The 115,343-nt window shown below is 41.7% G+C and carries 89 protein-coding genes and 12 pseudogenes (2 of these 101 running past the window's edge); 21 read left to right on the top strand and 80 right to left on the bottom strand.

The genetic code is table 11. The features are described 5' to 3' along the window. Positions 1 to 135, bottom strand: the beginning of a protein-coding gene (locus tag K6969_RS10520; protein WP_171942705.1) for a metal-sulfur cluster assembly factor. 213 nt of this gene lie to the left of the window's left edge; 135 of the gene's 348 nt are visible here — the first part of the coding sequence; it begins with the start codon at positions 133 to 135; its stop codon lies beyond the left edge, outside the window. 99 nt (positions 136 to 234) lie between these two features. Next, positions 235 to 684, bottom strand: coding sequence for a pyridoxamine 5'-phosphate oxidase family protein (locus K6969_RS10525; RefSeq protein WP_002942240.1), 450 nt, complete (start codon positions 682 to 684; stop codon positions 235 to 237). Positions 685 to 1,317: 633 nt separating this feature from the next. Between K6969_RS10525 and K6969_RS10530 the strand changes: the two genes are divergently transcribed. Further along, positions 1,318 to 1,539 (top strand): AbrB/MazE/SpoVT family DNA-binding domain-containing protein, encoded by a 222-nt coding sequence (locus tag K6969_RS10530; protein ID WP_029173896.1) that lies wholly within the window; start codon positions 1,318 to 1,320, stop codon positions 1,537 to 1,539. Continuing rightward, positions 1,536 to 1,943, top strand: coding sequence for a type II toxin-antitoxin system death-on-curing family toxin (locus K6969_RS10535; protein ID WP_171942706.1), 408 nt, complete (start codon positions 1,536 to 1,538; stop codon positions 1,941 to 1,943). The genes K6969_RS10530 and K6969_RS10535 overlap by 4 nt, the downstream gene beginning before the upstream one ends. Before the next feature lie 251 nt (positions 1,944 to 2,194). Here K6969_RS10535 and K6969_RS10540 read toward each other — a convergent pair whose 3' ends face one another. The 12 genes and pseudogenes from K6969_RS10540 to rlmB form a co-directional block, all read right to left on the bottom strand. Then, positions 2,195 to 3,646, bottom strand: coding sequence for an ATP-binding protein (locus K6969_RS10540; RefSeq protein WP_171942707.1), 1,452 nt, complete (start codon positions 3,644 to 3,646; stop codon positions 2,195 to 2,197). A gap of 15 nt (positions 3,647 to 3,661) precedes the next feature. Further along, on the bottom strand, positions 3,662 to 3,820 hold the full coding sequence (locus K6969_RS10545; RefSeq protein ID WP_171942708.1) for a hypothetical protein: 159 nt from the start codon (positions 3,818 to 3,820) through the stop codon (positions 3,662 to 3,664). Between the two features lie 72 nt (positions 3,821 to 3,892). Then, positions 3,893 to 4,751: pseudogene (locus K6969_RS10550) on the bottom strand (IS630 family transposase); the annotation flags it as partial. A gap of 2,595 nt (positions 4,752 to 7,346) precedes the next feature. Further along, a pseudogene (locus K6969_RS12410) lies at positions 7,347 to 8,522 on the bottom strand (DNA-binding protein); the annotation flags it as partial. 25 nt (positions 8,523 to 8,547) lie between these two features. Next, positions 8,548 to 12,915: an Eco57I restriction-modification methylase domain-containing protein gene (locus tag K6969_RS10555; protein ID WP_171942975.1), complete on the bottom strand. Its 4,368-nt coding sequence runs from the start codon at positions 12,913 to 12,915 to the stop codon at positions 8,548 to 8,550. 3 nt (positions 12,916 to 12,918) lie between these two features. Next, entirely contained in the window at positions 12,919 to 13,614 is a 696-nt protein-coding gene (locus K6969_RS10560; RefSeq protein WP_002942225.1) for a hypothetical protein, read from the bottom strand. A 208-nt stretch (positions 13,615 to 13,822) separates the two neighbouring features. Beyond that, positions 13,823 to 14,215, bottom strand: coding sequence for a 30S ribosomal protein S9 (gene rpsI / locus K6969_RS10565; RefSeq protein WP_002942223.1), 393 nt, complete (start codon positions 14,213 to 14,215; stop codon positions 13,823 to 13,825). Between the two features lie 19 nt (positions 14,216 to 14,234). Further along, positions 14,235 to 14,681: a 50S ribosomal protein L13 gene (gene rplM / locus K6969_RS10570; protein WP_024381069.1), complete on the bottom strand. Its 447-nt coding sequence runs from the start codon at positions 14,679 to 14,681 to the stop codon at positions 14,235 to 14,237. A 226-nt stretch (positions 14,682 to 14,907) separates the two neighbouring features. Beyond that, positions 14,908 to 15,801 (bottom strand): haloacid dehalogenase-like hydrolase, encoded by an 894-nt coding sequence (locus K6969_RS10575; protein ID WP_171942974.1) that lies wholly within the window; start codon positions 15,799 to 15,801, stop codon positions 14,908 to 14,910. A 62-nt stretch (positions 15,802 to 15,863) separates the two neighbouring features. After that, positions 15,864 to 16,724, bottom strand: a complete 861-nt coding sequence (locus K6969_RS10580) for a DegV family protein (RefSeq protein ID WP_029175110.1) — start codon at positions 16,722 to 16,724, stop codon at positions 15,864 to 15,866. After that, positions 16,721 to 17,231 (bottom strand): annotated as a pseudogene (locus K6969_RS10585) (NYN domain-containing protein). Before K6969_RS10585 ends, K6969_RS10580 begins: the two are co-directional and overlap by 4 nt. After that, positions 17,232 to 17,960, bottom strand: coding sequence for a 23S rRNA (guanosine(2251)-2'-O)-methyltransferase RlmB (gene rlmB, locus K6969_RS10590; protein ID WP_105100549.1), 729 nt, complete (start codon positions 17,958 to 17,960; stop codon positions 17,232 to 17,234). Positions 17,961 to 18,097: 137 nt separating this feature from the next. On the opposite strand from rlmB, the gene K6969_RS10595 reads away from it, so the two are divergent. Both K6969_RS10595 and K6969_RS10600 read left to right on the top strand, forming a co-directional pair. Beyond that, the gene (locus tag K6969_RS10595; RefSeq protein ID WP_171942973.1) at positions 18,098 to 18,487 is read left to right on the top strand and encodes a DUF1761 domain-containing protein; all 390 of its coding nucleotides are present in this window, start codon (positions 18,098 to 18,100) and stop codon (positions 18,485 to 18,487) included. Between the two features lie 69 nt (positions 18,488 to 18,556). After that, on the top strand, positions 18,557 to 19,525 hold the full coding sequence (locus tag K6969_RS10600) for an aromatic acid exporter family protein (protein WP_171942972.1): 969 nt from the start codon (positions 18,557 to 18,559) through the stop codon (positions 19,523 to 19,525). On the opposite strand, the gene K6969_RS10605 is transcribed toward K6969_RS10600, so the two are convergent. The 19 genes from K6969_RS10605 to K6969_RS10695 all read right to left on the bottom strand — a co-directional run bounded on the left by K6969_RS10605 (position 19,522) and on the right by K6969_RS10695 (position 39,276). Next, the gene (locus K6969_RS10605) at positions 19,522 to 19,740 is read right to left on the bottom strand and encodes a hypothetical protein (RefSeq protein ID WP_024375727.1); all 219 of its coding nucleotides are present in this window, start codon (positions 19,738 to 19,740) and stop codon (positions 19,522 to 19,524) included. The two genes, K6969_RS10600 and K6969_RS10605, sit on opposite strands and share 4 nt — an antisense overlap. Before the next feature lie 138 nt (positions 19,741 to 19,878). Beyond that, on the bottom strand, positions 19,879 to 21,009 hold the full coding sequence (locus tag K6969_RS10610; RefSeq protein WP_171942971.1) for an ABC transporter ATP-binding protein: 1,131 nt from the start codon (positions 21,007 to 21,009) through the stop codon (positions 19,879 to 19,881). 109 nt (positions 21,010 to 21,118) lie between these two features. Next, on the bottom strand, positions 21,119 to 21,973 hold the full coding sequence (locus K6969_RS10615; RefSeq protein WP_171942970.1) for a helix-turn-helix domain-containing protein: 855 nt from the start codon (positions 21,971 to 21,973) through the stop codon (positions 21,119 to 21,121). A gap of 1 nt (position 21,974) precedes the next feature. Further along, positions 21,975 to 22,373 carry a Mini-ribonuclease 3 gene (locus K6969_RS10620; protein ID WP_171942969.1) on the bottom strand — a complete coding sequence of 133 codons (399 nt, stop codon included), beginning with the start codon at positions 22,371 to 22,373 and terminating at the stop codon, positions 21,975 to 21,977. Next, the gene (cysS, locus tag K6969_RS10625; protein WP_171942968.1) at positions 22,366 to 23,709 is read right to left on the bottom strand and encodes a cysteine--tRNA ligase; all 1,344 of its coding nucleotides are present in this window, start codon (positions 23,707 to 23,709) and stop codon (positions 22,366 to 22,368) included. Before cysS ends, K6969_RS10620 begins: the two co-directional genes overlap by 8 nt. A 10-nt stretch (positions 23,710 to 23,719) precedes the next feature. Next, positions 23,720 to 23,905 (bottom strand): hypothetical protein, encoded by a 186-nt coding sequence (locus K6969_RS10630; protein WP_024418656.1) that lies wholly within the window; start codon positions 23,903 to 23,905, stop codon positions 23,720 to 23,722. Further along, positions 23,899 to 24,672, bottom strand: a complete 774-nt coding sequence (locus K6969_RS10635) for a nucleoside phosphorylase (protein WP_171942967.1) — start codon at positions 24,670 to 24,672, stop codon at positions 23,899 to 23,901. Before K6969_RS10635 ends, K6969_RS10630 begins: the two co-directional genes overlap by 7 nt. Position 24,673: 1 nt before the next feature. Further along, positions 24,674 to 25,534 (bottom strand): GNAT family N-acetyltransferase, encoded by an 861-nt coding sequence (locus tag K6969_RS10640; protein WP_171942966.1) that lies wholly within the window; start codon positions 25,532 to 25,534, stop codon positions 24,674 to 24,676. A 55-nt stretch (positions 25,535 to 25,589) separates the two neighbouring features. After that, a complete protein-coding gene (cysE, locus tag K6969_RS10645; RefSeq protein WP_171942965.1) occupies positions 25,590 to 26,207 on the bottom strand; it encodes a serine O-acetyltransferase in 618 nt (205 codons plus the stop codon). Between the two features lie 53 nt (positions 26,208 to 26,260). Then, positions 26,261 to 28,480: a polyribonucleotide nucleotidyltransferase gene (gene pnp / locus K6969_RS10650; protein WP_171942964.1), complete on the bottom strand. Its 2,220-nt coding sequence runs from the start codon at positions 28,478 to 28,480 to the stop codon at positions 26,261 to 26,263. Positions 28,481 to 28,887: 407 nt separating this feature from the next. Next, positions 28,888 to 29,769, bottom strand: coding sequence for a helix-turn-helix domain-containing protein (locus tag K6969_RS10655; protein ID WP_171943242.1), 882 nt, complete (start codon positions 29,767 to 29,769; stop codon positions 28,888 to 28,890). A 15-nt stretch (positions 29,770 to 29,784) separates the two neighbouring features. Next, on the bottom strand, positions 29,785 to 31,431 hold the full coding sequence (locus K6969_RS10660) for an ATP-binding cassette domain-containing protein (RefSeq protein ID WP_321537405.1): 1,647 nt from the start codon (positions 31,429 to 31,431) through the stop codon (positions 29,785 to 29,787). Positions 31,432 to 32,090: 659 nt separating this feature from the next. Beyond that, positions 32,091 to 32,360 carry a 30S ribosomal protein S15 gene (gene rpsO / locus K6969_RS10665; protein WP_002938849.1) on the bottom strand — a complete coding sequence of 90 codons (270 nt, stop codon included), beginning with the start codon at positions 32,358 to 32,360 and terminating at the stop codon, positions 32,091 to 32,093. A 203-nt stretch (positions 32,361 to 32,563) separates the two neighbouring features. Then, a complete protein-coding gene (locus tag K6969_RS10670) occupies positions 32,564 to 33,841 on the bottom strand; it encodes a uracil-xanthine permease family protein (RefSeq protein WP_029173789.1) in 1,278 nt (425 codons plus the stop codon). Positions 33,842 to 34,038: 197 nt separating this feature from the next. Then, on the bottom strand, positions 34,039 to 35,934 hold the full coding sequence (locus tag K6969_RS10675; protein WP_029173790.1) for a GmrSD restriction endonuclease domain-containing protein: 1,896 nt from the start codon (positions 35,932 to 35,934) through the stop codon (positions 34,039 to 34,041). Continuing rightward, complete coding sequence (locus K6969_RS10680) at positions 35,931 to 37,220, bottom strand: DUF262 domain-containing protein (RefSeq protein ID WP_029173791.1); 1,290 nt, start codon at positions 37,218 to 37,220, stop codon at positions 35,931 to 35,933. The genes K6969_RS10675 and K6969_RS10680 overlap by 4 nt, the downstream gene beginning before the upstream one ends. Before the next feature lie 216 nt (positions 37,221 to 37,436). Then, positions 37,437 to 38,387: a helix-turn-helix transcriptional regulator gene (locus tag K6969_RS10685; RefSeq protein WP_171943217.1), complete on the bottom strand. Its 951-nt coding sequence runs from the start codon at positions 38,385 to 38,387 to the stop codon at positions 37,437 to 37,439. A gap of 33 nt (positions 38,388 to 38,420) precedes the next feature. Then, positions 38,421 to 38,951 (bottom strand): hypothetical protein, encoded by a 531-nt coding sequence (locus tag K6969_RS10690; protein WP_024398711.1) that lies wholly within the window; start codon positions 38,949 to 38,951, stop codon positions 38,421 to 38,423. Positions 38,952 to 38,967: 16 nt separating this feature from the next. Next, complete coding sequence (locus tag K6969_RS10695) at positions 38,968 to 39,276, bottom strand: hypothetical protein (RefSeq protein ID WP_253911847.1); 309 nt, start codon at positions 39,274 to 39,276, stop codon at positions 38,968 to 38,970. 205 nt (positions 39,277 to 39,481) lie between these two features. Between K6969_RS10695 and K6969_RS10700 the strand changes: the two are divergent. Further along, positions 39,482 to 40,340, top strand: a pseudogene (locus tag K6969_RS10700) (IS630 family transposase); the annotation flags it as partial. Positions 40,341 to 40,396: 56 nt separating this feature from the next. On the opposite strand, the gene K6969_RS10705 reads toward K6969_RS10700, so the two are convergent. After that, complete coding sequence (locus tag K6969_RS10705) at positions 40,397 to 41,053, bottom strand: transposase (protein WP_171943238.1); 657 nt, start codon at positions 41,051 to 41,053, stop codon at positions 40,397 to 40,399. Positions 41,054 to 41,139: 86 nt separating this feature from the next. After that, on the bottom strand, positions 41,140 to 41,685 hold the full coding sequence (locus K6969_RS10710) for a hypothetical protein (RefSeq protein ID WP_321537406.1): 546 nt from the start codon (positions 41,683 to 41,685) through the stop codon (positions 41,140 to 41,142). 217 nt (positions 41,686 to 41,902) lie between these two features. Between K6969_RS10710 and pezA the strand changes: the two genes are divergently transcribed. Genes pezA through K6969_RS10725 form a run of 3 tightly spaced genes read left to right on the top strand, consistent with a single transcriptional unit; the run spans position 41,903 to position 43,545 of the window. Then, positions 41,903 to 42,379, top strand: a complete 477-nt coding sequence (gene pezA / locus K6969_RS10715) for a type II toxin-antitoxin system antitoxin PezA (protein ID WP_029173913.1) — start codon at positions 41,903 to 41,905, stop codon at positions 42,377 to 42,379. After that, positions 42,379 to 43,152, top strand: a complete 774-nt coding sequence (gene pezT / locus K6969_RS10720) for a type II toxin-antitoxin system toxin PezT (RefSeq protein ID WP_029173912.1) — start codon at positions 42,379 to 42,381, stop codon at positions 43,150 to 43,152. The genes pezA and pezT overlap by 1 nt, the downstream gene beginning before the upstream one ends. A 24-nt stretch (positions 43,153 to 43,176) precedes the next feature. Beyond that, positions 43,177 to 43,545, top strand: coding sequence for an AAA family ATPase (locus K6969_RS10725; protein ID WP_321537407.1), 369 nt, complete (start codon positions 43,177 to 43,179; stop codon positions 43,543 to 43,545). On the opposite strand, the pseudogene K6969_RS10730 reads toward K6969_RS10725, so the two are convergent. The 9 genes and pseudogenes from K6969_RS10730 to K6969_RS10770 all read right to left on the bottom strand — a co-directional run bounded on the left by K6969_RS10730 (position 43,470) and on the right by K6969_RS10770 (position 53,621). Then, positions 43,470 to 44,607: pseudogene (locus tag K6969_RS10730) on the bottom strand (IS630 family transposase). The gene K6969_RS10725 and the pseudogene K6969_RS10730 sit on opposite strands and share 76 nt — an antisense overlap. Beyond that, positions 44,607 to 44,802, bottom strand: a pseudogene (locus K6969_RS10735) (transcriptional regulator); the annotation flags it as partial. The pseudogenes K6969_RS10735 and K6969_RS10730, both read right to left, overlap by 1 nt. Beyond that, positions 44,800 to 45,174, bottom strand: a pseudogene (locus tag K6969_RS10740) (IS66 family transposase zinc-finger binding domain-containing protein); the annotation flags it as partial. The pseudogenes K6969_RS10740 and K6969_RS10735, both read right to left, overlap by 3 nt. Continuing rightward, positions 45,131 to 45,301 carry a hypothetical protein gene (locus K6969_RS10745; RefSeq protein ID WP_171943275.1) on the bottom strand — a complete coding sequence of 57 codons (171 nt, stop codon included), beginning with the start codon at positions 45,299 to 45,301 and terminating at the stop codon, positions 45,131 to 45,133. The pseudogene K6969_RS10740 and the gene K6969_RS10745, both read right to left, overlap by 44 nt. 40 nt (positions 45,302 to 45,341) lie before the next feature. Then, positions 45,342 to 46,694, bottom strand: a complete 1,353-nt coding sequence (locus K6969_RS10750) for an IS66-like element short variant transposase (protein ID WP_029943010.1) — start codon at positions 46,692 to 46,694, stop codon at positions 45,342 to 45,344. After that, positions 46,648 to 46,854 carry a transposase gene (locus K6969_RS10755; protein WP_029178852.1) on the bottom strand — a complete coding sequence of 69 codons (207 nt, stop codon included), beginning with the start codon at positions 46,852 to 46,854 and terminating at the stop codon, positions 46,648 to 46,650. The genes K6969_RS10750 and K6969_RS10755 overlap by 47 nt, the downstream gene beginning before the upstream one ends. A gap of 50 nt (positions 46,855 to 46,904) precedes the next feature. Next, positions 46,905 to 47,255, bottom strand: a complete 351-nt coding sequence (tnpB, locus tag K6969_RS10760; protein WP_029188189.1) for an IS66 family insertion sequence element accessory protein TnpB — start codon at positions 47,253 to 47,255, stop codon at positions 46,905 to 46,907. Continuing rightward, positions 47,236 to 47,421, bottom strand: coding sequence for a hypothetical protein (locus tag K6969_RS10765; protein ID WP_029188188.1), 186 nt, complete (start codon positions 47,419 to 47,421; stop codon positions 47,236 to 47,238). The genes tnpB and K6969_RS10765 overlap by 20 nt, the downstream gene beginning before the upstream one ends. A gap of 386 nt (positions 47,422 to 47,807) precedes the next feature. Next, on the bottom strand, positions 47,808 to 53,621 hold the full coding sequence (locus K6969_RS10770) for a DUF1542 domain-containing protein (RefSeq protein WP_321537409.1): 5,814 nt from the start codon (positions 53,619 to 53,621) through the stop codon (positions 47,808 to 47,810). A gap of 174 nt (positions 53,622 to 53,795) precedes the next feature. On the opposite strand from K6969_RS10770, the gene K6969_RS10775 reads away from it, so the two are divergent. Both K6969_RS10775 and K6969_RS10780 read left to right on the top strand, forming a co-directional pair. Next, positions 53,796 to 54,125, top strand: coding sequence for an IS630 transposase-related protein (locus K6969_RS10775; protein ID WP_171943048.1), 330 nt, complete (start codon positions 53,796 to 53,798; stop codon positions 54,123 to 54,125). Positions 54,126 to 54,213: 88 nt separating this feature from the next. Then, positions 54,214 to 54,645, top strand: coding sequence for a transposase (locus K6969_RS10780; protein ID WP_414820588.1), 432 nt, complete (start codon positions 54,214 to 54,216; stop codon positions 54,643 to 54,645). A gap of 641 nt (positions 54,646 to 55,286) precedes the next feature. Here the strand turns inward: K6969_RS10780 and K6969_RS10785 are convergent. The 4 genes and pseudogenes from K6969_RS10785 to gla form a co-directional block, all read right to left on the bottom strand. Then, positions 55,287 to 60,908: a ZmpA/ZmpB/ZmpC family metallo-endopeptidase gene (locus K6969_RS10785; protein ID WP_171943047.1), complete on the bottom strand. Its 5,622-nt coding sequence runs from the start codon at positions 60,906 to 60,908 to the stop codon at positions 55,287 to 55,289. Positions 60,909 to 61,713: 805 nt separating this feature from the next. Beyond that, positions 61,714 to 62,328: pseudogene (locus K6969_RS10790) on the bottom strand (NUDIX hydrolase). Between the two features lie 112 nt (positions 62,329 to 62,440). After that, positions 62,441 to 62,611: pseudogene (locus tag K6969_RS10795) on the bottom strand (DUF853 domain-containing protein); the annotation flags it as partial. A 103-nt stretch (positions 62,612 to 62,714) separates the two neighbouring features. Beyond that, the gene (gene gla / locus K6969_RS10800) at positions 62,715 to 63,560 is read right to left on the bottom strand and encodes an aquaglyceroporin Gla (RefSeq protein WP_171943046.1); all 846 of its coding nucleotides are present in this window, start codon (positions 63,558 to 63,560) and stop codon (positions 62,715 to 62,717) included. 139 nt (positions 63,561 to 63,699) lie between these two features. Between gla and K6969_RS10805 the strand changes: the two genes are divergently transcribed. Then, the gene (locus K6969_RS10805; RefSeq protein WP_029173921.1) at positions 63,700 to 64,500 is read left to right on the top strand and encodes a formate/nitrite transporter family protein; all 801 of its coding nucleotides are present in this window, start codon (positions 63,700 to 63,702) and stop codon (positions 64,498 to 64,500) included. Between the two features lie 33 nt (positions 64,501 to 64,533). On the opposite strand, the pseudogene K6969_RS10810 reads toward K6969_RS10805, so the two are convergent. Further along, a pseudogene (locus K6969_RS10810) lies at positions 64,534 to 65,043 on the bottom strand (LrgB family protein); the annotation flags it as partial. Between the two features lie 145 nt (positions 65,044 to 65,188). Between K6969_RS10810 and K6969_RS10815 the strand changes: the two are divergent. Continuing rightward, positions 65,189 to 66,047: pseudogene (locus K6969_RS10815) on the top strand (IS630 family transposase); the annotation flags it as partial. Here K6969_RS10815 and K6969_RS10820 read toward each other — a convergent pair. The 3 genes from K6969_RS10820 to K6969_RS10830 form a co-directional block, all read right to left on the bottom strand. After that, a complete protein-coding gene (locus K6969_RS10820; protein WP_321537410.1) occupies positions 65,972 to 67,618 on the bottom strand; it encodes an AAA family ATPase in 1,647 nt (548 codons plus the stop codon). The pseudogene K6969_RS10815 and the gene K6969_RS10820 overlap by 76 nt on opposite strands. Before the next feature lie 280 nt (positions 67,619 to 67,898). Next, complete coding sequence (locus K6969_RS10825; protein ID WP_002942154.1) at positions 67,899 to 68,408, bottom strand: hypothetical protein; 510 nt, start codon at positions 68,406 to 68,408, stop codon at positions 67,899 to 67,901. Positions 68,409 to 68,829: 421 nt separating this feature from the next. Then, the gene (locus K6969_RS10830) at positions 68,830 to 70,140 is read right to left on the bottom strand and encodes a nucleobase:cation symporter-2 family protein (RefSeq protein ID WP_029173128.1); all 1,311 of its coding nucleotides are present in this window, start codon (positions 70,138 to 70,140) and stop codon (positions 68,830 to 68,832) included. Between the two features lie 215 nt (positions 70,141 to 70,355). Between K6969_RS10830 and K6969_RS10835 the strand changes: the two genes are divergently transcribed. Both K6969_RS10835 and tnpA read left to right on the top strand, forming a co-directional pair. Then, complete coding sequence (locus K6969_RS10835; protein ID WP_029173127.1) at positions 70,356 to 70,937, top strand: xanthine phosphoribosyltransferase; 582 nt, start codon at positions 70,356 to 70,358, stop codon at positions 70,935 to 70,937. A 187-nt stretch (positions 70,938 to 71,124) separates the two neighbouring features. Then, a pseudogene (tnpA, locus tag K6969_RS10840) lies at positions 71,125 to 71,587 on the top strand (IS200/IS605 family transposase). 145 nt (positions 71,588 to 71,732) lie between these two features. Here tnpA and K6969_RS10845 read toward each other — a convergent pair. The 3 genes from K6969_RS10845 to K6969_RS10855 are packed head-to-tail and all read right to left on the bottom strand — an operon-like array spanning position 71,733 to position 74,278. Then, positions 71,733 to 72,461 carry a pseudouridine synthase gene (locus K6969_RS10845; protein ID WP_024398520.1) on the bottom strand — a complete coding sequence of 243 codons (729 nt, stop codon included), beginning with the start codon at positions 72,459 to 72,461 and terminating at the stop codon, positions 71,733 to 71,735. After that, entirely contained in the window at positions 72,452 to 73,078 is a 627-nt protein-coding gene (locus K6969_RS10850; RefSeq protein ID WP_228381534.1) for a GNAT family N-acetyltransferase, read from the bottom strand. The genes K6969_RS10845 and K6969_RS10850 overlap by 10 nt, the downstream gene beginning before the upstream one ends. Positions 73,079 to 73,114: 36 nt before the next feature. After that, the gene (locus K6969_RS10855) at positions 73,115 to 74,278 is read right to left on the bottom strand and encodes an MFS transporter (protein WP_171942654.1); all 1,164 of its coding nucleotides are present in this window, start codon (positions 74,276 to 74,278) and stop codon (positions 73,115 to 73,117) included. Between the two features lie 129 nt (positions 74,279 to 74,407). On the opposite strand from K6969_RS10855, the gene def reads away from it, so the two are divergent. Then, complete coding sequence (gene def / locus K6969_RS10860) at positions 74,408 to 75,022, top strand: peptide deformylase (protein ID WP_029173125.1); 615 nt, start codon at positions 74,408 to 74,410, stop codon at positions 75,020 to 75,022. Positions 75,023 to 75,066: 44 nt separating this feature from the next. Here the strand turns inward: def and K6969_RS10865 are convergent, their stop codons facing one another. The 9 genes from K6969_RS10865 to K6969_RS10905 form a co-directional block, all read right to left on the bottom strand. Beyond that, complete coding sequence (locus tag K6969_RS10865) at positions 75,067 to 77,409, bottom strand: hypothetical protein (protein ID WP_171942655.1); 2,343 nt, start codon at positions 77,407 to 77,409, stop codon at positions 75,067 to 75,069. Beyond that, a complete protein-coding gene (locus K6969_RS10870; protein ID WP_171942656.1) occupies positions 77,406 to 77,681 on the bottom strand; it encodes a hypothetical protein in 276 nt (91 codons plus the stop codon). Before K6969_RS10870 ends, K6969_RS10865 begins: the two co-directional genes overlap by 4 nt. A gap of 24 nt (positions 77,682 to 77,705) precedes the next feature. Continuing rightward, a complete protein-coding gene (locus tag K6969_RS10875; protein WP_171942657.1) occupies positions 77,706 to 78,290 on the bottom strand; it encodes an ABC transporter ATP-binding protein in 585 nt (194 codons plus the stop codon). Between the two features lie 66 nt (positions 78,291 to 78,356). Continuing rightward, a complete protein-coding gene (locus K6969_RS10880) occupies positions 78,357 to 78,569 on the bottom strand; it encodes a hypothetical protein (protein WP_024398515.1) in 213 nt (70 codons plus the stop codon). A 194-nt stretch (positions 78,570 to 78,763) separates the two neighbouring features. Continuing rightward, on the bottom strand, positions 78,764 to 79,396 hold the full coding sequence (locus K6969_RS10885; protein ID WP_171942658.1) for a putative bacteriocin export ABC transporter: 633 nt from the start codon (positions 79,394 to 79,396) through the stop codon (positions 78,764 to 78,766). Between the two features lies 1 nt (position 79,397). Further along, the gene (locus tag K6969_RS10890) at positions 79,398 to 80,309 is read right to left on the bottom strand and encodes a DUF1430 domain-containing protein (RefSeq protein WP_321537411.1); all 912 of its coding nucleotides are present in this window, start codon (positions 80,307 to 80,309) and stop codon (positions 79,398 to 79,400) included. Positions 80,310 to 80,750: 441 nt separating this feature from the next. Then, a complete protein-coding gene (locus K6969_RS10895) occupies positions 80,751 to 81,872 on the bottom strand; it encodes an IS110 family transposase (protein ID WP_321537345.1) in 1,122 nt (373 codons plus the stop codon). An 83-nt stretch (positions 81,873 to 81,955) separates the two neighbouring features. Further along, positions 81,956 to 83,026: a hypothetical protein gene (locus K6969_RS10900; protein ID WP_321537412.1), complete on the bottom strand. Its 1,071-nt coding sequence runs from the start codon at positions 83,024 to 83,026 to the stop codon at positions 81,956 to 81,958. A gap of 68 nt (positions 83,027 to 83,094) precedes the next feature. Next, the gene (locus K6969_RS10905; RefSeq protein ID WP_029173121.1) at positions 83,095 to 83,382 is read right to left on the bottom strand and encodes a lactococcin 972 family bacteriocin; all 288 of its coding nucleotides are present in this window, start codon (positions 83,380 to 83,382) and stop codon (positions 83,095 to 83,097) included. 363 nt (positions 83,383 to 83,745) lie between these two features. Here K6969_RS10905 and K6969_RS10910 point away from each other — a divergent pair, with 363 nt between their 5' ends. Beyond that, entirely contained in the window at positions 83,746 to 84,606 is an 861-nt protein-coding gene (locus K6969_RS10910; protein ID WP_029173120.1) for a helix-turn-helix domain-containing protein, read from the top strand. Between the two features lie 64 nt (positions 84,607 to 84,670). Here the strand turns inward: K6969_RS10910 and K6969_RS10915 are convergent, their stop codons facing one another. The 9 genes from K6969_RS10915 to K6969_RS10955 form a co-directional block, all read right to left on the bottom strand. Then, positions 84,671 to 85,456: an L-threonylcarbamoyladenylate synthase gene (locus K6969_RS10915; RefSeq protein ID WP_014638675.1), complete on the bottom strand. Its 786-nt coding sequence runs from the start codon at positions 85,454 to 85,456 to the stop codon at positions 84,671 to 84,673. Between the two features lie 339 nt (positions 85,457 to 85,795). After that, positions 85,796 to 86,389: a 3-isopropylmalate dehydratase small subunit gene (gene leuD, locus K6969_RS10920; RefSeq protein WP_029173119.1), complete on the bottom strand. Its 594-nt coding sequence runs from the start codon at positions 86,387 to 86,389 to the stop codon at positions 85,796 to 85,798. Beyond that, the gene (leuC, locus tag K6969_RS10925) at positions 86,389 to 87,780 is read right to left on the bottom strand and encodes a 3-isopropylmalate dehydratase large subunit (RefSeq protein WP_024378842.1); all 1,392 of its coding nucleotides are present in this window, start codon (positions 87,778 to 87,780) and stop codon (positions 86,389 to 86,391) included. The genes leuD and leuC overlap by 1 nt, the downstream gene beginning before the upstream one ends. Next, the gene (gene leuB, locus K6969_RS10930; protein WP_029173118.1) at positions 87,777 to 88,829 is read right to left on the bottom strand and encodes a 3-isopropylmalate dehydrogenase; all 1,053 of its coding nucleotides are present in this window, start codon (positions 88,827 to 88,829) and stop codon (positions 87,777 to 87,779) included. Before leuB ends, leuC begins: the two co-directional genes overlap by 4 nt. Positions 88,830 to 88,837: 8 nt before the next feature. Then, complete coding sequence (locus K6969_RS10935; RefSeq protein WP_024398507.1) at positions 88,838 to 90,400, bottom strand: 2-isopropylmalate synthase; 1,563 nt, start codon at positions 90,398 to 90,400, stop codon at positions 88,838 to 88,840. Positions 90,401 to 90,910: 510 nt separating this feature from the next. Further along, positions 90,911 to 91,144, bottom strand: a complete 234-nt coding sequence (locus tag K6969_RS10940; RefSeq protein WP_029173117.1) for a GlsB/YeaQ/YmgE family stress response membrane protein — start codon at positions 91,142 to 91,144, stop codon at positions 90,911 to 90,913. A gap of 377 nt (positions 91,145 to 91,521) precedes the next feature. Beyond that, the gene (locus tag K6969_RS10945) at positions 91,522 to 92,763 is read right to left on the bottom strand and encodes an aminopeptidase (RefSeq protein ID WP_029173116.1); all 1,242 of its coding nucleotides are present in this window, start codon (positions 92,761 to 92,763) and stop codon (positions 91,522 to 91,524) included. A gap of 598 nt (positions 92,764 to 93,361) precedes the next feature. After that, positions 93,362 to 93,964: a nitroreductase family protein gene (locus K6969_RS10950; RefSeq protein ID WP_029173115.1), complete on the bottom strand. Its 603-nt coding sequence runs from the start codon at positions 93,962 to 93,964 to the stop codon at positions 93,362 to 93,364. Positions 93,965 to 94,107: 143 nt separating this feature from the next. Next, the gene (locus K6969_RS10955; protein WP_029173114.1) at positions 94,108 to 98,499 is read right to left on the bottom strand and encodes a PolC-type DNA polymerase III; all 4,392 of its coding nucleotides are present in this window, start codon (positions 98,497 to 98,499) and stop codon (positions 94,108 to 94,110) included. 168 nt (positions 98,500 to 98,667) lie between these two features. On the opposite strand from K6969_RS10955, the gene sohB reads away from it, so the two are divergent. Further along, positions 98,668 to 99,678 (top strand): protease SohB, encoded by a 1,011-nt coding sequence (gene sohB / locus K6969_RS10960; RefSeq protein ID WP_029173113.1) that lies wholly within the window; start codon positions 98,668 to 98,670, stop codon positions 99,676 to 99,678. Between the two features lie 86 nt (positions 99,679 to 99,764). Here the strand turns inward: sohB and K6969_RS10965 are convergent, their stop codons facing one another. The 6 genes from K6969_RS10965 to K6969_RS10990 form a co-directional block, all read right to left on the bottom strand. Further along, the gene (locus tag K6969_RS10965; protein WP_029173112.1) at positions 99,765 to 101,624 is read right to left on the bottom strand and encodes a proline--tRNA ligase; all 1,860 of its coding nucleotides are present in this window, start codon (positions 101,622 to 101,624) and stop codon (positions 99,765 to 99,767) included. 627 nt (positions 101,625 to 102,251) lie between these two features. Continuing rightward, a complete protein-coding gene (gene rseP, locus K6969_RS10970) occupies positions 102,252 to 103,511 on the bottom strand; it encodes an RIP metalloprotease RseP (RefSeq protein ID WP_029173111.1) in 1,260 nt (419 codons plus the stop codon). A gap of 9 nt (positions 103,512 to 103,520) precedes the next feature. Continuing rightward, positions 103,521 to 104,327 carry a phosphatidate cytidylyltransferase gene (locus K6969_RS10975; RefSeq protein ID WP_029173110.1) on the bottom strand — a complete coding sequence of 269 codons (807 nt, stop codon included), beginning with the start codon at positions 104,325 to 104,327 and terminating at the stop codon, positions 103,521 to 103,523. Between the two features lie 9 nt (positions 104,328 to 104,336). Continuing rightward, complete coding sequence (locus K6969_RS10980) at positions 104,337 to 105,092, bottom strand: isoprenyl transferase (protein WP_013730586.1); 756 nt, start codon at positions 105,090 to 105,092, stop codon at positions 104,337 to 104,339. Between the two features lie 113 nt (positions 105,093 to 105,205). Continuing rightward, on the bottom strand, positions 105,206 to 105,529 hold the full coding sequence (gene yajC, locus K6969_RS10985; RefSeq protein ID WP_024377336.1) for a preprotein translocase subunit YajC: 324 nt from the start codon (positions 105,527 to 105,529) through the stop codon (positions 105,206 to 105,208). 109 nt (positions 105,530 to 105,638) lie between these two features. Next, entirely contained in the window at positions 105,639 to 106,931 is a 1,293-nt protein-coding gene (locus K6969_RS10990; RefSeq protein ID WP_024377335.1) for an adenylosuccinate synthase, read from the bottom strand. A gap of 362 nt (positions 106,932 to 107,293) precedes the next feature. Between K6969_RS10990 and gshAB the strand changes: the two genes are divergently transcribed. From gshAB to dusB, 4 genes are all read left to right on the top strand, one after another. Continuing rightward, the gene (gene gshAB, locus K6969_RS10995; RefSeq protein WP_171942660.1) at positions 107,294 to 109,525 is read left to right on the top strand and encodes a bifunctional glutamate--cysteine ligase GshA/glutathione synthetase GshB; all 2,232 of its coding nucleotides are present in this window, start codon (positions 107,294 to 107,296) and stop codon (positions 109,523 to 109,525) included. Between the two features lie 532 nt (positions 109,526 to 110,057). Next, positions 110,058 to 113,177, top strand: coding sequence for a DUF6359 domain-containing protein (locus K6969_RS11000; protein WP_029173242.1), 3,120 nt, complete (start codon positions 110,058 to 110,060; stop codon positions 113,175 to 113,177). Positions 113,178 to 113,256: 79 nt separating this feature from the next. Then, complete coding sequence (gene hslO, locus K6969_RS11005; protein ID WP_029173243.1) at positions 113,257 to 114,123, top strand: Hsp33 family molecular chaperone HslO; 867 nt, start codon at positions 113,257 to 113,259, stop codon at positions 114,121 to 114,123. Then, positions 114,116 to 115,120, top strand: a complete 1,005-nt coding sequence (gene dusB, locus K6969_RS11010; RefSeq protein ID WP_029173244.1) for a tRNA dihydrouridine synthase DusB — start codon at positions 114,116 to 114,118, stop codon at positions 115,118 to 115,120. Before hslO ends, dusB begins: the two co-directional genes overlap by 8 nt. Before the next feature lie 95 nt (positions 115,121 to 115,215). Here dusB and K6969_RS11015 read toward each other — a convergent pair whose 3' ends face one another. Continuing rightward, a protein-coding gene (locus tag K6969_RS11015; RefSeq protein ID WP_029173245.1) for an adenylyltransferase/cytidyltransferase family protein crosses the window boundary here: on the bottom strand, positions 115,216 to 115,343 show its final stretch. The gene runs 364 nt beyond the window's last position; only the last 128 of its 492 coding nucleotides appear in the window; the start codon falls outside the window, past its right edge — the gene reads right to left on this strand; the stop codon is at positions 115,216 to 115,218.

Here is a 115,343-nt window from a genome sequence, read left to right on the forward strand (position 1 = left end):
AATATTTATCTCGTAGACCAAGCCCAAATTATAAATATCCAATTCAATTTCCGGATCGTAAATAGATTCCAAAACCTCTACCAACTGTTCTGACAAAACAAGGGCTCGCTCATTGATCTGAATATCTTCTCTCATTTATCCAAACACTCCTAAAACATTTATAAAAAGTATTGTATCATAATTATTTGAAATATACTTGTCTTATCAGATGTCTTCATCTAGTTTTCAAAGTTTTCAAAGTGTACGAACCTCTGAATTCTCGCCTTGACCAATAGAAAAGATATACTTATGACCTTGAGTCAAGCTATGATAGAAGCCATGACCAGCATAAATCTGAAATACTTGCATTGTATCACTAGACTCATCTTTATAGATATGTTGATAATAAGGATTATCCGCAAAAACTGTCTTTAGATAGTCGTTCTCCACAGGTCTGGCAGTCCCTTCTACACGCACTACCTGGATAAGGTACCCTTCCTCAGAAATAGCAGTCATCGCAACTCTTTGATCCCCCATCAATTGATCATAGAAATGCGTTTCTGGGCTTGTCATAAAGAAAATCCCTTCTTCGTTTGCTGCAGTGATATGAGCATGACGAGCATGTGGATTTCCATACTCATCCAGAGTTGCAAAAACTCCAACCTTCATATCTTCCAAAATATGCATAATATCTTTTAGTTCCATGGTATCACCCCTTGAAAACACCTATTTTCTAAAGTATATCAAAAACAAGCGAAAATGTTAAGTGGGATATTGATAGAAATGGTGAAAGTGTTTCAAAAGTGTTTCATGAACAACTCCCTACTGACAGAACCATTAAAGAAGGTAGCTATGTTTGCTTCATTTTCAACCTTCAAAAGTTCCTCAATCCTTTTGATTTCCAATTGGTATAGATTTGACTCTGAACCGATTATGACATCAATCAAAATCCGTTGTAACTATAAAAACTACCTAATTATAAAAAAGCGACTCTTGAGTGCTTTGAACCGTTGATATATCGAGGTATGTAAACGTTTAGAGAATTGACTAACATTACGTGCTTTCTTAAGACCTGGTTTGAAAGATTTTTAGTTGAATAAATTTCAAAATCCTTTAAAATCAACGTTTTCACGGATTTCCAAAACTCAAAATTTCATCCAATTTCAACTAGCCTCATCAAAATAAGGTAAATTTTCAAGCAAAATAAGCAAAATCGGACCAGAAAATATAAAAGTTTCCCTTATCATGATTCTAGAAAATGAGGAAAATTAATGTATTCACTTTTGTTTTTTGTATATATCATGTATAATGTATTTACAAATACAGGAGGTATATCCGATGAATGTTTTATTACGCAAAACAGGTAACAGCACTGTTATCACTATCCCAAATGCTATTAAAGAAGCGCTTGGTGCAGAAATTGGTGAAGAAATCGAATTCGTCACTTCAGGAAATAATATCATCATCCGTAAAGCTGAGCCAACATTTGACTTTGACAAAGAGTTAGAAAAAGCTATGAACCAATACGATGAATTATTGAAAGAGCTGGTAGATAAATGAAATACCTAACTGCCGAAGACATTATCAAAATCAATGTCATGGTTATTGGAAAATATTCCCCGAAGGAACCTGTTGGGATAACTAATCCAAACAGCCTTCAAATGATTATTGAGCAGCCAAAACAAGAAATTTTTGGAAAAATACTCTATCCCGACATTTATAGTAAAGCTGCCATTATCTGGATAAACCTAATCAAGAAGCACCCATTCAAAAACGCCAACAAGCGAACTGCTGTACTTGCTTTACACATGTTTCTAGCACTGAATGGATATCAATCCAATCTTTCCTTCAACGATGGACTGGAAAAAACGATTGATATTGCTACGTTTCAAGGTGACTTCGAAGAATTAAAAGATAGGATTACCCAATTCTTAAAAGAAGAAAATCGAGTATATAAAAAATAGAAAAGTGGTTATCGACCGAAGTTGATAGCCACTTTTCTATATTCTACTGTATTCTACTGTATTCTACTGTATTCTACTGTATTCTACTGTATTCTACTGTATTCTACTGTATTCTACTGTATTCTACTGTATTCTACTGTATTCTACTGTATTCTACTGTATTCTACTGTATTCTACTGTATTCTACTGTATTCTACTGTATTCTACTGTATTCTACTGTATTCTTATTACTAATAGTATCCTGACTGCAATCATTTATCAACTAAAAGATAATACTGATTGCGGTCATTTTTACTTGAACCAAACCAAGTAATGATTTCTAGGTCACGAAGATTATGAAGTAATTTAACAACAAATGATCGACTCCTGCCTGTAAGCTCAATGGCTTTTGCGGTTGTCATTTTATTACCTGAGTTATACATATAGTGGATAATAGCCTGCTCGTCTGAGTTTAGGTTATCAAAATCAGAGAACTGTTTTTCCAAGCTGTCTCTTGTACGGAGATGTCGGCTGACAATGTTGTTCTCAAGCGTCAGGACAACCTTATTCCCAGGTTCTGAGAATTTAGGTTCATGGAGAAATGCAGATTCCATCTCCGAGTAGATACGTTTAACACCTTCATTCATCTCACGTACCCAACCGAACTCGGTCAGAGTTCGAGCAATACGTGGATTTCTCGAAAAGCGTTCATGCTTGATATTTTCAACTGTTACAATATTAGGTAACTTCCCTGGGCTATGAATCTCTAGTCGATCATCAAACATAAGCACACGAATGTGATCACCATAGACAGAATAATCACGGTGAGTTACAGCATTGACAACACCTTCAAACCAGGCAAATTCAGGATACTCAGGCAAAATTTGGAATTGCCCATTGTCATCCAAATACTGAAATTCACGAAGCTGAGTACGAATAAAATCTCGAACCTTGATAATCAAAGTTGGGAGAGCATCATCAAAAGTCACTTCCTTAATAACATTAAAACTACTACCTGTTCCCATATCCGTACCATCAAATCGCTGAAAACGAACACGAGCTTGGGGAAAGAAAGCTGACGGATACTTTCCAAAAAGTAAAATGGCGGCTTTAGTCAATTTTCCATTAACCAAAAAACGTCTAGCTTTGAGAATTTCCTCTGTGGAGCGCTCTGATAAATCAAAGTGACTTTTGAAATCCTGTACGATAGTTTCATCAATATCTTCCAGACTAGCATCAGGGACGAACTCATCTTCAAAGAAGCGTTGTCCTTTATCATAACTGAGTTGAGTCCGTTGCTCATAACTCAACTTGACAGATTCATCTCCTTGACGAAGATAAACGTCATCATTTGGTGCTGCAATCACACGATTTGATGACAATTCCACAGTGATAACTAAAATGAAATCTTCTTCACCCTTATGATTGATTACAGGGATTTCCTCAAAAGATAAATCCAAAGGAGTCTCACGCATCTCACGGTCAATCTTTTTAAAATCGTCTATGGGATAAGCCCTGCCGTCCTTGAAACCAGTGATAATATTATCCTGTTTCTCGTCCTCAATACCAATAACCAGTTGACCGCCATCCGCATTGGCAAAAGCAATCAAGTGTTTGAGAAGTTCAGACGGTTTCTTTCTGGCTGATTTTCGATCTAGGTATTGGTTTTCTGGTGAGAATTGGTAGTGGGATAGTTTACAAAATAATTCATCCTTATCTTTCAATATAAAAGCACCTCCTTACCTATGTTTCCGACTATAAATTCTATAGCTATCTCCTTCTTGATGATAGGAGGCAATTTTTTTGTTTGTCTTAAGGTATTCAAGAATCAATTCATTATAGCCGGTTATTTCTACTTTCGGTTTTTTATTATCTGTTAAAGAGGTAATAATTTCCATTAGTCTGACACTATTCAATAAAGTTAAAAGTTCAGGATAACTAATACTCAACAAAAATCAAAAACAAACCAATCAAGTGTTTTTTAACCATCGTCTACTAACAATTGGTTTTAAAATAGACCAATCTAACTCTCGTATCACTTCTTGAAGCTTGTTTATCACATCATCTAGTGTTTTAAAAGCTTTATTCTTAAACCCTCTCTTTCGAATCTCAGCCCAAACTTGTTCAATTGGATTCATTTCAGGAGTATAGGGAGGAATAAACTCAAAACCAATATTATGTGGTTTCTCTAAGGTACTTGATTTATGCCAAACGGCATTGTCCATCACTAATAAAATATAATCGTCAGGATAAGCTTCAGATAGTTGTTTGAGAAAAACATTCATCCAATCTGTATTGCAACCCCCAGCGATAATGAAGAAGGACTCTCCTGTATGGGCATCAATAGCACCATAGCAATAGCGATACTCACGAATATAGTGGCTATGTACATGCGGTCTCACCCCTTTTGGTGCCCAGGCCTTTCCAATTTTACTAATCCGACCGAAACCCGCCTCATCTTGATACATTAGTCTGACTTTATGATAGCGACGACTATTCTTGAAGCGCTTTCCTATTTTCGTGAATGAAGATTTTATTTTTAGACGCTAGAATCGTTTCGGCGTCTGCTTTTTTAGGGTGTTCTGGTCTTGGCGTCACTTTGCGCCAACCATGGCGTTTCAGAAGGGCATAGAATCCTTCCTTGGTCGTAGGGTGTCCAACCCGTTTCTGATAAGTTTCGTAGAGAGAGTTTATGGTCACAAATTCGCCATTTAGTGAAGCTGTTAACTGTTCTTTTAGAAATGCTTCCTCTTCTTGAAGGGTTAAATATTGACGGTTCCGTCCACCTCGCGTTTCTCTTACTAGAGCTGAAATCCCACCAAGCTCATACTTGCCTTGTAAGGACCAGATTGTATACTTTGAATAGCCGATAAGGTTAGTGATTTCCTTATAACTAAGCCCTTCTGCTCTGAATAGGATTACTTGAAGTCGTCTATGAAATGGGGAATAGGTTTTATCTTTCAAATAAGTTTTTAATTCGTTTGTTTGTTCGATAGTAAGTTTCATAAATCTATTATACGTTAGTTTTTGTTTTTTGAACAGTATAAAATCATCAATATAGTTCGCCAATACAAGTCGACGGTGTTCAATATCTATGGCTGTATCCTCGATGACTTCATAGAGCAAACTTTTATCAACTGAATCGATTTCATTTAAAAACTCAGAAATATAATCAGCAAATATTTTTCTAAATATTGATTTCGTACTAATCGATAAAATTTTATAATTAGAGATAAAAAATTTCAAATCTTCTTCATCAAATTTATTTTGCAAGATATAGTCAATCACCGCTGTAGAATAGTTCTTATCCGATAGGGATATGCTACTAGGAAATTTATCAATAACTTTAAATTTATCTTCATCAGTTAGCACTTCATCAAGAAGACTTATCATTTCACTTTCGTGATAAACATCCGTATCACCCTCATTTTCTAAAAGGTATCCCTCAATATATTCTATCAAATATTCAATAACATGATTTTGATAATTATCTCTGAGGAAATTCAATGTGTCTACTGAAAATTTATCCGATATACATCTTGTCCCAATTAGAATAGACATTTTTTCATCTGCAATATTTTCCAATTCAAATTCAGTGTAATGCCATCCTAATTTAGAAATAATCTCTCTGTATTTATCATTATCCAGCTGATTGCATTTAACTGTTTCTTGAAAAAATTCTTCTTGAAGTTCATCTGAAAATCCCTTGAACTCTGTTTGTAAAAAATCCAAGTGCTCCCCGTTATTTACAAATTCAATCAATCGATCATTCCAACTATGATATTCACAGAAGTAATCTAGAATATTTTTCGTACTAAATCTTGCTTTATTGAATGCAATAGCTGCGTCCTTGATTATAGCATCATCCAATTGTTCAAAATCCAAAATATTATTTTGGACTCTCTTCAAGTACTCTATTCTATTATCACTGGTTACTTCGTTATGATTAAGTAAATAATACATATCTAGCCACTTATCACATAAATTATCGCTCATATAGGGTATAAACTCTGTTACAAATCGGTCAATATTTTTTTCAATATAACTAAAGAGCTTATCAAACTTTCTAACAGTCGTAATTGGTTGTTTTATCAAACTGTCTTGTTTAAAATTATCATCCAAATAAAAAGCTAAACTTCGAACGTTTTTAACATTAACATCATAAAGATTATTGTCATAAACAAAATCACTCATCACTTTATGGCTATCTTCAAAACTTAAATCTTTAATTTTAACTTCCATAAACTTCAAATTATCTTGAATCTGAGTATTATTGAGGAGCTCGTTAAAATTATCAATAATTTCTTGGATATCTGACCAGTTACTATTTACAAAAGAGTTTATTACCTCTTGTAGTTCTTCTTGCCAACCGACTTTAGAAAAGTCAATAAATGATAACAGTAAAACAATTATCTGAATTTTTTCTTTTTCAAGAATGTCATCAGATGTCAAAAGTAATTTTAATGTTTCCTGATTTAAATCAGTTAAGTAGAGCAGGACAGAAATTTTTGCTGCAAGAGGTCGTGAGTTTTGTTGTAAAAACTTGTTAACAAATTTTACATTAGTCTCTGATAAATAACTTTCCAATCTTTTCTTACTTTCTCTCTGTAAAAGATATTCAAACAGATCAAAATTTAAGGCATAAATTCTCGTAAAATCGGAGTCATCAAGTCTTTCATTGACTTCTGCAACTTCTATCAAAGAATAATCCCAGTCGAGTTCAATCTCTCCTTGCACCGCATTTAAAAACTCTTTATCCTGCTTCTTCAGGCTATTAGGGTAAAAATAAGTAATATAGTCTGGAAAACTCTCATCTATATAGCCATTTCTCAATAAATGCATGATTAGAGAGTTTTTCTCTTTCTTTAAGTAGGAATATTCTTCCATTATAGTATCGAAAAAATGACGGTTAATGAGTACAGATAACTTTTCTGATTTAATATTTTCATACTCTTCGCGTAATTTTTCTAAATTAGAATTCAACTCATTAAGATGATTTTGATTATCTAAAGCACTCAACCGCTCTTGAAAACTAATATCATTCATCGGGAATATATCTTCTAATTCTTCTTTTCGACCATTTAGCTGAGAATAATAATCTGCTTTAACTGATTCAATTTCAGCATCTTCCGATAGAATTTCACGTATAAAATCTAGCCTATTAGGAAATTGACTCTCGGTTTTACCATTTACTCGAATAGCTACCCTTCCCTCAGGAACCTTCAGATACGTTGAATAAAGTTCAAGTTTATTCCTAGAAAATTCTTGTTCAGAAGAAATTATCTTTTCTTCTATTTTCTCAATTTCTGCTGATTTTTTATCTAGATTACGCTGTCTCAAATTATCAATCTTACTAAAAAGTTGATGAACAAATCCTGAGTCTTTCTGGAGTAATGAAAAATCTTTAGGAAAAATATTTTTATAAACAATGATTGCAAAAATTTTATCTGATGAAAGATTCAGCTTATTATTATCATTTTCTTTCTGACTAAATAAGTTATTCTTATATAAAACAAACTCATTACAGATATTATACGCCAGTCTCATATCATCAATGTAAATCGCCACTTGTTTTAACATTGTTTTACTAACACTGTGTGCTTCACCTAAATTTGTTAGTATTTCTCCTAGTTTTTCACCTGAATTAGATGAGGTAATTACTGGAATAATTGGAATGATGAAATCAAAAAATTTAGTTCTATCTTGCGAAGTAAACATATCATCTTTGATAAGATAGATGAATAAAAGTTTCTTTCCATCTTTTCTCTTATTATTAACAAGCGTATTTATTTCTCTTAGTTTCTCAAAGATTAGGTTTGTTTCAAATCGATCAATATCTTCAAAGATGACAATATCACTCTGACAGTTATCAAAGAGATATAAAACATCATCTAAATATTTATCAAAATAGGAGTCTTCTTCACTTTGAAATACTTCAATATCTCCAGAAATATTTGCCCCACGAAAAGAAAGATTTTTGATTAATCGTCTTTTTAACTGTAATTCAGATAATTTATATACTGCATAAATCATATTGCACGTTAAAATTAGATAAGCTAACAAACGAATAATACTCCCAAGGTGAGGAAAGTTTGGAAATCCTTCTCTAACTAAAATGGCTAATTGAGTATAATTCCATAGAAACATAATCGGCAATAAGAATAGTAGGAATGCAGTAGATAGTTTAAGAATTTCGGAAAATAATGGGTTTTTCTTAGACTTGAAAATAGTCATCGGGATATACTTTGCATCAATCTGATGTAACAATTGATTAATTATTTTCCCCTCAATGATATTAATTTGCTCCAGCGAATCACTATTTTCAATCTGCCCTTGAAATATTTCCAATTGAGCATTGCTCCCATTTTCAAGGTGATTCAGAGAAGAAAAGTGTGCCAACGAGATATGTAATGGTTTAAAACTTCCATTTTTACTTTTATAAGTCTCTATAAAACTACTTTTACCTGAACCATAATTTCCAGATATCGCTACATTCTTAATACCTTTATCTTCTAGTGCATAATTCATCGCTGCTTCATGCGACGCATCGATATCAACATCGTTTAATGGTGTTAACTTATTAAATTTAAATTCTGTCATCTACACCTCTGTTTTCAAATTTTCCTTACTCCATCTCCTTCACTTTACTTTCTATAAAGTCAATTTCTTCTTGAGAAAGTCCATATTTTCGGTAGAGTTGCACGTCTAACTCAGCGATTGATTGTGACCAATCAATGTCCGAGTTAGACGTAAAGTCTTGGAGTGGGACTTTCGCCCATTTATCTCTTGTAGTAGCTTGCGTAATCTTCAAAACTCCCAACATGGCTCGAGCAAACTTCGTTTTGATATACTTCAAACAAGCCTCTGCTTCCTCTTTGGTTTCAAAACCACCAATAGACAAAAAAGTCTCAGTAGCCCCGATTAGGGGTGCCCCGATTAGGGGTGTTGAAATTACTTCACCAATAGCTCCACTTCCGTTAGCTTGTGGGAAGAACACCTTGTATTTTCTAAAACTTTCTGGTGGATTTAGATAATCTTGGTTAATCCATCTGTATGTCCGATTCAAATTTTCCAATCCAAGTATTTGCACATCATTGTCAGATTGCTTTTTATCAAAATAGAGGATATCAGACAAAATCTTAAACGCACCAGAACCAACATCAAATTTGTGCCCTTTTGATTGGATATCTTCGATTTCGGGATGGTCAATGAGAGCTTTTTCTGATAATTTGTACACCCCACGTCCACTAATAATACTATCTAGGGTAGCTTTAGTCAGCGGAGCAACCTTATGTAGAATATTATTTAGGGCATCAAACGCAGTAAATGTTTCAATAGCACCAAAGTTTACATTAGCATCACGAAAAGTGACAGCAACTCCACCTTTGATATCGGTATTCGGGAAAATATTTGCTGAATTTTGTTCAAAGTAAATCACTTTGAGATGTTCATCTTCTAGCATTTTCTTATTCCATGCCTTAGGTGTACTTCCTGCATTGAACAAAAAGCGAGCTGGAGTAATCAGAACTGCTTTATCTGCCACCTCATAAGATAAGTCCATAAATTTATGATAAATAGGTGGAGCAAATGTAGAATTCTCCCCGATTGTCTCTTCCTGATACGGAGGATTTCCTATCACTACATCAAATTTCACCTTGTTAAATGCCTCCTCAACTAGTTTCTTACCTTGTTCACCATCTGTTTTTAGGGTATCTGTCAGGCTTTCTATATAAGTCACATTGGTTTTGTACTTCCGATAGCCTGTCAGTGTACGTTCAGTAATGGTTTTTGCCATTGGTGTTTTGGCAATAGCGTAGATATTATTCGCTAAAATCTCTTGATAGACTTGGTCAGCTTCAAAATGGTTGTCATCATTTTCTGCCACTCTTTGATAATACAAGCTAATGGCGCTATGAAGAGGGTAGAGACCTGTCTTCGAGTTAATGTCTAAGATTTTCGTATCTCGTTGATAGATTGATGAAGTCACTTCATTAGACACCCAGTGAAGATTTGACCTCGCACCATCTGTCGCCGACTCAAAATTATCATCATAGAAGTTCAAACCACCGACAGACTTAGATACTTGTAGATTGACCACGCGCCACGGTGTCAGTACCGTTTCCTTGTCAGGGTTTTTAAAGGTCCCAAACAACTCCGCAATCTGCTCCGCCCGCTCGATGAAGTCCAGGTCATCAAAGGATTTGGCACGCTGACGAATGATACGACCCGCTTCGATAAAGACCTCAGCATCATAATACTTGGTAATCTCACTAAACATTCCCTTGGTGAAACCTTTTGGCATGAACTCTTTCCACGATTCATCATCCACCTGCTTGATAAAGTCTTGAATGGTGATATCTTTTGATAAATCGACCGCCATGCCGTAAATCATCATTGGAATACGGATAGAAACCCCGCGTAAAATAGAAATCATATTTTTCCGCTGTTTCTTCGCTTCTTTTTGTTTTTCGATAACCTCTAGATCTTCTGCTGTTCGTTTAGCTTTTGGTTTCTTTTTAGCTTTTTCAGCTTGCTCATGCTCTTCAGTTGTCAATCCATTTTCATTAATTACAACTTTCTTAGGCGTTTTTTGACTCTGTTTCTTACCAACGATAGCATTTAGTTTGGTAAACATGCTTGCATCATCAGCGGTTAAAGTCAGAAGATTATCATTATAGAGACTGTCATCTTCGAAACCTGACCGCACTGCCTTTTCAGCATAAACTTTCTTGAGCTGTGTCAGCATTCTATCCACATCGTAGGTCTTCATTCCATTGTCTGAAGCCCCTAAGATTGGCATAAAGTTTAGAAGACGAGCCATAGCTTGCTTTTGTGCTTGCGTATTTTTCTTCCCTACACCTGAGTTAATCTGGGCACTCTCCGCCATGACAGTCAAGGCTCTATCAGGGGCAAAATCAAAAACATAACAATTCGTCTTCATTCCCAATTTCTCATGAGAAAAAGGCGTCTGGGCACGAAAGGCAGCTTGTAGGTAGTTCATGGCACTATTGGTATTTGACAAAAACAAGACGGCTGTCCACTCTGGGATATTAACACCTGTAGTTAGTTTACGAACCGTCAAGGTAATGGTTTTTGTCTGCGAAGGGTCTTTACCAATAGCAGAACGAACTTTCTCTATGTCCGCATCGTTAGCAATTCCATCATCGCTACTTGCTCCTCGAACAACGTTAACAATTTTATATTCTTTCCCGAAAATAGGGTGTTCTTTAAGCAAGCCCTCAAAAGCATTAGCTTCCTTAACACCTGGCATAAGCCAAAGCGTATGACGCAACTCTTCACGATAAGACTTCGTTGAAAAAGGGTAGTTCGTACGACTATCTGGATGTGTGATATTATCTAAGAATTGGCGAACCTCTTGCTTATAAACAAGTTGACCATCCTCAGCCACACGGAAAAATTCCCTAAAGTTGAACGATTTACTCTCATCAGAAAAACGTTCCTTATGCTTCATTTCAAAAGTGTACATCGATACTTTTGGCAAAGTTTCATAAGGATTTGGCTCACTTGGACGTTCTAATTCCCACTTCTTCTTAGCCTGTTGTTCCATGACATAGTCCCAAGTATAGACTTGCTCCTCATCAAATTGCTCCAAAAGATTGAAAGGTGTCCCAGATAGTTCAAGTATCTTTGTATGCTCTTTGACCAATTCTTTCATTACCGAATCACTAAGCTCTGTCTGAGTCCCCTCATGCGCTTCATCAATGATGATCAAATCCCAATCCACATCTGCAAAATCTTTCAGATTGGTTTGTCCGCCATTGTACCGAAGCAATTGGATTGAAGCGAAATACACAAAAGGTTTCTCACCTCGCTTCAGGTTTTCAAGCGTTTCTCCTTGATTGACTGAGCCATAATCATACCCATCAGCGCTCATCTTCATTTTCTTGAAATCATCAAACCAAGAATCCGCCACAACAGGACGATGAGTCATGATGAGCACTCTTTGAAAGGCTTCATTCTTGACCAATTGCAAGGACGTCAAGGTTTTACCAAAACGCATTTTAGCATTCCAGAGCATTCGGTCTTTTTTCTTAAAGACTTTTTGCGTCTGCTCGACCGCTGCCTCTTGTTCTGGACGAAGGGTGATAACTGGTTCTTCAATAAATGATTCTTTGGCAGTAATATTTAGATAATTTCTACCTTCTTTAACAGCTTTAATAGCAGCCTTAGCTGTCTCTAAATCCGTCTTGAACCACTCTGTTCCTTCCAGTTGTTCAGCCTGTTTAATCCCTGAACGCTTCAAGACATTATGCACATCATAATCATGAAACCAGGACTTGGTCGCCTTTTTGTAAGCAAGCTCTACCCAACCAAGCGTGTAAGGCAGACCAGATGTTTTCATGTATTGATTAATACGTTTTGGGGCAACAGTACGTAAAAAGTCACTATTTGGCGACCAATCTGTCTCAATATCATCCGAAGAAATGCTACCCTCACCAATTTTTTGAGTCCCTTCGAAGGCATTAAATAGTCCACTTTCATTGTTAACTGTTTGAATATAGATAAACTTCCGCTCAGCCGTAGTGTACATTTCTTGTGCTCTCGGTTCTAAAAAATGACCAATTGCACTGGCTTTAATATCCGGTTCAATATAGGTCAGCATGACCCAAGCTAGTATGTCAAAGACTTGTTTTAGTGATTTTAATGCATTTTCTTTTGTCGCATCTTCTGGATTAAGGACATGGGCAGAATTATTCCCTTTTCCCTTGATATCATAAAAGTGATCGACGATTGTTTTATTGGGAATAAAGTCTCTTATCTCTCTTAGTACGTCATTAAAGGTGGCGCGCTCACTAATATCTAAATATTCTCTATCGGCAACCAACCTCGCTGTATTCTCAGCAACTTTTCTCACCTTAGTCAGCGTGCCTTCATAGTCCCCATGTGTATAATTTTCTTCAGCCATATTTATGGTTCTAAAAAGCTCGGCTGTATCTATATCAATTGCCAAAAAATCAAAATTTGAAATCATAGCCTAATCTCCTAGTAAATACACTTTTTGAATGGTTATCTCTTTTATCGTATCTGCTTTTTTAACAGATTCATTCTCAATCATAAATTCATCATCTATATCAAAAAAACTCAGTTGTCCTTCCACGACTGTCCGATCGTCTTCTACTTCCTTACCCAAAAGTTCTGAAAGTGCAAAAGGAATTTTTCTTACCAAACTTGGATGACCTTTGACCAGTTGCCACTCATTGAACCTGATAGGCTCCCCTGTAACTGGATGCTGCTGAGTCAAAGTATTTCCTCTCACAATATTTTTATGAATAAGATAGTGTGCTGATTGATAGATATCATTTTTACTATTTAGTCTAGTTCCAAAAGCTTGCTCGTACCAGTCTAAATAACAAAGAAACATCCGTGAACGTGCCACTTCCAAATTATCTTCTAAAAACTCTATGCCATAGATGGACGAGAGAGCAACTAAAGACTTTGTTTTCCAATTTCGTTTGTCATACTGTCTGACCACAGCCTCTAGCTTTCTCTCTAAAATTGCTTGCAAAAAATTTCCATCGCCTGCAGATGGCTCTAAAAAGGTCTTATATACACTTTCACAAGCTTCTTTCACTCCAGGAGTATCCAGCATTTTCTGAACCATCCAAGCAGGTGTAAAGACTTCTCCATGTTTTTGAACACGTTGTTTTGATTTAATTAAGCTCTCTTCCAAAACCTACTCCTTGAAAACGTTTATATCTCCACCTATTATACCATTTTCCAACGAACACTACTAGATTTCATTAGCGCCTTATCCAAAGAAAACCTCAAATAAAATTGGTGTACAATTTTTGAAAAAATACTTTTCAAAAATTACACGAAAAAAGCACCCGTAGGGAAAACCCTGCGAGCGCTTTGAAACGTTGATATATCGCGGTATATTAACGTTTACTGAATTGTGATGCTTTACGTGCTTTCTTAAGACCTGGTTTCTTACGTTCAACCATACGAGCGTCACGTGTAAGAAGGCCTGCGCGTTTCAATGAATCGCGGAAGTCTGGGTCTACTTGAAGCAATGCACGCGCGATACCGTGACGGATCGCACCTGATTGACCACCGTAACCACCACCGTTCACGTTAACGAAAACGTCGTATGAACCTTGTGTTGAAGTTACTGCGAATGGTTGGTTGATAACCAAACGAAGGTCAGCGTGTGGGATGTACTCTTCTACATCTTTTTTGTTTACTGTGATTTTACCAGTACCTGGGACCAAACGTACGCGTGCAACCGCGTTTTTACGACGACCAGTACCTGTGTATTGTGCTTGTGCCATTTAGATTACGTCCTTTCCCTTAGATAAGACCTGAAATATCAAGTACTTCTGGTTGTTGTGCAGCGTGAGTGTGCTCGCCACCCACAAACACTTTCAATTTCATGCCTTGTGCACGACCAAGTGTGTTGTGTGGAAGCATACCTTTAACTGATTTTTCAATCAAACGAACAGCGTTTTTAGAACGCAATTCACCAGCTGTGATTGATTTCAAACCACCTGGGTGCAATGAGTGAGTGTAGTACACTTTATCAGTTGCTTTTTTACCAGTCAATTTCACTTTCTCAGCGTTGATGACGATAACAAAGTCACCAGTATCAGTGTGAGGTGTGAAAGTTGGTTTGTTTTTACCACGAAGAACGCTAGCAACTACTGCTGAAAGGCGTCCAAGAGGTACATCAGTAGCGTCTACTACATACCATTTACGTTCAACTTGGCCTGGTTTAGCCATAAATGTTGTTTTGTTCATGATTTCTCCTATACGAATCGTTTTTGTTTACTAGGCGGATGTTCCGTTCCGCGGGTATTTGGAAGGTTCCGGGGCCTTTCAAATGGGGTAAACAATACCGTATACCATTCTATCAAAACTACTGTTCTCCGTCAAGCTATTTTACTTTACTTTTTTTATTTTTTCTCCAGGCTAAAGCAAGGATAGAAAAAGCGAACAGTTACAGCAGAAAAATGACACCAAATCCCTATCTTCTTACCGATTGCCCCATTTTGAAATAGGTATGCCGCTTGCCTCTAACCGCCAAGGACAGAGCCAAGATATTTTCAGGGTCAGGCATACGACCGTAGCCCCCGTCTCCGATATGGTGGATGTCCGAGCCCACCCGCTTGTTGCTGAGCCCAAACTCCCGCACCGTCTGACTGTCCGCACTCTCCTGACTAGTCCCGATAGTCGAAATAACCAAAGCCCCACGCGCCTTGACCTGACTGACGATCGGTGCCACGATTTCCTCCCGCACACCCGGCACCGTGCCGACCGCAGGAATGAGGACACCGTCTGCCCCCAAGTCCACAAAATCTAGCAGGGCTTGACTATCCACGACCGACTCTCCCAGACCTGCACCGTGCATTTTCCCCGCAAAGATGAGGCCCTCAAAGTATTCTTTGGCAAGGCCAATAGCAGAGCGGATTGCAGCCATAGACACACCCGTAGCAGGATTGCCTGTCAGCATGATGAAGTCCACGCCAAGAACTTGGGCCTGTCGCAGACTTTCTGAACTGACCTGACGACCTGGTTTTAGAAAAACCTGCTGGTCTTGGACTTCCTGACTAGTATCCACAGGCTCCAAGTTTATCCCGACCAATCGACCCGTCAACCGCTTGATTTCAGCGATAGGATTGTCGCAGTCGTAAAAGTCAACAATCTCCGGATGAAACACATCTAATTCGTTGAGCACCAAGAGGTCGCAACCAAAAGCAGCCATCATCTCCGCATTGGTCACCCCTGCAATCAAGGGAGCCACTGTCACCACCGTTTCCCCCATGAGAATCCGACCCTCACTGGATAAAATGGACTGCTTGAGTTCCTCCTTAGTCGCTCCCACGATATCACTAGCATAGCATGACAATAACCGTTTCATAAGAACCTCCAAATTGACATTAGTTTGTAATCGTTTTCTTTTGTGTGAATAAAGAATAGAGATTATCTCTCTTTCTTATTGATGGATAGGATAGCTAGTACCCCTGTTCCTGTATGGGTGGCAATGATCGGACCCAACTCAGTCAAAAGAACATCACTGACACGGCTGTCTTCCAACAAGGTTGCTTTGATGGCTTTCGCAGCTTCCAAATCACCTGTATAGGCCACCATAACCGTAGAATGATCCAAATTATCCAAGGTCAGGTTCAGCATTTCCTTGATTCCTTTTTTACGACCACGGATTTTGGCAATGGCTTCTAACTTCCCTTCCGCATTGAGTGCAAGGAGAGGTTTGATATTGACCAATCCACCGATGAGGGCTGCCGATTTAGACAAGCGTCCACCTCGCACCAAATGATTAAGGTCATCGACCAAGAGGTAGGTCCGTAGGCGTGGGACCAAGTCCTCGATGAGCGCCTTGGTTTCAGCTAATGACTTACCCGCTGCACGTGCTTGCGCAGCTTTCATGACTAAGTAGCCTTCTCCAATGGTCGCTGCCTTTGTATCAACGATGGTGATGACTGCATCTGGATATTGGTCCATTACCATCTCTCGTGCAATGACTGCACTCTGGTAGGTCCCTGAAAGAGCTGCTGAGAAAGCGAGATAAAGCACCTCCTGACCTTCCTTGGCTGCCGCTTCAAAAACTTCTTCAAACTGACCAACATTGACCTGACTGGTCGTAGGTTGGCTGCCAGAAGCCATTTTCTCCAGTAAATCTGCTGAGGTCAAGCGGTTTTCACCGACTGTTTCATAAGTCACGCCGTCTAGGTTAATGGTCAAACCAAGCACGGTCACATCGTTTTCTTGGACCCAGCTGATTGGCAAATCCGATGTCGAATCGGTTACGATTGTAAATGTCACTCTTTCATTTCCTCCATCATTTCTTTTAAGGCTTGAAAATTCCCATCTGACCAGGGATTGAGCCGTGGGGTGTAGAGCTCTACCTGGTCCACAAACTTGTCCAAGTCCTTTTTGATGCCCCCGGTTCTCTCCTCTAACTCACGCGCCGAAACCCGTAAGGCCCCTTGTGAAAAGACCACCCATTGTTCGTTGAGGTCGCTGGTTGCGACGGAAACCTGCTTGCGACGGTCACTATTGAGCTGGGCACTAAGCCGTTCTATGTAGCTCTTCCTCCTCTGTAAAAATGACCGATACCTTGAATTCGTCATACTGCTGGCGAAGACCTGGTACATGGTGAGCATCAAAGACACAAATTACCTCAATCTGTTCAAAGGCTGCGTAGTGAGACAGGGTTCGAAGCAAGGTTGTTCTGGCCGCATCCAAGTCCCCCTTTTTAAAATCTTGCTTGGTTGCCTGCCAAAAGGCAATCATGTTGTAGCCATCTACGATGAGAACTTTTTCTTTCATTTAGATTTTCTTCCGAAATACTTCGTACATGAGTACAGCAGCTGCTACGCTGGCGTTGAGAGATTGGACATGGCCCTTCATAGGAATAGTGATCATCTCATCCACCTGCTTTTTGATATTGCTGGAGATGCCCTTGCCTTCGTTGCCAATAATAAGGGCTAGCTTGCCAGTCGTATTCCACTTGTGGCTTGGGGTTCCGTTCATATCGGTACCAAATACCCAGAAACCAGCCTCCTTGAGCTTATCAAGGGTTTGGCTGAGATTGGTTACTCGGGCGATTGGGACATGGACCACCGCACCTGTTGAGGTCTTTGCCACAACGGGCGTCACGCCAACTGCTCGGTGCTTGGGAATGATGATGCCAGCCACCTGAGTGGCATCTGCGGTCCGTAAAATCGAGCCAAAGTTGTGGGGGTCTGTCAGACCGTCCAAGATGAGAATGAGGGGATTATCTTCCTGCTCTGCCTTTTCCAAAATCACCGACAGGTCCGCATAGGCGAACTCAGAGACCCGCAGGACAAAGCCTTGGTGAACGGCACCTTCTGTCATGTCAGACAGGGTCTTCTTGGGCGTCCAAGAAATCGACACCTTCTTCTCTGCCGCCAGGGCCTTGATTTTTTCTACATTTTTTCCGCGTAAATCATCCTGGATGTAGAGCTTGTTGCCGGTGTTGGCCTCCAAACTCTCTACCACAGCATGCACGCCATATACGATATCATTTTGTTCCATGGTTTTATTATAGCATAGGTTGACTGAAAATAGGCGCTCACTATGTTCCAGCTGAAAAACTTGACCGCCTATACAATCTATGTTATCCTTAGTTCTATCAATTTGTCCGGACAAACGGAATCGAAAAAGGAGAACTTATGACACTTATTTTTGGAATCGTAGCAGGTCTGATTGCCTTTGCTATTGGTGGTTTGTGGTATGGTTTGATTTTCCGCGATACTTGGATCAAGGCTTCAGGCATTGACATGGCTAAGGTAGAAGCAGACCGTCCGGCTGGAAAAAATGGCCAGAAGGAAATGGTGATTTCCCTTGTCATTGAAGTGCTGACTGCTATCATTACTATTTTCTTCATCAAGACCCTCGGTGTTTCACCACTTCACGCGGCTGGTGGCATGGGCGTGATTGCGGTCCTTGCTTCATTGAAAAACTACGTCTTTGAGCAACGCCCTATCAACCTCATCCTCATCAACGAAAGCTACAAACTAGTCTGCTACCTGGTAGTCGGTATTATTGCTTTGTTTGCATAAAATCAACCCTCCTAGCTTTAGGAGGGTTTTGTGGTACAATAGAAACAGATTAAGACCAAAGGAGCCACCATGTCCCTCTCCCTCCGCACTATCAAACTGATTTTCGCAACCATCCTAGCCATTTACCTAGCGACCGCCCTAGGCTTGTCTTATGCGACAGCGGCTGGCATCATCGCCATTCTCAGCGTCCTCGATACCCGCAAGTCCAGCTTCAAAATGGCTCGCAACCGCCTCTTCTCCACCCTGCTAGCCCTGACCATAGCCGTCCTGACCTTCGCCCTCTTTGGCTTTGGTATCTGGACCCTGGGCATCTACCTAGCCCTCTATGTCCCTCTGGCCTACCGTTTTAACTGGGAGGCTGGCATTGCCCCCTCGACTGTCCTCGTTACCCATCTCTTGCTGGAGCAGGATATTTCGCTGATTTTTTTGGGAAATGAGCTGGCGCTTTTTCTGATTGGGGCAGGACTGGCACTCTTGTTTAACCTCTATATGCCCTCGCAAGAAAAGAAAATCGAGGTCTATCACGACCAAGTCGAAGACCTGCTCAAGCAGATTCTGCTCCGCTTTGAAGCCTTTCTGCTCAACGGCGACGGACGAAACGAGGCAGAATTGATTACGCAGCTGGATAAGACCTTGGATGAAGCCCTGAAAGTCGTCTATCTAGACCGCCACAACCAGCTCTTCCAGCAGACCAATTACCAGGTCCATTACTTTGAAATGCGGGCAGCACAAAACAAAATCCTGCGGACCATGGCAGGAAATATCAACAAATGTTTACTGAAAGGCAGAGAAAATGTCATCCTGTCCAGCCTCTTCGAACGAACAGCCCAGCAACTAAGCCGAGAAAATTCTGCCAAAGAACTGCTCCTGGACATCGAACTCTTCCATGCCACCTTCCGCGAGCGACCTCTGCCGCAAACCAGAGAAGAATTTGAAACTCGGGCCACCCTCTTCCAACTCCTACACGACATGGAGGTCTTTATTCGCCTCAAGGTTGATTTTTACGAAGTCTATAAAGACCAAGAACCGTCAGTTTAAGCCGACGGTTCTTCTACTTTTCCATGAAATTCATCTGATACTTGGTTGTGCAAATGCACGAAAGATAGGCCCATCATGACCGCATTCCCTGCAACTGCAATCATAAATTCTTCCTTAGAAGATACCTTTCCTAGCCAAATGGAGAGGATTAAAATGAGATTATAAAGCAAAATATAAAGAGCCGTTATACGAATTTTTTTCAGTAGTGTCTTCATAGGAACCTCCTGTAAGTGTTTTCTATATTTATTATATAGAATTTAATAAAAAAATCAAGTATTCATGCGTTCTCAACCCAAAAAAACCGCCAGATTTTCATCCGACGGTCAGGTGTTTTATGAACAATTTTAGAAAGGTTAGACAATCGCCTTGCTTGTTTCATCATCAAAGAAGTGTGCTTTGTTGAGGTTGAAGGTCAAGCGAACTTTGTCTCCTGGGTTGTGGTAGTCACGCGCATCGACACGAGACACAAACTCTGTGCTACCTACTTTAGAGTAGAGCATGGTTTCTGCACCGAGAAGCTCAGATACCACCACTTCTGCTTCTACGATGGAAGATGGATAAGTGTCCAATTCCAACTGAGAAGCCTTGATGTCTTCTGGACGGATACCGAGGGTAAATGATTTGCCATTGTAACCTTTTTCTTCCAAGTGCTTGCGGCGTCCTTCTGGAAGAGCTACCTTGAAGCCATCTCCAACAAGTTCACCATCTTGAAGCGTCACTGTGAAGAAGTTCATAGCTGGGCTACCGATGAAGCTGGCAACAAATTTGTTTACAGGTTTATTGTAAAGCTCTTCTGGGCTACCAATTTGTTCGATACGACCAATTGTACCTGTACCTGCTTCATTCTTAGTCGCAGACATGATAACAATACGATCAGCCAAGGTCATGGCTTCTGTTTGGTCGTGCGTTACATAGATCGTTGTTGCACCAATACGACGGTGGATTTTAGCAATCTCTGTACGCATGGACACACGCAATTTAGCATCCAAGTTTGACAAAGGCTCATCCATCAGGAATACTTTGGCATCACGGACAATGGCACGACCCATGGCAACACGTTGGCGTTGACCACCAGAAAGGTCTGCCGGCTTACGTTGTAAGAATTCTGTCAATCCAAGGATTTGTGCTGCTTCTTCCACACGTTTTTTGATTTCATCCTTGCTGTACTTACGCAATTTCAAACCAAATGCCATGTTGTCAAATACAGTCATATGAGGGTAAAGCGCGTAGTTCTGGAATACCATGGCAATGTCACGATCTTTTGGTGCCACATCGTTCATCAACACACCGTCGATGTAAGCTTCACCTTCTGTAATATCTTCCAATCCGGCAATCATACGAAGAGTAGTTGATTTACCGCATCCTGACGGACCTACGAAAACAATAAACTCTTTATCTTTAATATCTAGATTAAAGTTTTCAACGGAATAATGCTCGCTATTTGGATATTTTTTATAAATATTTTTTAAATTAAGTTGAACCATGTTCAATCCTCGCTTTCTTTGATGCCTCTATTGTAAATGAAAACGCTTTATTTTTCCATGTCAATCTGAACAAAAATATAAAAATCTTTTGTACAAGTTGCACAAAAGACTAGTAAATTCTATCTAATAAAATTTGATAACAGAAACTCAAGTCGGTCAGGTCTTTGAGCTGGAGCCCGGTCATATCCTGCCACTTGTCCAAACGGTATTGGAGAGTATTGCGGTGGATATAGAGGACTTGAGCGGCCTTGGTAACCACAGCTCCTTCTGTCCATAGGGCTAGAATGATAGCCTGCATATCCTGCTGATCAATCAGCTCCAGCATACTGGCTTTTATCAGGCTAAATTCTAAGCCTGCTCTGCCTTGTCCCCAAAGAAAGAGTTGACTAAAGGAGAGGACGGCTGACTGCTGGTAGCGTGCCCGCCAGTGAGCAAAGAGTTGAGCTTCTGCTTGATAGAGTCTAGGCCAGTGGTCTGCGATGTGTTTGGGCCAGACCTGTCCGACCAAAAGGGTCAACCGCAAGCCGAAGTCAAACTCCAAGGCCGACAGGGTATCTGCTAGAAGGGTTTGATAGTCTGTCCAAGTGCCTTGCTCCAGGATAAAGAGGTAGTCCTGAGCCGTCAGTTGCACCTGAGCTACCTGGCTGGGAAGGAGGTCGGTCATCATGGCCTGCCAAGCATCCAGCTGGGCTTCTTTTTGTGACCAAAGGTGGATATGGATAAATTGAATGGCCTCAACTGTCTGAGGAAGCCTTCCCTGATCGTGTAGATAGGACTGCCAGGGACTTGACTGGACCTGCTTTCGAGGATGTGATAGCAAGGACAAAAGGTAGCCTTCCCGATCCGTCAAGTCTGCATCAGACAAGTCCAGATAAGATCCGTCGCCCAATTGAAGTGAGCATTCACCCTCTACTTGTGACAACTTTGCCTGCGGAAACCAGCTTACAAGTTCCTTTTCGTCCATCTTATCCCCTTTCTATTTTGTCAACACACCAAGCGACCAACTCCTCTAGTCGTTCAATCTGCTCGGTCATGTGCAAATAGCCCAAAACCGCCTCAAAGCCTGTGGACATCCGATAGGTGACCACGTCCGCATTCTTGGCCTTGGTGTGGCTATTGGTATTGCGGCCCCGCTTGTAGATCTCTTCCTCTTTTTCGGTCAATAGCTGAGCTTCTAAGAGGGCAGAGATCAGACTTGCCTGAGCCTTGGCCGAGACATATTTGTTGGCCTCTCCATGCAATTTGTTAGGCTTGGTCAGCCCCTTGAAAATCAAGTGCCGTCTGACATACATGGAATAGACCGCATCCCCTTCAAAAGCCAGGGCAATTCCATTGATGAGATTAACATCTACTGCCTTAGTCACGTGTCCACCTCACACCATCCTTGGTATCTAAGAGCTTGATGCCCTGAGCTGCCAATTGATCCCGAATCCGGTCAGCCGTCACAAAGTCCCGATTGGCACGCGCTGCTTGACGTTCTGCTATCAAGGCTTCAATCTCGCTGTCCAAGACTTCTTCTTCAAAGACAATACCAAAGACGGCGAGCATCTTGCCAAAGGCTTCTTTTACAGTTTCATCATAGTTGCCTGAGTTGATCCACTTGGCAAAGTCAAAGATAGCCGTAATGCCGTTTGCTGCGTTGAAATCATCATCCATGGCTGCTTCAAAGGCCGCCAAATGCAATTCAAGACCTGACTTATCCACAAAGTTTTGCACAGGTTGTGTATAAGTATTTTTCAGATATTTGAGATTGATTTCCGCATCTGAAATAGCCTTCTCAGTGTAGTTGAGCGGACGGCGGTAGTGCTGGGTAGATAGGAAGAATCGCAAGACCTGACCGTCAATCTGTTCCAACATATCATGTGCTGTCAGGAAATTGCCCAAGGACTTGGACATCTTCTCATCGTTGATGTTTAGCATGGCATTGTGCATCCAATAATTCGCAAAGGTTTGACCCGTTCTACACTCAGACTGGGCGATTTCATTGGTATGGTGAGGGAATTCCAAATCCGCACCACCACCGTGAATATCAATGGTAGCTCCCAAAATCTCTGTCGCCATAACCGAACACTCGATATGCCAACCTGGACGACCTGCTCCCCAAGGACTTTCCCAAGAAACTTCGCCTGGCTTGGCAGTTTTCCACAGGGCAAAGTCGAAAGGATGTTCTTTCAGTTGACCTTCTCCCTCAACCCGACCAGAAGCCCCAGCCTCTAAGTCAGACAGGGTTTTGTTGGCCAAACGAGCATAGTTTTCAGCCTTTTCCACACGGAAATAAACATCCCCAGCCGCCTCGTAGGCATAGCCCTTGTCAATCAAGACCTGTACAAAATCAATGATTTCATCTATGTAGTCAATGACACGAGGATTTTTGGTAGCAGGCTTGACACCCAACTTTGCCACATCTTCCTTGAAAGCTGCGATAAATTTATCAGACAGTTCCTTGGTTGACATGCCAGCTTCATTGGCAGCTTTGATAATCTTGTCATCCACATCCGTAAAGTTTGAAATGTAAGCTACATCAAAGCCACGGTATTCAAAATAGCGACGGATGGTATCAAAAGCCACAACGCTACGGGCATTACCGATATGGATATAGTTGTAAACCGTTGGTCCGCAGACATACATCTTGACCTTGCCCTCTTCCAAGGGCACAAAGTCACGCAAACTGCGAGTCATGGTATCGTAAATTTTAATCATAGTTTCTCCATTACTTCTGAGTATTCTTTAGGACTTGATACTTTTGATACAATTTTACTAGCCAATAAGCTGTTGCAGCCAACCAAATCATCCCTAACTGCCAGTTTCCTTGGGAAAATTTAAGGATAAATAGAATTGTTCCACCGATGGCGGTCAACACATAAGGCCAGTTTTGTCTTACTAATTTTTTTAACATGATCTACTTTCTAATGTTCTTGCAATCGCCATGGCTACCTCAAAGAAGGTCATACTGTCAGCCGTTCGTTCTTCCCGACGGGTATCCCACTCGTTCTTGTGGTGGTCCACATAGTCTGCCGTGTAGAAAAATTGATAGACCTTGGCCTGACGATAATTGGCCCAAGCCATGATAGCAGAAGCCTCCATATCGACCACCATAGCACCAGCCGCTAGGCGGCGTTTGACTTTGGCAGCCGTTTCCCGAAAGAAAGCGTCCGTGGTCCAGGTCTTGGCCCGCACGTGCTCGATTCCCACTTGGTCCAAGGCCTTTTCCATGGTCAATAGCAAAGCAGGGTCATAGCTGATTTCATCGCTGGCAGGAGCGTAGTGGTAACTAGTTCCCTCGTCCCGAAGAGCAGAGCTAGGAAGGATAATCTTATCCGCAGCAAGCGACTTATCCAGCACCCCACAAGAACCCAGAACGATAAAATTCTCAAAGCCACAGGCTTTCAGTTCCTCCAAGTGACCAACCGACATGGGAGCACCGATTACTGCCAATATGACCGCAACCTGCAGGCCATCTCTTTCCAAAATATACCAAGGATGGCGACCGTTTAGGGTCTGTAAATGACCACCTTCTCTGCTCTCAGGTAGCTGACGGACACGATCTACAATTTCCCCATTGAAGGAGAAAATCATGGTCTCACATACCTCACCGCCACCACGAATGGCCTTGTCCGTCGGTTCAATAACTGCAGAGGTGTTTTCAAATTCTTCTAATAGCATATCAACCTTCTTTCGGGTCTAAGTAGACCACTTGTGTCTGCTTTATAAAACCGATATTTTCATACAGCCGCTTAGCGATGAGGTTATCATCTTCGACGGCGATTTGAAAAGGTTTGTCATTTTTCCTGATAAGGTCATTGATGACAGCTTTGACTAAGTAGGTGCCGTAACCTTTTTGTTGCTGGTCTGGTGCGATAGCTAAACCGTAAAGATAGTTATCATCGGTCGATATATCTACTGTGCATGAACCGATAACCGCTCCGCTATGTTCCAAAAGGTAAAGCAAGCTGTCCGCATCAGCGATAGCCTCACGTGCGTAACGAAGAGCCACCTCATAGTCGCTATCAAAGACCTTTGTTTGGAAACGTGCAATGTCGTCTGCATGGTGAGCCTGTGCCAAACTCACTGTGAGTTCAGCCTGTTGTGAGAGCTGATAAGGCACTCGTTCACGACCCAGCCATGTCTCCGTATCCGTAACTTCTACCAAGTTCCATGCTGTCGCAAGGTCTGGGTGCCTGTCAAGAAAGACACGTTCGGTCTGAAAGGTCACACTAGCGATAGGATAGTTAGCCGTCTTCGTCTGGTAGCAATCATAGAGCTTGCGTGCCAGACCCTGTCTACGGTAGTCTGGGTGCACGAGAATTGCAAGCTCCACATCCTCATCATCGGCATACACAGTCAAGAGCCCCACCAACTGTTCGCCTTGATAGGCCAAGAAAAAAGCTGGCATTTCAGGGTCAAAGTTGAGCATATTTGACAGGTAAGGGGCACGATAGGTCCCGTCATGGGATTGTACAGTGCTTATCAGGGTTTTTGCTGCAGACAACTGCTGGGGATTTAGGACATTAGTGGCTAGTATCATGCTTATTTTTCCTTTCTATGGCTAACTCACTTAGGACTTACTATATGTGGCTTTCCTACAAATGCGACGAATGGTGGCTAGCTTCTCGTAATTCCGCAAGCTTAGTCGTGTAGTGTTCACGGCCACCTTCCATGTCATGAATGACTTTTTCATCTTTTTGACCATGAACACGTACGATTTTAGCCGGCATACCGACCACTGTCACATCTGCTGGAACATCGGCTAGGACAACGGCAGCAGCACCCACTTTAGCATTTTCCCCAATCTCAATGGGACCAATGACCTGTGCATGTGCAGAAACCAGAGCTCCTCTTCGTACAGTTGGATGGCGTTTGCCACAATCCTTACCCGTACCACCAAGCGTTACCCCGTGGTAAAGCATGACACCAGACTCAATAATGGCCGTCTCACCAATAACCAAACCATCTCCGTGGTCAATGAAGACACCTGAAGCAATCTCAGCACCTGGATGAATTTCAATATTAGTCCAAAAACGCCAAAATTGGCTGTGCATCCGAGCTAGTAATTTAAAACCTTTTTTCCACATCCAGTGGGACAAACGGTGGGCAGCCAAGGCCTTGACACCTGGGTAGGTCAAAAGAACTTCCAAGGTCGTCCGTGCTGCCGGATCTTTTTCTTTTACAATCTCAATGGTGTCCTTCCACCAACCCATAGTCACTCCTTCTAGCGAGAAGACAAGCCCGCTACCGAACTTGTCTACTCAGCTTATTTCTTTTCAACCTTGTGGAATTTGAATTCGCCAAAGTTGTTTTCTTTTTTCTCTTTGTAGTCTCTTGGACGGCGAGGTTTGTCTGAACGCTCGCGTTTTTCTGGCTCCACATAACCTTCTGGTTTTGGAAGAAGAGCCTTCATAGAAGCGTCAATACGTCCTTTATCATCAATCTTGATAACTTTGACATCAACAATATCGCCGATTTCAACTAGGTCTTCTGGTTTATTGACACGAGTCCAAGCCATTTCAGAAACGTGGACCAGGGCATCTGTCTTGTCGAAAAGGTTGACAAAGGCACCGAATTTCTCCAAACGAACCACTTTTGCTTGGAAGACCTCGTCCACTTTTGCCTCGCGAACAAGACCTGCGATGATTTCCTTGGTCCGCTCAATCGCATCGCGATCTGGTGAGAAGATAGCCACAAGACCGTCTTCGTCAATATCGATTTTCACGCCAGTTTCTGCAATAATCTTATCGATGGTTTCGCCACCCTTACCGATGACAATCTTAATCTTATCCACATCAATCTTGATAGTGTCAATCTTCGGTGCAGTTGGTGCCAAGTCAGGACGAACTTCTGGGATAGTTGCTTCAATCACATCGAGGATTTCAAAGCGAGCTTTCTTAGCCTGTGCCAAGGCTTCTTCTAAGATTTGCGGTGTGATACCGTCAATCTTGATGTCCATTTGAAGGGCTGTGATACCGTCACGAGTACCAGCTACCTTGAAGTCCATGTCGCCGAAGTGGTCCTCAAGACCTTGAATATCGGTCAAGACGGTATAATTGGTACCGTCTGAGATCAGACCCATGGCAATCCCTGCAACGGGTGCCTTGATTGGCACACCACCTGCCATGAGGGCAAGGGTACCAGCTGTGATAGAAGCCTGTGATGAAGAACCGTTTGACTCCAAGACTTCTGCCACCAAGCGGATAGCGTAAGGGAAGTCTTCCAAGCTAGGCAGAACTTGCTCGAGAGCACGCTCACCAAGGGCTCCGTGACCAATTTCACGACGACCAGGTGCTCCGTAACGACCTGTTGATCCCACTGAATATTGTGGGAAGTTGTAGTGGTGTAAGAAGCGTTTCTTATACTCATCATCCAAACCGTCGATGATTTGGGTTTCACCCATTGGTGCCAAGGTCAAGACAGAAAGGGCTTGCGTTTGACCACGGGTAAAGAGACCTGAACCGTGAACATTTGGCAAGAAATCTACTTCTGCATCCAATGGACGAATCTCATCCACACGGCGTCCATCTGGGCGGACCTTGTCTTCTGTAATCAAACGACGAACTTCTGCGTGCTCCATGAGCTCCAAGATTTCATGAACGTCACGCATGATGCGGTCGAATTCTTCGTGTTCAGCGTATTTTTCTTCGTAGGCTGCGATGACCGTCTCACGCACGGCATTGGTTGCATCTTCACGGGCCAACTTTTCTTCAACCTGCACCGCTTTTTTCAAATCGTCATTGTAAGCTGCAACAATCTCAGCCTGCAATTCTGGGTCCACTTGAAGGAGCTCCACATCTGCTTTTTCCTTGCCGACTGCTGCTACAATTTGATTTTGGAAGTCAAGGAGTTCTTGAATGGCCGCATGACCTTTCAAGAGGGCTTCCAACATGATGTCTTCTGACAATTCTTTGGCACCAGACTCAACCATGTTGATGGCGTCCTTGTTACCAGCCACTGTCAAGTCCAGAAGGGACTCTTCCATTTGTGCCTTGTCAGGGTTGATGACGAGTTCACCATTGACATAGCCGACCTGTACCCCTGCGATTGGGCCGTTGAATGGGATGTCTGAGATTGCCAATGCCAATGAAGAACCAAACATAGCTGCCATTGGAGCAGAAGCATCTGGATCGTAAGAAAGGACCGTGTTGATGACTTGGACTTCGTTGCGGAAGCCTTCCGCAAACATTGGACGAATCGGACGGTCAATCAAACGAGCTATCAAGGTCGCATCAGTTGACGGACGGCCTTCACGCTTCATCCAGCCACCTGGGAATTTCCCAGCAGCGTACATTTTCTCTTCATAGTTGACTTGGAGGGGGAAGAAATCTCCCGTCGCCATTTTTTTGGACATAACCGCCGCAGTCAAGACTGTGGAGTCACCATAGCGAACGACCACCGCACCGTTGGCTTGTTTGGCAACTTGACCTGTTTCAACGACCAATTTCTTGCCAGCAAAAACCGTTTCAAATACTTGTTTTGACATGAATTGTCTCCTATTTTTTCTGAAGTTTTTCTTGCGTGTTTTCTACAAAAGACAATCAAACAGACTTGTTTCACTCTCTTTTGCACAAAACCACGCATACTTCTTATTTTATCATATTTGATGGAAAATGTGGGGAATTGAGGAAGGAATTTCTGATAGAAACCGTGGAAAAACAAATAAAGAACTGCCCATCGTAAAACCGACTCTAAAATCAACTATCTATAAAATATGAAAAGTTGTAACCCATGTACTTCTCATCTTTTTACACCAATCAAAAACACCTAATTCCGACTTATTCTGAGGAATTTAGGTGTTTTATCATCATCTATACTGATTCCCAATTTTAACTTAGTATTACTGGTGGAATCTTATCTCCAAATAATATTACATATGTAAGCAATAATACACTAAATTTCATTAATTTCTTTTTCGTCTTGCGACTCCTGTTCCAATAAATCTATAAGGAGTGACTGAGCTAAATTTTTTAAGAGCTCGTCGCCTTCTAAGTCATAAACAACTATTGATTTTTTGACCATATCAATTGCTTCTGAAATAATGGAGCGTTTTGCTAATATGTTGGCTCTCATTAACAAAGTATTGCCTAACATAAATAAAGTATTTCGACTCTTTAATATTTCTAGTGATTCTGCATTATAAACCAAGGCTTTTTCAAAGTTGTTACACAGGTACAAAATTCTAGAATATCCGTATTGAAATAATACTTTCAACTCCCAATCATTCGACTCATGATAGTGATGAATGAGACTTTCATATTGGTTCAATGATGTTGCATACTCTTCTAACTCCGAATATATTCCCGCAATGGCAATCCCAACTCGTAAAAATAGATTAGCATTTTCAACCAAAGTAGGCAGCAACCCTTCCAAAATCTCTAAAGCTTCATTTGACTTTTTGTATTTCCCAAATAACAATACCCCATTAAGGTATTGTATATATGGCATTTGAATCGGAGATACAGAATCTTTTGAAATAAACTGCAAAAAATATTCCAATGTATCATACTCTCTTCGGTAAAGAATGGACTTCAATTCATCCGTAAGAATCGATTCTTCTGTACTCTTCTTTAGTTGAAACAATTCCAATATCACACTAGAATCAATGTCTAATTTTTTGACAAGTTTAAAAAATAATTCGACTGATGGAGAAACCTCAGCTTTTTCAATTTTGCTAATAACTGCTTGAGCACAAATACCCTCAGACAGTTCTTTTTGACTAAATCCTTTCTCCAAACGCGTCCGCTTAATAAGACTAGCAATTTTTTCTTTCACAATTCACATTCCAATTCATAGTATTTTCTCTATTGTACCACTATTCGGATGAATTTCCCATATCTCATCGTATAGGCCAAGATCCGACTCTGAATAGTGATGAGCAACCTCAAAGATTGTAATTGGTAAATTGGCAAGTTTTTTACGAATGAGGGCTGAGGATTGTTTATCAATTGCCGATGTCCCCTCATCAACTAACAAGATTTTCTTATTATGAAGGAGGGCTCTGGCAATCTCAATACGTTGTTTTTGTCCTCCTGATAACTGCGCCCCATTTTCACCATAATATTTCTCTAAACAATCTTCACCCAGCTCTTCTACCAACCCCAGCTCTGAAAGCAAGGTTAACAACTCCTCCTCACGAACTGATTCAAGTGCCATTAGGAGATTCTCTTTTAAGTTTGCCTCAAAATAGTAGGGCGATTGTTGGATTCTTGCCATTTGATTGCTAGGATTACTTATTTTTTTCTGATGATTTAATACAGATATTTCCCCTTCCAACGGTTGCAGTACACCCTGTATGCTATCTAGCAAGGTCGTCTTTCCACTTCCTGAAGCTCCTCTAATCAGCACTTTACGACCATATGGGACTGTAGCATTAAAATTTTTGATAATTGCTGTTCCATGTCCAATGGCTACTCCTGAAAAATGAATCTCAGGCTTCAATATTGATTCATCAATATGATTTTCAAACACTTCCTGTTGCTGAGAATCCTGTAACATTTTCTCTAATTTTTTTCGAGTTGGCTCCGTTGATTGTATCATTCGTAAATAGTTCGAAACATTTCTAAATGGATAGATAACACGGTCACTGGCTAAAAATAAAGCGATAACAATACTAGCATCTAGTTTCCCTTGGGTTACAAATACTAGAGCTACAGTTATTGGAACAATATAACTTAACCACGACAGCATGGAAGAAACAAGATTAACTATGCTGTGTTTATTATTTAATGCCTCATTACTATTTTCTAAGTCATTGACAACTGTCTCAGCCATCCCTAAAAACTTACGATTCGCACCATATGTCCATAGAACCGAAAAACCTTGAAAAATATCTTTTATGCTACGAATAAATTTCTCATTCGACTTAGTAAAATTCTCTGTTGCAGTTCCTAGATATTTGCTAAATAGTATTGCTGGCAACATTGGAAGAAATGAGAAAATAATAAATAATACAGAAATTGCAGGACTTAGATAGACAAGATATATCAATGAAACCGCCCCTAAAAGACTGTAGTATAAGCAATCAAAAAGAACGGAAAAATATTTATCTTCTACTAATTTTAAATCTACTGTTAATACCGCAAGAGACCCTGTAACATCTAATGCATTCTCCTTATTTCCAAGATAGTTTAACAGTTCCATCTTATACCTTTTATGCAGATTTTTTAGTAAGTCGTTTTTTATTATTGAAACAAATAAATCTGATAATTGAATCAATAAATAGAACAATATACTGCAACCGGCGAATAGTAAAACATCTTTTACAGTTGATTCCGAGCTAAATTGACTAACTCTCGAAATAACCTGAGACATAATAATCCCGTCAAAGCTTGCTCCTATCAATGCAAGCAAGAGTAAGCATATTTTAAACTTAGGCAATATTCTCCATACCTGTTTTAATTTCATAACCCGTTCTCCATTTTCTAAAGATTTCATCAAGTAAATATAAAGCAAACTCTGAGGGTGCTGTTTGTATGCCTTGCTTATATTTGACGTATCTATATAAGACGAGTATAAAATACTTTTTTAAAAAAATCAATCATTTTATTATATTTTATATAATTTTTTTGTTATTTATAAACATTATTTTGATTTGATGTTCAAAAACATGGACTTTTAGCCCAAAATCTCTATCCACTATCAAAGATTCATATTGCGCTTGAATAAGACAAACAAAAAGAACCTGAAATCAGGTTCTATCTGAATTGTTGAAACGAACTAGTTCGTTTCATTTCCAGCCTCCAACAGACTGTTGGAGCGAGCTAAAAGTCTGGCATTCAGCTTGTATGCTAAAGCACACTGCGATGAATTCCTATTTTTGCTGGACTTTCTTAACGCTCTAACATCTTGATTAGTCGAACACAGCCTAAAAACTCGGAAAAAAGAGAATGGAAAAATAAAGAAGAAGCTGGGACAAAAGTCCTGGCCTCTCTCTGAATTGAACTCGAACGAAAATCCTAGTGAAAAAGATAGATTGCCTTGCGACAAGTCGCTGTGACAATCTCCTTTTCGCTTTTGAGTTTCAAGGCTCAAACCTTTTACAGTCCACTGGACTGTAAAACTCATACGGATTTTTTTGCGTTCTCGTATCTTGATTAACGACGGAGTCCGAGTGAGTGAATCAATTCACGGTAACGGTTTACGTCTGTGCGGCGTAGGTATGCCAACAAGTTACGACGGCGACCGATTTTTTTCATCAAACCACGGTAAGTTGCGTGGTCTTTTTTGTGTTGTTTGATGTGGTCGTTAAGGTGGTTGATTTCCCAAGTAAGTACTGCTACTTGTACTTCAACTGAACCTGTGTCGCCTTCATGACGAGCATATTGTGCCATGATTTCATTTTTTTTCTCTTTTGAGATTGCCATGATATGTTCTCCTTTGTATTTGAGCCTAATCCGAGTGACAGGTTGGCGACCTGTAACCAAGAAAAAGCTAGATTTGTCCTTTTGGACCTCATTTATTCTATCAAGGATTGTCTTTTTTGTCAACTGATTTGAAGACTAGCTGAGTAGCTCTGCTATTTTCAAAAAAAGCCAGCCGAAGCTAACTTTCTGCTTGTATATCACATTTACTCTGCCTTTTCTGCTTTTGGCAAGATGAGGTTGAGGATAATACCTACAATGGCTGAGAGGGCTGTTCCTGAGAGGGTAATGGCACCGATGTTGAGAACTGCTCCACCAAGACCCAATACCAGCATTGAGCTTGCAATAATCAGGTTGCGGACTTGACCGAAGTCAACACGGCTTTCAATCAAAACTTTCAAACCGTTTGAGGCGATAACACCGTAGAGCAAGATAGACATACCACCGAGTACAGCACTTGGAATGGTTGAGATAAGGGCTGTAAATTTACCCAAGAATGAGAAGGCAATGGCAATCAAGGCTGCATTACGGATAACGGATACTGATGCGATGCGGGTCATGCCGATAACCCCTGTGTTTTCACCGTAGGTCGTGTTAGCAGGTCCACCGATAAAGGCTGATACGGCAGTCGCCACACCATCACCAATCAAGGTACGGCTGAGACCTGGATCTTTCAAGAACTGGCGGCCACAGATTTGACTGAGAACCGTGTGGTCTCCGATATGCTCAGCTACTGTTACAACAGCAATTGGTAAGATAGCAATCATTTCTGGACCGAAGTAGAAATTGTAGGCCTTGAAGACACCTGTTTCAAATGGTAGGTAGAAACCTGGCAATTCAAACCAAGCTGCTTCCAGAACAAGTGTGAAGTCAACCAAACCAAGACAGAGGGCAATCACGTAACCACCGATGATGGCAATCAAGAATGGAACAATCTTGGCGAAGCCTTTCCCTTTGGTATTGACAAAAGCAGCAATCAAGAAGGTTGCGATCGCCACAACGACGTTTTTCCAGTCACCGTCTGCGACAAAGCCTGCCGAAGTCACGGCAGAGTTGGCAAGACCCAGACCAATAACGATAATCATAGGGCCGATAACAATCGGTGGCAAGAGGGTATCAATCCACTTAGTACCGATAACTTTGACCAGAGCCGCAGTCAAGACGTAAATCAAGCCGACGAAGAGAATACCTGTCTGCGCAGCTGATACATCACCGCCCATTTCTTTGATGGCAAGCGCCATAGCAGAAATGTAGGCAAAGGATGAACCCAAGTAAACTGGAACTTTAAACTGGGTTGCCACTTGGTAAATCAAGGTTCCGACACCTGATGCAAAGAGAGCCACGGAAACTGGCATACCGAGAATCAGTGGCACCAAGATTGTCGCTCCGAACATGGCGAACACGTGCTGGAAACTCAACAAAATCCCTTGAAGCGGTGCTGGTTTCTCATGGACATCAAACAAAAGATTGGCTTTTGTACTCATAAATCTCCCATTCTGGGTACACAAAAAAGACCCAGACTTTCTAAATATACATAGTCATAGGCCCTTAATAATTTTTCCTGTTGTCTTTCTCACCTCACGGGATGAGTTTAAAAACCTACGCTTTTGGTATTGTAACACAAAAGTTCGGATTTTGGCAAGGAATTTTTTTCTGATATATACTAAAAGTTTGAAAAAAATCAAATGTTTTTCGTACTTTCAATAAATTCCTTAACTAACGTTAAAATCTTGTCCTCATGCCCCCTGATTACCTCACCATTCCAATTGTCATCCGAATTTCCAGTAAGTTTAGCCATCCATTGCAGTTTTAGACTTTGGTTCCCAAATATCTTTTCCCATTGGCTATACTTGGCCTGAGGTCTAGAGTTCCCAAACTTCGAATTTTGACTGTCCGTGATAATACAAAGGTTTCCGAAAGAATGAAGCAGACTATCAGACATTCTTAACATCCCACTATCTTCAAAATTTGGATTCTGAGGATACCAATGTTCAACGGAACGACGATAAGTAAATCTAAAATTCCTTGAATCAAAAAAGTACTCCTGTAGATTATTTTGATTTTTCCATAAGACATAATCAATAAAATTGAAAGCATAGATAGGCATATTAGGGTAGCGTCTAAATTCTTGACCATCTTCTGTAAATAACCGGTCATCAGCATATCGAACTGCCAACGCTTCGAGAAAAATTACAAACTGGTGTCCAAATACTTCATCTTGCAAATGCTCAACATTCTCGAATAGATAGACCAAAGTCTCATATAGCCAACGACTATCTCGATTTGATGTAAAGGTCACTGCAAACATAGACTGGAGCATAATAATGGTATCATTCACTGCTTTATCTGGAAAAGTATTATTCTCGAAATGTTCTTCTACAAAGTAATCTGTATTTTTCCGATTGTCTCTTTGATACTCATAGTAAGTACCTTTGCTAAGAAACCAGTCGTTTTTTGACCGCCTTGATGTATCTTCGCTTGCGTTTCTAATGACATAGTTATCAAATAGGTGTCTGATGCTTAATAAAGTTTCCGAGAAGTAAATGACCCAATCCCTTCCTTTTTCACTTACCATAAAAACATCAAGTAGTTTCTTATCATCTAATTGAACATCTTGTGGGGGAATATTTTCAATAATAGAAACAGTATACAAGAGTAGTGTTTCAAAGTTAATAACGGTTGTATATTTTCCAATCTCTTTGTCGTCTACGATGTCATCAAATACCAATGAACTTGAATCTTCTAGGGTATCTAATATACTTTTTTTTGAACTATTTGTGTTATCAATAAATCGATAGATATTGGCTAATTTATAATTTGAAAAATGCCAACCAAAAATGTTTTCTCTTTCTTTAAACGTTTCCTTTCTTTTCTTTCTCATTTGAAATGATTTAACTACCGGCTTCTCGAAGTCTGCACAGGCATCCCAGATTTTAGCAAACTTAGCAGCTTCTTCATCATCAAGCTTCGCCATCAACTGAGCCTTAATAATTTCATGAGATTCCAATTGCTCCCCTCTTGAATTAAACCGCTCAAAATAAAGATTCAAATCTAAGTCAGTAGGTAGCATATTTCTAAAAATAATAACGTGTTGAAAGAGGTACTCAGCATATACTGTCACTTCCATTTTAAACTGTTCGGACAGAATTTTATTGAGTGCTAATTTTGTGTTTTGGTAACCTCTAATAATCTCATCCATATTCTCAAATTCAGCACTGCTATTCTCAAATAACTGCTGCAAAGAAGCATTGGACTGCTTACGCGCTTCAAAATTTAAGAGCTTCAAGTCAGGGAACTGAATGTGATACTCATTTCTCAAAACCAATGCCAACAAAGTCAAAGCTGTTGTTCTCTGTTGTCCATCAATAATGTGGTACATATTTCCTTTTTGATGAACAACCAGTGTTCCGATATAATAATCAGGACGATTTTCACGTTCGTTGTAGGCATCTGCTATGTCAATAAGCAATTGCTCAATCTCATCATATGTCCATGAAAAATTTCGCTGATAAAGAGGAACAATGTATTCATCTTCAGTCAGAAGTTTTGTAACTGTCAAAGTAGCTGTCTTAGTCATTTATTAAGCTCCTCTTCCTCAAGAATTTTCTCCAAGGTAAAATGTTCAAATTGATCACGATTGATTTTCTGCAAAAAATCGCTTGGTGTACTAGCATGATGTAATAGCTGAAATAATTTTTGAACTGTACGCCGTTGAAAAATTCCACCCGCAGCATAATTGGCTAAAGTGCTATCATAAATGGCACGCGCTTTTATACGTGGATAATAGGCCCATATAAAAATTGTTTCAACAATATCTTTATCTAAAGCTCCCTGACCAAACCTATCCACAAAAAGCAATACTAGATTATCGAATAAATTACGATTCCGGTTATAACGTTGTTTAGTAGAATGTAAAATCTTTAGCATTTTGGAGTCTAGACTGAGACTTTCAAACCAAGTTTCTCTATTTTGAATCATTTTATGTGACTGATTAATGTAAGAGAAAAAGTACTCTCCATCAATAATTGGCATCGTTAAAGAAATAGGATAATCAATATTTTGTTCTTTTAATAGTCTAAAAAGATTCAGATAAGGGTAATCATTATGATGTAAACCGACACCTTTAAAATCATCGATAAAATCTTCTGTAAAGCGAAGGTATGAACCTTGACGACGCTTAGTCAACCCAGTTTCACCAATTGACCACCGTCGTACTCTAAAAAGATATTGGTTAAATAAGTCTTTTAAATTGACCTTTTCGTCTGTAACAATTTTTTCCCAATTTTCGATCAAATCTTCACTGATTTCAGAGGTATTTCTCAAATGATAGGCTTTAAGCAGGTCGTGTGGCTCTAAAGCTTTTCCCCGATTATTTTGAGAATCAAAAAGTTGGAAAGCTTCAGATAATCGATTATGTGGCATTGTAATAACAGCAATTTCACAATTTTTAAGAAGAAAGTCACAAACTTTTTGCGCCTTTTCATCATCTAGGTCAATCAGTATTTTCCACTCTTCAAAATTTTCCTTAGCATGTTGACACGAAACCACGTCAAATTTTTGATTCAGTAACTGCTGAGCACCGATGTAGTCATTCAACTTTCCTAAAGCCTGTAAAAATAATGCAACGGAGATAGTCCGCTGTTGTCCATCAACAATATCTAAAGTTTGTTTTTTATCATGTAAAATAAGAGAACCAACTTGATAAATGTCCTTTTTAGAGTCTATAACTTCTTTGACATCATAGAATAAGTGGCGAATGTGTTTACGTTGCCATTTATAAGGGCGTTGATAATTTGGGATATGGAGCCTATTGTCCTTCAAAAGTTCCTCTAACGTCATATGCCTCAAAGTAATATCAGTCATTCTACTTATTCTCCTATTTTTTCTCTACACTTGCATTCGGAATCATTTTCGCATGCATTTCCGCAGCTGTTTTATCGTAAAACGGTCCTGCAATCGTATTTCCAAATTGATCTACCACAATCCATTCTTGCATATACTTCCCTCCTTTCAATCAAGAGTTATAGTACTGATACAACCATTCTAATACACAGAGTGGACAAATAGTGTCCCATATATCTAATTTTTATAGTTTTCTTGCATATTTTTGAGAAAATGTTTCATATCTTCTACAAGTGAACTAGGAGAAAGTACAGTGAGGGCATCAGCCTGACTCAGCAACCAAGGTTTTAAGCCTGGTGTATCTTGACTTACAAATTCAATGATGTTGCCTTCGGAGTTGATTTCGATAATCTTTGCTGTCGGAAATTGATCCAAGACAATGGTCGGATCATAGCTAAATCTAACTCTTATGGTCAGTTCCCGTCCCATAAAAGAATCCAGGCGCTTATTCCGCACTTCGCCATCTCGAAACTTTTTGCCATAAGAAATAGCTGGCTTCTTCTCAGTCGAAAGTTTCCAGTCTAAAATCCTATCTAACTTTAAAGTCATATAGGATGAATGTTTTAGATTATAAGCTACAAGGTAAAAGTAATGACTATCGTAGTAGAGTGACACAGGAAAAACTGTGTGTTTCTTTTCTACATTGTAGGGAGATTGGTAGCGAATATCTAATACCAATTCCTTACGAATGGCCTCTGACCATTCCCAAATCTTATCAATTCTGTTTTGAGTATCTGAAAGCGGGGCATAGTTTAATAGTTCACTAGCGATGATGGTAGAAATTTCTTTCTGCTCATCTTTCGATACCAGAGCAAACAAGCTATCTAAAACAGCCTTATTTTCTTCCTTATTCAAAGCACGATTTTCTAGCAAAATCTTAGAAATGGTTAGAATTTCCTTTTTGTTAAAAAGAGACTTCCCTTTTAAAAAGCGAGTATGGTGCTTAGAATCATAGGTTAACTCTGCTGCAATCATCGGCTGACTTTCGATAAATCCTCCTAGTAGAGCAAAATCTCTCTGAATTGTCTTCTCACTAACTCCAAATTCATCTGCCAACTGTGACTTTTTCAGATATGATCCTGATTGCAAACGTAAAAATATGATTAGTAGTCTTTCTTGGTCGTTCATATAAGCCTCAATTCTAACAAGATTATACCACTCTTAACAAGTCAAATTCAATAAATTTCCTTGGTAGAGAATCTTGCTTAATGAGTCGTTTGAATTATCAAACTCGCAACCAGTTACCAGTAATTTTCCGCCTGTTTCTAGATAACTTTCCAAAATTCTTGCCAACTTCTTCTGAATCGCATCGGTACTATTATAAAATTCTTCAATATTTTCAATCATCACAACATCAAATTCTTCTAGAAAATGAACATTTTGTACTATTTCTATAGCCAGACTGACTCCGACTACTCTTTTCACTTTCCTATTCATCTCTCGATAGTAAAATTCTATGTGGTCAACAAAGCTCTTTCTGATGTGATCAACATCTGAAATAATGTATAAAAGTTGTCCGATATAGCTCTTTTGTGGGATTCCAAAAAAATCACTCACTTCCCGATTGATACTGTCAAAAGAGCTTCTCACCTTGGTATCCGAGTCCAAATTTCTGTATAGCAAATCGATAAATATTTCTAAAATTTCCATATCATTAAACACAGCGTTTTCGTTCAAACCATTGTTATTCATGTGCAATTCCTTTCTTCTATCCCTGTAATCCAAAACCTATTAACCGTTGAGTTGATTCCAACTCTGATAATTCTTGAATGGCGTCCTTAATATCAGCTTCTATTACGACATTCATCTCTGTTTCATCCAAATCCCTCTTACCTATCCTTTCCATTACCCGAGTCGCCTGTTGATACAAGATAGCTTCTATTAATTTACGAACATAGCGTCCATTACCAAAATATTCGGTTGTTCCAACTTTTGAAAAATGCGAACGCAATACCCTCTCACAACTAGATTCAATAGAATAGTCTTTTTTACTCAACATCATTCTAATACTGTTCAAAAAACAAAAACTAACGTATAATAGATTTATGAAACTTACTATCGAACAAACAAACGAATTAAAAACTTATTTGAAAGATAAAACCTATTCCCCATTTCATAGACGACTTCAAGTAATCCTGTTCAGAGCCGAAGGTCTCAGTTATAGAGAAATCACTAACCTTATCGGCTATTCAAAGTATACAATCTGGTCCTTACAAGGCAAGTATGAGCTTGGTGGGATTTCAGCTCTAGTAAGAGAAACGCGAGGTGGACGGAACCGTCAATATTTAACCCTTCAAGAAGAGGAAGCATTTCTAAAAGAACAGTTAACAGCTTCACTAAATGGCGAATTTGTGACCATAAACTCTCTCTACGAAACTTATCAGAAACGGGTTGGACACCCTACGACCAAGGAAGGATTCTATGCCCTTCTGAAACGCCATGGTTGGCGCAAAGTGACGCCAAGACCAGAACACCCTAAAAAAGCAGACGCCGAAACGATTCTAGCGTCTAAAAATAAAATCTTCATTCACGAAAATAGGAAAGCGCTTCAAGAATAGTCGTCGCTATCATAAAGTCAGACTAATGTATCAAGATGAGGCGGGTTTCGGTCGGATTAGTAAAATTGGAAAGGCCTGGGCACCAAAAGGGGTGAGACCGCATGTACATAGCCACTATATTCGTGAGTATCGCTATTGCTATGGTGCTATTGATGCCCATACAGGAGAGTCCTTCTTCATTATCGCTGGGGGTTGCAATACAGATTGGATGAATGTTTTTCTCAAACAACTATCTGAAGCTTATCCTGACGATTATATTTTATTAGTGATGGACAATGCCGTTTGGCATAAATCAAGTACCTTAGAGAAACCACATAATATTGGTTTTGAGTTTATTCCTCCCTATACTCCTGAAATGAATCCAATTGAACAAGTTTGGGCTGAGATTCGAAAGAGAGGGTTTAAGAATAAAGCTTTTAAAACACTAGATGATGTGATAAACAAGCTTCAAGAAGTGATACGAGAGTTAGATTGGTCTATTTTAAAACCAATTGTTAGTAGACGATGGTTAAAAAACACTTGATTGGTTTGTTTTTTGATTTTTGTTTAGTATTGTTTTTTGTATTCATTTGCTCGATATTATGCTATTCTATAAGTGAAATCTACAAGTGTTTGATATCGAACCTTCCTCCTCGCCTGTCTATCGGGTCGAATTGGACAGAGGTGGGATTGGATGTAGATTTCAACTTGCTTGGAAGGTATTTGATGACGGAAAAATAGACGACAAATATAACAGGCATCCGAAAAGCTGATTTTGTATCTATACTTTGTTTTTCGCTCTGGAATGATGACCTTAGAAGTGGTCATTTTGACGGCATTGTGAAAAGTGAGACGAGCGAATATTTCCTGAAGAATACCTTCCAGCTTTTTAGCGTGAAAACTCACCAATCCAAGTGCATATTTCAAGTGACGAAAAGCGGTCTCTATGCCCCATCTACGGGCATAGAGGCTTTTTATATAGTCTACAGGCTTATCGCAATTGGTCACGATAGTCTCGTATTTATCAGGGGCTATTTCAAATCGAACCATGCGAAAAGAAAGGGAGTAAAACTCTGCTTCAGCTCCCCTTTCCCATTCTTTAGATAGAAAATCAAAGGTTTGATTACTGGGAATAAACTTGTATTGATTCCTATCTTTCAGGAGTTCTCTGGTCTCCTTATTGTGTCGGCGGGTTAATTTCAAGGTAAAGGATTCGGCGAAGGTTTCCGTAGAAGGCAGATCCAAACTTTGCTTCATACTGCTTTTCCCATCTCGAATCCGAAATTAGATAGAACCAGCCTTTTTCTTGACAATGTGCCATCAGATTATAAGATTCGTACCCCCTATCGGCCACAATGAGTGCTTGTTCGAAAGGGAGAATTCTCCATCATATCAATCAGAGCCTTCCGTTCATCAACATCTCGTCTCTTTTGAACCAAGGCATCACAATAGAGCTCGCTTTCCAAGTCGAAGAGGGCATTTAAGTGCAGGAGATTATAGGCTTTTTCACCTGATTTTGAAGGAAAATGAGAGGTTGTGTCCTCAGGAATGACTGGAATATGGATATCTGATCCATCTACAGCCAGAATAGGGCATTCTGTTTTTGGAAGAACAGCCTGTGTAAAATTTTTGAAGAGATCTTGAAAGGCTTGGTGCTTAATTTTATACCGATTTTGAACAAAAGCAACTTTAGAAATTGGAAAATTTTGATTGATGAGTTCTTTTGATAGCGTTTGACCGCCCATGTTTAGTATAGCGGAAACCATTTGTTGGAAGGAACTTTTTCTGGAACGGGTAAAGTCTTTATCTGGTTCGACGACATAAGAAGAACTGTCGGATGAGAGTTGTGAGATGCAAGATTCTAGGACTGTTTGAATAGACTGAACCATAGGAAAACTCCTTTTTGATTTTAGTCTATCACTTTATCGAAAAATAAAAAGACCCTATCCAATAAAAATTGGAGCAGGAGTCTTAGCTTAATGACATTGTCTCCGCGGGGTCTTGCAGACGGCTAAGCCAAAAATAAGAAAACAAATAACGCACCAAAAATGGTGCGTCGTTCGTTTTTGTGTTATAATGAAAGCAAATATGAGGAGGTCTTTATCTATGATTGGAGACAATATAAAATCACTACGCCAGACACACGATTTAACACAACCAGAATTTGCTAAAATGGTCGGGATTTCACGCAATAGCCTGAGTCGTTATGAAAATGGAACCAGCACCGTTTCAACAGAACTCATTGATCGCATTTGTCAGAAATTTAACGTTTCTTATGTCGATATTGTAGGGGAGGATAAGATGCTAACACCTGTTGAAGATTACCAATTGACTTTAAAAGTAGAAGTGATTAAAGAACGTGGAGCAGCCATTTTATCACAGCTTTATAGATACCAGGATAGTCAGGATATTGCTTTTGATGATGAATCCAACCCTTGGATTCTCATGAGTGATGATTTGGCTGAATTGATCAATACGAAAATTTACCTTGTCGATACTTTCGATGAGATCGAGCGTTACAATGGCTACTTAGACGGTATCGAGCGGATGTTGGACATGGTGTATCATCGGGTGGTGGCTTAATGAGGTTGGAAGAATTTAGTGAGGTTGCATTTCAGAAGGCCTTGCAGCGAACCATTCGGGCTTTAACCCGAGGAAAGACGATTTCAAATCAACCGAAAGCCATTTTACTTGGTGGACAAAGCGGAGCTGGTAAGACGACTATTCATCGTATCAAGCAAAAAGAATTTCAAGGTAATATCATTATCATCGATGGTGACAGCTACCGTTCTCAGCATCCCAATTACTTAGCCCTGCAAGAAAAGTATGGCAAGGACAGCGTGGACTATACCAAGGGATTTGCAGGAAAAATGGTAGAGCATCTGGTTGACGAACTCAGCACGCGGGGTTATCATTTGCTGATTGAGGGAACCTTACGAACCACTCAAGTTCCTCGTCAGACTGCTCAATTATTAGCTTCTAAAGGTTACCAAGTTTCTTTAGCTGTTATTGGTACCAAACCAGAACTGTCCTATCTCAGCACCTTAATTCGTTACGAAGAACTTTATGCCATCGATCCCAATCAGGCCAGGGCAACACCAAAAGAACACCATGATGGGATTGTTGAGAACTTGGTTGATAACCTAAGTGAGTTAGAAAGAGAGCAACTCTTTGACCAGATTCAGATTTATCTGAGAGATCGAACTTGTATCTACGATTCTGAAACCGATAAAGGTTCCGCTGCAGAAGTGTTACAAGAATGCCTCTTTGGAAAATGGAGTAAAGTCGAGGAAGAGATGTGGAAGATGGGACAAGAGCGGTTAAGAGAGATTTCAGTAATAAAAGAAAATTTGTAGGAGATATGATATGTATTTAAAAGTTTGTCAATAAAAAATTATAGAAAATATAGCGAAGACGTTCAGACTATTAACTTTGCTCATAGTAAATGGCCAGATAGGTCAGGTACTGAAACGGAAACAGAGTCGGAAAAGATAAGTATAACAGAAAAATATATATCAAAAAGTTCATCATTAATCGTAGGAAAAAATAATTCTGGTAAAAGTACAATTGTCAAATTATTAAACACACTACAAAATACCAAGTCAGGTAGTAGAAATGTTTTCAAGTATACAGATTTTAATTTAATACTCAACAAAAATCAAAATCAAACCAATCAAGTGTTTTTTAACCATCGTCTACTAACAATTGGTTTTAAAATAGACCAATCTAACTCTCGTATCACTTCTTGAAGCTTGTTTATCACATCATCTAGTGTTTTAAAAGCTTTATTCTTAAACCCTCTCTTTCGAATCTCAGCCCAAACTTGTTCAATTGGATTCATTTCAGGAGTATAGGGAGGAATAAACTCAAAACCAATATTATGTGGTTTCTCTAAGGTACTTGATTTATGCCAAACGGCATTGTCCATCACTAATAAAATATAATCGTCAGGATAAGCTTCAGATAGTTGTTTGAGAAAAACATTCATCCAATCTGTATTGCAACCCCCAGCGATAATGAAGAAGGACTCTCCTGTATGGGCATCAATAGCACCATAGCAATAGCGATACTCACGAATATAGTGGCTATGTACATGCGGTCTCACCCCTTTTGGTGCCCAGGCCTTTCCAATTTTACTAATCCGACCGAAACCCGCCTCATCTTGATACATTAGTCTGACTTTATGATAGCGACGACTATTCTTGAAGCGCTTTCCTATTTTCGTGAATGAAGATTTTATTTTTAGACGCTAGAATCGTTTCGGCGTCTGCTTTTTTAGGGTGTTCTGGTCTTGGCGTCACTTTGCGCCAACCATGGCGTTTCAGAAGGGCATAGAATCCTTCCTTGGTCGTAGGGTGTCCAACCCGTTTCTGATAAGTTTCGTAGAGAGAGTTTATGGTCACAAATTCGCCATTTAGTGAAGCTGTTAACTGTTCTTTTAGAAATGCTTCCTCTTCTTGAAGGGTTAAATATTGACGGTTCCGTCCACCTCGCGTTTCTCTTACTAGAGCTGAAATCCCACCAAGCTCATACTTGCCTTGTAAGGACCAGATTGTATACTTTGAATAGCCGATAAGGTTAGCGATTTCTCTATAACTGAGACCTTCGGCTCTGAACAGGATTACTTGAAGTCGTCTATGAAATGGGGAATAGGTTTTATCTTTCAAATAAGTTTTTAATTCGTTTGTTTGTTCGATAGTAAGTTTCATAAATCTATTATACGTTAGTTTTTGTTTTTTGAACAGTATTAACACAGTCAAAATCTCTACATTTTGTAAATCGAACAGAAGTCCGGACATTTCTTGTTTCATTACGACACCTTCCGATGATGAACCATGTCTAACATCCGCTCAATACCGTCTAAGTAGCCATTGTAACGCTCGATCTCATCGAAAGTATCGGCAAGGTAGATTTTCTAATTCAGCCAAATTATCACTCATCAGCATCCAAGGATTGGATTCATCATCAAAAGCAATATCTTGACTATCCTGGTATCTATAAATGTGGGCGATGATAGAGGCTGAACCCCAGCTGTGTACCAAAGGTGCCTTAGGAACGGGGGCCTTGATAATCTTATCGCTCAGATTCTTCTGACTACATGCCTGACACTTGTATGCGTGTTGAACATGGTCAATCCGCTTTAATTGTGCGGGAATGAAGACCAACTCTTGTCGTTGAACAGTTGAGCCAATCTCCTTCAACTGACCATGACAGTCTGGACAGGTACAATCTTCGCCCTGCAATTCGTGATGAACAATCTCTGGAGTGAACTGACTAAAAATAGCCTGACGAACTCCCTTAGCTTTCTTGCGTTTATAGGTGATGGTCTCTGTTTCAACTGGGTAAGTCAGCTTCTTCTTCAGGGAGACTTGCCTCACTAAATAAGCTCAGCTGACCTGGTTGATACACAACTTTCTCTGATGATTTTCCGTAGAGTTTCTGTCTCAGATAATCAACCTGCTCACGAAGGAGGGTTAGCTGTAAGCGCCCAATAACAAGGTATATTGAAAAGGCTCCAAAGTCCTGTCGACTCTGGAACCTTTTTCTATTTACAAGCTCTCTTAATATTTTTATCCCATGGCAAATAGGCTTCTAAAACCTCCTTTTTTGCGAGCGACTCCTCATTAGGTAAGTGTTCTAGAAGATAGGTCATATATTTTTCTGCATCAAGTCCGTGTCGCTTAGCTGTTTCTAAAAGACTCAAAATGACAGCTGTCGACTTGGCTCCCTCAAAGCTCTGAGAAAAAAGCCAATTTTTTCTGCCCATCACCAAGGTCTTCATAGCCCTCTCAGCCATATTGTTGGACAGGACTAGGTCACCGTCCGAGAGAACGGCTCGGAAGGTGGTTTCGTATTTGAGGCTATACTCTATTGCAGTACCCAATTTGGAAGCTGGCAAGACAGCCTGTTCACGGCACCAATCAAAGAACTCGTCCATCAAGGGAGTTAACTCTGTCTGCCGTTTATGTAGCCGTTCCTCAGTAGACAGGTCAGCCCAGTCACTCTCCAAGGCAAACAGGCGGTCGCAATAGGCTAATCCCTTGGCTCCTAAAGAAGTATTATCTGTCTTCTTAGGAGTCGCCTCAAAAAATTTTCGTCTAACATGAGCCCAACAGCCAACGAGCTGAGCCTTGTCTAATTGACGATAAGCACTCCACATGTCACAATGAACGTAGCCCGCATAGTCCCCAAGAAACTCCTCCACAACTAAGCCGCTCCGTCGTTTGTCATGATGATAGAGGGTAATTCCATTTTTCTCATGTTTCCCAGACAAGAAAGTCCAGTAGTAGGTCAACTGGCTATCATTTTCTAAGACCTTGTAGGAAGTCTCATCCGCATGAAGAATAGGCTGCTCCAACAATTTCTCGTGCAACAGGTTATAAATCGGCTCGAAATAATACTGACTAGACTTGATGTGCCAGTTGGCTATTTCCTTCCGACTGATGGGCAGGCCAAGTTTATGCCAGTCCTCTTCCTGACGGTAATTGGGTACCTTCAGATTGAATTTCTGGTGAATGGTGTGAGCGATGATAGAGGCTGAACCCAAGCTGTGTGCCAAAGGTGCCTTAGGAACAGGAGCCTTGATAATCTTATCGCTTAGATTCTTCTGACTACATGCCTGACACTTGTATGCGTGTTGAACATGGTCAATCCGCTTTAATTGTGCAGGAATGAAGACCAACTCTTGTCGTTGAACAGTTGAGCCAATCTCTTTCAGCTGACCATGACAGTCTGGACAAGTGCAGTCTTCGCCCTGCAATTCGTGATGCACAATCTCTGGAGTGAACTGGCTGAAAATAGCCTGACGAACTCCCTTAGCTTTCTTGCGTTTATAGGTGATGGTCTCCGTTTCAACTGGGTAAGTCAGCTTCTTCTTCAGGGAGACTTTCCTCCCCAAACAAGCTCAGCTGACCTGGTTGATATACGACCTTCTCTGATGATTTTCCGTAGAGTTTCTGTCTCAGATAGTCAACCTGTTCTCGAAGGAGAGTGAGTTCATTAGCCATCATCTCTATCGTTTTTGACTGTGTTTCAATAATTTTTTCTAGTGATGACATAACCAATCTCCTTCTTTTTATCTCATTATACACAAAGAAAAGCCATGATTTCAATAGAAATCACGACTTTTTGAAACATTTATTTTTGGAATGATAGAAAATCCTTTCATGAGCCAGTCGACTTGCTCGGAAGTTAGAGCCTTGACCTCTTCTTCATTGTTTGGCCAGGTCAATTTCCCATTTTCAAAACGTTTATACAATAACCAAAATCCCTGTCCATCCCAATAAAGAGCTTTGAACCGGTCTTTTCGACCTCCGCAGAAGAGATAGACCTGACCGGAGAAGGGATCCAGGTTGAACTGACTTTTGATAAGATAGGCCAGGGAATCAATTCCCTGACGCATATCTGTTTTTCCACAGACCAAGTAAACTTGACCTAAATCACTGAGTTGGATGGTCATAGAACAGTACCTTATCTAAGATTGTTTCTAGTGTTTCTTGATTGATAGTGTGAAAGACTGTGAGCTCCACTTTTCCGAGACGAATTTTCATCATAATATCGTTTCTGCCTCGCTTCTCAAAGCGGCGAGATTGGGGAACAGTCAATGGAATGATGGGGTGTGACATAATAAATCCTCCAGTTTTGTTTTTCTAACAGTATACTGGAGGAGGGAGTGGGTGGATAGATACCTTGTTATTGGGCGGTTACAACGAAATCACTCGTTTTCTAAAATCTAAATCGTATGCCATAACTTTAGTATACCATAATTACTGATTTAAAACTGATTAACTATATAACAGTATACAGGAGGAGGGAGTGATTAGATAGATACCCTGTTATGGGGCGGTTACGGTAAACGACCAATGCTCTTTGATAAAGAAAGAGAGAACGAAGTCCGTCCTCTCTAGGCGTTAGCTTTTCATCTACCCACTACAGTTGACAAAGAGCCTACTTTTTGTCTCTCCCAACAGAGATTTCCTCACCACTAATCTTAGTATGCTTTGGAAAATAGTTAATTTTCTCTTTTTTTACGAATCGCGATTCCTAATAAGGCTAGGCCAGACACACCCAAGATGCTAGATAAACCAATATTGTCACCAGTGTTAGGAAGAACTGATTTTTTCTTAGCTGCTGCTTTCTCAGCACTTGTAGTTGTGTTGATTGCGGCAATCGCTGATTTGCCAGCTTCAAGAGTTTTGGCTACACCTGAAGCATCTGTTGCGGCGGCAATAGCCTTATCTGCATCAGCTTTGGCTTTATCCAATTCTGCTTGTTTCGCTGCTTTTTCGTCAGCTGTAAGGACAGAATTTTCAATTTCTGCTTTCTTAGCATTGTAAGCATCTTCCAAGTCTTGCTTAGCAGCTGCTTTCTCAGCACTAGCTGTTGTGTCAATAGCTGCAATGGCTGTTTTGCCTGCTTCAAGTGCTGTATCTACACCTGCATTATCTGCTGCTGTGTCAATAGCATTTTCAGCAGCTTCTTTAGCTTTATCCAGTTCTGCTAGTTTGGTTGCTTTTTCTTCTCCAGTTAGGGATGAGCTTGTAATCTCAGTTTCCTTAGCAGAGTATGCCTCTTCAAGCTGTTGTCTAGCAGCAATCTTCTTATCACTTATAATCGTTCCAATCGCTTCGATATCCGCTTTACCCTCATTAAGTGCTGTATCTACACCTGAATCATCTGTTGCGGCGTCGATGGATTTAGTGGCATCCTCTTTAGCTTTATCCAATTCTGCTTGTTTAGCAGCCTTTTCTTCAGCTGTCAAACCTGAATTGGTAATGGCATCTTTCTTAGCGTTGTAGGCTTCTTCCAAGTCTTGCTTAGCGGCGGCTTTCTTAGGACTCACAGAAGTGTCAATAGCTGCGATGGCTGTTTTGCCTGCTTCAAGAGCTTTGGCTACACCTGCATTATCTGTTGCGGCATCAATAGCTTTATCTGCATCCTCTTTGGCTTTATCCAATTCTGCTTGTTTTGCGGCTTTTTCTTCAGCTGTAAGGGCAGAATTTTCAATTTCTGCTTTCTTAGCGTTGTAGGCTTCTTCAAGAGCTTGCTTAGCGGCTACTTTCTCAGCACTTGTAGTTGTATTGATTGCGTCAATCGCTGATTTGCCAGCTTCAAGAGCTTTAGCTACGCCTGCATCATCAGTTGCTGCATCAATAGCCTTATCTGCGTCAGCTTTAGCTTTATCCAATTCTGCTTGTTTTGCGGCTTTTTCTTCAGCTGTAAGGGCAGGATTTTCAATTTCTGCTTTCTTAGCGTTGTAGGCTTCTTCAAGAGCTTCCTTAGCGGCTACTTTCTCAGCACTTGTAGTTGTATTGATTGCGTCAATCGCTGATTTGCCAGCTTCAAGAGCTTCCTTAGCGGCTGCTTTCTCAGCACTTGTAGTTGTATTGATTGCGTCAATCGCTGATTTACCAGCTTCAAGAGCTTTAGCTACGCCTGCATCATCAGTTGCGGCATCAATAGCCTTATCTGCGTCAGCTTTAGCTTTATCCAATTCTGCTTGTTTTGTGGCTTTTTCTTCAGCTGTAAGGGCAGAATTTTCAATTTCTGCTTTCTTAGCGTTGTAGGCTTCTTCAAGAGCTTCCTTAGCGGCTGCTTTCTCAGCACTTGTAGTTGTATTGATTGCGTCAATCGCTGATTTACCAGCTTCAAGAGCTTTAGCTACGCCTGCATTATCTGTTGCGGCGTCAATCGCTTTATCTGCGTCAGCTTTGGCTTTATCCAATTCTGCTTGTTTAGCAGCCTTTTCTTCAGCTGTCAAACCTGAATTGGTAATGGCAGCTTTCTTAGCGTTGTAAGCTGCTTCCAAGTCTTGCTTAGCGGCGGCTTTCTTAGGACTCACAGAAGTGTCAATAGCTGCGATGGCTGTTTTGCCTGCTTCAAGAGCTTTGGCTACACCTGAAGCATCTGTTGCGGCGTCGATGGATTTAGTGGCATCCTCTTTAGCTTTATCCAATTCTGCTTGTTTAGCAGCCTTTTCTTCAGCTGTCAAACCTGAATTGGTAATGGCAGCTTTCTTAGCGTTGTAAGCTGCTTCCAAGTCTTGCTTAGCGGCGGCTTTCTTAGGACTCACAGAAGTGTCAATAGCTGCGATGGCTGTTTTGCCTGCTTCAAGAGCTTTGGCTACACCTGAAGCATCTGTTGCGGCGTCAATAGCCTTATCTGCATCTTCTTTGGCTTTATCCAATTCTGCTTGTTTAGTAGCCTTTTCTTCAGCTGTCAAACCTGAATTGGTAATGGCAGCTTTCTTAGCGTTGTAAGCTTCTTCTAAGTCTTTCTTAGCATCTGCTTTCTTAGCACTTGCAGTAGTGTCGATGGCTCCAATAGTTGCCTTACCGTCTGCAAGAGCTGTATCTACGCCTGCTTTATCTGTCGCAGCGTCGATAGCTTTATCTGCGTCTGCTTTAGCTTTATCCAATCCAGCTTGTTTCGCTGCTTTTTCTTCAGCTGTAAGTGCAGAATTTTCGATTTCAGCTTTCTTAGCGTTGTAAGCTTCTTCTAAGTCTTTCTTAGCATCTGCTTTAGCAGTACTACTTGTAGTGTCAATGGAATCAATTGCTGACTTACCGTCTTCAAGAGCCTTGTCTACACCGGCATTATTTGTTGCAGTGTCGATAGCATTTTCAGCGGCTGCTTTGGCTTTATCCAACTCAGCTAGTTTAGCGGCTTTTTCTTCTCCAGTTAATGATGAATTTGTAATCTCAGCTTCCTTAGCAGCGTACGCCTCATCAAGCTGTTGTCTAGCATCAGTCTTCTTCTCACTTATAAGCGTTTCAATCGCTTCAATATCAGCTTTACCTTTATTTAATGCTGTATCTACATCTGCATCTGTTGTTGCTGCATCAATTGCATTGATGGCATCTTCCTTGACTTTATCCAATTCAGCTTGTTTTACTACTTTTTCTTCAGCAGTAAGAGCTGAATTGTCAATTTCAGCTTTCTTAGCATTGTAAGTTTCTTCTAAGTCCTTCTTAGCCACTTCCTTCTTAGCACTTGTAGTTGCATCAATACCTGCAATAGCTACTTTACCGTCAGTTACCGCTTTGGCTAGTTCATCGTTAGTAGTAGCAGCGTCAATAGCTGTGCGGGCTGCAGTTTTAGCTTCTTCTACTTTTTGTATTTTCTCAGCTTTTTCCTCAGCTGTAAGGTTTGACGCATTGATTTCAGCAACCTTCTCTGTTGCCACTTTATCAATATCGGCTTTGGCAAGGTTTCTAACAGCGTCTTTATCTTCAGAGATAAGTTCTGTAGCTGGAACTGTCACAACAGTGCCGTCGTTGTAAGTCACTGTAGCTTCACCTGCGTCAGACACCGTAATGCTCTGAATGAGGTTAGCACTATCTGGATTTGCATTGGAAATCGCTTGTTTTAAACTATCCTTCTCGGTCTCTGTTAGTTTATTAGTGTCAAAGACGGCGGTCTTGTCTGTTGGATGTGCAAGATATAATGCATTGTATGTTTCTTCGGTTGTAATAGAGCCACTCTTAGGTAGGGCTGTGCCAGCAGTTGTCTGCCAACGAACAAAGGTATTCCCCGCAAGAGTTGCAGTTTCAATCTTCTCTGTAAATTTTTTATTATTAAAATCAATAGAGTAAAGATTGTTACTTACAGCAACCATTTTCGAAGTTTTTTTGCTTTTGATGAGTTGACCTTGACCTGCATCAAAGGTGATAAAAACCCATTTATCTTGTTCATCTGCTCCATATTGTGCGAGATAACTTGCTTTAGTCCCATCGCCTCTTACATCTTCAACTTCATAAACTACATTTGGATACAAGTTTATATCAGAGACCAAGCTGTCTTTGTATTTCTCACGAGAAAAAGCGACATTTGCTTTATATTCACCACTATTCACGGCCCAACCAACAACAGTATCACCTTCATCTGTTTTTACAGTAGGCCATTGCCAAGCAGGGTCATTTAGAAGTGTTTCCCATGTTACATCATTTTTAGCAAAAATTCTTACTGAATCGCCACTTTGACTTCCTAATGTTAAGCCCTTAGCCCACTGTGATTTATTAAATGTTATAGTCACATACCCCTGTGGAGCAGTATCACTTACAGAACTTGGATTTTTAATAATCGCTGTGTATGTAGACTCAATAGCCGCTTTACCATTTTTAAGAGCCCCTTCAACAGCCGAATCTGTTTTTGCATCATCAACTGCTTTTATAGCATTTTCCTTAGCAGTAGTCAAGTCAGCTTGTTTAATAGCCTTTTCTTCAGCTGTAAGTGCAGAATTTTCAATTTCTGCTTTCTCAGCATTGTAGGCTTCTTCAAGTGCTTGCTTAGCTTTTGTTTTTATAGTATTAGTTGTGCTAACTGCTTTAATCGCTGCTGTACCATCCGAAATAGCCTTAGTTAAGTCTTCAGTAGTAGCAGCTTTATCAATTGCATTATTAGCTCGGTCGTTTGCATCTCGAACTTCCGTCAGTCTGGCTATTTTCTCTTCTTCAGTGAGATTTGAGGCCTCGATGTCATCACTCTTTTCCGTTGCCTCTTTTTCAATTTCTGCTTTGGCATTGCTTCTAGCAGTATCCTTGTCTTCGTTGGTGAGAGTTGCGGATGGAACTTTAACTACGGTATCATCATTAAATGTTACAGTAGCTTCACCTGTATCGGATATGTCAATCGCTTTGATGACTTGCGGAACCCCTGTACTTAAATCAGGGTTTGCATCTAATATATTTTTCTTGACCTGTTCTTTCTCGGAATCTGTTAACTTTTTACTATCAAATACAGCTACCTGGTTTTGTGGATGCGCAAGATACAGTGCCTCATAGGTTGTGTCAGTTGTGATTGGACCACTCTTAGGTAACACTACCCCATCCCGTGTTTGCCAACGCACAAAGGTATGCCCCGCAAGAGTAGGCGACTCAACTTTTTCTTTAAACTTTGCATTACTAAAATCAATAGAATAGAGATTCTTGCTCACAGCTACCATTTTAGATGTTTTTGATCCACTGAGTTGACCTTGACCAGCATCAAACTTGATAAAAATCCATTTTTCTTGCTCATCTGGACCATACTGTGTTAGATAGTCTTCTTTAGTCCCTTTTCCTCCTACAGGTTCAACTTCAAAAACTACGTTTGGAGACAAGTTTGTATTTTTGACAACAGTATCCTTATAATTTTCAAGTGAAAAAGCATTTCCTGAGTTATATGGTTTCCCGTAACCGATATTCACAGCCCAACCAACAACCGTGTCGCCTGCATTTGTAATTACAGTAGGCCACTGCCAAGATGAATCTTTTAGAAGTGTTCCCCATGTTACATTATTCTTGACAAATATTCTTACCGAGTTGCCACTTTGATTACCTAATTTTAACCCATTATCCCACGGCGTTTTATTAAATGTTACAGTTACGTAGCCCGAAGGTGCTGGTTCCGACGCAGAACTTGGGATTATCATAATTGGCTCGGCAACGGGTTGGCTAGTCGAACCATCTCCTTGTGTTCCAGTATCTACTGAACGTGAGATTCCTACTGGTTGGCCACTTGCTGAACTTGTATCATTTGCAGACTGGTCATTCGCAGTTGAGTTTGTTGTATTACCAGTCTGAACTCCTGAGCTATTGACTCCTTGATTATCCCCTTGTGGCTGCATTGTTGAAGTTGTGCCATCGGAAGTTCCATCATTATTTACAATTTGCCCGTTTGAAGCTCCATCTCCATTGACTCCTGTTTCAGCGCTTACAATCGTTCCTGCACTAAGAACCAAGGTCGTACCTAACAGAACACTTGCAGCACCAATATGATATTTACGGATAGAGAAACGCTGGCGCACTCCATACCAATCAAATGATTTCTTTTTCGAACGATTCATATCGTCACTCCTTTTGAATAAATATTACCAGAGAAAAAATGAAGCGTTCAAAAAATCAGTTTTCCCTAGTTTCAAGCCACCAAGACTCTGAGTTAATTATACCCCACCCCCCCCCGATTTTTCAAGTATTTTATAGTTCTTTAGTTTCTATGCAGTATGTGCTATACTATACTTATGAAAAGTTACGGAATAGATTTTAGAAAACGAGTTATTGATTATGTAGAGGCTGGTCATTCCAAAAAAGAAACGTGTCAGTTATTTGGGATTAGCACTAATACACTGTATCTTTGGGAGAAACAACTCAAAGAACTTGGTCATTTGGAGCGTCAAAAAAGGAAACCAAGCCCTCGCAAATTGCCATTGGATAAGTTAGAAGCCTTTGTTAACCAACATCCAGATGCTTTTTTAAGGGAAATAACAGAGCATTTTGACTGTAGTATTCCCTCCGTTTGGGCAGCCTTAAAAAAACTGAACATTACTTTAAAAAAAGACGACAACCTATAAAGAACAAGCCAGCGACAAGGTTAGATGCTACTTAGATGTTCTAGAGTGTTTTCCTAATACCCCAATTGTCTATATTGATGAGACTGGCATTGACACCTATCTTTATCGTCACAAAGCTAGAGCTGTACGCGGTCAAAAAGTCTATGACAAGGTTAGTGGACGTCGCTTTGAAAGGCTCTCTGTTGTCGCAGGGCAAATTGGTTCCCAAATTGTAGCACCATTGTTGTATCACGGAACAATGACAGCACATCTTTTTATGACATGGTTTCAAAAGGAACTATTACTGTGCTTATCAGAGCCACATCTGATTATTATGGATAATGCCACCTTTCATCCTAAAAAGCACCTTGATGAGTGTTCCATAGCTAGCGGGCATTACTTTCTTCCCTTACCACCTTATTCTCCTGAACTCAATCCCATCGAACAGTTTTGGGCTACTCTAAAAAGAAAGGTGACTGAATTGTTAAGAACAGGTCGTTCTGTTCAGTCTGCCTTAGAATACTATTTAAAAACTAAATAACTATAGTACAATTCTTCACGCCATACGCATAAAAAAATTCGACCCTTCTTTGTAGTTGTAGCAAATAATCCTAAAGAGGAAAGCAAACCTTATTATATACATATATAAGAGGATTCTGAATGGACAATGACTATATCACAATAAGTGCGGGAAAATAAAAAGCTATCGGTAGCACAACCGATAACCTCTGAGGAATACTTATACTCAATGAAAATAAAAAAAGAGGAGGACTGACGCATCAGACCCTCCCAGACGTGACTAGCACAGCCAACACGATACAACAATAACACCACTAATTTCATATTTCGTCAATAAAAATAAAGAAGAGGCTGGGCAAAAAGTCCAGCCACGCTTCCAGAGTTCGTGTCAACATCTCAGCGCAGTGGTTGATTGGGTTTAACAGTCTGGTGGAGTGAAACAGTTCGGGGAACTGTTTCAGCTGGTCACCTTAAAACTAGAAAGTGACCATAGAAGCCGAGCCAACTGCTTGGAAGTGAGACGAGCTCTTTTTAACCTAATCGAATTCTTTCCCACTCCCTAGATGTTAGCTGACATCAACCCACTACAGTTGACAAAGAGCCAACAAAAGCCGCTAGAAATCAACTTTCTAACGACTTTTTCTAACTAACTTCTGTCTCATTTTAAGGATTGAAGATAGAAGTTCTGAAATCATCTGTTGAACGCAAGTAGGCACTATATACCTTTTGTTTCAACTTATGTACCCAACTATTATTTACATTAGAAGTGGACTGTGCCAAGCGTTTCGAATCTTCTTCAATAGCAGCAGCCATCAATCTTTCCAAATCTTGATAAGATGCAATGGTGACTGTCTTGGTTGAATTTGATTTGCCCAATTCATACTCGATGGTAATAGGCTTCAACTTCGGTAATTGATCGATACGCTCTTGGTACATAGCTTGTTTAAAGTGATTCCATGTTGTATAAGTACCGCCAAAAACTTCTTGTAACACTAGCGTATCAGAAACAACCTTTCCTGGTCCTTTTGACGCCAATTGGTTAGATACATAAGGAATAAATCCTTTATCATACCCTTTGGCTGCCCATAGCTCATAAGCCATGCGTTTGAACATAATATCTCCAGGAGCACCATTTGGATTGTCAAGTGCTGAATAGATTGGAGATAGCATGCTCACTGTATCATAATAATTACGTTTGAAGTTTCCAGAATCCATATAGGATCGACGATTGATAATACTTTCTGTTATTAAACTATCAAAGGTAGTCAATCGAGCTACTTCTTCATCTGTTAAGTGACGGACACTATTTCCAGCATGAACACCTTCATAATAGTTTTCTATCTTTCTAAACCATGCTTTCTTGACATTTTTGTTTTGTTTAACAAGAGCATTGCCTTCTAGGTAATCAAGAACATAGATCAGATCCAACATCCCTTTGACGTAGCCATCAATGCTCTCTTTATCTGTGAAACGTTGCACAGGATTATTTGTGTGCAGACGAATATTAGAATCTGCTTCTGTAAATTGAGTATTCAAGCCAAGAACTGTAGATTTACTGTCTCCTACGTTTTCCAACAAACCACGAGCAAAGAATTCAGCTCCCAAACCAGTACGACGTCCATGCCCGTAGAAATAGGCACTAGAATCCAAGTTATGAACCATTTCATGAGTATAAAGAGCAGCACCATACTGACTTAGGAGATTGACGGTTACAAAACTAGTCTCTTTACCAGTCGCATAAGCACCTAGCCCATTATTTCTGAACCATTTGTGTACCGGACCAAAGAAGTCCTGAATAGCCGCAGCTTGATCAGCTAATGATTTCCAACTCCACTGACCATCATCACCCTTCATTCCAAAACCATCTGTATTCATGACAGAGCGGAACATTTTCTCCTTGTGTTCAGCGCTAAGGTTCTTATACCAGAAATCCATATGATCACGCTGCCAAATAGCCGCTTGTTCAACTCTTTCACGCACCTTCTCTCTTAGTTCAGGATGATTTACGACATCTTCGTAGCGTGAGAAGGCACCGAATGAAATGGTATTCATGTTCGAGATGATATAGATTGTTTGCTCTGGCAAGGTCAATAATGGTAAGAGCATTTGCTGATAAGACCACGACGGATTCGTAATTTTATCATAGACTCCAACTGCATACTTGCTATGTTTGGTAGCAGTATTCTGTTTCTCAAGAACTTCTGGAATCAGAGACTTGCTTTCAACGATATAGGCTTTTGTATTATTCTTGAACCATTCATTATCAGAAACAGTTGGCAAGAACCGTTGGCGATAAGCCTCGACAAAATTGAAGACGGTTGACTGTCCAGTTTGCTTAGCAAGAATCGCAGCATAGGTTCTATGATTATTCTTTGGTCGTAGGGATTCATAACCAGACTTACCTAGTTCAATGATGATGTCTAAACTTGACGCATTGACATTTCCAAAGAAATCTTGCTTGTAGAGGGTTAAGTCTTTGGTGTTTAAGCTATCATAATTGATATTATACCAGCGATCGAGATAGGACAAACCAAGTAAGAAAGCTTCTTTATTTTCTTGAATCTTCTGCTCAAAGTGTTGTTCTACTCCTACACCTTGACCATTCAACGAAGAAGTCAATACCTTACGCAAATACGATGACAAGTCATTTTTTATAGCAGAAAAACTTGATTTGATATACAGGTCATTTATATCATTGGTAGTCTGCCAAGTAGCTTTAGCAGGAGGATTTAACACTTTGCGTAATTCTTCTGAATCGTAAGCAATAGGGCTCAGCACATCAACCAAACGATTGATCATGGATTCCCGTGCATTCAAGAAAACTTCTGGAGTATAAATCAAATCCAGCCCTGCAATAGTATATTCAGCAATATGATTATTCTCGAAATCACCTTTATAAGAAATAGTCTTATAGTCAATACTTCCATCTTCGTAATGGAGCATTAGTTTATTGATGCCCGTTTTTTCAGTAGGAAGATCCGCTACAATTGCAGTATCTTTCATAGGTACTACATCAACTAAACGCTTTGTATTCAATTTATCAGTTGCTGAAAGCTTGTTTCCATAATAAACAAGAAGTTCCTTATTATAAAATGGCAGGATTTTCTCCATGTTGGCATAGGCTATCGCATAGTCAGCTTTAGCATTCGGTACTTTTTGGTAATCAATGGAATAATGATTTAAGGTTTGAAGATTGGAGTCTTTTACAGTAGCTGTTACTCCTAGGGCTTCCGCCTTAACCTTAGCTTCACTTTCTGAAATTTGAACAGCCTTAGCGTCCGTTCCTGTACTATAAGCCTCTTTCAGCGCAACATTGGCGCTATGCAAGGAACCAACAACAGCTAAACTGCCATCTACATCTCCAATTACATTGTTGATACGACCATCAACCCAACCCTTTTGGTTTGTTCCGGCAATACTTCCTAATTGGGTCGTCGTTCCCTCATTGATAATGGAACCTGTTGCATAGGCATTCTGAAGATTGATTCCTCTCTCATTTTGGCCTCCAGTAATGCGACCTACTATACCACCTGCAACCTGATTGTTTTCCCCTTTAATTGTAATAGCAACCTCTGATTTAACCTTATCGATATACGAACCTGTACTAAATCCAGAAATTCCACCGACATAAGACTCACCTGTTCCATAAGAGGTAATTGTCCCTTTAAAGCTTGCGTTTGTTAATCGAGACTGACCATCCAACTTATAGACGATACCACCATAATTTCGCTGTCCTTTAATACTTCCTTCGACCGCAATATCTGTTAGTGTAGATTTCACTGCCTCATTCACTAACACACCTAAATCTGTATGCACAGCTGAATCAATTTGAGCATTTTTCACATCTAAGGAAGTGATGGTTGCCCCATCTGTTTTCTGGAATAATGCCGCTTTTTGATTGTAAATAGCAAATTTAGAACCATTATATTCACCTGTCAAGCTACCTTTGAAGGTCTCTGTGATATAAGCACGAACATCACCTACTGGCAACTCATCCGCATACAAATCCGTTCCGAGTTTGAAAGTACCTGATGGATTTGTCTTGATAGCATTTACCAAATCTGTGAAAGTGAAATAGGTATCGATTTCTTTGGTTGTTTTTGGAATGTAAAAGACTTTGTTATCGACATATTGTGAGCCATTATCTTCGACCAATTGTTCAAGAGAAGTCGTCACTTTATAAACAGCTTGCCCATCTTTTACATCATCACGAATAGCAGAAACAGGTAAATAAACTTCCTTAAATCGATCAGAAGTCACTTTGATAAATAATTCTGTCGGTTCTGCCGGCAATTCATCTAATGTTCTTGTTCCGATATACTTGCCATCTTTACGACGGTAAACAGTCACCGCATCAACATCCTTGATTTCGATTTTCTTATACTCCAAGACAAATGGACGAATGCTTTCTTGAATTGTTTCTTGATTTTGACCAGCTAACAAATAGTAAACTTTCGTTTTCAAGGTGTAATCTGTATAATAATCCAAGCCGGCGAGTGTCGTACTTGCATTCGGATCAGCAATCGCTATTTCCCGAACCAGTTCCTCTCCGCGATAAAGCTGTGCAACTGCACGATCGAAGTTTTGACTTGGATTTGTAAGTTGATAGCGTGCAGTGATCGATTTGTTTTCTATAGATTTTGTAAAATCAATAATTTCTATGGTTGGAGCAAGTTCTTCAACAGATTTCTTCGATCCACGTGCAATCACTTCATTAACTGGTTGCCGTGTAATTTCTTCTGTGTCTTCCTTAGCTTGCGCCTTCTTAGCACTTGTGCTTGTGTCGATTCCAGCAATGGCTGTTTTGCCGTCTGTTAGTGCTTTGTTTAGTTCATCAGAAGCATTAGCTTGGTCGATTGCGCTATCGGCTGCTGCCTGCGCATTATTTACTTCCTCTAACTTAGCTCTTTTCTCTTCTTCAGTGAGATTTGAGGCATTGATGGCATCTCTCTTTTCCGTTGCCTCTTTTTCAATATCAGCTTTGGCAAGACTTCTGGCCGTATTTTTATCTTCTTCAATGAGATTTGATGCTGGAACAGTAACTTCTGTGCCTCCAGTGTAATTTACAGTAGCTACACCAGTATCAGACACAGTAATACTCTCAATCAATCCAGTGCTATCTGGATTTGCATCGTAAATCGCTTGTTTTAAACGCTCCTTCTCAGTCTCAGTTAATTTCTGTTGATTAAACACAACGGTCTTCTGTTCGAGATGCGCAAGATACAGTGCCTCATAGGTTGTTTCAGTTGTGATTGTCCCACTCTTAGGTAAAACTACCCCATCCTGTGTTTGCCAACGCACAAAGGTATGCCCCGCAAGAGTAGGCGCTTCCACTTTCCCTTTAAACAAGTTATTACTAAAATCAATAGAGTAGAGACTATTGCTCACAGCTACCATTTTAGATTTTTTTGATCCTTTGAGTTGACCTTTACCAGCATTAAACGTGATAAATATCCATTTATCTTGTTCATCTGGACCATATTGTGCTAGATAGCCTTCTTTAGTCCCGTTTCCTCCTACATCTTCAACTTCATAAACTACGTTTGGATACAATTTTGTATTATTGACAGCAGTATTCCTATACTTTTCACGTGCAAAAGCATTTCCTGCGTTATATGCTTGCCCGTTACGGATATTTACAGCCCAACCAACAACCGTGTCGCCTGAAGCTGTTGTTACAGTCGGCCATTTCCAATCAGGGTCATTTAACAATGTTCCCCATGTCACATTCTCTTTGACAAATACTTTTACCGAATTGCCATTTTGAGTACCTAATGTAAAACCTTTAGTATATTGATTTCCTGCAAATGTTACAGTTACGTAGCCCTGAGGTGCTTTTTCCGACGCAGAACTTGGGATTTTAATAATTGGCTCGGCAACGGGTTGGCTAGTCGCACCATCTCCTTGTGTTCCAGTATCTGCTGAACGTGAGGTTCCTATTTGTAGCCCACTTGCTGAACCTGTATCACTTGCAGACTGGTCATTCGCAGTTGAGTTTGTTGTATTATCAGTCTGAACTCCTGAGCTATTGACTCCTTGATTATCCGCTTGTGGCTGCATTGTTGAATTCGTGCCATCGGATGTTCCAGCATCATTTACAGGTAAAATTTGCCCGTTTGAAGTTCCATCCCCATTGACTCCTGTTTCAGCGCTTACAATCGTTCCTGCACTAAGAACCAAGGTCATACCGAGCAAAACACTTGCAGCTCCAAAATGGTACTTACGAATAGAGAACTGCTGACGCATTCCATACCAATTAAATGATTTCTTTTTCGAACGATTCATATCGTTACTCCTTTTGAATAAATATTACCAGAGAAAAAATGAAGCGTTCAAAAAATCAGTTTTCCCTAGTTTCAAGTCACCAAGACTCTGAGTTAATTATACCCCACCCCCACCCGATTTTTCAAGTATTTTAGTACAATTCTTCACGCCATACGCATGAAAAGATTCTTCTCCACTTTTGTACCTGTAAATAACTGCTTTAAACTTGGTATCTACCTTTGTGCAACCACCTTATCCGCGATTTCCAAATAATTGTGGCAAATAATCCTACAGAGGAAAGCAAAATTTATTGTATACATATATAATAAATTTCTGAATGGACAATGACTATATCACAATATGTGCGGGAAAAGAAAAAGCTATCGGTAGCACAACCGATAACCTCCGAGGAATACTTATACTCAATGAAAATAAAAAAAGAGGAGGACTGACGGTAACCGCCCAATAACAAGGTATATTGAAAAAGGCTCCAACGTCCTGTCGACTCTGGAACCTTTTTCTATTTACACGCTCTCTTAATTTTTTCCTTCCATGGCAAATAAGCCTCCAGAACTTCTTTTTTGCGAGCGTCTCCTCATTTACTTCATGGTTGATAGATTGGAAGAATGCAACTTCCGCCTTTCCGAGACGAATTTTCATCAGAATATCGTTTCTGCCTTTCTTCTCAACGCGGCAAGATTAGGGAACAGCCAATGGTACGATGGGGGTGACGTAATAAATCCTCCAGTTTTGTTTTTCTAACAGTATACAGGAGGAGGGAGTGATTTGATAGGTACCTTGTTATTGGGCGGTTACAAAACTTCGCTCATCTGGGCGAAGTTTTTTGATTTATGATTTCCACAAACCGATGGGTAAATTGAGCAGTCATTCCCCAGATATTTCCTGGTAGATTTTCATAAAAGGGAACGGAGCGTTTGTGATGACTGAAAGGATAGTCAACCCCACCTCTCAAACGTTCAAAGGGAAAGTCACAATCTGGGACAATCTGTGAATCCAGTTGATAATAGACAGGAGCCGTTTTCAGCAAGGTTTCTAGTGGAACTGTAAAGAATCGAGCCACTTCATCATTGGGTTGAAGAGTCTGCCAGTCCAAGTGAAGTCGACCGACAAAACAGCGAATCGTCGAGCGGCCAAAAACTAGATAATCGATTTCCCCCAGCAACTCAATTTGTTCCTGTTGAATGTCAAGTTCTTCGATAACCTCACGAATGGCAGCTTCTTCTGCTGTCTCGCCTTCATCAATTCCGCCACCTGGGAAGGAAACTTCTCCTGGTTGAGAAATGGACTCGCTCCGAATCTCATATAAGACCTGCCACTGATTGTCTGACCAGACTAAGGGCAAGAAGACTGCTTAAGAACGTTTTTCACCCAATGGCTGGGGCTGATAGTCTTTCAATAGTGCCTGCAATTGATCAGTCATGGTAACTCCCTACTAACTAGTGATTTATGTTTATTTTAACGAATTTTGTGGCATCTGGCAAGAACTTTGTCTAGATAAAAAAACTGAGAAGTTTCCTTCCCAGTTCCTCATCTTATTTTCCTTTTAACATGCCCATAATGCCACGAGTCACCACGCGCCCAACTTCCCGTCCGACCTGGCTCATCAGGTTCTTGGTAAAGCGATCCATCATAGAGTCTGTTTTGCGACTGGCTGGCTGACTGGCTTTTTGTGCAGCTTTAGCCGACTCTTTTCCGATTTTTTCTAGCTTTATTGTAGCATAACTTTTAGGAAAATAGCAGAGCAGACAACTTTATATTGGATATGCCAAGAGAAAAAGAAAAACCCGGCGAAACGGGTTCTCTATATTATAGATACAAGAATTTGAATAGTGCAACAGCGGCGATTGATGCGATGATTGGAGCACATACACCAACCCAAGCATACCACCATTTAGAATCTGATTTGTTTTCACCTAGGACTGATTTTGGCAAGAGATGGTGAACGATACGTGGACCAAGGTCACGCGCTGGGTTCAGACCAGGACCTGTTGGACCACCGACTGCAGCAACAAGTGCCATAACAAGGAAACCAATGCCTAAGTGAGCAACTGCAATTGAACCTGAAGTATATGGAGCAGTCATTGTCTCAGCGACTGTTTTATCATAGCCTTGTTCAATCAATTTACCAACCAACTCTGAACCAAAGAAATGTTTGGTCAAAGCAAGGGCACCGAAGAACAATACAAATGAACCAGCGAACTCATTTAAGAAGCCATTAATAGTTGCAGCTTTACGACTTTCTTTTGTACCATTGTCAAGCGCGCTGATTGTTGAGAACGAACCAAGGATGTGATTTGGATTTTCAGTTTTCAAGAAGTAAGGTTTGTATACTGCTATAACCACTAACTGACCAAACATTGCACCTAACAATTGCGCAACAATGTATTGAGCAACGTGAGCCCAAGGGAAGAGACCTGAAACAGCCAAACCAAGTGTAAAGGCTGGGTTGATATGGTTACCAGAAACGTTACCAAACATCAATGCTGGCATCATAACTGCCAAACCATAGCCAATCGCAATGAGAATCCAACCAGAGTTGTTTCCTTTTGTGCCTTTTAAATCAACGTTTGCAACTGTACCATTACCAATGATAATAAGGAGTGCAGTCGCTAAAAATTCAGTGATATATTTCACTGTCCATGTAACATCCATATTTTTCTTATATTTCCTTTCAAAAGTTAAATTTTTTTGGACAACAACCATTTTATCAAGTATAATAAACAAAGTAAAGCCATTCGACAAAAAGAAAACGTTTACTCAAAAAAGTAGTAAATTCAGTAAGGAGATTAGGATGGGAGCTGACCAAGAGACATTAATGTATACACTTGAAAAGAGTATACAGAAAAAAGCAGATTTGTTTGAACACAGTTTTTCTGCCTACGCTGTACGATCGATACTAGCCAGTCTTTATTTAGGATTGGGGATTGTCATTTCTCTTTATACAGCAGACAAACTCAACCATGTCGCAGAAGGACTCGGGAAATTTAGCTATGGGTTGATGTTTGGTTGGGGGCTACTCATGATTTTATATATGAATGCCGAACTTGGAACATCCAACATGATGTATATGACAGTAGCCAGCCATCGAAAAACGATTCCTACTAAAACAGCCCTCAAGATGTTGGCAACCTGTATCCTTTTCAATTTTGTCGGTGCTGTCCTTGTTTGTTACTTGGTTTCATTGACACTGCCTTATCAGCACGTTGATGCTCACAGCTACCTATTTGAAGCAACGGTGGCCAAGCTTTCAAAGACACCTTTGACTCAATTTATTGAAGGAATTTTTGCTAATATTGTCGTGAATATCGGCGTATTTACCTTCTTACGCATCAAAGATGACGCTGGGCGTCTCATTTCCGTTATTTTCGTCATCTTTATTTTTGCTTTCTTGGGATATGAGCACGTCATTGCGAACTTTTCACTCTTCTCCCTGGCCTTTTTTGCAAATGGTGGACCAGTTGAGGGAATGACTCTATTAAGTGTATTAAGCAATTTCTTCTTTTCTGGATTAGGAAACTACGTGGGTGGCGGTCTCTTTATCGGACTTCTTTATAGTTGGTTGAATAATCAATCCAAACTTTATGTAGACTAACAAAACTACGGTTGGAATTCCAATCGTAGTTTTTTATTGTAAGATAATCTGCGCAACTATTGGACTAATCACCACATACATGATGCCTGTAATCCCAATAGCCAAACCAGCCATCGCTCCTTGCGTATGTCCATATTTTATCGCTGTACCCGTTCCAATGGCATGCCCTGTTCCTCCCAAAGCAAGACCAACAGCTACCGGGTCTTCAATTTTTAGTAGCTTTAAAAAGACTGGGCCAAGAACACTTGTCAGAATCCCTGTTGCAACAACGACTACAAGAGTAACTGTTGCTATTCCTTGCATTTTATCAGTAATACCAACAGCCATAGCAGTGGTGACAGATTTTGGAAAAAGAGAGATTGCTAGAAAAAAATCCATTCCAAACCATTTTGCAATTAGGGCAGTAAAGACAGTATTGACAATACAGGCAAGAAAAATTCCCAAAAGAATACTTCGAATGTGATGTTTCATTATACTGTTCAAAAAACAAAAACTAACGTATAATAGATTTATGAAACTTACTATCGAACAAACAAACGAATTAAAAACTTATTTGAAAGATAAAACCTATTCCCCATTTCATAGACGACTTCAAGTAATCCTGTTCAGAGCCGAAGGTCTCAGTTATAGAGAAATCACTAACCTTATCGGCTATTCAAAGTATACAATCTGGTCCTTACAAGGCAAGTATGAGCTTGGTGGGATTTCAGCTCTAGTAAGAGAAACGCGAGGTGGACGGAACCGTCAATATTTAACCCTTCAAGAAGAGGAAGCATTTCTAAAAGAACAGTTAACAGCTTCACTAAATGGCGAATTTGTGACCATAAACTCTCTCTACGAAACTTATCAGAAACGGGTTGGACACCCTACGACCAAGGAAGGATTCTATGCCCTTCTGAAACGCCATGGTTGGCGCAAAGTGACGCCAAGACCAGAACACCCTAAAAAAGCAGACGCCGAAACGATTCTAGCGTCTAAAAATAAAATCTTCATTCACGAAAATAGGAAAGCGCTTCAAGAATAGTCGTCGCTATCATAAAGTCAGACTAATGTATCAAGATGAGGCGGGTTTCGGTCGGATTAGTAAAATTGGAAAGGCCTGGGCACCAAAAGGGGTGAGACCGCATGTACATAGCCACTATATTCGTGAGTATCGCTATTGCTATGGTGCTATTGATGCCCATACAGGAGAGTCCTTCTTCATTATCGCTGGGGGTTGCAATACAGATTGGATGAATGTTTTTCTCAAACAACTATCTGAAGCTTATCCTGACGATTATATTTTATTAGTGATGGACAATGCCGTTTGGCATAAATCAAGTACCTTAGAGAAACCACATAATATTGGTTTTGAGTTTATTCCTCCCTATACTCCTGAAATGAATCCAATTGAACAAGTTTGGGCTGAGATTCGAAAGAGAGGGTTTAAGAATAAAGCTTTTAAAACACTAGATGATGTGATAAACAAGCTTCAAGAAGTGATACGAGAGTTAGATTGGTCTATTTTAAAACCAATTGTTAGTAGACGATGGTTAAAAAACACTTGATTGGTTTGATTTTGATTTTTGTTGAGTATAAAAATTTCATAGAGTTCATCCACGGAATAATCTTCAAAATGAATGATTTTTGAAATTCTAGATAGTAATCCCGGATTCGTATCTATAAAATTGTGCATCAAATCTTTATAACCGGCAAAAATAACAACTATCTCATTGCGACGATTTTCCATTTCTTGAATAATGGTGGGTATAGCTTCATTGGCAAAATCTCTTTCACTCTGTGGAATCAGACTGTAAGCTTCATCGATAAACAGTACACCACCACTTGCACTATCAAACACCTTTTTTATTTTTGGTGCTGTTTGGCCAACATATTCCCCAATAAGGTCTGCTCTTCCAACCTCTACTATCTTATTTTCTGCAATCAAGCCATGTTCATGCAGGATTTCTGTATAAAGGCGAGCTACCTCTGTCTTGCCCGTCCCTGGATTACCTGTGAATAACAAGTGCCCATTACTTTCCTCGACATGATAACCTCTTTCTTTCCTAAGTTTCGATAGTTGTTCAAAAGCAACTTGTTGTCTGATTAATTTTTTTACAGAATGAAGACCAATCATTTGATTCAGCCTCTTCTCAGCTTGGCCACATTTGCTTTTAGATTGTTCCTTTTGCAAACTAAAGTGGCCTAGATCCAGCAATCCATTTTCTTGACAATAATTGGTTGCCACCGCATATTCATGGATTCTCTGAACCATTCGTCGAATATCTTTTGCGTTGACTATACTTGAAGACTTATCTATATACTCCTCGACCATTTCCTTGTCTATGCGGATTTGTCTTTGAGCTAATAGTTGAATAGCAATTTCAATCAGTTCGCCATTTGTATAAGGAGGAAACTCGATTCTATTTACATTATAGTATTCCTCCTGTAATTCCATTTCTATTTTTTTAGCTTCTTCAGTCGATTGAGCAATTAGAATACAAATATTATTCTCCTTCTTTGTATTGATATTAGCGAAAAGTTCTAATTTAGGGCGAGCCCTTGCTTTAAAATAGTCATAAATCACTGGAAATTGCTTTTCATCAGTCTTGGGAAGAAAGTATTCGCTACAATGAGTATCAACTGCTTGCAAGTCGAACAAGCGTTCTAAATATTGAAGAGCATATTTTCGTCCACTGCCTTTTTGACCATTGAAAATTAAGAAAAACGGCTCTTTCGTATGCAATTCTAAATAGTTTGATTGATAGTCTAAATAGTTTATAAGATGCTGAATGTTATTTTTAAAGTCGCTGAGTCCAATCATATTTTCTGACAATACATCTGCATTCGGAGTAAGACCTTGCTTATTTCCCTTTGATTGCTTCAATAAGAAATAACCAAATTCTCCCAACTGTTCACGTCCAACTTTGTCAATAAAATCATCCTCAGTTATTGAAGAATAGTCATCTAAATAGACATCTACTTCCCAAAGTGACTGAACTTTTTTTGCTATTTCTCGTTTTGTATTTGCAGCTCCCGTTACAATAAATAAATCTTCTTTTTCCTTCAAAAAATACATCCAATTATTTTCTTGTGCGAAAGATTCACTCGGTCGCTCTAGTTGCTGTACATCTCCCATTAGTTTTATGTGATAATAGTTCATCATTACCCCTCTATTCTGATATTCTCAAGAAGAAGTATATAAAAATAGATGGACAAAATATGTCCATCTTCGCTTATTATTAAACTTAAGTGTTACTCCACCATACTTTATTTTCAGTGTAGCTTGTCTCAAGGGCAATACCACTGCTTAGAATTCCTTCAGTAAGACACAGACAGCACACTGTTCCGTTCATTCTCTCAATAGAAGAAGACCTGCATTAGATTTTCAAAAAATAAATATACCCAAACAACTCTCCCTACTCCACACTCTTAATCCGTTTCTTAATCTTCTGGCTAAACTCAATCATTCTCCGCTTTTCCTCCGGCCAGATTTTGGTCACGCGGTCAACAGCAATTATGAAGATGATTACCGCAGCATAGTCCTTGGCTTTTTCAATCAGACCAACACTTTCAGCAACTACTAAAAGTAGATAGAATGTGAATAAAATAGTTCGTTTGGGTAACGCCATCAAAAACTCAATCCCTGCCTTATAGCCCAGATAAATCTGCCGATTAAGCCCTTTGGCCTTTTCCAAACGACGATTGAGAAAGGCACGAATCCGCTTGTAAAACCAATCCGAAGTCAGAAAAAGTGATTGGGCACCAATTACAATCAAAGAAACATTATTAGCATGTTCTTCCTTAAGCCCTAGCGCTCTAGTCACAACGTAGGTCCAATCACCATTATCAATACAGATAAAAATAGTAAAGTAAACAACCGCTCCCGCTACTATAACAAGGGGAAGTGCACGGATATATTTCAACATATAATAACCTCTCTTGGACAAATCTTAGAACCTATATTCATAAACAAAGTGTTCTTATGCAAGAAATCGTTTTTGCTCATCAAGGCAATTTTTTGAAGGAATACTTGACTCTATCATCATTTAGTTTCACTTTATTGCTTCGACGAGTAAAAAGCTCCTGTGGCAGTTTTCGCCTACCACCTAATTGGTCAGGAATCTCCTTTCCTTATCTCCACCTTCAAACACTCCAATGGAAGCGATGAACTGTGAACACAGGTTCTTATATATATTGTAATATGTTATACCAAGTACGGTCAAGCAGGGGCTAGAATTTCAGATACGACAACTGTACACCCTTAGCATTTTTTACCTACCCCAAAAAGAAGAAGACCACAGATGGATCTTCTTCTCTTTTCATCTAAGCAAACTAATAAAATAAATCTTATTTTTCCTCTTTTAACACCAGATTTAACACCAAGGCAGCCAAGGTCCCTGTTGAAATACCTGATGAGAAGATCATTTGAAGAGCTGATGGAAGATGACTCAATAATTCTGGACGAACGGTCACTCCAATACCAAGCGCAAAGGCAATGGAAATAATCAAGAGCTCACGGTCACCAATTTTTACAGTTGCAAGAGTCTTAATCCCTTGGGCTGCAACCAAACCGAACATGATAATCCCAACACCACCAAGAACAGGCTGCGGCATGATGGAAATCAAGGCAGATAATTTTGGAAAGACACCAAGGAGGGTCAAGATAATACCTGCTAAAATCATGACATGACGACTAGCAACTTTTGTCAAAGTAATGAGGCCAACGTTTTGCGAGAAGGCTGTATTTGGACCAGCCCCAAACACACCGGCAATCAAGGAACCAACACCATCGGCTAGCACACCATTTGCTGCCCGCTCAGAAGAAATTTGTTGATTTGAGGCTTCTCCAATGGCCATCATAATTCCCACCGTACCAATCAAAGATACGACATAGGCTGGAATGAAGGCTAGAATAGAAGATAGGTCAAATTTTACACCGTAATGGAAAATTTTAGGAAGAGCAAACCAGGCCGCATCTCCTACAGCTGACAAATCAACTTTCCCAAGAAAAATACACAAGATGTAACCAAAAACCATCCCAAAGAAGACAGAGGCTGTTTTCAGCATTCCTTTACCATAATGATTTAAAGCCAAGGTGAAGACCAAGACGATAAAGGCAATACTGATATTTTCAACTGAAGCATAGTCTGAAGCGCCAGCTCCACCAGCTGCCCAGTCCATACTTACTGGCATGAGGGTAATACCGATGAGGGATACAACAGTCCCCGTAATCAATGGCGGAAAGAAGCGCATCAAGGGTTTGACAAAACGACTGAGAACAATCTCTACAAATGAACCAGCAATGGTTGCACCCACGATACCAGCAATTCCCAACTGACTACCAACACTGATAGCTGGATTGGCAAAGGTAAAGTCCGTCCCCATCATACCAGAGACACGTGAACCTACTGGGCCAACACCTTTAGATTGCAAAATGGTGGCAATACCAGCAACAAAAATAGAGGCTGATACCATAATTGAAGTATCTTCGACTGACAATCCTAAGGCACTTGCAACGACAAGAGGCACTGCGATGATTCCTGCAAAAGCTGCTAAAATATGCTGAAAAGCAAGCAAAACAGCCATCCCTTTTGGTGGTTGTTCATCAATTCCGTAAAGCATATCCGAAGAATGTTCATTTGTTGTTTCCTGAGACATGATTTCTCCTTCTTTATTCCTAAATAATGTATTAGTCTATCAGAAAACAAAATCATTTTCAATACATTTCAATCCAATAAGCACAGAACATTCGTATTTTTCAATGAATTTTGTCGATATATACAATATGTCAATACAAAAATTCGTTTATTGTTTTGATTTTAGCAAAAAAATGCTATAATACACAAAAGTATCATTTGGAGGAGAAGATAAACATGAAAGCATTAGAGGAACGCATTTTAAAAGATGGTCAGGTATTAGGAGAAAACATCTTAAAAGTTGACTCATTTTTGACCCATCAGGTTGATTTTCGCTTGATGAAAGAAATGGGGCAGGTCTTGGCAGATGCCTATCGCTCTAAAGAAATTACTAAGGTTGTCACAATCGAAGCCTCGGGTATTGCACCAGCCGTCTATGTTGCAGAAAGCCTAGATGTGCCAATGATTTTTGCTAAAAAACATAAAAATATTACCATGACCGAAGGCATTTTGACATCTGAAGTCTACTCCTTCACCAAGCAAGTCACCAGCACCGTTTCTATTGCTAGTAAGTTTTTGTCACCTGAGGACCGTGTTCTAATCGTTGATGATTTTTTGGCCAATGGACAAGCTGCTAAAGGCTTGATTGACATTATCCAACAGGCCGGAGCTCAAGTAATTGGTGTTGGTATCGTCATCGAGAAGTCCTTCCAAGACGGCCGCCAGCTCTTACTGGATGCAGGTGTCCCTGTTACTTCACTCGCTCGTATTGAAAAATTTCAAGATGGACAGGTTGTTTTTGCAGCTGCGGATATTTAAAAGGACTTGCTTCCAATCGGGAGCAAGTCTCTTCTATTTATGTGACTTTTAGTCCGTCACGCTCCGTAAGGTGCGTGACAAATAAACCACCCGCTATGCGGGTGCGCGACGAAGGTTATACCAAAAAAACTCCAAACGCGATACAATAAAGGTGTTCAAGCCTATTGTAAAGCGAAAGGAGAAAAATATGGCGCAAAAGGCACATAGTTTATCACATACAAAGTGGCTGTGTTCTACCACATTGTCTTCACCCCTAAGTATAGACGAAAAATCATCTATAATCAATATCGAAGTAGTTGGGGAGAAATATTCCGACGATTGTGTAGTTATAAAGGTGTTGAAATTATCGAAGGTCATCTGATGCCAGACCATGTTCACATGTTAGTCAGTATTCCTCCAAGGCTAAGTGTATCAAGTTTTATGGGCTATTTAAAAGGCAAGAGTGCTCTTATGATGTTTGATAAACACGCCAATCTCTCTATAAATTTGGTAATCGTCATTTCTGGGCAGAGGGATATTATGTAAGTACGGTTGGACTTAATGAAGCCACAATTAAGAAATATATACAAGAACAGGAAAAACATGATATAGCACTTGATAAGTTAAGTGTAAAAGAGTATGAAGATCCCTTTAGGGATAATGGCAAGTAGTACGAATGCCTCTTTAAGAGGCTAGTGACGAGTCAAAAGCAGTGAGGCTTGAACAAAGTGAAAGCCAGCGTCTTTAGGCGCTGGCTGGTGATGTGGGCTTATAGCCCTTGTTCAAACCACCCGTTTGACGGGTGGTCATGATTATCTATAATTCCACCCCAAAGACTTCTAATTGCTTTAATTCGGCAGCAGTCAACCTGCGGTATTCTCCAAGAGCTAATTTTGGATCTAAGCTAAGAGGCCCCATGGTCAATCGTTGCAAGTCTGTCACCGTCTTTCCACAGGCCTGCACCATGCGTTTGACCTGGTGAAATTTCCCTTCTCGGATGGTGATGTCAACGAGCGAGGTCTGCTTAGCTTCATCTGTAGAGAGGATGGTCAACTGGGCTGGTTGACAAGTAAAGTCTTTCAGCTCAATTCCTGCCGCAAATCGTTCGACATCCTCTTGAGTCATGATCCCGTCAACCTGTGCTCGGTAGCGTTTGTCCACATGTTTTTTCGGAGAAAGCATAGCATGAGCTAGCTGGCCATTGTTGGTCAAAAGGAGCAAGCCATGGGTATCGATGTCCAAGCGTCCAACAGGAAAAACTTCCTTCTGGCGAGCTGTATCATCTAGCAAGTCCAAGACAGTCCGATGACTGTCATCCTCGGTGGCTGAAATAACTCCCTTAGGCTTGTTTAACAGATAGTAAACAAAGGTTTCATGACTAAGGACCTGACCTGCTACAGCAATCTGGTCTTGTTTTTCGTTAATTTGCTGTTTGGGTGAGGTTTCTACTTGGCCGTTGACTGTGACTTGCTTGTTTTTCAGGAGTTTCTTGACTTCTGTCCGACTGCCAATACCGCAATCCACTAAAAATTTATCTAATCGCATACGACTTTCTTTTCCATTTTGATATATTCTGCTTGCTTTTCTATTTCTGTAAAACCAAGAGCATGAAAGAGTTTTTGGGCAACTTGATGAGAGCTAGCAACTGTCAGTTTGATACTAGCTGGCTGAACATGCTCTACTACATAGTCTTCAATAGTCTGGTAGAAAGCTCTGCCATTTCCCTGACCTGTCAAAGAAGGTTTCATCCCCAAACGAATGTCAACTGTCTCGCCATCTTGGTCCATGCAGAAATAGCCCATGAGGGCAGCATTGCGGATGACTGCAAAAAAGCGGCCCCCACGCGCCTCTGGTGAAATCATCTCAGCATAAGTCTCGGGGTTTGCACTAATCGTATAGGCATCCAAAGGTGGTTGATAGCGCCATTGGTTAGCAATTTCCAGTGCCAAGTCCTGGGGCAGAGGCATGATATGAAAATAGTTCATCCTCCGAAAATTTTTTGACAAGTTTTTAATCCTGCGGTTTTGGGTGGCATAATTATCTGTTTGATAAACATAATCCACATAGCCTAGCTGATAAGAGGAAATCATGTCTTTAAAAATCAACTGAACATCCTCCGGAAAGCGCAAGAGCAATTCATTCAAGCGGTTATTTTCTAACATAAGAATATTATACCAAAAAGGAGCGGAAATCCGCTCCTACTTCTTCAGTTGTTTATAAATCAAGCCTGCGCTTATCAAGGCACAGCCGATGGCGTAAATACCAAAGGCACCTGTTGGGGTTGGATTGAGTTTTTCCAGATAAGTCGGCAAGATGGCAGATGTGGCACCGCCAATATTGCAGCCCATAAGGACGATGGTCATGACCGTATTGAGCAAGGCCTTGGGTGCACGGTCTGTTACCTGACTAAAGACAATGGTTAGAATGATGCTGTAGAAAAATCCTGACACCATGCCACCAAGACCCAGCGCCCAGAGATTATCCGCAAAGGCAATGCCGACAACCGCGAGTCCAAAGACCACGTAGGAAACAGCTAAAAGCCAACCCTTCAAACGACCAACCAAGCTACTAAAGACCGTCCCTGCCACAATACCCATGACCTGCATAAGACTGAGAATGAGACTGGCTTGCTGAGCAGTACCGATGCCCTTGGCTAAAACAATCTGAGGAATACGAATGGTCAGGAAGGTATTGACATTGATAACAAAGAAGGCTAAGAATGCCAGATAAATTCCCATCATCCACATGGTCTTGTCCAGTTTGACCTTGGGCGCGTTCTCCTCAACCTTTACCTCCATGCGAGCCAGCAATTCCTCCTTGGGAACAAAGAGAAGGAAGAGAGTCAAGATGACCAAGGCAAAAAGGTAGACCAAGAAGGCTGGTTGCCAACCAAATTGGGTCAACCAACCGACAAGGAGGGTAAGCCCTGCACTTCCCAAAACCTCTGCTGAACCACGCAAGCCCATCATCTGCACCCGCTCCTGACCAGTGAAAAAATTACCGATGATATTAATAGCACGCGCATTGATTAAGCCAATCCCCAAACCAAGCAAGATACGAGCCAGCAAAATCAGAGGATAAGCAGTTAGAAACATGGGCAAAGCTCCGCCGATGGCCATAAGCAAAAGCCCTGCAATGATAATGTTTCGTTCAGACAAGAAACGGACAACCAAGCCATTCATCAAGAGGGCAGCCATAATAGCAAAAGAGGTTACTGTGATTAAGTTTTCCACCTGGGCCGCTGCAATTCCCTCTCTTGCAAAATGCTCAATCATCTGTGGAATAGCTGGCGAGACAGCAAATGTCGAAACCAGCATGGTGGATAGGGCCAGCAAACTGGCTTTTTCTAAAATTCTTTTCATTTTTCTCCCTTTCAACGTTCGTCTTTTACTAGTATAACAGATTTGAAAGCGAATGGATAGAAAAGTCCGACTTTTATTCTCTCCCATTTCATGCTATACTTATCTTAACTATATTCAAAGGAGAGAATCATGTCTGTTATTGAACGATTGACAAAATCTGCCCATTTGATTGACATGGATGACATCATCCGTGAAGGGCATCCAACCCTACGCCAAGTTGCCGAAGAAGTTGCATTTCCTCTATCTGATCAGGAAATTATTTTAGGCGAAAAAATGATGCAGTTCCTCAAACATTCGCAGGATCCTGTCATGGCTGAAAAAATGAAACTCCGTGGCGGAGTTGGTCTAGCAGCACCTCAGATTGACGTTTCCAAACGCATCATTGCTGTCTTAGTCCCAAATCCAGAGGACGAGGAAGGCAATCCACCTGCCCAAGCCTACTCCCTCCAAGAGGTCATGTACAACCCTAAAATCGTGGCACATTCTGTCCAAGAAGCGGCTATGGAAGGGGGCGAGGGCTGCTTATCCGTTGACCGCGAAGTCCAAGGCTACGTAGTCCGCCACGCACGTGTGACTGTTGACTATATGGACAAAAACGGAGAAAAACACCGTATCAAACTCAAGGGATTTAATGCCATCGTGGTCCAACACGAAATCGACCACCTCAACGGTGTCATGTTCTACGACCGCATTGACCCAGAACACCCATTTGCCGTTAAAGAAGGCATGTTGGTAATTGAATAAACATAAGAAACTGACTGAAAAATTTTCAGCCAGTTTTTCTTTTTTTATGAAAATAGCAGAGCTAACTGCCTAAAGATCTCCTGCCCATCCAAAACCAAATCTTGAAAAAGGAAATAGTCCAGCAGAGCCAAGAATCCAATTAGCAAGATAAAGACGACCAAACGATTTGAAAACCGAACTTGCAAAAGATGATTGAGACTGACTAGAACAATTTCTAAGACAAGCAAGCCAAACACCATCCACAAGAGATAAGGAGCATTGGGCAGGAACCAAGCCCAGAGTTCTTGTCCCCTCAGGAGTTCAAGAAAAATACCCTTCTCCGAATGCGAAAGCAAGATAAGGCCATCTTCCAGATAACCGATTCCTCCGACCAGACTATTGACTAGGAAAAGACTAGCTAGAAAGAGCAGCGTAAAACCTAGTGCCTGGCCCAGTCCCAGCAACCACTTGGTAAGCAGAATCTTGCGCAAATCCACAGGCTGGGTCTGATAGAGACGCCAGTTTTTTCCAGCAACTTCCACCGCCTTGCCCCGACTGCCAATCCAAACCGCCAGCAATAGCACCACCAAATAGGCCGGACCATCAAAAAGAGTGCGCAGGCTGCCGATACCTGACAGATCTCTGGAGCGGTCCCAAGAGGGATCGTCTACTGGAACCAAGGCATCATTGGTATCAAAACGATTTTCCAAGCTGGTCAAAATGACATCCTTGCCCCGCTTAGTTGCTGGCACCCCAGCCTCCATCAGCTGCTTCCAGTAATACTGACTGACCTGATTGCGGGTCTGGTAACGGCGAAGATTATCTACCGTCTGGCTGGCCCCAATATCTCCATTGGCAAAAGCCCTTTCCTCTCTAGCCCAGAGATAGACCTGCTCTGCCCCCAGCAAAGCAAGGTAACTGGCTGGCAGGGCCTGAGGTTTTTCCTGATAAACCTGCCATTGCTTGACATAGAGGTCCTTATAGATATGGTATTCCTGCAGAAGCTCCACTCTCAGCTCCAAGTCCTCCTGATAGCTCGCGTCCTCTTTGACCAACTGCCTCAGACGGTTGATTTCCGACTGCAAAACCTCCACATAGGCCCCATCTTGCTCATAGGACTGGGCAACCAACTCCATCGAAACCCTCTCCTCCTGGGCAACCTCTTGCTTTTCTAGTCCCGTCAGTAGGGAAAATAGCAGAGCTAGGAGCAAGTTTACTAAGACGAGCCCTTTCCAAGAATTGAGCCGACTAAGGATGAGAATATCAAAAGACCAAACCTTGTCTAAAGGACCTGTGTCTAACTCCTTCTGATGACCAACTGGCAAGATCAGCCTTTTCTTTTCTGTCAGTAGATAATAAGCAACGAAAAGCCCAATGGTCAGCAAGACGAAGACATCCACCTGTAAAAAGACCTGTGAAAATGCACCTGTGTCTAAAAAACTCGGAAAGGCTAACAAAGGCAAAACTTGACCTGACCAACCAGCTACTGCACCAGCCTGATAGGAAAGAACCACAGCCAATAGTAACCCCGTCACTACAAAAGTCAGCCGACTGGCTAACAAGTGGTCCAAAAATCCAAAAAGTAGGCGAACAGCTAGAAGCAAGACCAGCCAAAAACCAAGCAAGATAAGCCCGTAAAGCCAAGAGCCTATCAACTGACTCTGACCCAAAATCTCAACAGGGGCTTGAAAACTAGATACAGCCAACTGACCTGTCAGCCCATCATAGACCATGATAAAAAGCAAGCCCAGGCCAACTGCAAAGAGTAGCGATAGCATGGAGGCAGCCAAACGCCTGATCCCCTGCAAACTCAGACTATCCCATTGCCGCAACTGCCAAACTTGATGAGCGAGTGTCTTTTCCGACAGCTGATTAGCAAGTAGAAAACCAAGCACCAAAAATACAGGAAGAAAACCAAACAAACTTTCTAAGTAGGCTTGAACAATACGCCCTGTTGACCAAGCCTTGTTTTCAGGACCATCAGGTAGTTGATACTCCAACAACCAGTCATTCCATCTGGCTAAACGTTCGACTTCCGTTTGTGTCAAGGAATTCCGAGTTTGAAAAAGCTGTCGATTGCGACTGATAAAATAGTCCAGGTCTTGATACATGAGTTTGCGGTAGTTGGGGATAGCTTCAAACTTCCCCTCATCTAAGGCCTGACCGACACTTTCTATATCGGATTTCAAGCCCAGCATCCGCGGTGCTTCTTCTGAGCCCTCCTCAATTTTTATCTCTGCCAAGACACTGGCCAATTCACTCAGTTCTTTTTTATAGGTTTCCACATAGGCCGCTTGATGGGCTTGACGTTGTGAGATGGGAAGGTAAGTCAGACCCAGAAAACCCAGCACGAGCAAGCAGTAAAGAGGCGACCAGAGGATTTTCTTGATTTCAAAGTTCAGCCTCATATCTCCTCACCACCTTCCTCCACGTAGAGATCACGATAGAGGGATTCCATATAGTCGCTGGCTTTTGTAAGACCCGCCACCTGCTGGATTGGAATACGATCCAGACAATCTAGCAAATCTCGCTCAGGCAAGAAGATTTCCACCAGACCCTGCTCTGCCTTTGTCCACAAGAGTTGAGGATAATCCCGTAAAAATTCCTGAACCTGCTTGGAGTTTTCCACAGCAAGATGGTAATCATAATCAGCCGTCAACTCCACTTCTGTGGCAATCAACTTGCTGGCCTTGAGGAAATAAACCTAATTGGTCAGCTTCTCAATTTCCGACAGATGGTGGGAAGAAAGCAAAATGGCAACACCTTCTGCTTGTAGGTTTAGAAGAAATTCCCGCTGCTGGATGATATTGGTCGGATCCAAACCGATATGGGGTTCATCCAGCAACAAGAGCTTGGGCTTGGGAAGGACAGCCATGGCAAAGAGCAACTTCTGCTTCATGCCCATGGAATAGCCAGCCACCCGCTTTTTGACATAGTAGCCCATCCCCAATTCTTCCACCAATGCATCCACTTCCTTTTTCCCCAGCTTGTGGGTGGCAGCCACATAGGTCAGATGGTCGTAACCCGTCAACTGTGGATAAAGGGCTTGGGCATCCAACATGACAGACATATCTTGAAAAATCGCTCGGTCACTATTGGGACGACCATTGATGGTTACCGACCCACGGTCAGCGGTTTCTGTGTTGCTGATAATATTCAACAGAGTTGATTTTCCCACACCATTGGGACCCACTAGAGCAACCAAGTCCCCCGCTTGCAGCTCAAAGGACACGTAGGACAAGACCTGGTGGGCACCGTATCGCTTACAGACATCAACTACTTTTAGCATAGAAACTCCTTTCTTTGGGAAATGGCAGAGCGGTGCAGCAGACTTTCATCAGCTTAGTTAGCTAGACTACTTCTTGAGAGCCTTGTATAGCAGATAAAGCCCCATAAGAAAACCTAGACTAGCAGCAGGTTTTAAAAATAGCACATGAATAAATGAATTTAGCCAGAGCCAAATCTCTCTATCTACAATCTGAATCGGGTCCATATGAAATAATAGGACACTACACGAAAGAACAATAACTGCACTTAAAAATAAGGTATTTTTATCAAGCTGTTTCATTAGGTTACACCTTTTCATAACTGACTAATTCCAATTCAACTCTACACTCTAGTTAATCATTCAATATAATAATAACATTTTTTGTTTATACAAACAAGTAAAAATAGGTATTGCTTTGACAAAAAGAGAAGACTGTAACAATCTTCTCTATCTAAGTATTGGATTTTCAGTTCTTACTTAATACTAAATTCCATTTACAAGTCTTCCATGCGAACAACTACATCTGCTTTTTCCCAAACAGCAGGATTATGTGTAGCGATAATAATGATTTTATCCTCTGTTTTGAGTGAGGTCAAGAGTTCTATAACTTCTCGAGAATTGACAGGATCTAAGGAAGCCGTCGGTTCGTCTGCCAAGATTAAAGGAGGATTTTTTAGAAAAATTTTCGCCAAGGCAACTCGTTGAGCTTCGCCACCTGACAGTTCATATATTTTCTGATCTAGGGTTAGATGTGAGAGGTTTACCTTCTCTAAAACTTCCAATTTGCGAACTAGCTTATCCTTTTTGGATAGCTTTTGTCCAATAAATCCTAATTCTAAATTCTGGCCAATTGATTCATTTTCAATTAGACCAAAATGTTGAAATAAATAACCTAAGTAATCACGATAAAAAATATGCTCGTTGATCTTTTTGATATCTTTTCCACCATATTCAACCACTCCATCCTCGTAAGGGATTAGCTTGGCAATGATATTCAGTAGTGTTGACTTCCCACTCCCGCTTTTGCCAATAAGAGCGTAAATTTTTCCGTCCTCAAAGGTCAAGTTGATTTTCTCCAATATCATTCTATTGGAAAATTGCTTCTGTAAATTTCTAATTTCAATCATACTATCCTCCTTGTAAGACTGTATAGGCTATCTTACTTTCTTTTCTTTCTTGTAGAAACAAAATCAGGAATAAATTGCTGAGGAAAATTGCTCCGGTCCCTGCACTCAATCCCAGCTCATTCGTTACGAAAAGTAAACCCAGCATTCCTACCCCAAGCACTAAGAGTTGGGTAATTAGATAGGTAAAATGAAGTTCTATGAATGTCATACCAGCTAGACGACGAATAAAAATTTCTCTACGAAATTGTTCAAAATAAACCAAATTCATTGTATTAAATAACAGTATGGAGGTTGCAATGCCAATTAAAGCTCCCAACAAAAGAAAGAGAAACTGATTCCGAATAGTATTCAAGTTTTCATAGTAAGTAGCCTTACTATTTAGCAGGTAGGAGACCCACTGATAGACTCCCTGTTCTTTCAGTAGCTGGATACTCTGCTGATAATCTACCAAGAAAAGGGATTGAAGGGAAGTTCCCCACAGTATTTGCGATGCCGGAGTATCTCCTGTTGATTCTGGTGTTATGACTACAATAATCGGGTCTATCAGATGTTGTTCTAGTATATAGGGAACCGTGTTGTAGAGAAATCTACTCTGATGACTTCCCACATAGCTTGTATAAGGTTGAAATTCAAATAATTGTGAACTCTCTATATCAAGATTCTCACGACCAAATAAATTCAAGTAGTCTACATAAAGTTGAACCAGTGTTTCTTCTTGTCCTTTCAATTTATCAGGAATAATCAGCCCAAACTCCCCTTGTTGTAAGGAGGACATTTTACTCTTAAATTCTTCTGAAACCTGTATATTCTGAAGTTCTAAATAGTTGGGAGTAACAAAGATTGTATGACCAGAAGGAGCGTAATCATACTTGTTGATTCCATCCGATTCATCACCTTGTAAATACCTATTCAAATTATTCTTAACAAATAAGGCACCATGGTTTTGTATAGCCGCCTTGGTAAACTGATACCAACGACTGATATGTAAAGCCCTTTGTCAAGTAAAAACAATCGAACTGATTAAAAAATGAAAAGTATCTAGAAAGAGCCTAGTTCTTAGCTTCGGGCATTGGCCACTCTGATATTCGTGGATTGGTTACCTACAGGTCAATGGTTCTGCCGCGAGTCCTACTCTCTATAAGCGTGGATCACAATTGTGCCACTTAGTCGTTTCGTAGATGACTCAAACCTTGAAGTCCTAAACTCCTTCAAGATACTTTCCATTCAAACATGATTTCAATCCTTATTTCTGTCCAAATTCACCCAGTGATTTTGGATAGAAATAGGGATTCCTCATCGCTCTGCGATGATAAAACTTAATGGTCAAAAGTGTACATGAAAACAAGCGCTAACTTCAAGCTATTCTTCCTGTCATCATCCCCCAAATAAAACCAGACAATTCTCGTGCAATAGCTGTTTTAGCAACATTTTGTTTCTTATTTTTTCCTAGAACAAGTGTGCGATAACGTCTTCTTAAGCGTTCATTAGCCTTATCCGCATAAGCAATCACCTCCACTCGGTTTCCACTTTGTCTCCTTTTCAATTCTTTGGATTTATACCCAATCGTCCCCTTAGCCAATGATTGTGCAGCTTCTATCAGAAGTCGTCTCACATGGCTATTCCCAGCTTTGGTGATAGCACCTCTTCTCTCCTTGTCGCCGCTAGAATTTTCGCTAGGAGTTAGCCCAAGATAAGAAGCAAAATGTTGAGCTGTCGCAAAGCGATTAAAATCACCGATTTCTGTCACAATGGAAAGAGCAGTTAGTGTTTTAATGCCAATAAAGCAAGAAAGCCGTGAGACCTTCTCTTGATAACTGTCGCTTTGACCCAGTTGCTCAATTCGTGCATCATACCGTTCTATTTGATCTACTAATTTCTCATAGGTCAATAGATATTCTGTCAAAATCTCTGCGTAAAGTCCCTCAGGTTTTAGGGAACGGAGCCAGCGAACATGTTTCTGTGTCCAATTACTGCTTCCCTCGGTATAGCGAAAATCATGTCGGAGACAGAAGGCAAGAATTTGTTGTTTGATTTTCTTCAGAGCCACTTTGTGGTCTGTTCTCATACGGATATATTCTTTGACTTGTTCATCCTCAGCAGTAGGAATATGAACAGGCTGATAGCTACGAAAGGCCAGAGCTTTTGCGAGCTGAGCCGCATCTTTCTTATCAGTCTTAACACGCTTAGATCCTTCCTTCATTACCGTTGTAGGTGCCATCACGATACAGGGAATCCCGTGAGCTTGTAGCTGGTGATATAGGGTAAATCCGAGGCATCCAGCTTCGTAGCCACATAACACTTCTGCATCTTGACCATATAAACGACGAAGCTCATTCACATAGTTCACAATATAGCTAACATTTGGACTAACTTTAGTGCTATGTTTGAATTGATTGGTCATCATATCATAATAGCAGAGTGAAAAACTTTCTTTGTGAACATCCATTCCGATGAAAAGTGTGGTAAAATGAAACATATAAGACCTCCAATTGAGTGTGGTAATTCCTGTTAGAAGTTGATTGTTTTTTTATTCTAGTGTACAGGTAAATCCACGAATTCTCAACTGGGGGTCTTTACATATTGTCTATTTTGCTCTTCTTTACTCATTTCTCCATTAAAAGCAGCGCCATAACTGTAAGAAGCTTGGTAGTAGTCCTTATTCCTATCCCATCCTTCAACACCTTTCTCTACCATTTGTAATTCATTATAGTGTATAAGTGTTCGATTAACTGTCCAACCAACCACTAATATCGAAGCTAATTGACCTAACAACATGAGAGTCAACAAGCGTTTTAACGGAAGTTTCCCTTTTAACACTTCAACTAAAGTTATTACCTTTAAGCCTAGAACATAGACTAAACTCAGGGAAAGAGACAAGAAAAACAATGTCACCACAAACAGAGCAATGCTTAACAAAAGTATCGAAAGGGTTATAGTATTTAGCAACTGTAGATAAAAAAGAATAGATACCGCTAGACTAGCATTGATAAGATAAGTCAATCCCAATATCACTCCGTCAGTCGTTAAGGGCAAAAATATAATTTTTGCAAAACTCTGTCCGGATACTCTTCGAATTCCTGCACTTCTTAAGTCTTTGATGCGATAAATTAGAGTCAATGAAACAAAGGTCAAGAGGCAAAGAACAATACTGATGAGAAATTCCTCGCTCATCAAGAGTGAATAAATAGAATAATAAATAGAATAGCCTGACGAAATCCAGGTGCTATAGCCTTCTTGTTCAATTACCTCAGCTAATTTGTCACTTGTTAGAGAACCAGATACAATCAAATAACTATTCACTAAGTCGCTTGTTTCCGCACTGACTTTAGAAGCACGCTCCCAGCCCTTTGGTAAACTTCCATCTCCGTACACTTCATAAACAAACTTGACCTTTCCATTTTCTTGTGGTTCGACAATACGCCTTGCAATAACACTATCTGTATGAACTGCTAAGCTATTTAAAGCATCTATAAATTCTTCTCGACTGGATAATTCTGAATTGCCACTGCGACCGACAATATCAACAGCATTATAGCTCAAAAATTGTAATTGTTGATTTTCCTGCTGGATCCTGACCACTATGAAAACAGATAGCAAAATTGTTGATAAGAAAATAAACCACTTCCTCATCTCTATCTCCTTACTATTAAAAAGACAGCTAGGCTAAGAACTACTCAACCTAGCTGTTGCCAATAATATCACCAGTAATTGTAATAAAATGCAGCGGGTTCTCCAAATTCGGTTCGAATATAGGCACGAGAAGTTTTACCAGGATCTGCGAACGCTTTTGCTGAGTTAGAATTTTTACGGCTAACAACTGTCGAACTATGGTGCTTACTACCGTGATAGTAATTAGAAAAGGCTCCATTATTTGTAGCCCCATAGGTCCAAACGCCTCCATCAGGATATTGTGTCCAAGCCGCTACTGTTGGAATCACTGTAAACATTGTTAAAATAGCACCGAGTAAAGCGAATGATTTTTTCATGATATTTTCCTTCTTTCTATTTCTACTAACCAAAAGTACATCCTACCCCACCAGATGAGTTGCCGGTTGGGTTTCATAGATATCTTCATCTGGCTCACCAAAAATCCGAATGACCGAGATAAGTAAGACCAATATGGCGATTGTCATATATGTGACCTTCTTTTTCATCCGTCCCTCTCCTCCTCTCTGATGGGATTTTTTCTTGAATACCTCAATTCCTATCAAGAATATCGTTTCCGTTCTTCCTTTTCTCCTTTCTACCCTATAGAAATTGATGTATATTTTATACCATTATGATATACTATTTTTACAAATATTGTCTATTTTGTTACATATTTTCACATTTTTTGAAAGGTGTAGTTTATGCGGTGGGATTACGGAAGTGTATATAAGAGTATTCGGAAAAGTAAGCATTTAAGTCAGGAACAGATTTGTGGGGATTATCTCAATCGGGCAACCTTGTCACGTTTCGAGAAAAATCAGAACATTCCTAGCTATGAGCTCATGCGGTTCTTACTCAAACAGGTGGATATGAGTTTTGAGGAGTTTGAATACCTCTGTAACTACTACCAGCCCAGCCAACGCCAACAATTGCTCTACGATATAGATAATCTCAGAAATCCGACCACTAAGACCATGGAGGATTTGATAAAGCGTTGCCAGGACCATTTGAAAAAAGAACCCAATGATATTCCTATTCACAGAAAGTGCCTCCTCCTGGAGACCGTTGTAGCTATTCGAAAAAGTTCTTCTATCACCCAGCTTTCCGACGAGGCTGAAACCCTGTCCAAACTCCTCTGGTCCCAACTAGAAGGATACGATAACTGGTACCATAACGATATTATCTTAGTAGGTACTCTTCTGTCCAAGATTTCTTCACTTGATACCCTTGAAGAAACTGCCAATCTTCTTCTAAAACGATTGGAAAAATACAAGGATTACAAGAAAATTCAACCCACTATACTGTCACATTATCGATCACTTTCTTATTTTTTCTTGGAACAAAGACAGTACAGCAAGTCTACTTGTTTTGCCACCAAACTCATGGACCTAGCCAAGAAAGAAAAACGCTATGATCAACTAGCCCGTGCCTATGTCTATCTAGGCATAGCCCAAAACAAGCAGGAACTGATTGACAAAGGACTACACATCTTAGAATGGACAGACGAGCAAACTCTACTCGACAACCTCAAAAAACTTATCAAACAACACCAAACTGACTGAATTTCGGTCAGTTTTTTATGTGAGTACGAAAAAACGACCCTTTCGGATCGTTCTACTTTATATTTTAATAATATTCCCCTTGTCTGTAATCCCAAGAGTTGAAATGGTCAGACAAGTGCATCATGATTTTATCAATGTCCAGACCCTTACGGATAACAACTGGGCACGGGCTGATAGAACGGCTGTCTGCACCTTGTTCTGGAATGAGTTTACCATCTTTGTCTACCATAGACACCATAACCCCTTGCTCATAGCGGGTTTCAATGGTCTTGTCTGGCTGGATAGATGCTACGTAGTCATCCGCCTCGATAATCAAGTCTACCTTAGACGCGATACGCTCACCAATACCTTCTACCTTACCACGATTTCCCTTACCTGACGGGTTAGCAGATGACGCATAGACCATACGGCCTTCCTTTTCCCACATTTCCTTGGCAATCTGCTCGCCAGCTACACCAAACTTGATGACAAAGCATGAAGTCCCACGCACGTCAGTCATCAACTCTTCACGACCATCGCCATAAGCCTGCAACTTAGCATAAGCCTCTGGTTTCCACGGCAGGATACAACCCAACAAAATGTCCTCATCCCAATGTTTTTGGTAGAAAGCATCAATCTCAGGAGTCAACTGAGCCAACTCACGAAGCTCCTCCATGCTACCACAAAGGACAACACCCGGCTTATTACGCTTACGCTCTTTAGCATCAAACTTACGCTCCAAGCCAGCCTTGTCGGCAGTCATGATGATGTAACCAACCTTAGTCGGGCAGACAATCACGCCTCCCTCACCCTTGATAATGTCAAAACCTTCTTGTGAAAGTGCGCCATCCCAGTGAATTTGTTTCGTCATAATAATTTCCTCTTTTCTTTTGTTCCATAGCAGAGCGATCTGCTAGTTTTCTAATATTTCGTAGAAGTCTTTCAGTTTACTTTTAGTACTAGCTCTAACTGTCTGGGAGACAGTCAGAGGTTGGAGATAAAACGAACATTGTTCGTGTCAACGAGCTGCAGACAGCTTCAACAGTCAGAGTAGTGACTGTTGAAGTTTAGAAATCATACTTACGATAGTAAGTAACGCTTGTAAAGTACGGCAAAGCGAGTTCAAATAATGATGAAATTATTTGAAGTTGGAAATAGGGAAACGGAGTTTCCTCGTTCGTCGCAGTAATAAAAGATAAAATGAAAGACTCTATTCTTGCCAATAACTTGGCCGATTCCTCTCATACTCCTCAATCAAATCCTGATACTGAAGGGTAATACCAATATCATCCAAGCCATTGAGCAACTTGTGTTTCCAGTCCTGTTCGATGTCAAATGGGAACTCCCCAAAAGGCGTCCGTATCAACTGATTTGCCAAATCAACTGTGATTTCCTGATCTGGAGCCAGCTGAGCCAGTTGGTCCCTGACTTCTTTGGGCTGGATAATAGGTAATATCCCGTTATTTAAGTCATTGTTGTAATGAATATCCCCAAAGGAGCCTGCAATGATGACCTTGAAGCCATAATCTGCCAGAGCCCAAGCAGCGTGTTCCCTAGAAGAACCTGCTCCGAAGTTATCCCCAGATATGAGGATACTAGCGCCTTGATACTCAGGCTGATTGATAATGAAATCAGGATTGTCCGTGTAGTTATCATCCAAGTACCGCCAAGCATAGAGCAGATACTTGCCGAAGCCCTTTTTGTCAATCAGCTTGAGAAACTGCTTGGGCAAGAGCTGGTCGGTATCAATATTATCATTCATGAGCGGAACAGTCGTCCCTGTCCATGTGGTAAATTGGTGCATTAGACTCCCTCCTTGAGAATGTCTAGCTGTCTAGTGTCAACAAATCGTCCATAAAGCGCAGCTGCGGCAGCCATAGCAGGACTACACAAGTGGGTCTTGGCCCCAAAGCCCTGTCGGTCTTCAAAGTTCCGATTACTTGTGGAGGCACAGTGGACACCTGCAGGCACCTTATCTGGATTCATGCCCAGACACATGGAGCAACCGGGATCCCGCCACTCAAAACCAGCCTCCATAAAAATCTTGTCTAGCCCAAGCTTTTCTGCAGCTCGCTTGACAGGGCGACTGCCTGGTACGACAATAGCCGTAACCTGCTCTGCTATTTTCCGCCCCTTAACAATCCTAGCTGCCAGCTGCAAATCGCTGAGGCGAGCATTGGTACAGGAGCCTAGGAAGACATAGCCAACAGGAATGTCCGCAGCCTTTTGCCCAGGAGCCAAGTCCATGTAAGCGTAAGCCCGCTCGTCGTTGTGGTCACGGATGGCTGGGAAGATTTCGTCAAAGCTAACCCCCATAGCAGGTGTGGTCCCCCAAGTGACCATGGGTGCCAAGTCTGACACATCAAGGACTAGATGCTTGTCATAGACGGTGTCGGCGTCTGAGTAGAGCTCCTTCCAATCAGCCACCGCCGCATCGAAGTCCGCTGGTGCACACTCCCGACCTCGCAGGTAGTCAAAGGTGGTCTGGTCTGGAGCCATAATGCCCATCTTAGAGCCGAACTCAATGGACATATTGCAAATGGTCATCCGCTCTTCCATGCTGAGTCGGTCGATGACTGGCCCTGCAAATTCCACCACATGCCCTAAGCCACAATCCACGCCGTAGCGGGCAATCAGAGCCAGAATAAAGTCCTTGGCATAGACACCATTTTGAGCCTGACCGACAAATTCCACTAGGAGTCGCTTAGGTTTAACCTGCCAAATGGTCTGGGTAGCGAGAACGTGCTCTACTTCAGAAGTACCAATCCCAAATGCGATAGCTCCAAATGCTCCGTGAGTCGCTGTATGGCTATCTCCGCAGACAATGAACTTACCTGGCTGTGTCCTGCCTGTTTCTGGTCCAACCATGTGGACAATCCCCTGATGTTCCGAACCGTGGGCTGCGTGGGGAATGCCGAAATCTTCTATATTCTTAGCCAAGGCATCCATCTGAGCCTTGGAAATGACATCACGGATATTGTGAATATCAACGGTTGGCACGTTGTGGTCAAAAGTCGCAAAGGTCAAGTCTGGTCGCCGAACCGGTCGCCCTGTATCCCTCAGTCCTTGAAAGGCCTGAGGACTGGTCACCTCATGGATATAGTGCTGGTCCACATAGAGGAGCTGGGGCTGACCTTCCTGCCCTGTAATCACATGGCGATCCCAAAGCTTATCGAAAATGGATTTGCCACTCATGGTGACCTCCTTTCAAGTTGGGCAATAATAGCCACTGTCATTTCTTTGGTAGAGGCGGTCCCACCCAGATCCTTGGTGAAAATGCCTTCTGCAAAGACTGCTTCAACTGCCTGGCGAATGGTATGACCCGCTTGGACCAAATCAAAACTTTCTTCCAGCATCATGGCAACAGATAGAATCATACTGACAGGATTGGCAATGCCCTGACCTGCAATATCGGGTGCCGAACCATGGATAGGTTCATAAAGACTAGGACCTGCCTCCGCATGACTAGCAGAAGGCAGAACCCCTAGCGTCCCTGTTAATACGCTGGCCTCATCCGACAAAATATCTCCGAAAAGATTTTCCGTCACCAAGACGTCAAATCGACTAGGATTGGTAATCAAAAGCATGGCTGCACTATCCACCAACTGGTGCTCCAAGACCACATCTGGGTAGTCCTTGGCCACCTCATCCGCCACCTTCCGCCATAATTTTGACGTCGCCAGTACATTTTGTTTATCAATGCTGGTGACTTTTTTTCGTCTTTTTTGGGCTAGGTCAAAGGCAGAGCGAACAACTCTTTCGATTTCCTCAGCTTGATAGGTATTGCTATCGCTGGCTTGGTCTGTTTCCAGAATATGCTCTCCAAAATAAATCCCGCCTGTCAACTCCCGTACCATGACCAAATCCACACCATCCAGCCGGTCGGCCTTCAGAGGAGAATAGTCTTTCAGGCTATTAAAAATTTTCACCGGACGGATATTGGCAAAGAGACCCAATTCCTTCCGAAGTTGAAGCAGACCTTGTTCTGGTCGGACAGCCGCATCATCGTATTGAGGGCTACCGATAGCTGCTAACAAAATCGCATCCGCCTGACGGCAGGCTTGTAAGGTAGCATCTGGTAGAGGATGGCCAGCCGCATCAATCCCAGCACCACCAAAAGCTCTCTCCTCAATCTCATAATCAAATCCTACTTGCCCAGCCACAGCCTCGAGAACTGCTAGACCAGCCTCCATGATTTCAGGACCGATTCCATCACCAGCCAAGGCTACAATTTTTTTCGTCATACTTCCTCCTAGATGTGTGGCAAGTCTTTCTCTGATAGTTTCTTATCTATCTGTCCACTATTTTCTTTTTGCACCATGACATTAGCATGGATATAGGCAATGGCAGAGGCTTTCACCACGTCAAAGTCAATACCAGAGGCATTGAAGATAGTTTCCGTTGCCTTGTTTTCTACAGCGACAAGCACACGCGCCTGGGCATCAATCCCATCGGTGATGGCATCAATATGATACCGTTCCAAGCTAATCTCTTGGTGGAAAAATTGGTCAATAGCATTAAAGACAGCCTCAACAGAACCCTTGCCTGACTCTGCAACAACCACTTCTTCCTCATCCTGATTGATGAAGATGACCTGAGCCTGAATACTTCCGTCAGACTGACTATCCAAACGCAAATCTTTAAATTGGAAACCATCACGGTTGCTAATTTCTGTCCCAGCTACCAAGGCACGAATATCTGCATCCGTAATTTTTTCCTTCTTGTCTGCCAGTTTTTTGAAACGAGCAAACAAGCTAGCAACGTCTCCTTCTTCAAAATACAGGTCTAGTTCTTTCAGCTTTTCTACAAAGGCATGGCGACCAGATAGTTTCCCCAGTGGCAGAGAATTTTTCTTGACCCCTACCAACTCAGGTGTAATGATTTCATAGGTCAATGGATTTTTCAAGACACCATCTTGGTGTATACCTGACTCATGAGAGAAGGCATTGCCACCGACAACCGCCTTATTGCGTGGAATGGCAATCCCAGAAAAGCGAGATACTAATTCCGAAGTATTGAGCGTTTCCTTAAGAACAATCGGACTAGTCACATCATAGAAATCTTTCCGAATCTCAAGAGCAACAGCTACTTCTTCAAGGGCCGCATTCCCTGCTCGCTCACCGATACCGTTGATGGTTCCCTCGACACGACCGGCACCGTTTTTAATGGCCGATAGGGTATTGGCAACAGCCATACCTAGGTCATTATGGCAATGCGGACTGAAAATAATCTCACGGTCCGATTTGACGTTTGTTGTCAAGTAACGGAAAATTTCTCCGTAGTGCTGAGGAGTCGTAAAGCCGACTGTATCTGGAATGTTGATGTAGGTCGCACCAGCATCTACCGCTGTCTGCACAACTTCTAGCAAGTAATCCAACTCCGTCCGTGTCGCATCCTCTGGCGAGAATTCCACCACCTCAAAACGCTCACGGGCATAGCTGACATGTTCAGTGATTTGCGCCAAAATTTCTTCTTTGGTCTTTTGAAGTTTAAATTCACGGTGAATGGGGCTGGTCGCAATGAAAACATGAATCTGCGGATACTTGGCATCTTTTAACGCCTCATAACAAGCATCAATGTCTGATTTGACTGACCGTGCCAAACCTGTCACAGCTGTCTTGGTCATCGCCGCTGCAATCTGACGGACCGCTTCAAACGAATCAGGACTAGCCGCTGGGAAACCTGCTTCAATGGCAGAAATTCCCCATTTTTCCAACTGCTTGGCAATGGTCACTTTTTCCTTGATAGAAAAATTCACACCCGGCGTCTGTTCACCATCTCGCAAAGTTGTATCTAAAAATTCAATCACACGCATAAGAATACCTTTCTAAACAATACAAACTTCAATACTATCGTCCTTGAATTTACTTTTAGTACTAGCTCCAACAGTCAGAGTAGTGACTGTTGGAGGTGGGAAATAGAGCGAACTTAGTTCGCATCAAAAACCGCAGGCTTAACTGGAGTTAGGCAAGGCGAGTTAACGAAGTAATAAAAGTAAACTAAATGACGATAAAAAAGAAAACACCTCGAGGATAACTACCTGCGAGATGTTGTCAACAGCGCCCGCTTGGTAAGCCAAACAGGACTAATGCTACCTAGCGCACTAGCCCGACCGTCGCAACAACAAAGCAAAAAATTTTGTAGTGACAGGTTTCATTTGACTTTTTCCTTTCTGTGTTTTACTTGTTTTCCATGATAACGTACTTTTTTTCACTTGTCAACAGAAAAATGGAAATTTTCTGAAAAATCCGAACAATGCTGCAATTTGCACAAATCCAGATAATAGAAAACCAAACCCGTTCGAGGTTTGGTTTTACAGTTCATTTTAATTCCGTCTGGAACTGCTAAAAATTGCCACCAGCAATACTGCTCCAAAGACAGATGGAACCAAGGCCATACCAGCAAACTGTGGACCCCAGTCACCGAAGAGCAACTGGCCAACCCACGAACCTGCAAGACCAAGGATAATATTTCCCAAACAACCACGACGGTCATCTGATGAGGTCAAGGCTCCGGCAATCAAGCCAATAATGGCTCCCGCGATAATGCTTGTTAACATTCCGTATTCCTCCTTATTTACAAAATGGGAGTGGGAAAGAACTCGACTAGGTCAAAAAGAGTTCGTCAACAAGTCCTTATTTCCAGTTGTTGAGTTGAAACAGTCTATCCCCAGACTGTTTCACTCCCGCCCCCGCACAGCTCAAACTGTCTGGGGGACAGTTTGAGGTTGGAGATGAAGCGAACTCTGTTCGCATCAGTCGTAATGGTCAGATTTGGAGTGCAAAACACGAATTGCTGATATTTGCTTCGCAAATACTATCTCCAACCTTTAACAGTCCACTGGACTGTTAAACCCAATCAACCACTGCGCTGAGATGTTGATACGAACTCTGAGAAGTGATCCTGAGCTTTTTGCCCAGTTTCATTCAAATATCATTAGATTGCCCACTCACCGTCACGGAAGATCGGCACACGAGTACCGTCTTCACGGATACCGTCAATATTCATCTTGTTAGAACCAATCATGAAGTCTACGTGGACATCTGAACGGTTAAGACCGGCTTCTTTGAGCTCTTCTTGGCTCATTTCCGTACCACCTTCGATAGAAAAGGCATAGGCTTGACCAATCGCCAAGTGGTTTGAGGCATTTTCATCAAAGAGAGTATTGAAGAAGGTCACGCCTGATTGAGAAATCGGGCTCTTGTCTGGCACAAGTGCAACCTCACCGAGACCGCGAGCACCAGCATTATCAAAGACCAATTTCTTCATGACTTCGTCGCCTTTTTCAGCGGTTACATCTACGATTTCACCATCTTTGAAGGTTACTTTGATGCCTTCGATGATGTTACCGTTGTAGCTGAGTGGTTTTGTAGACGTTACATAACCGTCTGCCACACGGTAGTCAGGTGCTGTGAAGACCTCTTCTGTTGGCATATTGGCGATAAAGTGTTCACCTTGGGCATTGACCGAACCAGCCGCTTCCCACAAGTGATTCTTCGGCATACCGAGAACGAGGTCAGTCCCTGGTGCTGTGTAGTGTAATTTGACAAACTGCTCGTCGTTGAGGACCTTAGCCTTAGCCACCAAGCGTGCTTCGTGCTCTTCCCAAGCCTTGATTGGATCTTCCTCGTAGATTCGGCAAGTCTTGAAGATTTGATCCCAAAGAAGATCCACTGCCTCTTCGTCAGATGCTGCATTCGGAAAGACTTTTTTGGCCCATTCCAAACCAGAGGCTGCACCAAGTGTCCAGCTGATTTTGTTAGCTTGGGATGCTTGTCGCATTGGGTTCAAAGCCTGGCTGAGTGCACGAGCGTTGCGAGACAATTTCTCTGGGTCAACGCCATCGTAAGCACCTGGATCTTCTGACAAGACAACCAAACGGCTGGCCTTACGCTCCAAAAGGTAGTTCATTTCAGTAACGCGTTGTGGATGAACTTGTTCCAAGAGTTCCACATCAACATTAACCAACCGCTCACGCGCAATCACATCGTCCAACCAATTGACCAAGACTTCAGCCGCACCGTGGGCGTAAGCTTCTTTGACAATCATGCGTGCCAACTCAGCTTGTTCCACACCGATTGTCAATTGAACCGTGTGACCTGGCTGTACATTGATACCTGTTGAAACCAAGAGTTTAGCATATTTAGCGAGATTTTCTTTAAAATTTGGTAATACCATTTTTTTCTCCTTTGTACTTTGAAATACCCTATTATTGTATCATATTTTGAAGCTAGACAGATAAAAAAACTTCCTGCTGATACAGGAAGTTGAAAAGGTTTGCTCTGGGAGATAGTTGAAGCTTGGAGATGAAACGAATGGAGTTCGTGTCAGCAAGCCGCAGGCTGCTTCAACAGTCAGGGTAGTGACTGTTGAAGGTTGGAAATCTTACTTACGATAGTAAGTAACGCTCGTAACGTACGCCAAAGCGAGTTCAAACAATCCAGTGGAGTGTTTGAAGTTGGAAATAGAGGCTGGGCAAAAAGTCCAGCACCGCTTCTCAACGTTAGTGTCAACATCTCAGCGCAGTGGTTGATTGGCAGATTTGTTCGTATTTTACACTCCAAATCTGACCTAATCAACTGTGCGAGGGTGGGAAGACGAACTCTTCTATGAATGGTCGAGTTCTTTCCCACTCCCCATCTACCAACGTAATAAAGCAAACTGTAAGTATGTATACTCAATGAAAATTGAAGTCAGACTAGGCGACGCAGATGTAGATAGAACTTAAGTTCATCACACCAAGTCAACAACGTCTGACTTCAATTTTCGCAGAGTATTAGTTACCAAAAACTTTTACACGGTCACTATCCGCCATATAGTCTTTGTCTGCTGCTGGCGCTGCGATGCTTCCGAATGGTGCTTGGGCACGGAGTTTCCAGTTAGCTGGGATACCGTATTTTTCAGCAACTTGTGCATCAACCAATGGGTTGTAGTGTTGTACGTTCATGCCGATGTTTTTCTCAGCGAAAGCCAACCATACTGCGTACAAGTTGATACCGTGAGCTTGTTCAGACCAGATTGGGAAGTTTTCAGCGTAAAGCGGGAAGCTCCCTTGCAAGCCTTTGACCACGTCTTGGTCTTCGAAGAACAAGATAGTACCTGCACCTGCTGCAAAGCTAGCCAAACGACCTTTTGTGCCTTCAAACGCTTCTGCAGGCGTTACTTTTTCCAATTCGCTATAGGCAATTTCGTTCCAAAATGCTTCTGATTCCGCACCGAACAATACAACTGCACGGCTTGATTGTGAGTTGAAAGCTGATGGAGCTTCTTTCATGGCTTTCTCAACAAGTGCTACTACTTCTTCATTTGATACTGGCAAGTCTTTACCAAGTGCGTAGATTGAACGGCGAGTTTCTTGAAGTTTTGCAAAGTTTGACATATAGTTTCCTCTTTTCTATTTGTTACTACTTAGTGGTATCTATCACTATGTAGAGATTATACACCTATCAAAAACATTAGTCAAGAGTTTTGACTTCTTTTTATAAAAAAATTCACTGCTTCCAAAAGAAACAGTGAACAAGTTTAAAACAAATCATCAAAGAGACTGAGCTGGTTATCCTCTGGCATTTTGCCCAGAATGCCCATCTCATCCATTTTTTCGACCAGTGTACCTGACAATCCACCTCGTTTACGGAGCTCCGTCTTGGAGAGAAACTCTCCTTCAGCCCGTGCCGCCACAAGCTGCTTGGCTACGTTTTCTCCCAAACCATCCATGGCAACAAATGGCGGAATAAGAGTGTCGTCTTCAATTAAGAAGTCAGTCGCATGGGACTTGTAAAGGTCCAATTTACCAAACTTAAAGCCACGTTCCAGCATCTCATTGACCAACTCCAAAGTAGTGTAGAGGTCTTGCTCAACGTTTGAGGCTTCATTGTTCTTCTTCTTGAGAGCAATTTCTTCCATCTTGGCCTTGACTCGATCCAAGCCACCTGACATAGTCGCCAAATCAAAGGCCTTGGCACGAATAGAGAAATAAGCACAGTAATAGTAGATTGGGTGGTGAACCTTGAAGTAGGCTACCCGTAAAGCCATCATAACATAAGCTGCCGCATGGGCTTTAGGGAACATGTACTTGATTTTTCCACAGGATTCGATGTACCAGTCTGGCACCTTGTTATCCTTCATAGCTTGAATATAGCCATTTCGCTCTTCCTCAGAAATTTTGAGCCACATACCCTTCCGCACCCGTTCCATGATGTTAAAGGCCATCTTAGGTGGCAGGCCTGCATGCATGAGATAAACCATGATGTCATCCCGACAACCGATAACCGTAGATAGATCGGCAATTCCTGCCTTAATCAAGTCCTGGGCATTGCCCAACCATACGTCTGTACCGTGGGATAGACCAGACAGCTGCAAGAGTTCCGCAAAGGTGGTCGGTTTGGTTTCCTCCACCATCCCCCGTACAAAGTTAGTTCCAAATTCAGGAATACCCAGCATACCTGTCGGTGTACCAATCTGCTCTGGGGTAACGCCCAGAATTTCCGTACCAGAGAAGAGAGCCATCACTCCCTTGTCATCGGCAGGAATGGTCTGCGGATCAATACCTGACAAGTCCTGCAACTTGCGAACCATGGTTGGATCATCGTGTCCCAGAATATCGAGTTTCAAGACGTTTTCATCAATATCGTGGAAGTTAAAGTGGGTGGTCTGCCAGTTAGCCGTCACATCATCGGCAGGATACTGAACAGGGGTAAAGTCATAGACATCCATGTAGTCAGGAAATACGATAATTCCCCCTGGGTGCTGACCAGTCGTCCGTTTGACACCAGCCGCACCAGTAGCCAAACGTTCCACTTCCACATCACGGTAGAATTTACCATAATCCCGCTCATAGCCTCGGACAAAACCATAGGCCGTCTTGGCCGCCACCGTACCAACCGTTCCTGCACGGAAGGCATTTTCTTCACCGAAAATATCCCGAACATCCAAATGGGCAGACGGTTGGTCATCCCCTGAGAAGTTCAAGTCAATATCGGGAACCTTGTCTCCATCGAAACCAAGGAAGGTCTCGAAAGGAATGTCCTGTCCATCTTTTTTATACTTGGTCCCACACTTTTCACAATCCTTGTCTGGCAGGTCAAAACCTGAACCATAGGAACCATCTGTGATAAATTCACTGTGTTGACAATTTGGACAGACATAGTGAGGAGGCATAGGGTTTACTTCGGTAATCCCAATCATGGTTGCAACGAAACTGGAGCCGACAGACCCCCGTGAACCAACCAGGTAGCCCCGCTCATTGGAACGGTGCACCAACATCTGCGAAGCCAGGTAAATCACGGCGAAGCCATTACCCAGAATGGAGGTCAATTCCTTCTCAATCCGCAGGTCGATAATATCTGGAAGAGGATTGCCATAAATTTCAAAGGCTTTCTGATAGGTCAATTCCGCAACCGTTTCCTCGGCCTTCTCAATATAAGGCGTATAGAGGTCGGTCTTAACCACCTGAACATCTTCAAACCGGTCCAGCATAGCATTGGGATTGGTAATGACAATCTCACGGGCCAAACTTTCTCCCAAGAATGCAAACTCGTCCAACATCTCGCTGGTCGTTCTAAAGTGGGCTTTTGGCAGTGGTGCTGGCTGAGCGTTCTCACCATTTCCGATGGTCCAGTTAATCGGTGCCCCTTGACCTAGAGCACGAACAATGATTTCCCGGTAAATCTCTTCTTCTGGGTCAATGTAGTGGACATTTCCAGTCGCCAGAACAGGCAGACCTGCCCTACGTCCTACCTCAATCAACTGCTTGATGGTTTCTTCAATCTCTGCCATATCCTTAAACTGCTCCTTGGCAATCATGGGAGCATAGAGGGCAGGTGGCATAACTTCGATAAAATCATAATAGGCTGCCGTTTTAACCGCTTCATCTATCCCTTTGGAGAGCAAATCATCGAAGACCTCACCCTCTTGACAGGCTGTTCCCAATATTAAACCTTCACGATGGGCATTGAGAACGGTCCGTGGAATACGTGGAACTCCCTCAAAATACTTGGTATTGGAAAGAGAGACCAGTTTGAACATATTTTTCAAACCAACCTGATTAATCACATAGAGCGTGGCATGCTTGACACGAGCCTTCTTATAGGAATCCTCCGCAATCAGCTCCGTGTTTAGCTGGTTGAGATTGGTCAAATTGTGCTTCTCCAAGGCATCTTTTAGGAAGATGAAGAGCAGGCGCCCTGTCGCCTCCGCATCGTAGTTAGCCATGTGGTGGTGTTCAAGAGCAACACCAAACCGCTTGGTGAGAGGACCTAAACCATGACGCTTAAAGTCGGGGTAAAGGTTACGAGCAAATTCCAAGGTATCAATGACAGGCTGGCTAATAAGAGGTAAGCCTGCTCGTTCATAGTTGACATTCATAAAGCCAACGTCAAAGGTCGCGTTGTGGGCAACCATGACGGAATCTTGACAGAAATCTTGAAACTCACGCAGGACTTGTTCTAGAGGTTTAGAACCACGCACATGCTCGTCTGTGATTCCTGTCAGATCTGTTGTAAATTGACTGAGCGGATGACCTGGATCGATAAACTCATCAAATTCTGCAATGATATTGCCCTTGTGCATCTTAGACGCCGCAATCTGAATCAGGGCATTATTGACCGCAGAGAGACCGGTCGTTTCCACGTCAAAGACCACATAGGTGGCATCAGACAGGACTACATCTGCTTCGTTGTAAGCAATGGGCACAGAGTCCTCGACAATATTAGCCTCCATCCCGAAGAGGGGCTTAATCCCAGCTTTACGGGCAGCATGATAGCCATGGGGGAAGGACTGGACATTGCCGTGGTCGGTAATGGCCACCGCCTTGTGTCCCCAAGCCGCCGCACGCGCCACCAAGTCCTCAACGGCAGGCAGAGCATCCATAGTGGACATGTTGGTATGGGCATGAAACTCGACCCGCTTCTCACCCTCAGGCATGAGATCTTTGCGGATTTCCTTCTTGACCTCTTGGACTTCCTGCACGTTCATAGTCAAATCACGAGTGAAATTATTGGTTTCCACATTGCCTCGCACCCGCAGCCAGTTGCCCTTTTTGACCATATCAAACTTCTGAGCCTCTTCCTCATTCTTAGCCCACTTCTGCAAGGTGAAGGACGAAGTATAGTCGGTCATCTTAAAGTTGATAATGACCCGCCCCGTCTTGGTCGTCTTCTGCTCGACCTCAAAGACCAGTCCCTCAAAGACAATCCGATTTTCCTCGCTATCCACCTCAATCATAGGTGTAATCTCAGCCTTTTCGATATTGACCTTGGCAGGACGATTTTTCTTATATTCTGGGACAAATGGCTGAGCTGCCTCTGGTGGTGGCGCCATTTGAGCCAGTTGTTCAAGGGCCGCCAGGTTTTCTTCATTAGCCTGCTGGTAAATTTCTTCATTTTGCGCATGGAAAGCCGCAGCCTGCTGCTGCGTCATCTCTTGACAAACTTCAATATCCACCGCAAGATTAGCAAATCCAAATCGCTTGTATTGTTCCACAAGGTTTGGCAGGTGATTTTTCCGAAAATGAACGGTGTCAATGGTTTCAGGTCCCTTTATCCACAAAACACCATCTCTATAAGCCACCTCTAATGGCTGAAAAAGAGCCTTGAAGCCTGCACTCTGGCACAAATCTTCCGTAAAAGCTTCTGGATAATATGCTTCTACCAAACCAGCTTCAAAAGCCTCCGCATCGCTGACAATAGAAAATTGAATCTTATTTCCTACCTTTTCAAACTCCGTCGCCAAACGAGCCTTGAAGAGTTGATAGTCCATCAGTGGCAAGGGCTTTTCAAAGCGGAAGGTAAATTCCCAGAGTTTGCTGACCTTGTGCAAGACTACTTTCTCAATCGTTGCAGTCGAAAAAGCCCCTGATTGTCGTGCATCAAGAGGCATTCCGATTTGTTGAAGTAAGAGCTGAAACTTATCTGACATGACCATTTCCTTTGTAGTTCGTTAGAAACATTTTACCATAAATAGAGGAAAATTTCTTGGACTAGACGAGCTTTCCGACTATAGGAAGGCAGATAGATTAAGATAGCGATTGAAAGAACGAGCTGAAATATGATACAATCAGTTTAAAAATACAAGGAGATAATCATTATGTGGGAAACCATTTTCATTGAATACGGCATCTTCTTCCTCAAGATTGTGACCTTACTCATCGCAGTCCTACTTCTACTAGTCCTTTCCACAAAAATGAAGTCGAAACAGACGGACGGTCAAGTGACCATTACCGATTTATCTGAAAAACTATTGGACCAACAGGACCAATTTGAAAAAGAACTACTGGACAAAAAGGCTTACAAACAACTTCAGGAAGAACGAGAACAAGAAAATCTTGACCAAGAGACAGATAAACCGATCAAACGTTTATTTGTCTTAGACTTTGACGGAGATATCCAAGCCAAGGAAGTTGATAACCTCAGAGAAGAAATCACAGCCATCTTGACTTTGGCTAGTCAAGGAGATGAAGTTTTGGTTCGATTGGAAAGTCCCGGCGGATCGGTTTATGGATATGGTCTTGGAGCCTCCCAACTTCTTCGCCTAAAAGATAAGCAGATCCCCTTGACCATTTCAGTCGATAAGGTTGCGGCTAGTGGAGGCTACCTCATGGCCGCTGTCGCTGACAAAATCGTCGCAGCCCCCTTTGCTCTTGTTGGATCTATCGGTGTCGTTGCAGAAATCCCCAACATCCACCGCCTACTGAAAAAGCATGAGATTGATGTAGATGTCATGACCGCTGGTAAGTACAAACGAACTCTGACCTTTATGGGAGAAAATACTGCTGAAGGTAGAGATAAGTTCCAAGAAGAATTAAACGAAGTTCATCATCTATTCAAAGATTTCGTCCAAGAAAACCGTCCTATACTAGACATCGAACAGGTCAGCACAGGCGAAACCTGGTACGGAACTAGTGCCAAAAAGGTCCACCTAGTTGATGAAATCGCGACTAGTGATGATTTGATTTTGAATCAAATTCACGAGAGACAGGTACTTCTAGTCAAATTTGAAGAGAAGAAATCTCTCATCAACCGCATCGGTGTTCAAGTCGAAACCAGCCTGTCCAACCTCATACTAAAGCTAGTCAACAAATCTAGTTCGATTCGATAAAAAAGAGTTTGCAGAAACTGTACTATTCGTCCTAATCTTTCCACTCGAGACGAAACATTTTAAACTGCAAACTCTTTTTCGATTTATTAATTTTCCTGATTCAAAATTTGCAAGGTTTCAAGGAGTTGGTCCACATGAACTTCTACAGTATCACCTGTGCCCTTGATTTTCACTTCGACGATGCCATCAGCTGCTTTCTTACCAACCGTCACACGGATTGGCAAGCCAATCAAGTCACTGTCAGAGAACTTAACACCGACACGCTCATTACGGTCGTCAGTTAATACTTCGTAGCCTGCACCAACCAAACTTGCTTCGATAGACTGAGTCAAGGCCATCGCTTCTTCATCTTTGACATTGACTGGAATCAAATGCACATCAAACGGTGCCAATTCTTTAGGGAAGTTGATCCCCCAAGCGTAACGGTATTCGCCTTTTGGTGTCTTGTTGACAAAGAGGCGAGCGTGTTGCTCAAGAACTGCTGACAAGAGACGACTAACACCGATTCCGTAGCATCCCATGATAATCGGCATAGAACGACCATTCTCATCCAAGATGTTGGCATTCATGCTGTCTGAATAGCGGGTACCGAGCTTGAAGATGTGACCAATCTCGATACCACGGGCAAAGTTGAGAACCCCGTGTCCATCTGGAGACGGTTCGCCTTCCTTGACTTCACGAATGTCCACATACTCAGTCACTTGGAAATCACGACCCGCATTGGCACCTGTGTAGTGGAAGCCGTCCTCGTTGGCACCAACAACAGCATTTTTCACATCTTGCACCTTGCGGTCGGCGATAATCTTGATGTTTTCTGGTAAACAAACTGGGCCAAGTGAGCCAAAGCCTGCACCGAAGATTTTTTCAGCATCCGCTGGGCTAGCAGCATCAAAGAAATCTGCTCCAAGGTAGTTTTTCAACTTAACATCGTTCACTTGATCATTGCCGACAAGAAGGGCAACAACTGGCTCGCCGTCTGCCATAAAGAGCATGGTTTTGATGGTTTGCTCTTCAGCGACATTCAAGAAGGCTGCCACTTCGTCGATGGTTTTAGCATCTGGTGTAGCAACTTTAACCAAGTCTTCTTCAACCACAACTGCTGTACTTGGTTTGTATTCGCTAGTTGCCATTTCTAGGTTGGCAGCGTAACCTGATTCGCTAGAGTAGGCGATGGTATCTTCACCAGATACAGACCATGCCAAGAGCTCTGCCTTGATAGCTTCAAGAACATCCTCTGGTATTTCCTCAAAAGAAGCAACCGACTTGTCTAAGACAACCCAACGGTCGAGATCGGTACGGTCTGGGGTAATAGCCATAAACTCCTGGCTGTCCTTACCGCCCATGGCACCACCGTCACCGATAATAGCTTTGAACTCCAAGCCTGCACGAGTGAAAATAGCCTCATAAGCTGTCTTGTAGTCGTCATAGGTCTGGTCCAAGCTTTCATAGCTGGCGTGAAAGCTGTAACCGTCTTTCATGATGAACTCGCGACCACGGAGAAGACCGTTACGAGGGCGTTTTTCATCACGGTATTTTGGCTGGATTTGGTAGATGTTGAGTGGTAACTGCTTGTAAGACTGCACCGCATCACGCGCCAAAAGAGTCACCGTTTCTTCGTGAGTTGGTCCCAAGATAAAGTCAGAACCTTCGCGGTTTTTGAGCTTGTAAAGATCGTCGCCATATGTTTCGTAACGACCTGACTCACGCCAAATGTCCGCTGACAAGAGAGCTGGTGCCAAAAATTCAATAGCATCAATCTTATCAAACTCCTCACGCATGATATTTTTTGCTTTTTCAATCACACGGTTAGCCAAAGGCAAGTAGCTGTAAATACCAGCAGAAATCTGACGGACATAACCCGCACGTAACATCAAAGCGTGGCTAATCACCGACGCATCCGAAGGCATCTCCCGCAAAGTAGGGATAATCATTTTAGACTGTTTCATATTAAGATACGGAGGTCGTAAAAAACGACTGAAAATTAGGAAACTGGCGCAATGTGCTTGCACATCAGTCAGTTTATCTATTTTCCGAGTTTTTAGACCGAGTTCAATTACGGACCTCCTTTGTTCCTTTCATCTTTTGTTTATCAGGAATACACAGGTTTTAGCCCGTGTTCAATTCCTTTCGTAGTTTACTTGATTAGAAATCACAGAAGTCACTTTTCAAAACCCTCGCTGACGCTCGAGTTCAAATCTGAAAACTCTCTGTTCCTTTCTTTTTCGTATTTTTTCAGAATATCCTGCGTTTAGCACGCAGTCAATTCCTTTCATCTTTTGTTTATCAGGAATGCACAGGTTTCAGCCCGTGTTCAGTTCCTTTCGTATTTTTCAGAACATCCTGCATTTAACACGCAGTCAATTCCTTTCATCTTTTGTTTATCAGGAATGCACAGGTTTCAGCCCGTGTTCAATCCCTTTCGTAGTTTACTTGATTGGAAGACAAAGAATTAACTTTTCAAACCCCTCGCTGACGCTCGAGTTCAAATCTGAAAACTCTCTGTTCCTTTCTTTTTCCTAGTTTTCAGAACATCCTGCGCATCACACGCATTCAATTCCTTTTGGAGTTTTTATTTAGAAGAATACACGCATAATATCATTCCAGGTCACGACCAGCATGAGGACAACCATGATTGCAACGCCTGCCAGCGTGATATAGGATTCTGTTTCTGGTTTAAGTGGTTTTCTGCGAATACCTTCTAGAATGTTCATGACAATCTTCCCACCATCCAAGGCTGGAATAGGGATAAGATTGAAAATACCGATATTGATTGATAGCATAGCCATCAGGTTAAAGACTGAAACCCAACCATTTGCAGCAGCCTGATTGCTGACAGAATAAATGGCAACAGGTCCACCCAATTGCTTAACATCAAAATTGGCAATCAAGTTTTTCAAGGCAGTCACAACAATAACTGCTGTCGCACCCGCTTGCTGGAAGCCCCCAATAATCTTATCAACGAAACCAGTTTTCAAAATCGGTGAAATACCAATTCGATAAGCCCCATCTACTTGTTCGGCAGTAACGGAGACATGACGGGTTTTCCCATCATGCTCAACAACCAAATCAAAGCTTGGGGCTGTTGTTGCATCTGTCGCTGCTTTGCTAATAATCGTTGCAACTTCTGTGTAGCTGTCTGTCGTGTTCCCATTGACCGAAAGAATCTTGTCTCCTGTGACAACACCTACAGCCTGCAAAGCACCACCTTCAGTAATACTTACTGCATTGCTTAATGGGTTGGCAACCCCGCCTTGCATGAAGAACAAAAGAATAAATATTAGAATCCCTAAAATAAAGTTATTCATGGGACCAGCAAAGTTGGTTATCAACTTCCCCCAGACTGTCGCATTTTGATACTGAACATCAAGTGGAGCAATCCGAACTTCTGTTCCATCTTCCTCTACAATCGTGGCATCGTGATCAACCTTATAGGTCTTGCTTTCTTCCAAGACCAAGCCTGTGATTTCCAATTTTTCCTCGAAGTCAAAACTGGTTACATTCATTGGCAAACTGAGACTATCCAGTTGCTTACCAGATAAATTAATCCGCGTCACAACACCAGCTTCATTCAAGCTGAGGCTGGCAGGACTACCTGTCTTAATCTCTGTCTTATCTTCACCCCATCCAGCCATTCGAACATAGCCACCTAGGGGAAGGATACGGATGGTGTAAAGTGTCCCATCCTTACCTGTATGAGCAAAAATTTTGGGCCCCATCCCAATCGCAAATTCCCTCACAAGGATACCAGCTTTCTTGGCAAAGTAGAAATGACCAAATTCATGGACAACCACAATCACACCAAATATAAATATAAATGCTAAAATTCCCTTCATAGTACCTCCTTAAAATAATCCAAAGAAGTGCATGATTGGAAAGACAAAAATCATACCGTCAAAACGATCCAGGATACCACCGTGTCCTGGAATAATTTTTCCAGAATCCTTTACACCAAAATGGCGTTTAATAGCACTTTCTACTAAGTCCCCGAATTGTGAGAATATCGAGAAAATCACAACTAACAACAACATCATGCCAAATGAATAGCCCGCCAACAAGGACTTATCGACAATCAAGAAAATGATAGCAACTACCACCGCAGAAAGAATACCGCCTACAAAGCCTTCAACCGTTTTATTCGGTGAAACCTTCGGCAATAATTTTCTCCGACCAATCTGACGACCGATTAAGTAGGCACCAATGTCTGTTGCCCAGACTAAACAGAGGGCAAAGAAGACTTTATTGAGCCCATCCATACGAGCCAGTATCAAACTATGAAAGCCGATACCAACATAGAAACTTGATGCAATTGGAAAGACCACATCGGAATAGTTGTAATGACCGATATTAAAAACCGTCGAACCAAGCAGTAAAAATACTACAATGGCGTAGGCTGTGTAATTTCCATCCGTCGGTAAAAATGTCAGATAATTCTGGAGCGGAAGAGCCAAGACTAAACTGGCCAACATAGCTAAGACACCCTCGATAGAATTTGGTGCTAGGCGATGCATTTTAATCAATTCAGCCGTAGCAATGATGGCTAACAGGCCTACAAAAAATTGAAATGCCATCCCACCAGCCAACAAAAAGGGAATGAAAATAGCTAGAGCAACGCCACCAAATATCACTCGTTTCTGTAAATCGTTTGTCATACCTTCTCCTTATACACCGCCAAAACGTCTGTGGCGACGGTTGTATTCTTTAATCGCTAATTTAAGTGCTTCTCCATCAAAATCAGGCCAAGCAATATCTGTAAAGTACAGCTCGCTGTAAGCTGTTTGCCACGGCAGGAAGTTGCTAAGACGAAGTTCACCACTTGTACGGATAACTAGATCGGGATCGCGTAACGTTGGTGATAAGGTTCCTGTATAGAGGTAATCCGCTATTAATTTCTCATCAATATCTCCAGGATTGAACTTGGCATCCAAGACATCTTGCGCAATAGCCTTTACTGCGCGGGTCACCTCATCACGACCGCCATAGTTAAGAGCGAAATTGAGAATCAAACCAGTGTTACTCTTTGTCTTTTGTTCGGCTTTATAAAGCGCATTGAGAGTCGGGACAGGAAGTTTTGAATGGTCACCAATCATCTGAATTTTGACATTATTGGCATGGAGTTCAGGAACATACTTATCATAAAACTCCACAGGTAGATTCATGATAAACTTCACTTCTTTTTCCGGTCGAGACCAGTTTTCTGTAGAAAAGGCATAGACAGTTAACACCTTTACTCCCAAATCAGAAGCCGTCTTGGTAACCTTTTGCAGTGCATCCATACCAGCCTTATGCCCCATAATACGTGGCTGCATCCGCTTTTTCGCCCAACGGCCATTGCCATCCATAATCACAGCGATATGCTTAGGGACTTCAATTGCTGTTTCAATGCTTTCTTTCTTTTTAAAATTAAATTTAAACATGGTATTTTCCTTATTGTATAATCGTTTCATTATACCATATTTTTACCTAGGATAGCAAAAATCAGGCAGGGCTAAAACAAGAGAAAACCAAGGTTTCCCTCGGTTTTTCATCCTTATTCTTCAATTGCAGATTCTGGAGTTGCTTCTGTCGTTTCAACTGCCACTTCTTCAACAACTGCCGATGTAGTATCTGAACTTGCTACACGATTACGAATAGCACCACGTTCAAAGGTCAAGTAAACACCATCAACATCCAAAACTACTTTTTGGTCATCGATTTCATCGACAATACCAAACAAGCCACCGATAGTGACAATCTCATCGCCTTTTTTAATTTGGCTCAGAGCTTCTTGGCGTTGCTTTTGTTGTTTACGTTGCGAATAGAACATAAAACCAATCATGGCAACCATGACAAGCGGCAAAAATAAACCTTCCATTTGTTTACCTCTTTTATTGTTTGATAAGCATGATTATATCAAATTCTGGACAAGAAAGCAAAGTTCGACCAAACAGAAAAAGACCGAACTTTTGTTCAGTCTTCGCACACTATTTTGAGCTCCATACACTCTCAAGGATATTGGTCTGTTCACGACCAGGTCCTACTGAGAAGGTTGAGATACGAACGCCTACCAATTCGCTGATACGACGAACATAGTTGCGAGCCGCTTCTGGCAATTCATCCAGGCTACGTACACCTGTGATGTCTTCAGACCAACCTGGCATTTCTTCGTAGATTGGTTTGCAACGTTTGAGTTGCTCCAAACTTGCGGGGTAGTGGTCAATACGCTCACCATCCAAGTCATAAGCCACGCAGATTTTCAAGGTCTCAAGACCTGACAAAACGTCAATCGAGTTGAGGGACAAATTGGTAATACCTGACACACGGCGGCTATGGCGCATCACCACTGAGTCAAACCAACCGACACGGCGTGGACGGCCAGTTGTCGTACCGTATTCCTTACCGATTTCGCGGATACGGTCTCCGATTTCATCGTGCAATTCAGTTGGGAATGGTCCGTCACCAACACGGCTAGTGTAGGCCTTACATACACCAACAACCTTGTCAATCTTGCTTGGACCGACACCACTACCGATCGTCACACCACCAGCAACTGGGTTCGAAGAAGTAACGAATGGATAGGTACCTTGGTCAATATCCAACATAACCCCTTGCGCACCTTCAAACAAGACACGTTTGCCCTGGTCCAAAGCATCGTTCAAAATAACAGATGTGTCTGTTACATATTTCTTGATTTCCTGGCCATAAGCGTAGTATTCTTCAAAGATTTCGTCGAATTCGATTGGAGTTGACTCATACATTTTCTCAAACAAACGGTTTTTCTCAGCCAAGTTTGTTCTCAAACGCTCCGCAAAAATCTCCTTGTCCAAGAGGTCTGCGATACGGATACCAACACGCGCAGCCTTGTCCATGTAAGCTGGACCGATCCCCTTGTTGGTTGTACCAATCTTATTCTCACCTTTAGACTCTTCTTGCAACTGGTCCAATTTGATGTGGTAAGGCAAGATGACATGTGCGCGGTCTGAAATCCGCAAATTATCTGTTGTCACACCTGAATCGTGGAGATAGTTGATTTCCTTCACCAAAGATTTTGGATTGACAACCACACCATTACCGATTACAGAAATCTTTTCTGGAAAGAAAATTCCTGACGGAATCAAGTGCAATTTATACTTCGTGCCATCGATAACGATAGTGTGTCCAGCGTTATCACCACCTTGATAACGTGCGATTACTTCAGCATTAGCAGACAAGAAGTCTGTAATTTTACCCTTACCTTCGTCGCCCCACTGGGTTCCTACAACAACTACTGATGTCATATTCACTCTTTCTCTGAACTGGCTAACCAGCCCAGCCTTTCTTCTACTTCTGGCAGGAATCTCACCTGCAAGTTTCGTTTTACACACTATTCTATCAAAAAACGAACATTTTTTCAAGAAATTCCAATAATTTCATATATAACGAATGTTTTTATTTTTTTAAAGTATATTTCAAAAAAATCCGATTAAACACACGAGGTAGACATGTGTAAATATGCTTTTAACAGAGAAATCCGAAGTCTTTGTTTGCTTTCAGTGATTTTTAGTACATTTTTCACCAGAAACGTAGCAGAAATTTGTATTTGTTTTATAAACTAGATAAAATTGGTGTAAGACACTATCAGAAATTGGACGGATTGCTTATGTTACAGAAATTATCCCAAAACAGCCCCATCCTCCAAGCCACCTTTGGTTTGGAACGGGAATCCTTACGAATAAATAGCGACAACCGCGTTGCTCAAACACCACACCCTGAAGCGTTGGGCTCACGCAGTTTTCACCCCTATATCCAGACCGATTACAGCGAGCCACAACTAGAGCTGATTACCCCTGTGGCTCATTCGACCAAGGAAGCTCGTCGTTTCCTCGGAGCTATCACGGATGTAGCGGTGCGGTCTATGGAAAAAACGGAATACCTCTGGCCCCTGTCCATGCCACCTGTGATTTCAGCGGATGATATTCAGATTGCTCAACTGGAGAGCGACTTCGAGTACCAGTACCGTGTCGGTTTGGCAGAACGCTATGGTAAGTTGCTCCAGTCTATGTCAGGCATCCACTACAACTTCGAGCTCGGCAAGGACCTGACCCAGCAACTCTTTGAAGCGAGCGATTACGACGACCTCATCACCTTCAAAAACGCCCTCTATCTCAAGCTGGCTCAGAATTTCCTACGCTACCGCTGGTTCTTGACCTACCTCTACGGAGCAAGTAGTCTGGCTGAAAAAGGATTTTTGACAGAGGAAATTGGCTGCGTGCGGTCCATCCGCAACTCCAACTACGGCTATGTCAACTCCGATGATGTTCATATTTCCTTTTCTTCTCTCCAACAGTACGTGGCCGACATCGAACAAGCTGTCCAATCTGGTCAACTATCCGCTGAGAAGGAATTTTACTCTTCCGTCCGACTACGTGGAGCAAAGACTAGCCGTGACTACCTCAGCAAGGGGATTTCTTATTTAGAATTCCGGTCCTTCGACCTGAACCCCTATGACCCGCTTGCTATTAGTCAAGAAACCCTTGATACAGTCCACCTCTTTATCTTATCTCTTCTTTGGCTAGACCAACCGACAGATGTTGATAACACCTTAGCCAAAGCAGATAAACTTAACAATCTCATCGCCCTCAGTCACCCACACACACCTCTACCTAACGATGCCGATGCCACGCCAATCTTGACGGCCATGAAAGCCATAGTTCTACACTTTGGACTGGATGACTACTATGGCCAGCTCATTGCACATGTGGAGGCAGCACTTCAAGACCCTCGTCTGACCCTTTCCGGAAAAATAGCAGAGCAGGTTGAAGATGGGTCTCTAGAAAAGTTCGGTCAGCAGCAGGGACAAGTCTTCCATGACTATGCTTGGACAGCCCCATACGCCCTCAAGGGCTATGAAAACATGGAACTCTCCACCCAGATGATCCTCTTTGACGCCATTCAAATGGGCTTACATGTCGAGATCTTGGATGAAGAAGACCAGTTTCTCAAGCTCAGGCATGGTGACCATGTTGAGTACATCAAAAATGGCAACATGACCTCCAAAGATAACTACGTCATTCCTCTGGCCATGGCCAACAAGGTCGTAACCAAAAAGATTTTGGACCAGGCTGGTTTCCCAGTGCCTGCGGGAGCTGAATTTTCTAACAAGGAAGAGGCCCTGCGGTATTACGGACAGGTAGCCAGCTCTGCTATTGTTGTCAAACCAAAGTCCACCAACTTCGGCCTCGGCATCTCTATCTTCCAAGAGCCTGCCAGCCTTTCAGACTATGAAAAAGCCCTTGATATCGCCTTTTCGGAAGATAGCCATGTGCTCGTGGAGGAATTCGTGGCGGGAACCGAGTACCGTTTCTTCATCTTGGACGGCAAGTGCGAGGCTGTCCTGCTCCGCGTCGCAGCCAATGTCGTGGGTGACGGTAGCTCAACCATCCGTGAATTGGTGGACCAAAAAAACCAAGATCCACTGCGAGGGCGTGACCACCGTTCACCGCTGGAAATCATTAACTTGGGCGACATCGAGCTACTCATGTTAGAACAGCAGGGCTACACACCCGATACAGTTTTGCCAGAGGGCATTCAAGCCTTTCTACGTGGCAATTCCAATATCTCAACGGGTGGTGACTCCATCGATATGACCGACCAGATGGACGAGTCCTACAAGCAACTGGCTGCCGCTATGGCGACTGCTATGGGAGCTTGGGCCTGCGGTGTAGATCTGATTATCCCCGACCGCACCAAGCCAGCCAGCAAAGACGAGCCCAACTGTACCTGTATTGAGCTCAACTTCAACCCTGCCATGTACCTGCACACCTACACCTACGCAGGACCTGGTCAGAGCATTACGCCGAAGATTTTGAAAAAATTGTTTCCAGAGCTATAGTTTCCCATTTTCCTTACTTTGTTAGTGCTTACTTCAAAGGTTCGTGGAACTTTTGAAGGCCGGAGATAAGGCAAAGCACGTTCGCCTCAATAGCTGCAGGTTGCTGGGAGTGGGAAAGAACTCGACCAAGATAAAAAGAGTTCGTCAACAAGTCTTTATTTCTAGTTGTTGAGCTGAAACAGTCTATTCCCAGACATCAATTTATGTGAGCTGACTGCCGTCAGCTTATATCTCCCACTTTAAAAGGTCTCCCAGACCTTTTAAACTCCCAACTAATGTTAAATAAAATGAATATGGCACCAAGATAATCATTTATATCTGGGTGCTTTTTATGAACCAATTTCCAGCATCTCACTATATCGTTCGTTATTTATTTTGTTTTCTAATGTATTTTTACTATTTCATTTGAATTTTTAAAAATATCCGTATTATATCTAAAAAAAGTATTCCAAACAACTCATTTTTTGTTAAACTATATATAACAACTGCAGACGTTTTGATAACGTCCATATATAACAAAAAGGAGTTTTATATGAAAATTAGAAACCGTTCTCTCTTCTATACCGTAGGGTCTGTAGCGGTAACAGCCGGACTCTTGCTTAGTCTTGCCACTTCGCCCATACCATCTGTGCACGCTACTGAAGTGGCGATAGAGAATTATCCGTCGCTTGCAATAACCAAGTCGGAGGTCACGATACAAGGCTATCTTATTGCACCACTTAATAGTAGCGGAACCGCTTTTGACGCTACTAACAAAACAAATCTAGCCCTTGGTGCAAGCATGGATACTGCGGCCGCCGACACTATCCCTATTCAACTAAAAGAACCTCTTCGCAGCCAATTCAACCTCGTTGATCATCCCGAACTAGTCGGAAAATTGGTTCGCATCACAGGAACTAGCGATACATACATGAAGCGAGCTGGAATCAAACCAGCTACAGCGATTGAAATCGTAGATTCATCTTCTACTAATGTTCAGCCACCAACCAGTGAAAATACGACTACCGAGTCAAGCGACCTTGTTTCTACACCGATTGCTACTGTTCGCTCTAGTGCACAAGGAACAGAGTACACCGTTTCTGGTAAAATTATTAGCCTAGTAAACGGTTGGGGAGGAAATGGCTTTTACCTCCAAGATTCTGACGGTGCTGGTATCTATATCTACCCTGGGGCTGCCTTGGGCTATCAGCCTGGTGATACAGTCCAATTAACAGGAACATTGGGTGAGTATAAAGGCGAACTCCAACTAACCACAGTTAGCAACCACAAGGCTATCTCTGAGAATTTCAACACTCCTATTACAGAAACAAACATCGCTCAGTTAGCAACGCAAGCACAGGCAACACTAGTTTCTCTAAAAAACTTGACTGTCGGAGAGATTCAAAGCGATAGCTATCAAAATGCTACCTTTACCGTAACTGATTCCGAAGGACAAACTGTGGATGTGCGTTTAGATAGTCGAACAGGTATCAAAACGGCTGATCTTTTGAACCATATCAATAAGGGAGATAAGATTAATCTAACCGCTATTTTATCCACCTATAATGGAAAAATACAATTAAAACCATTTGACCTCTCTCATTTTGAAGTCGTTGAAAAGGCAACAACAGAAACAGCACCTGGCAAGACCGAAACTGTAACAGTCGGTCACATTCAAGGTGCAAGTCACCAATCACCTCTAACCAATCAATCTGTGATTCTTAAAAACGTCGTAGTAACCTACGTTACCTCTGCCAATAACTTCTATGTGCAAGATGTCACACCAGATGGAGACGTCAAAACATCTGACGGTATTAATATTTTTACTGACAAATTAAAAACAAATGTCAAGGTAGGAGATCTTGTCACTATCGCAGGACGTGTAGAAGAATACCTCGGAAAAGGTTATACAGAACGTGGGGAAACAGACTTAACCATCACACAAATTCGAGCTACTGAAGTAACTGTGGATGGGACTGCACCTGTACCATCTCCTATAGTCCTTGGTCTTGATCGGACCATCCCAGCAGATATTATTGACAACGACGGTTTGGCTCAATTTGATCCAGAACAAGATGCGCTCGATTTCTGGGAATCCGTTGAAGGCATGGTGGTTGCCGTGGATGATGCAAAAATCCTTGGTCCACTAAAAAACAAGGAAATCTATGTCACTCCTGCCACTAGTCAACTTCCTTTAAATAATGTTGGAGGCGTCAACCTTCGCCCTGAAGGGAATAATACCAATATCATTCCCCTACTTTTGAAAAATGGAAAACAGATCGTCAAATCAGGAGACTATTTCACCGGTCGTATCGCTGGACCAGTCACCTACTCTTACACCAATTATAAAGTCTATGTAGATGATAGCACCCTTCCAACCTTGCACGAAGGAGCTACAAAACCAGAAACAACAACCATTATCCCAAATGATGACAAGCTGACTATCGCTTCTTATAACATCGAAAACTTTTCTGCTGACAGTAAATCAACATCAGACGCTAAAGTCCAACGCATTGCCAAATCCTTTGTTTCAGACCTACATTCTCCAGATATTATCGGATTGATTGAAGTGCAGGACAACAACGGTGCTACAAATGACGGCACAACTGATGCTAGTAAGAGTGCTGAGCGCCTAATTGCAGCCATTCAAGCAGCCGGCGGACCAACATATACCTATGTGGATATTGCTCCTGAAAACAACAAAGACGGCGGACAGGAAGGAGGCAATATTCGCGTCGGCTTCCTCTACAACTCAAAACGTGTCAACCTATCTGACAAACCAATCGGTACCGCAACACAGGCAGTTGCATGGGAAAACGGCGAACTCAATCTCAGCCTGGGCCGAATCGACCCAACCAACCCTGCTTGGGCAGCTGTCCGCAAAACACTTGCAGCTGAATTCGTCTTCAACGGCGAGAAAGTCGTTGTCCTTGCCAACCATCTCAACTCAAAACGCGGTGACAATGGTCTCTACGGAAAAATCCAACCTGTCAGCTTCAAGTCCGAAGAAAAACGCCACATACTAGCACAAACTATCGCTGACTTTACAAAAGCAGGCTTAGCTCAAAATCCAAATGCTAATATCGTTATGCTAGGCGACTTCAATGACTATGAATTTACTAAAACCATAGAAATTTTAGAAACAGGAGGAATGGCTAACCTCGTTAGTCGTCATGATGCATCCGATCGCTTCTCTTACTTCTATAACGGAAACAATCAGTCTCTTGACAATATGCTAGTATCAACTAACTTGTTGGACCGCTATGCCTTTGATATGGTCCATGTCAATTCAGCCTTTATGGAAGAACATGGCAGAGCTTCTGACCACGATCCACTATTGGTACAACTGGACGTGACAAAGGCACAAGAACCAACTCAACCAGAACCAAGCGACAAGCAGACAGATGACTCAGGAACAGTCAATAATAGTGATGACAATGGTACGACCAACAATAACAAGCCAACAAATCTTTCAACTTCTAATCAAACAGCTGTAAATGCTGATAACCGTTCTGGCGCTACAGACAAGGGACAAACAACCGTGACCCCTACTGCCAACAACAGTCAAAAGAAAATCCTTCCAAAGACAGGAGGAGAAACAAGCTTTGTACTTATCACAATCGGTCTCGTAATCTTGAGCGCCTGCCTTGTCAAAAAACAAAAAGAATCCTAATCATTTTTTGAGCTTGAAAGCATGACTTTCAGGCTCATTTTTCTACTGCTCCACCTCCACTTGTGCTATAATTAAAGTTATGGATAAAATTATTAAAACACTATCAAAAAGCGGGCATTTTCGTGCCTTTGTGCTAGACAGCACAGAAACCGTGAAAACAGCCCAAGAAAAACACGATACTATGGCGTCGTCCACCGTTGCTCTGGGCCGCACTCTCATTGCCAATCAGATTTTGGCTGCCAATGAAAAAGGTGATACCAAGATCACCCTGAAAATATTGGCCAGCGGTGCTGTTGGGGCTATCATCTCCGTTGCCAATACCAAAGGTCAGGTCAAGGGCTACATTCAAAATCCTGACTTAGACTACAAACGGACAGCGACTGGCGAAGTTATCGTTGGACCACTTGTAGGCAATGGTCAATTCCTGGTCATCACAGACTACGGAACAGGGCATCCTTACAATTCCATGACCCCCTTAATCTCTGGTGAAATCGGTGAAGACTTTGCCTACTTCCTAACGGACAGCCAGCAGACCCCATCTGCGGTGGGGCTCAATGTCTTGTTGGATGAAGAAGATAAGGTCAAGGTAGCTGGTGGCTTCTTACTCCAAGTTTTACCTGGAGCGACCGAGGCTGAAATTGCTCGCTTTGAAAAACGTATCCAAGAAATGTCTGCCATTTCAAGCCTGCTGGCTTCTGATAACCACATAGAAGCTCTGCTATCCGCCATTTATGGCGACGACGACTTCAAACGCCTGTCAGAAGAAGAAATCGGTTTTGTCTGCGACTGCTCTAAAGACCGCTTCCTTGATGCTCTGGCCAGCTTGCCAAAAGCGGACCTGCAAGAGATGAAAGAAGAAGACAAGGGCGTGGACATCACCTGTCAATTCTGCCAGACCCATTACCACTTTGACGAAAACGATTTGGAGGAACTCATCAATGGCTAATCTCAATACCCCTTTTATGATTGGTGATGTGGAAATTCCCAATCGCTGCGTGCTGGCCCCAATGGCTGGCGTGACCAACTCGGCCTTCCGCACCATTGCCAAAGAAATGGGCGCGGGCCTGGTCGTGATGGAAATGATTTCTGAAAAAGGCCTTCTCTACAACAACGAGAAGACCCTCCATATGCTCCATATCGACGACAACGAATACCCTATGTCTATCCAGCTTTTCGGCGGCGATGCCGAAGGACTAAAACGGGCTGCCGACTTCATCCAAACCAACACCAAGGCTAATATCGTGGATATTAACATGGGCTGCCCTGTCAACAAGGTCGTTAAAAACGAAGCTGGTGCCAAGTGGCTCAAGGACCCCGACAAGATTTACCACATCATCAAGGAAGTGACTTCGGTCCTCGATATTCCCTTGACTGTTAAAATGCGGACGGGTTGGAACAATACCGACCTAGCGGTCGAAAATGCCCTGGCCGCAGAAAGCGCCGGTGTGGCTGCCCTGGCCATGCACGGACGGACCCGCGAGCAGATGTACACAGGAACCGTTGACCTGGAAACCCTCACCAAGGTAGCTGGCAGCCTGACCAAGATTCCCTTCATCGCAAACGGCGACATCCGCACTGTAGAAGATGCCCGCCAGCGAATCGAGGAAGTTGGTGCTGATGCTGTCATGGTCGGACGGACTGCTATGGGAAATCCTTACATCTTCAACCAAATCAACCACTACCTTGAAACAGGAGAAGTCCTGCCCGACCTCTCCTTTGACGACAAACTCAATGTCGCCTTTGACCACCTGACCCGATTGACCAACCTCAAGGGAGAGTCAGTTGCCGTCCGCGAATTCCGTGGCCTTGCTCCCCACTATCTCCGTGGTTCAGCAGGTGCTGCCAAGATCCGTGGAGCCGTTGCCCGAGCAGAGACTATCGAGCAGGTCCAAGAACTCTTTGACCAAGCACGAGAAGCCTATCAGGAACGGATTGCTAAATAAGATAAACTGGCAGGTTAAAACTCGCTAACAATGAAACAGAAAAACGCATAAAACCAAGATGATAACTTGATTTTATGCGTTTTTTCTATACTGTTTTACATGACTTCCTTTCCAAAAAAAGCAAGAAAGGCTGGAGCAATGTAATCCTGATATTGTTGAGGATGTTCACGAATGAGGGTTGCTGAAATGCCAAATTTTCTAGGACTGAAATGTGCTTGATAAC

Source organism: Streptococcus suis, assembly GCF_019856455.1.
Lineage (GTDB): Bacteria > Bacillota > Bacilli > Lactobacillales > Streptococcaceae > Streptococcus > Streptococcus suis_AE.

What these genes read in the sequence shown, in the direction of transcription:
- K6969_RS10525 (WP_002942240.1), bottom strand. Translation starts at nt 684, where the DNA reads ATGGAACTAAAAGATATTATGCATATTTTGGAAGATATGAAGGTTGGA.
- K6969_RS10530 (WP_029173896.1), top strand. Translation starts at nt 1,318, where the DNA reads ATGAATGTTTTATTACGCAAAACAGGTAACAGCACTGTTATCACTATC.
- K6969_RS10535 (WP_171942706.1), top strand. Translation starts at nt 1,536, where the DNA reads ATGAAATACCTAACTGCCGAAGACATTATCAAAATCAATGTCATGGTT.
- K6969_RS10545 (WP_171942708.1), bottom strand. Translation starts at nt 3,820, where the DNA reads ATGGAAATTATTACCTCTTTAACAGATAATAAAAAACCGAAAGTAGAA.
- K6969_RS10555 (WP_171942975.1), bottom strand. Translation starts at nt 12,915, where the DNA reads ATGATTTCAAATTTTGATTTTTTGGCAATTGATATAGATACAGCCGAG.
- rpsI (WP_002942223.1), bottom strand. Translation starts at nt 14,215, where the DNA reads ATGGCACAAGCACAATACACAGGTACTGGTCGTCGTAAAAACGCGGTT.
- rplM (WP_024381069.1), bottom strand. Translation starts at nt 14,681, where the DNA reads ATGAACAAAACAACATTTATGGCTAAACCAGGCCAAGTTGAACGTAAA.
- K6969_RS10575 (WP_171942974.1), bottom strand. Translation starts at nt 15,801, where the DNA reads ATGAAACGGTTATTGTCATGCTATGCTAGTGATATCGTGGGAGCGACT.
- rlmB (WP_105100549.1), bottom strand. Translation starts at nt 17,960, where the DNA reads ATGGAACAAAATGATATCGTATATGGCGTGCATGCTGTGGTAGAGAGT.
- K6969_RS10595 (WP_171942973.1), top strand. Translation starts at nt 18,098, where the DNA reads ATGACACTTATTTTTGGAATCGTAGCAGGTCTGATTGCCTTTGCTATT.
- K6969_RS10600 (WP_171942972.1), top strand. Translation starts at nt 18,557, where the DNA reads ATGTCCCTCTCCCTCCGCACTATCAAACTGATTTTCGCAACCATCCTA.
- K6969_RS10605 (WP_024375727.1), bottom strand. Translation starts at nt 19,740, where the DNA reads ATGAAGACACTACTGAAAAAAATTCGTATAACGGCTCTTTATATTTTG.
- K6969_RS10610 (WP_171942971.1), bottom strand. Translation starts at nt 21,009, where the DNA reads ATGGTTCAACTTAATTTAAAAAATATTTATAAAAAATATCCAAATAGC.
- K6969_RS10615 (WP_171942970.1), bottom strand. Translation starts at nt 21,973, where the DNA reads ATGGACGAAAAGGAACTTGTAAGCTGGTTTCCGCAGGCAAAGTTGTCA.
- cysS (WP_171942968.1), bottom strand. Translation starts at nt 23,709, where the DNA reads ATGATTAAAATTTACGATACCATGACTCGCAGTTTGCGTGACTTTGTG.
- K6969_RS10630 (WP_024418656.1), bottom strand. Translation starts at nt 23,905, where the DNA reads ATGTTAAAAAAATTAGTAAGACAAAACTGGCCTTATGTGTTGACCGCC.
- K6969_RS10635 (WP_171942967.1), bottom strand. Translation starts at nt 24,672, where the DNA reads ATGCTATTAGAAGAATTTGAAAACACCTCTGCAGTTATTGAACCGACG.
- K6969_RS10640 (WP_171942966.1), bottom strand. Translation starts at nt 25,534, where the DNA reads ATGATACTAGCCACTAATGTCCTAAATCCCCAGCAGTTGTCTGCAGCA.
- cysE (WP_171942965.1), bottom strand. Translation starts at nt 26,207, where the DNA reads ATGGGTTGGTGGAAGGACACCATTGAGATTGTAAAAGAAAAAGATCCG.
- pnp (WP_171942964.1), bottom strand. Translation starts at nt 28,480, where the DNA reads ATGTCAAAACAAGTATTTGAAACGGTTTTTGCTGGCAAGAAATTGGTC.
- K6969_RS10660 (WP_321537405.1), bottom strand. Translation starts at nt 31,431, where the DNA reads ATGAAATCTTTAGAAAATGGAGAACGGGTTATGAAATTAAAACAGGTA.
- rpsO (WP_002938849.1), bottom strand. Translation starts at nt 32,360, where the DNA reads ATGGCAATCTCAAAAGAGAAAAAAAATGAAATCATGGCACAATATGCT.
- K6969_RS10670 (WP_029173789.1), bottom strand. Translation starts at nt 33,841, where the DNA reads ATGAGTACAAAAGCCAATCTTTTGTTTGATGTCCATGAGAAACCAGCA.
- K6969_RS10675 (WP_029173790.1), bottom strand. Translation starts at nt 35,934, where the DNA reads ATGACTAAGACAGCTACTTTGACAGTTACAAAACTTCTGACTGAAGAT.
- K6969_RS10680 (WP_029173791.1), bottom strand. Translation starts at nt 37,220, where the DNA reads ATGACTGATATTACTTTGAGGCATATGACGTTAGAGGAACTTTTGAAG.
- K6969_RS10685 (WP_171943217.1), bottom strand. Translation starts at nt 38,387, where the DNA reads ATGAACGACCAAGAAAGACTACTAATCATATTTTTACGTTTGCAATCA.
- K6969_RS10690 (WP_024398711.1), bottom strand. Translation starts at nt 38,951, where the DNA reads ATGAATAACAATGGTTTGAACGAAAACGCTGTGTTTAATGATATGGAA.
- K6969_RS10705 (WP_171943238.1), bottom strand. Translation starts at nt 41,053, where the DNA reads ATGAAGCAAAGTTTGGATCTGCCTTCTACGGAAACCTTCGCCGAATCC.
- K6969_RS10710 (WP_321537406.1), bottom strand. Translation starts at nt 41,685, where the DNA reads ATGGTTCAGTCTATTCAAACAGTCCTAGAATCTTGCATCTCACAACTC.
- pezA (WP_029173913.1), top strand. Translation starts at nt 41,903, where the DNA reads ATGATTGGAGACAATATAAAATCACTACGCCAGACACACGATTTAACA.
- pezT (WP_029173912.1), top strand. Translation starts at nt 42,379, where the DNA reads ATGAGGTTGGAAGAATTTAGTGAGGTTGCATTTCAGAAGGCCTTGCAG.
- K6969_RS10755 (WP_029178852.1), bottom strand. Translation starts at nt 46,854, where the DNA reads ATGTCATCACTAGAAAAAATTATTGAAACACAGTCAAAAACGATAGAG.
- tnpB (WP_029188189.1), bottom strand. Translation starts at nt 47,255, where the DNA reads ATGACCATCCAACTCAGTGATTTAGGTCAAGTTTACTTGGTCTGTGGA.
- K6969_RS10765 (WP_029188188.1), bottom strand. Translation starts at nt 47,421, where the DNA reads ATGTCACACCCCATCATTCCATTGACTGTTCCCCAATCTCGCCGCTTT.
- K6969_RS10770 (WP_321537409.1), bottom strand. Translation starts at nt 53,621, where the DNA reads ATGAATCGTTCGAAAAAGAAATCATTTGATTGGTATGGAGTGCGCCAG.
- K6969_RS10775 (WP_171943048.1), top strand. Translation starts at nt 53,796, where the DNA reads ATGAAAAGTTACGGAATAGATTTTAGAAAACGAGTTATTGATTATGTA.
- K6969_RS10785 (WP_171943047.1), bottom strand. Translation starts at nt 60,908, where the DNA reads ATGAATCGTTCGAAAAAGAAATCATTTAATTGGTATGGAATGCGTCAG.
- gla (WP_171943046.1), bottom strand. Translation starts at nt 63,560, where the DNA reads ATGGATGTTACATGGACAGTGAAATATATCACTGAATTTTTAGCGACT.
- K6969_RS10805 (WP_029173921.1), top strand. Translation starts at nt 63,700, where the DNA reads ATGGGAGCTGACCAAGAGACATTAATGTATACACTTGAAAAGAGTATA.
- K6969_RS10820 (WP_321537410.1), bottom strand. Translation starts at nt 67,618, where the DNA reads ATGGGAGATGTACAGCAACTAGAGCGACCGAGTGAATCTTTCGCACAA.
- K6969_RS10825 (WP_002942154.1), bottom strand. Translation starts at nt 68,408, where the DNA reads ATGTTGAAATATATCCGTGCACTTCCCCTTGTTATAGTAGCGGGAGCG.
- K6969_RS10830 (WP_029173128.1), bottom strand. Translation starts at nt 70,140, where the DNA reads ATGTCTCAGGAAACAACAAATGAACATTCTTCGGATATGCTTTACGGA.
- K6969_RS10835 (WP_029173127.1), top strand. Translation starts at nt 70,356, where the DNA reads ATGAAAGCATTAGAGGAACGCATTTTAAAAGATGGTCAGGTATTAGGA.
- K6969_RS10845 (WP_024398520.1), bottom strand. Translation starts at nt 72,461, where the DNA reads ATGCGATTAGATAAATTTTTAGTGGATTGCGGTATTGGCAGTCGGACA.
- K6969_RS10850 (WP_228381534.1), bottom strand. Translation starts at nt 73,078, where the DNA reads ATGTTAGAAAATAACCGCTTGAATGAATTGCTCTTGCGCTTTCCGGAG.
- K6969_RS10855 (WP_171942654.1), bottom strand. Translation starts at nt 74,278, where the DNA reads ATGAAAAGAATTTTAGAAAAAGCCAGTTTGCTGGCCCTATCCACCATG.
- def (WP_029173125.1), top strand. Translation starts at nt 74,408, where the DNA reads ATGTCTGTTATTGAACGATTGACAAAATCTGCCCATTTGATTGACATG.
- K6969_RS10865 (WP_171942655.1), bottom strand. Translation starts at nt 77,409, where the DNA reads ATGAGGCTGAACTTTGAAATCAAGAAAATCCTCTGGTCGCCTCTTTAC.
- K6969_RS10875 (WP_171942657.1), bottom strand. Translation starts at nt 78,290, where the DNA reads ATGCTAAAAGTAGTTGATGTCTGTAAGCGATACGGTGCCCACCAGGTC.
- K6969_RS10880 (WP_024398515.1), bottom strand. Translation starts at nt 78,569, where the DNA reads ATGAAACAGCTTGATAAAAATACCTTATTTTTAAGTGCAGTTATTGTT.
- K6969_RS10885 (WP_171942658.1), bottom strand. Translation starts at nt 79,396, where the DNA reads ATGATTGAAATTAGAAATTTACAGAAGCAATTTTCCAATAGAATGATA.
- K6969_RS10895 (WP_321537345.1), bottom strand. Translation starts at nt 81,872, where the DNA reads ATGTTTCATTTTACCACACTTTTCATCGGAATGGATGTTCACAAAGAA.
- K6969_RS10900 (WP_321537412.1), bottom strand. Translation starts at nt 83,026, where the DNA reads ATGAGGAAGTGGTTTATTTTCTTATCAACAATTTTGCTATCTGTTTTC.
- K6969_RS10905 (WP_029173121.1), bottom strand. Translation starts at nt 83,382, where the DNA reads ATGAAAAAATCATTCGCTTTACTCGGTGCTATTTTAACAATGTTTACA.
- K6969_RS10910 (WP_029173120.1), top strand. Translation starts at nt 83,746, where the DNA reads ATGCGGTGGGATTACGGAAGTGTATATAAGAGTATTCGGAAAAGTAAG.
- K6969_RS10915 (WP_014638675.1), bottom strand. Translation starts at nt 85,456, where the DNA reads ATGACGAAACAAATTCACTGGGATGGCGCACTTTCACAAGAAGGTTTT.
- leuD (WP_029173119.1), bottom strand. Translation starts at nt 86,389, where the DNA reads ATGCACCAATTTACCACATGGACAGGGACGACTGTTCCGCTCATGAAT.
- leuC (WP_024378842.1), bottom strand. Translation starts at nt 87,780, where the DNA reads ATGAGTGGCAAATCCATTTTCGATAAGCTTTGGGATCGCCATGTGATT.
- leuB (WP_029173118.1), bottom strand. Translation starts at nt 88,829, where the DNA reads ATGACGAAAAAAATTGTAGCCTTGGCTGGTGATGGAATCGGTCCTGAA.
- K6969_RS10935 (WP_024398507.1), bottom strand. Translation starts at nt 90,400, where the DNA reads ATGCGTGTGATTGAATTTTTAGATACAACTTTGCGAGATGGTGAACAG.
- K6969_RS10940 (WP_029173117.1), bottom strand. Translation starts at nt 91,144, where the DNA reads ATGTTAACAAGCATTATCGCGGGAGCCATTATTGGCTTGATTGCCGGA.
- K6969_RS10945 (WP_029173116.1), bottom strand. Translation starts at nt 92,763, where the DNA reads ATGGTATTACCAAATTTTAAAGAAAATCTCGCTAAATATGCTAAACTC.
- K6969_RS10950 (WP_029173115.1), bottom strand. Translation starts at nt 93,964, where the DNA reads ATGTCAAACTTTGCAAAACTTCAAGAAACTCGCCGTTCAATCTACGCA.
- K6969_RS10955 (WP_029173114.1), bottom strand. Translation starts at nt 98,499, where the DNA reads ATGTCAGATAAGTTTCAGCTCTTACTTCAACAAATCGGAATGCCTCTT.
- sohB (WP_029173113.1), top strand. Translation starts at nt 98,668, where the DNA reads ATGTGGGAAACCATTTTCATTGAATACGGCATCTTCTTCCTCAAGATT.
- K6969_RS10965 (WP_029173112.1), bottom strand. Translation starts at nt 101,624, where the DNA reads ATGAAACAGTCTAAAATGATTATCCCTACTTTGCGGGAGATGCCTTCG.
- rseP (WP_029173111.1), bottom strand. Translation starts at nt 103,511, where the DNA reads ATGAAGGGAATTTTAGCATTTATATTTATATTTGGTGTGATTGTGGTT.
- K6969_RS10975 (WP_029173110.1), bottom strand. Translation starts at nt 104,327, where the DNA reads ATGACAAACGATTTACAGAAACGAGTGATATTTGGTGGCGTTGCTCTA.
- K6969_RS10980 (WP_013730586.1), bottom strand. Translation starts at nt 105,092, where the DNA reads ATGTTTAAATTTAATTTTAAAAAGAAAGAAAGCATTGAAACAGCAATT.
- yajC (WP_024377336.1), bottom strand. Translation starts at nt 105,529, where the DNA reads ATGGAAGGTTTATTTTTGCCGCTTGTCATGGTTGCCATGATTGGTTTT.
- K6969_RS10990 (WP_024377335.1), bottom strand. Translation starts at nt 106,931, where the DNA reads ATGACATCAGTAGTTGTTGTAGGAACCCAGTGGGGCGACGAAGGTAAG.
- gshAB (WP_171942660.1), top strand. Translation starts at nt 107,294, where the DNA reads ATGTTACAGAAATTATCCCAAAACAGCCCCATCCTCCAAGCCACCTTT.
- K6969_RS11000 (WP_029173242.1), top strand. Translation starts at nt 110,058, where the DNA reads ATGAAAATTAGAAACCGTTCTCTCTTCTATACCGTAGGGTCTGTAGCG.
- hslO (WP_029173243.1), top strand. Translation starts at nt 113,257, where the DNA reads ATGGATAAAATTATTAAAACACTATCAAAAAGCGGGCATTTTCGTGCC.
- dusB (WP_029173244.1), top strand. Translation starts at nt 114,116, where the DNA reads ATGGCTAATCTCAATACCCCTTTTATGATTGGTGATGTGGAAATTCCC.